This window comes from Mesorhizobium sp. M0136, assembly GCF_040322515.1.
Classification (GTDB): domain Bacteria; phylum Pseudomonadota; class Alphaproteobacteria; order Rhizobiales; family Rhizobiaceae; genus Mesorhizobium.
Genome location: NZ_JAMYTP010000005.1, coordinates 112,606 through 225,911 on the forward strand (window position 1 = coordinate 112,606; position 113,306 = coordinate 225,911).

Below are 113,306 nucleotides of genomic sequence, written 5' to 3' on the forward strand. Positions count from 1 at the left end.
GCCGATGTGTTGGAAAGTCCCGGCTGCTTGATCCTCGACGTGCGCATGCCAGGGACGAGCGGTCTCGATCTGCAGCACCATCTCGCGAAAAACGGCAACCCCAAACCCATCATCTTCCTGACCGGGCATGGCGACATCCCGATGACTGTCCAAGCGATGAAGGCCGGTGCCGTGGACTTTCTCACCAAGCCGGTGCGGGATCAGACGCTGCTTGACGCGGTGATCACGGGCATTGCGGTGGACGCCAAGCGGCGGGCGGATGCGGTGATCGTCAAGCGCAATGTAGAGCGGGTCGAGACGCTGACGCCGCGCGAGCGCGAGGTTCTGCGAGAAGTGGCGCGCGGACGCCTCAACAAGCAGATCGCCTTCGACCTCGGCATCAGCGAAGTGACGGTCAAGCTGCATCGCGGCAATGTCATGCGCAAGATGGAAGCCGCTTCCATCGGTGAGCTGATCAGGACATGGGAAACGCTGCCCGCGCCGATGCGCCAGGCCTAGGAATTTGGCACAAGCCGATCCATGCCCCATCCAATAGGATCGCCCGGCGCGCCCGGCTGCTTCAGGCTGCGGGAAATTGCTTCCTCTGCGCGCCCAGGCCTTCCTGCTGTCGGTACGCTCATGCTGATGCGGGTGATCCTGATGTATATCGGTGTCCTGTTGGGTGTTTCGCGGCAAGGCCCGCGCCAACATCGGTTACCATTGAGCGGCGCTCCTTGGCGGCCCCAGCCTGACCCACAAACTCGCAACATTCCATGCAACAACAACTGACGCCGGCCATGCCGCGTCGGTCCCCGCGCCGCTACCCAAGCCTAAATTGACGTGTGTCTATAAGAGCTTGCCTTGGCCCGCCCCTATCCTCGGCGTGCCTGCCCTGCACCTTGGCATCGTATGACAGATGCTTCGGTAGAATAGGTTCGCGGCCCGGATCGGTGCATCCTGTTCCTCGCAAGCCATCACGACCGTCGCGTTTCTACCGCTCCTCGCTCGCTCCTCCCCGAACGCGACCGCACAGGCCGACTCGACGGTCGTGATGGTGAGCAGGATTTCAAAGCACATGGATGGACATGATGAACAAAGACGGACTTTTCTCCGTCGGCGGATCTCGCCGCGATGTCTTGTTGGCAGGCCTGATCTCTACGGTAGCCGCCGGACTGCCCCGCGCTGCTTCGGCCGCGAGCCGAAAACAAAAGCTTTCCTCTTCCCCCTCCATCAAAGGAACCAAGACGATGAGCACCATCACGACCAAGGACGGCACCGAAATCTACTACAAGGATTGGGGCAAGGGTCCTGTCGTCACATTTTCGCACGGCTGGCCGCTGAATTCCGACGCCTGGGACGGCCAGATGCTCTTTCTTGCCCATAACGGCTTTCGCGTCGTTGCGCATGACCGGCGCGGCCACGGCCGATCGAGCCAGGCGACGTCCGGCAACGACATGAACGGCTATGCGGACGATCTTGCAGCCGTGATCGAGGCGCTGGATCTCCGGGACGCCACGCTGGTCGGCCATTCCACCGGAGGAGGCGAGGTTGCTCGCTATATCGGACGGCACGGGACGAAGCGGGTGGCCAAGGCTGTTCTTATCGCCGCTGTTCCGCCGATCATGGTGAAGACGCCGGCCAATCCGGAAGGCCTGCCGATCGAGGTATTCGACGGCATAAGGGCTGGCCTCGTCAAGGATCGTTCGCAGTACTACCGGGACCTCGCACCGTTGTTTTATGGCGCGAACAGGCCGGGCGCTAAGGTTTCCCAGGGGACTCTGGATCAGTTCTGGCTCTGGAGCATGCAGGCGGGTCTCGTCAACGCCTACGAAAGCGTCAAGGCGTTCTCCGAGACCGATTTTACCGAGGACCTCAAAAAGTTCGACGTACCAACCCTGGTCCTGCATGGCGAGGACGACCAGATCGTCCCCGTCAAGGACTCGGCAGTCAAGTCGGCCCGACTGATCAAAGGCGCAAAGGATATCTACTACCCCGGCGCGCCCCACGGGATCACGGCCACGCACCAGGATCAGGTCAATGCTGACCTGCTCGCCTTCATCAAAGGATAGTACGCCCTCAGACACGACCGCATGTTGTCCGCACTTCCTTGGAGCCGCCGATGACCACCTTTGGCAATATTTCGCGCGCCCTGAACAGCATTTCAGGTGGCGCGCCAGGTCAAACCTTGTGCGCTCGCATAGCCGAGCGGTGGCCTGAATGCCGGTTCTGTCGGCTCATGTCCCGGATTGTGGAACCGAACCACTGCGCCATCGAGTTAGAGCGCTGGCAAAGGCGGCAAACATATGCTGCGACAGGGCTGCCATTCGGGCAACTGCGCCTGTGCAGCGCGGAGGCGATCGCTGGCGTTCGACACTACGTCGCGCTGTCGGGGGTCGCCGCCGCGCCTTGAAGGCCAAAGCGCTCTCGAGGACGTCAAACTGGCTAATCGCCGGGAGTTTATCAATCGGTAGCCGTTTGCGATTGCCGCTCATTTTGGCGGTCTCAATTCGGCGTGAAATTTTCTTGGCCAGCAGTTGCGACCATCGCAGCAGCACCGGCACAATTTTTCGAAGGCAGGAACGACATGGGCGCACTCTCAGGCAAGATCGCGGTGGTCACCGGCGGAAACAGCGGAATCGGACTATCGGCTGCAAAAATCTTTGCCGCCGAGGGCGCGCAAGTCGTCATTACCGGCCGCCGGCGGCAGGCGGTCGAGGAAGCGGTCGCACAGATCGGGCCAGGCGCGCTGGGCATTCAGGGAAATGTGGCCGACGTGTCGCACCATGACGAGGTAGTGCAGCAGATCCGCCAGAGGTTCGGGGCGCTCGACATCTATATGGCGAACGCCGGCATAAACACCATCACGCACTCGGCCGACGTCTCCGAGGCAGAATATGATGCGCAATTTGCCGTTAACACGCGAGGCGTCTTCTTCGGCGTCCAGAAGCTGATTCCGATCATGCGGAACGGCGGCGCAATCATCCTCACAGGCTCGCTCGCCAGCGAGAAGGTTCTGGACGGTCATGCTGTATACGCGGGCTCGAAGGCGGCCATAAATGCCTTTGCGCGCGCTTGGGCGATCGAACTGAAGTCTCGCGGCATCCGGGTCAACGTGCTCAGCCCAGGTCCGGTGGATACGGCTATTCTCGATAAGCTAGGCATACCGTTTGAGCAGCGCGGGCTGTTTGAAAAGGCGATGGCGGAGGCAATACCCCTGGGCCGGATGGGGCAGCCGGACGAGCTGGCAAAAGCCGCCCTGTTCCTTGCCTCGGACGCGAGCAGTTTCGTCACGGGCATCAATCTGCGGGTGGATGGCGGGATGGCAGTGCTCTGAGCCATAACTGCGAGATCGCGCCAATAGACCGCCGGTTATCGGCTGAGCAATCGGTCTTCCTCACGAAAATTTTTTGGAAGCTGCCGCACGAGTCGCGCCAAATAGGTCGGAGGCGACACGTTTGTCGACGTGGCGCAAATTGAGCCACGTAAATAGCAAGTCACATTGCAGGGATCGACGCGCAAGAGAAGTCGGCTCGCCAGGTCTCGCCACGGCGGCAGCGGCGTCTTGCAAACACAGCGCTCCGGCCGCGCGCCCTCAGTGTCTGTTCCGGCGTCTGCCGACAAGCACACCCGGCATAGATACCTCAATTATGCTGCAGGGCACCTGATCTCCCCGGTGACCTACCCTGCACCTTGGCATTGTATGACAGACCCTTCCGCACAATAGGTTGGCGGGCTGCGTCGGCGCATTCTCCTGAGCATTGGTCACCACAGGCCACACGGGAGAAAGCAAATGCGAAACATAACTCGAGCCCTGGCGCTTACCGCAGCGCTGGCCGCGTCGAGCGGCGGGATGGCTCAGGCCGCCAATTCTCAGCCCAAGCCGACGATCGTACTGGTGCACGGCGCCTTCGCGGAATCGTCGAGCTGGGACGCAGTCATCACCAAGCTCAGCAAAGACGGTTATGTAGCGATAGCCGCAGCTAATCCGCTCCGCGGCGTTGCCAGCGATGCGAAAGCAGTCTCAGCCATCGTCCGGTCGGTTTCCGGGCCGGTCGTGCTGGTGGGGCATTCCTACGGCGGGCCTGTCATCACCGAGGCCGCCAATGGCAATCCCAATGTAAAGGCGTTGGTCTACGTGGCGGGTTTCGCGCCGGATACCGGCGAATCGAGCCTTACGTTGTCCAGCATGTTTCCCGGCAGCACCTTGGGGAGCGCGCTTGCTCCGGTAGCGTTGCCGGACGGCGGGCAAGACCTCTTCATCGAGCCGGCCAAGTTCCGCGCCCAGTTCGCCGCCGACGTTCCGCAAGAGCAGACTTTGCTGATGGCTGCCACTCAACGTCCCGTTGCTCAGGCGGCTCTGGCTGAAACCTCGGGCGTCGCCTCATGGAAGACGCTGCCGTCCTACATGATCTACGGCTCGGATGACCGCAACATCCCGGCAGCCGTCATGAGCTTCATGGCCAAGCGTGCGCACGCGGTAAAGACCGTCGTCATCGAGGGTGCGTCCCATGCGCTCATGGTTTCGCATCCCGACGAGGTCACGTCACTCATCGAGCATGCTGCTGCATCGGTCAGGCAGTAGCAGGCTGGAAGCGCCTGCATCCGATCGAGCAACGAAAACAAACACGCAACACCAGGAGACTAGACATGAAGATCGTCGTCATCGGCGGAACAGGGCTGATCGGTTCAAAGACCGTGGAGAGGCTGCGAAATAAAGGACACGACGTGCTTGCGGCGTCGCCGAATTCGGGCGTCAACACCGTTACGGGAGAGGGTCTGGCGGCCGCGCTTGCCGGTGCGCAGGTCGTCGTCGACCTGGCGAACTCGCCGTCGTTCGAGGAAAAGGCTGCCCTGCAGTTCTTCGGGGCATCCGGGCGTAATCTTTTTGCCGCCGAAACGGCCGCCGGCGTCCGTCATCACGTGGCGCTGTCGGTCGTCGGTACCGACCGGCTGCAGGGCATGGGCTATTTCCGCGGCAAGTTGCTTCAGGAAAAGCTGATCAGGGAGTCCGGAATTCCCTACACCATCGTTCACGCCACTCAGTTCTTCGAATTCACCGCCGCCATCGCAAACACGGGCGCCGTCGGAGATACCATTCATATGTCGCCGGCCTACTTCCAACCCATGGCGGCTGATAATGTTGCCGATGCGATGGCGGACGTCGCGCTTGCCGCGCCGTTGAACGGCATGATCGAAATTGCCGGCCCGGAGCGTGTTCGCATGAGCGAACTTGTCGAGCGCTTCCTGAAGGCCACCAACGACCCGCGCAAAGTCGTCCCGGATCCCGGTGCGCTCTACTACGGCCAAGTGGCAATCGACGATCGAACGCTGGTGCCCGGCGAGAATGCGCGCATCGGCGCCGTGCGTTTCGATGATTGGCTCAGCCGATACACGCCACCGAAATAAGCAATCATCGGATAGGCCATTCTCACAACAAGGAGACCAGATATGATCAGAACACTTCTCTGCGCCGCGCTCACCGCCGCTTCCGTCACCGCAGCAATGGCCAATGACGCCGCCAGCGTGAAGCTTGTCTACGACCAGGCCCTTCCAAACGTGCCCGGCAAGAGCATGAAGGCCGTGCTCGTCGAGTACGCGCCGGGGGGTACGTCGCCGGCCCATACCCATCCCAAATCTGCGTTCATCTATGCCACGGTTCTGGAGGGGGCGATCCGAAGCCAGGTCAACGATGGGCCGGTGAAGACTTATCGCGCCGGCGAGAGTTTCTCGGAATTCCCGGGCGACCGTCATGCCGTCAGCGAAAACGCCAGCAAGACGGAAGGCGCTCGCCTGCTTGCTATTTTCGTCGTCGACACCAGCGAGACGGAACTGACGACGAACGCGAAATGAAATCGTAGCCCCTGGGACCATCGGGGCGTATGCGAAAGGACGGTCAGTGACATGAATTCGATCGCCAGCCGCACACTTGCGGGGATTTTGGTCCCCGATACACCGCTTGTTGGCCGAGCGATCGAACATGCCCGCCAGCGATGTGAACCCTACCTGTTCAACCACGTGGTCCGATCCTGGCTTTTCGCGGCCCGGATCGGACAGATGCAGAATATCCAGCACGACGCGGAGGTTGTTGCCGTTGCAACCCTGTTGCATGACATCACGCTCAATGAGGACTTCGCCGGGCCGCGCCGTTTCGAAGTGGAAGGCGCCGATCTTGCCCGCACCTTCGTTCGGGAAGGTGGCTTCGACGAGCGGCGCGCCCAATTGATCTGGGACAGCGTCGCCCTCAATTCGACGCCGTCGATCGGCCTCTACAAGGAGGCTGAGGTGGCGCTTTGCACAGCCGGCATCTGTCTCGATGTCGTCGGCTTGCAATACAGCCTCATTTCGTCAGCCGAGATTGCAAACATCATCGGTGAGTTTCCGCGCCTCGGGATGAAGCGGCGGATGACGCGATGCTTTTGCCATATCGCCGAGATCAGGCCCGAAACCACCTACGACAACTTTGCCCGGGACTTCGGCGAGCGCTTTGTTTCAGGCTACAAGGCGACTTCAGCAGTTGATCTTGTGATGAACGCTCCCTTCGAAGAGTGAACGCAGTTTCGATCCAGGTCTCCCGATCGACGCCGGCCAGCTCAGCCGACCCCTTCATATGACCCAAAACGCTGTGCGCCTGTCGCATGCCTGCGGCAAAGCGAATTGCCGAGGGCAGCGTTCCACCGCTTCCTATACTTCGGTTTAGGCGCGCCGACCTATTGAATGGCAATACATATCATCGGGCACGATAGCAACAATTTGGCTCGCCGGTCATCCTTACGCTGCAATGGATTGCAAACACCTCAAGGAGATAAAGTAATGAATATTGCAGCGTCACCGGTCGCTCCGAAAGGAAAAGCCGCCGCCCAACGCGCGAGTTATGCTGAGCAGTCGCCCGAACTTCTGAAGAAATTTATTGAATTTCTTGGTGCGACGCGAGAGGGGTCGATCGAAGAGCCAATCCGGGATCTTGTTGCCGTCCGAGCCGCGCAGCTGAACGGGTGCACCTTCTGCCTCGATATGCACGTCAAACAGGCAAAGATTCATGGCGAGCGCGAACTGCGCCTTTACCACCTGGCAGCCTGGCGGGATTCGACCTTGTTCGTTCCTCGCGAGCGTGCAGCCTTGGCATGGACGGAAGTCTTGACGAAGTTGCCCGAGCAGGGTGTCCCGGACGAGATCTACGATCGGGTCAGGTCGCAGCTTTCCGAGAAGGAAATCTCCGATCTGACCTTCGTTGTCATGGCGGTCAACTCTTGGAACCGTCTGAACATCGGCTTCAAACCCGTCCCGGGCTCAGGCGATGCGAAGTTTGGCCTGAGCAAAGCAGCACTGAGCTAATCTTTGGAATGGGTCAGAATGGCGCTTGTTTGTGAGCCATTCTGAGCGGCCGGGCAAAGTCGCCGAGCTCGGCGACCAACACTGGAACCGATCTCAGCCTCCCGGCCGCGGCCGCGAGGCGCTCTCAGGAGGGCGTCATGCGCATTGACAGTCTGCATCCAGTAATATCGGCCCGTCTTATGGTGGTCGATGTCGACGCTCCACTCCGCAGTGCGGCACTCTCACTTTCCAGGCCCGCAATAGGCCTGGTCGTGGTGTGCCACGGCAGTGGGGAGGCGGCAGGCGTGCTGAGCAAGTCCGACCTTGTCCGCCATCTGGCCAATTCAGGGCCAACAGAAGCGCCGATTGCGGCATTGATGAGCCGGTCCATCGTGTCCTGTGGTCCCGATGATGATCTTCATTCAGTCTGGCAGACCATGGCCGCGCAAGGCCTGCAGAATGTGCCGGTGCTCGGGGCTGACTCGAAACCGCTAGGCGTCCTAGATATCCGTGATGCGATGAAGGCGCTCTTTAAACAAGAGGAACTGCAGGAACGGCTGCTTGCCAACTACATCAGCGGGATCGGCTACCAATAGAGCATGGTCTCGCGATTGAATATACGGAAGTATGCATCGGCGTCTTCTTAGATATAGTAGAAAATAAAGGTCGCAAATTATAGCGTATTGAAGCAAATAGGTGACGACTTGGCCAGCGGGGAATGAAATGTTTCGTCCGGACATAAAAGAAGATGTCTTCGACGGCCCGCCGGATGGCCCTGGAAGTGGTATGTCCGTGCAAATGTCGACGACCGGCATCGTCCATGACCTGGGCAATCTCATTCAGGTCGCCTCGTCGGCGTTGAACCACCTGGCCCGCGATCCGAACATCCAAGCGGCTCCGGCGCTCGGGCCTATAATAGCCGGCGCCAAAACGGCTTTGGAACGGGCCGGGGGCCTTGTCCGGCGAACCATCAGCCTGGCCCGAGAGAGCCACGCTGAAATCGCATACACAAACGTAGGTGCTTGCCTGACTGAGATCGAAACCCTCGTACGGAGCGCCTTGGATGCCAATTTCGGTCTTGAGCTTCGGGTCGGGTCCGACCTGCCTTTGGTGCGATGCGATCGCTTTGGGTTGCAAAATGCCGTTCTGAATCTTCTGTTCAACGCACGCGATGCAATGCCTGACGGCGGTTTCATCTCGATCGATGCCGCCTTAGCCTCTGAAACCTCCGCCGCCAGTCAGGTAGATATCCGTGTCGCGGACAACGGTATCGGGATGACCAGCGAGACGATGGTCTGCGCCTTCGATCCGTTCTTCACCACCAAAAGCGAAGGCCTCGGCGGCGTCGGTTTGCCGATGGTGAAGCACTTTGCCGAGCAATCAGGCGGAAGCATCGATATTCAGAGCACACTTGGAGCAGGCACGACCGTCACTCTGCGGTTGCCTGCGATGCGATAGCGGCCCGCCAATCTGCCTCCGGTGACAAACGTGACATACAATCGAGAGATAAAGATGGATGCAGAAGTCGTCGAAAACGTCCAACAGCACCGTTTCGAGCTGCCGATCGCCGGCGATATGTTTGCGGCGGCCTATTATCGGTTCGAGGGCGGGAAGGTTGCGCTGATACACACCGAAGTCCCGTCGGAATTTTCCGGACAAGGGATCGCGTCGCAATTGGCCCAAGGGACCTTCGAACTGCTCCGCAAAACCGGCCGTAAAGCGATCTTGAAATGTCCCTTCATGAGCCGCTTTTTCGCCAAGCACCCGGACTATGCAGATGTCGTCGGCGGCTAGTCATGGGCACGAGTGTTGAGGGTTCCCCAAGGATCTATCCAAATGCCTGACGAGTATGATCTGCAGAGGTTCGTCAGCGCACAGGATCCGGTCTACGACGACGCGCTGGCCATTCTACGTCGAGGGATGATGTGCACTCCCTACATGGAGTTCATTTTCCCAAGGTTGGCCACAAGGCGAAGTGGTGCAGCGCCTGAGCCATATGCAATAACATCGCTCGACGAAGCCAGCGCCTATCTCTCATTTCCGATCCTCGGAGGCCGTTATCGGGAATGCGTTGGCACCCTGCAACGGCTCTCCGGCCTGAGCGCTCGCGCTGTCTTCGGTGAGGTTGATGCGAAGAAGTTGCACGCGTCCCTCACGCTGTTTTCCGAAGCAAGCAACGAGGAGTTCCTGCTCGAGACAATCTTCGACGTCTGGTTCGACGGTTTGCTCGACGAGGAAACGATGAACGATCTCTACTTGATGTCGTAGTGGTCTGCTCGTGCCAGCGGCGTAAAGCCGTCGCGGCGCAGAGGTCACCATCCGCTGCCTTCTCATGCGGTGCCATTTCGAAACCGTGACCTGTGTCGAATATAGCGGTGCCGAAATGGTCGAACAGGACGAAGGGCCCGATCATGAGGCGATTCGAGGAGGGCAATACGCGCCCTACCTTCAGTCCGTCCGCAAAATCAAGGATAGCCGGCTGGATCGATGCCTGTGATATCGCTTTGGCGGATGGTCATGGATCTCTGTCCTTCTGCATGCCTTGTCAGCCAGGTGCTCGAACGCGCTTGAACGGAGCGGCGCGAAAGACCGTCTGAATGGCTTTGAGGAGCGCGAATTTGGAGCTCGCGTGGTGCTGTCCGGCGATGCCGCTTTCATTAAAAGCCGACACCCTCATCGACAGGATCGCGGCAAGATCTTCGGCCATGTCGGGCCTGTCGTGCAGCAGCGGCGCAAAGCTTTCCTGGTCTATCTCGTAAACCGTGACGGGGGTCATTGCCCGCAAACTCGACATCTCGCCAATGCCGGCGAGCAATCCGGTCTCGCCGAAGAAATCGCCAGGTGCAAGCCGGCCGATCTCCTGCAGTTGATCTTCGTCCTCGCCAATTTGCCGCACGATGACTCCCGTCCGTACGATCATGAGCGACGGCAGCATCTCTCCCTGTTGTGCGATGATCTCGCCCTTATGGTAGGTGCGAACCGAGGCCGCTTTGGCGAGCGACTCCTGCTCGGTACCCGTCAGTGCCGAGAATACCGGTATGGAATTGATGAGTTCGATCGGGGTGAAGCCTTGCGAGGCTGCCGTCTCGTCGCTCGGCCGGTTGGTCATGGCAATCGAGCCCGAAAGTGGCTGCGCCAGCAGCATGCCGGTCGACTTTGAATGACGATAAATGAGATCAAAGATGTCGTTCCGAGCGGCACTTCGCTGGTCAATACTTGCGACGCGAAACGACAACTCGATCTCGATAGCTGCGGCATCCAGGCTTCTGATGGTAACCGAAGGCGAAGGGTCCTGGAGGATTGAATTGCAGCTCAGCAAGACAGTGCGCATGAGATCTACGATGATCGCCGGCGTCTTCGTTGGCGCCACCTTGACGGTGACGGCAAGTCCATGGCTCTCGTCCGGACCGCTTAAATTTGTTACCCCGATCTTGGTGAGAAGGCTGTTTGGCAGCGCGACGACATTGTGGGTCGGGGTAAGGAGTTGAGTCGACCGCCAGTTGGTCTCGACAACGCGGCCTTCGGTTCCGTCGCCCAGAATGATCCAGTTTCCAAGCACGTAAGGGCGGCCGAGGTTAAGCGCGATCCCCGAAAATACGTCACCAAGCGTATTCTGGAGCGCCAGTCCCAGGATGACGGCAAACACGCCCGACGTGGCAATGAGCGTTCCGACCGGCACTGCAAAGACGAACGCCAGGATCGACAGGAACATTCCAGCATAGACGATGCCGACCACGACGTCCTGCAGGAGACGTGCCTCGCGCGGCTTTCGCTCAAAGACGAGATAGATACGGACAAATCCGATCAGCGCCCAGGCAAGGTGAACCCACCAGAGCAGCTTGACCGAGCCGATGAGGATCGCTCCTTCGGTTGTCTCGGCGTCCCCTGGGGCCTCGTATGGCACGACGCGCAGGTGGAGAACCATGGCCGACATCGCGAGGAAAAAGCCAAGTTGGACGACCAGCTTCGCATTGGCGAAGCGTCTGGGGATGAGAGACCAAACGACGATCCCGGCGAGGCCGAGCAACACGATGTAGACCAGAGGAGAGTTCCACCAGTTCATGAACGATCACCGCGATGCCCAGTTCAATGTTTGGTCTCCGGCCCGGCGATCGGGCCTCTGCCGCTGGCCTTGTCTTTCTCGAGAACTGCTTCGGTGATCGAATTCGGCAGCCGTCGCGGCTTTTCGATCAGCCCGAGCACCGGCATGGCGATGATGAAGAACGCGAAATAGTAAAGCGTCGCCAGTTGGGACATGACGACGTATGCGCCTTCCGCCGGCCGGGAGCCGAGCCAGCCGAGAAAGAGGGCATTGGCAACGAACAGCCAGAAGAGCACCCTGTACCAGGGGCGATAGACCGCCGAGCGCACTTTCGAGGTGTCGAGCCACGGCACAAGGAACAGCACCGCGATCGAGCCGAACATCGCGAGCACGCCGCCGAGCTTGGAATCGATCGGCCCGATATTGAACGTGATGGCCCGCAGGATCGCGTAAAACGGCAGGAAGTACCATTCCGGCACGATGTGGGCCGGCGTCTTCAGCGGATTGGCGATGCTGTTGTTGTCGGGATGGCCGAGATAGTTCGGCAAGTAGAAGACGAAGTAGGCGAAGAAGAACAGGAACACGAGGATGCCGAAGGCATCTTTGACGGTGGCATAGGGCGTGAAGTCCACGACATCGGTTTTCGATTTGACCTCGATGCCGGTCGGATTGTTCTGGCCGACGACGTGAAGCGCCCAGATATGCAAGGTCACCACGCCCGCAAGCACAAATGGCAGCAGGTAATGCAGCGCAAAGAAGCGGTTCAGCGTCGGATTATCGACCGCGAAGCCGCCGAGCAAAAGCTGCTGGAGCCAGTCGCCGATCAGTGGGACGGCCGTGAAGAAGTTGGTGATGACAGTAGCGCCCCAGAACGACATCTGTCCCCAAGGCAGCACGTAGCCCATGAAGGCCGTCGCCATCATCAGCAGGAGGTTGGTGCAACCGAGCACCCACAGCAGCTCACGCGGCGCCTTGTAGGAGCCGTAGTAGAGCCCGCGGCAGATATGGATGTAGACGGCAATGAAGAAGAACGACGCGCCGTTGGAATGGAGATAGCGCAGCAGCCAGCCCGAATTCACGTCGCGCATGATCTTCTCGACCGAATTGAAGGCCAGCCCCGTATCAGGAGCGTAATGCATCGCCAGCACGATGCCGGTCAGGATCTGTGAAACCAGCATGATGGTGAGAATGCCGCCGAACGTATAGGCGTAGTTCAGGTTGCGCGGGACGGGATAGACGATGAAGCTGTCATAGACCAGCCGCGGCAACGGCAGGCGGGCGTCGAGCCAACGTTCGATTCTGGTTTTGGGCGTATAGGTCGAGTATTTGTCGCCGCTCATCGAAATGCCCCTGCCTCAGCCGATACGGATCGTGGTGTCGGAAACGAATTGAAACACCGGTACCGCCATGTTCTCGGGTGCCGGCCCCTTCCGGATGCGGCCGGCGGTGTCGTATTGCGAACCATGGCAGGAGCAGAACCAGCCGCCGAAATCGCCTTCCTGACCACGCGGGATGCAGCCGAGATGGGTGCAGACCTGGATCATCACTACCCAGGCTTCCTTGCCCGGCGTGGTTCGATTGGCATCGGTCGCCGGCGCATCGGCCGGCAGGTTGGCATTGCGGGCGATTGGATCCTTGAGCTCGGCGAGACTGACCGCCTCGGCGTCCTTCCTCTCTTTTTCGGAGCGGTTGCGTACGACCACCGGCTTGCCATGCCAGTCGACGATCAGCGACGTTCCCGGCGTCAGCGATGAGACGTCGACCTCGATCGCGGCGGGCGCTTCGACGCGCAATGTGTGCTCGGCTGTGGAGGTTTCGGAAAGGTCGGCCATGGTGGCGACTCCTGTTGCTGGAAGCTGCGTCATCGAGTTGGTGGCAATCGAGCAAAAGCAGGCCACGGCTTTCGCCTTTCCAGTCTGCTCATATCGCCCGAAATATGCCGGCCGTGGCCGGGTGTGAGCCATCGTGCCAACGGCGCGCGCGTCCAATACTTTCGTTTAGGATTTCCTGAGCGAAGGACTGGCCGGGCTGGCGATGATGCCATCATGGAAGGTTCTGGATTCCTCCCAATAACCGTTGGCCACTGAGCTGGGATTTGCCCCGGCATTGCGCACGGCGATCCCAAACTTCAGCCCGACCATACCTCGGCATAGGCACGTCTAGCTGTCGGTGTCGTAGTCGTCGTCCCCGCCAGGTGCGAGTTCTTGGAGCGGTTGTCTCGCGTGGCAGGTTTTCCGCCCGGCGACGACCAGCGCGATTCAATCGGGTTCAGAAAAGGGAAAAGCGGTGAAACTCTACTACAGCCCTCTCGCGTGCAGCCTGGCCGACCACATCGCGCTGGAGGAGGCTGGTGCATCCTTCGAGCGCGAAACCGTCAATCTCAAAACCAAGCGGACGGCGTCCGGGGATGATTTCACCACCGTGACGCGCAAGGGCTATGTTCCAGCCCTCGTGCTGGATAGCGGCGAGACGCTGACGGAAAACATCGCCGTCCTCGATTGGCTCGCGTCGCGGTACCCGGCACTGGGAGTGGAAGGGCCTTTGGGCCGTACGCGCGTTCTCGAAGCGCTGACCTATGTCTCGACTGAAATACATCGAAGCTTCAAGCCGATGTGGCACCAAAGCAGCGATGCTGAAAAGGCCAAGGCGAGCGCGACGATTACGAGCCAACTCGAGTTCCTCGCAGACGGGCTCAAGACCGACTATCTGTTCGGCGACAAACCCAGCGTCGCGGATTTTTATCTTTTCGTAATGCTGCTTTGGGCGGCGCGCTTCCACGTCCCTGTTCCCGCGCCTTTGCAAGCCCTTCGCGCCCGAATGGCTGCCCGACCGGCTGTGCGCATCGCAATGGATCGTGAGGGCCTCGTCTGAAGCCGGGGTGGCCCGAGCATAAGATCAGACGCAACATTTCCCTCTCTCCCCACAGAAGATCAGGAGTCATTCTCATGCTGCCGTTTCTGCGGATGCTACATCCAGCCGCTTCCAAGCGCGGGGACGGCCTACATCTCGAATTTCTCCGAAGGGAAATCGAGGAAACGCTGGACCTTACTGACATTCCCTCAGAGCTCGCCGCACGGCCCCCTGGCCGAGTGGTTGCGATACTGGATTCGCCGCAGTCACCGTCGAAACAAGCGCAATATTTCCTGTCGGCCAATGGGGGCGGTTTAGTCGTTCCCGCTTGTTGGTCATCATAGAGCTTCATCATGAATGCGAGTAAGGCTCCCGACACGGTCGATCATCGCCGCCGGCGCATTGTCGGTGCGACAGCAATGACGTTCGCCGCCACGATCAGGCAAGCTGAGTGAGCTGCCGATACCTGCGCTGGATGGGCGGCGAGGACATGACGTTTGCGAGCTGAACATCGAGGTGCGGCCCTGGTCCCACATCGACGTTGCGCTTGACTCGTCCATATTATTGGTAATAAATCATACATATTGCCCTCAAAAAGACGGCAGGTCTGGGAGGACCGATGAAAATCACGGCCATCAAGGCGCGCGTCTGCAATGCGGAAATGCGCAACTGGGTCTTTGTTCGCGTCGAAACCGACGAGCCCGGGCTGTTTGGCTGGGGTGAGGCAACACTGGAATGGAAGACCAGAGCCGTCGTTGGGGCGCTTCAGGATCTTGAGGCCCTGCTCGTCGGGCAAGATCCGCGCAATGTGGAGCAGTGCTACCAGATACTTACGCGCCACGGATTTTGGCGTCTTGGCGTCGAGGGAATGTCTGCCGTCAGCGGCATCGAGATCGCGCTCTGGGACATCCTGGGCAAGTCATTGGGCGTCCCCGTTTGGCGCCTTCTGGGCGGCCAGGTCCGCGACTATCTGCGCACCTACACGCATCTCGGCCTCGGGGACATGAAGGCGGTCTATGAGACCGGATCCGCGGATGCCATCGTGGAACGCGGACGCATCGTGACGCAAGCAGGCTACGATGCGGTCAAGGTCGTCTGCGTTCCCTACACCCACTACGTATCGCCCGCCAAGGCAGTCGACTCCGTTGCCAATATGGTTGGTTCGCTTCGCGAGGCGGTGGGCCCGGATATCGACATCATGGTCGATTTCCACGGACGCCCTGCATCGGTTAACGCGGCGATGGATTATCTCAAGGCAATCGAGCCGGCCCGCATCATGTTCGCGGAAGAGCCCGTTCCACCCGAAGATGTTGCCGGACTGGCGCATATCACCGCGCGATCAGCCGTGCCGATCGCCTCCGGCGAGCGGCTGATCGGACGTCGCGAATTTACGCACTCGATCGCAGTCCGCGCCTTCAACATTGCCCAGCCTGATATTTGCCACACTGGCGGTCTGCTCGAGACGAAGAAGATCGCGGCCATGGCGGAAACCGCAGGCATCGGCCTTGCGCCGCACAACCCGCTTGGTCCGATCGCCGGTGTGGCTGCTCTTCATTTCGGCATATCGACGCCGAACGTTGTCATTCAGGAGGAGATGTCCGGTGCCGTCGCCTGGTATGACGACGTCGTCACCTGGCCAATTCAGCGTAAACCAGGCCGCTGGGATCTGCCCGAACTGCCGGGCCTTGGCGTCACCGTCAATGAGGACGTGATCGCGCGCCACCCCTTCAAGCAGGAAGTGCTGCATGCCCGTAATGCCGTCATGCCGGACGGCACCGTGGTCGACTGGTGAATGCGATGGCAGGCCGGCTGCAAGGAAAGATCGCAATCGTCACGGGAGCGGGCCAGGGCATTGGTGCCGCCACCGCCCGCGCCTTTGCGATGCATGGGGCAAAGACCGTTATTGCCGAACTGAATGCGGCAAGCGGGAAAGCGATCGCCGACGAACTGCTGGCACAAGGCGCGGACGCTCTGTTCGTCGAGACTGACGTCACCGACGCATCCGCGGTCGCGAACATGGTCGCGCGGACGATCACGGTCTATGGCGGCGTCGACATTCTGGTCAACAATGCCGGTGCCAACGTCTTCTACGAACCATTGATGATGCCGGATGAGGAATGGGAGCGCTGCCTTAAGCTCGACCTCCAGGCCGCGTGGTTCTGCGCCAAGGCGGTTTTGCCGACGATGTTGGCGAAGGGCTCGGGGTCCATCGTCAACATAGCGAGCTGTCACGCCTTCCAGATCATTCCCCATACGTTCCCGTACCCGGTCGCCAAGCATGCACTTTTGGGCCTGACCCGCTCGCTGGCCATCGAATACGCCGCACGCGGTATCCGGGTGAACGCGATCGCGCCCGGCTATATCGAGACGCCGATCGCGGAGGCCTACTGGAACACGTTCCCGAACCCCGCCGAGGAGAAGCGGCGAGCCTACGACCTCCATCCGCCCAAGCGCATCGGTCGGCCGGACGAGGTTGCAATGACGGCGGTTTTCCTCGCTTCGGACGAAGCGCCGTTCATAAATGCCGAGACGATCACCATCGATGGTGGGCGCTCGGTTCTCTACCACGACTAGCAACCACCAAAGAGCTCTCAGGGAGGATCTTCATGAAAACCACAACAAAGGCTTTGGCGACATTTGCGGTACTGGCTGCCGGACTGATGGGTGGCACAGCAAGCGCAGACGAAATCAAGATCGGCTACATCAACAAGATGGGTGACCATCCATGGTTTGTCGCCGAGGTTGGCGGCGCCAGGAAAGCGGCTGAGGCGGCAGGGGCCGCATTCGTGTCGCAGGACGTTCAGTTCGACGCCAATTTGACGATCACGACCTTCGATACGATGGTCGGCGATGGTGTGAAAGGCATCGCCATCGTCGTCCCCGACAAGGCGCTGGGACCAGTCATCGCGGAGAAAGCAAAGGCCGCAAAAATTCCCTTGGTGGCGGTCGACGACGATATCTACTACCAGGATGGCACCCAGGTCCCCTATGTCGGCATGAATGCCTACAACATCGGTGCGCGGGTGGGCGAAGAGCTCGCCAAGCTCTACAAGGCCGACGGCTGGGCGGGCAAAGAGGTGCGCATCGCCTCGATCGAGGATCGCAAGGCGGATACCTGCATGCAGCGCAACAAGGGCGCGGAAGAAGCGTTCTTGAAGGCGGTGCCCGATTTCAAGCCTGGGAATATCGTGCGCGTCCCTTACGACAACACGATGGTCAACGCCATCGACGTGATGACCACCACATTGACGGCCAATCCCAGCGTCACGAACTGGATATTCTACTCATGCAACGATGATGGCGTGCTGGGTGGTGCGCGAGCACTGGAGAATGCCGGCTACACCGCAGACCAGGGCATGGGGATAGGCATCGACGGGAGCCGCGCCTGCGACGCCTTCGGATCAGGAAAGCCCTCGGCATTCCGTGGCACGATGTGGCTCAATTCGGAAAATCACGGCGCGCTTGCGGTGAAGATTCTGCTGGCCTCGATCAAGGAGGGAACGAAGCTGCCGGTTCAATCCTTCACCGACCCGGAATACATCACCGCCGACAATTTTGCGTCGGACTACAAAGCCAAGCTCTGCCACTGAACCGGCTATGCGTCATGCGCCCTAGGGCGCATGACGCTTTTTGGGCCGGCAGGTTGTCAGCGCACACACGCCACCGACACGGGATCGATCCTCGGGAGTGAGCTTTGATGCAATCGGATTTCTTCTCGCTCGATAGGATATCGAAACGCTTCGGCGTCGTGCAGGCGCTTGACAACGTCTCGATTGCCTTTCGGCCGGGAGAGGTGCTCGCCCTGGTTGGCGAGAATGGGGCCGGCAAATCGACGATGATGCGAATTCTCGAGGGCGTGTTCGGGCCTGACAGCGGCACTGTGCGGCACGGTTCCACGCCGATCGTTTTCGGCGAACCGCGCGACAGCCATAGAGCGGGAATACGCGTCATCCATCAGGAGCCGGAGATCGTTCCGAACCTGACCGTGGCCGAGAACATTTTCGTTGGGGAACTGCCGCGGCTGGCAGGCGTCCTGCTCGACTGGCACAGGCTGGAGGAGCAGACCGACCGGGTGCTTGCGACCTTCGGCATGCAACAGGATATGCGGCCGCGGCAACTCTGCAGCACGCTCGGTCCGGCGCAGCGTCAGATGATCGAAATCATGCGCGCAATACGTGCCGGCGGCCAGTTGATCGCGTTCGACGAGCCGACCTCGTCACTGACCGACGACGAAGCGCGCCGTCTGTTTTCAGTAATCCGCCGGCTGCGCGAAGAGGGCACTTCGATCGTCTACATCTCTCACCGGCTGAACGAGATCATCGACCTAGCAGACCGCATTGTCGTTTTGCGGGATGGCCGGCTGGTCGATGATTCCCCCGCTGCCGGTGCCAGCGAGCAGACCATAGCCAAGCTCATGGTGGGCCGCGACATCGCCGATCTGTTTACGCGCGAGACGTGGCAATCGGGAAAACCGTTGCTGGACGTGGCGGGCCTGACCACCGACCGCGTCACCGATGTGAGCCTCAAGGTCCGCCGCGGTGAGGTGCTCGGCATCGCCGGCCTTATGGGGGCGGGCAGATCCGAACTGGCGAAGGCGATCGTCGGCTATGATCGGCGCCTCGGCGGAACCATAGCGATGAATGGCGTGCCCGTTGACTCTAACAGCCCACATGCAGCGATCGTGGCGGGCATCGGCTTCGCCCCGGAAGACCGCAAGCACGAAGCCCTGCTGCTGTTCCGCAGCATTCTTGACAACGCTTCGCTTTGCGTGCCCGACAGGACGTCGACCTTCGGCTTCTTCAACCGGCGCAAGGCACTGGAGATTGTCTCACCGCTCGCAGCAAAGATGTCGATCAAGGCGCCTAACCTCGACGAACAGGTTTCGAAACTGTCGGGCGGCAATCAACAGAAGGTCGTTCTCGCGCGCTGGCTTGCGCGGCAGCCGATGCTTCTCATCCTCGACGAACCGACCCGCGGCATCGACATCGGCGCCAAGGCGGAAATCTATCGCCTGATCGATGAACTCGCCGCCAGCGGCATCGGCATAATCCTGATTTCCTCGGAAATGCCGGAACTGATCGGGCTCGCCGACAGGGTGCTCGTCATGGCTGGAGGCCGGATCACCGCCGAACTTTCCCGCCCCGACATCGACGAGGCCACGATCCTGAAACACGCAATGCCGCAATCTGTACCATCGCTCGGAGGACAAATTCAGTGAACAGCCTTGGGCTCAGGACAGCAACAGCACAAACCGACAAAAGGCGCGCGTCCTTGCGCATCGCGGAGCGCATCGGCATTCACAATATAAGCCTTCTGGTTGCTCTCGCCATCCTCGTGCTCATCTTCGGCACGATCAGAGGCGATGTGTTCTTCTCCAGCCGAAACCTGCTGAACATCGGCCTCGGCATCACCATCCTGGGCGTTCTGGCGATGAGCCAGACGGTGGTCATTGTCGCGGGCGGACTTGATATCGCCGTTGGCGCAATTGTCGGTCTGACCACTGTATCGACGGCAATGGCCATCCAGTCGACGGGCTCGCCTGCGGTGGGCATTGTTGCCGGCCTGGTCCTGGGCGGTCTTGCCGGTCTTGTGAACGGCATCATCATCACCTATGGGCGGGTCAACGCAGTCATCGCGACTCTCGGTACGATGGCGATCTTCCGCGGCATCGCATTCATCATGTCCGATGGGCAATCGATCGCGATCTTCAGCGACACGTTCCGCTTCATCGGGATCGGGCGAATCTTCGGCCTGCCTCTGCTGATCTGGATTCTTTTGCTGACCGCGATCGTGTTCCATCTCTTCCTTGCCCGCTCGATCGTTGGCCGCAACATCTATGCCTTGGGCGGCAATCCCGTCGTAGCGCGCTTCTCCGGCATCAACATCAACCGCTACCGCGTCGGCATCTACATCATGAGTGGAGTGACGGCCGGATTGGCCGGGATTCTGTTGGCTGCCCGTACCGGCTCGGGGCAGCCCGTATCCGGATCCCAAGGTCTGGAACTCGAGGCCATCACAGCGGCCGTGCTGGGTGGCTGCGCCTTGCAGGGCGGCAAGGGTACGATCATCGGCGCGCTGCTGGGCGTCGCCATCATTGGCGTCCTCAACAACGGGATGATACTGACGTCCGTGCCAACCTTCTATCAGTTGCTTGCCAAGGGCTCGCTGCTGATACTTGCTGTGGTAATTGCCGAGTACCACTTGAACAGGACATGACGATGGACGCGGCGATCGCTTCGACTGGCCAGGGCAAGCAGGACATTCCTGCCGCAGATGGCACCACGTCATCGCTCAAGGATCGCATCGCACGCGATCTAGGACAGCGCATCCTCGCCGGTTCCTACGCGCAGCATTCCGTGCTGCCAACGGAAGCCGAACTTTGCGTCATCTACGGGGCGAGCCGCACTGCACTTCGCGATGCTCTTCTGACGCTTTCGGCGAAAGGATTGATCGAGGCACGCAAGCGGGCCGGGACGCGTGTGCGCGCGTCGAGCGAATGGAACAGGCTGGATGCACAGGTTCTGGAATGGATGCGCGATATCGAGCCCGATCTCGATTTCGTCCGCGGATTGATCGAGGCGCGACTGGTCATTGAACCCGCTGCCGCCCAACTTGCGGCCAAGATGGCGACGTCAGGCGATCTCGCAGTCATCGAAGCGGCCTATGAAGCCATGCGCATTGCTCCGCAGGACGATCTCGCTGCGTGTCTCGATGCCGACGTCAGGTTTCATACCGCCATTCTTCGTGCCAGCCGCAACCCGGTGTTCGCCAATCTCGGCAATATGCTTGCGGCCGCTCTCAGCTTCTCCTTCCGCTTGACCACATCGGCCACCGCCAATTACCAGCAGACGCTCAGCGCGCATGGCGACGTGCTGGAGGCAATTAGGATGCGCAGGGCCGACGACGCTCACGATCAGATGAAGGCGCTCATCGGGATCGCGTCGAACGACCTTCTTGCAGTGGCTCGCAAAGGCCGCCGTCAACAGCCGATCGCCGCTGCCAAGGCCGATACCGTCTGAAGCGGATGGTCGGGACGATCAAGATCAGAAGCGGAGACCTGTCCGCTGAAATCGTCCCATCGCTTGGGGCAGGTCTTGCGAGACTGGACTATGGGTGCGTGCCGCTCTTCAGGCCTTGTCCAAACGGCGGGAGCAGCAAACCGTTCGACCTTGCCTGCAACCTGCTTTTGCCATGGTCGAATCGCATCTCAGGCGGCGGGTTCACATTCGACTCCAAATTCCACGAACTGCCTACCAATGTTGCAGGCGAGCCATTTCCCATCCACGGCAATGGATTTTCCAGCGAGTGGGACGTCGACAGCGTAGCGCAAGACAACGCGAAGCTGTCCCTCATCAGCAACGGGCCCGGCCCATACCGATATCGCGCCGAGGTGAGCTACGCGCTGTTCGGACAGGGGCTCGAGTTGAAGCTTCGCATCGTCAATCAGGCATCGATCAGATTGCCGTTCGGGCTTGGCATCCATCCATGGTTCCCGAGAACGGCACGAACCGCGCTTCATGCGCCGGCCTCGCAGGTTTGTCTCGAACTGCCCAGCCATCTCCCCGAACGGTTTGTGGATGTCAAAACCCATCCCGATTGGGATTTCGGCGCCCCAGTCATATTACCGAGTGGATGGATAAACAATCTGTTTGCCGGTTGGAGCGGCGTCGCCACCATATCGTGGCCGGAGCACAGTTGCAGCCTGCGGATTAAAGCTTCATCTCCCTTGAATTTCTACCTGGTCTATTCGCCATCGGACGAGAGCGACTTCTTCTGTTTTGAACCGGTCAGTCATGCTGTCGATGCTCACAATCGTGGTTCGATCGACAAATGGAATGGACTGTCGGTGCTTGGGCCCGGCGAGGGTCTGGCAGCCCGTTGCAGCTTTGCCGTCAGTTAGGCGGACCTCAACTGCGCCCTCGAATTGGCGGATCTCGGCAGCACGTCTGGGGAGAACGAAGCCGGCCTTTCATTCAAACGGAGCCTGGGAAGAGGAACTCCGGCGACCGGAACCCGTGAGCCCGTTCGACGTTTGCCGGTTGTCGCCGCGCAGCTCGTCTGCTTGACGGCCTTCCAAATATGGGCTGGTAGGGTGGATCAATGACGGATGTTGACCCAAAGGAATTCGTGCTCGCAGGCACCGTCATGAAGCGACTTGTCTCCGGTGAACAGACGGGAGGCTTGTTGAGTCTGTTCGAAAACAGAAGCGACGGGCAGACGAAAATGCCAGTCCATGTTCATGCGAATGGCTACGAGACTGTCTACGTCATCGAAGGGCAGTTGACCGCAATTGTGGACGGTGTGGTCCGAACGCTCTCGCCCGGCGAGAGCATGTTTTTGAAGCGCGGCATCCCGCAGCAGCTTAAGAATCCCGGCCGTCGGCGATCCAATCCGAGAGGCTGCGGGCAAAACTTCGCGGCACGATAAGTTCGCACGCGGTCTCGCCGGTGCGCAGGAAGAGCACGGACACGTGATGGAAGGATGTCAGCACGGCGCGGCCCGGAGCGGCGGCCGGCGCGTGCCAGTCGACGGCAATGCAGCCGGACAGAAGCCTTGCGATACCAGGGCCGGCCATTTTCAAACGAACACGACCTTCCGCGAGGGGAACGGAACAGCCGAGATCGGGGTCGACGGCAAGCGCAGGCGCTTGCGTGCCTTCGTCGAGAGCCAGCCAGAGGCGGCGAGGTGCAACGCGGATAATTAGAAGCCCCTTGTGGCGAACCGTCTCTCCGACCGAAGCGGGAAGTTTCTTGCCCAGCGGCGCCGAGACGCTCTTTTCGAATTGCGTCAATGTCGCGTCCCAGCCCTCGATCTGGATGAGCGGACAATCTGCCACGGACAGGCTGAAATCCCGAGAAGAGGTCAAGCTAGCCATGCAGCCGTTCTCCCTGTGGATCGACGAATACCGGCGAGACAACGCGGGCGCGAACCGTTTCGGCCTTCATCGGATAAACTGCTACGACCTCGCTTCCTTCTGCCGCGACATCACCGGCAAGCAGGGCCAGCCCGACATAATGGCCGCGTTCGGGGCTGAAAGTGACAGAGGTGACGCGACCGCGCCCATGGCCATGGAGTTTCTCATCCGGCAGGAACAGGATGGCGCCGCCGCGCAGGCGTTTTCCGTCCTCAATGCATTCCAGTCCGACCAGGCGCTGTCGGTTGGGGGCCTGGAGGGCAGGGCGCCGTCGCAGGACGTCGCCTACGAAGCCGCTGCGCTTGCCGGCCATGCGGCCGAGGCCGAGATCGTCGAGCGTCGTGCGCCCGTCGATCTCAGGTCCGGCGACATGGCCCTTTTCGACCCGCAGCGCGCCAAGCGCCTCGACGCCGTACGGCTTCAGCTCGAGCAGTCTGCCGGCTTCGAGCAGACAGCTCCAGAGCTGTTCACCGGCAGTGGCGCCGACATAGATTTCGTAAGCGCGCTCGCCGGAATAACTGAGACGCAAGATGCGGAGCCCACGGCCCTCCCACTCGCTTTCGAGTAGTCCCATGTGCGGAAGTGCCTCATCGGAAACGTCAAGGGCAGGAAAAGCAGCACCGAGGATTGCGCGGCTGTTAGGCCCGGCAACCGACATTGCCGCCCATTCATCGCTGACCGAGGTGACGGCCACACGCAAATCCGGCCAGGCCGTGTCGAGCAGGAATTCGAGACGCGACAGCACATCGGCGGCCTTGGCGGTCGAGGTCGTCATGAAGAACCGGTTTTCCGCCAGCCGCGTCGTGGTGCCGTCGTCGAAGACGATACCGTCGTCGCGCAGCATGATGCCGTAGCGGGCGCGGCCTACCGCCAGTTTGGCAAAGCCGTTGGCGTAGACGCGATCGAGGAAGATTGCCGCATCCGGGCCCTGGACATCGATCTTGCCGAGCGTGGAGATGTCCATCAGCCCCCCGGCCTGGCGCACATTCCGCATTTCGGCGACATAGGCGTCGTTCACGTCACGTCCCGACTGCCGGTAGAAATAGGGCCGCATCCAGAGCCCGACCTCGAGCATCTCGGCGCCGTTCGCCACGTGCCAGTCATGCATCGGCGTGCGGCGAATCGGCTTGAAATGATGGCCGATGGCGCGCCCGGCAAGCGCGCCGATGGCAACCGGCGTATAGGGCGGGCGGAAGGTCGTGGTGCCGGTCTCACGGATCGTTGCGTTGCGCAGCGCTGCCATGGCGGCAAGTGCAGGAAAATTGCTGGTCTTGCCCTGGTCGGTGCCCATGCCGAGCGTAGTGTAGCGCTTCAGGTGCTCGACCGATTCATAACCCTCGCGATGGGCGATCTCGATATCCCCGGTCGTCACGTCCATCTGGAAATCGACGAAGGCTTTTCCACGTCCGACCGAAGGGGCTTCGCGAAGTAGCGTCGTGGCGGTTTCGCCGAGATCGAGTCTGGACGGAGCGGACACCGGCGCCGACTTGCCGCAGTAGGCTGCCGCTTCGATGCCAGCGCGATGGCCGTCCTCGACGGCAGCGGCGGTCGCATAGGCTCCTATCATTGCGCCGGCGCCGAACTGGCTGGCTGCAAAGACGCCCGGCACGAAGCCGTCAATGTCGTCGTGATACACAGGTTTGACACCGAGGTGTGAGGTGAGATGCACGGTTGGCGACCAGCCGCCGGAGATGCAGACCAGGTCGCAGGCGGCCGAAGATTGTCCCTCCGGACCATTGAGCGTTACGCGCCTGATCGCATGGCCGCCATGCAGGTCGACAATGCGCGTTGCGGCCCGCACCACCACGCCGAGCCGTGCGGCTTCTGCGGCAAGTGCTGCGGGCGGGACGGGGCGCAGATCGGCAACCGTCACCTCCGCGCCGGCTGCGGCATAGTCGAAGGCGGTGGGCCAGGCACCGTCATTGGTGGTGGCGACGACGATTTTCTTGCCCGGCAGGACGGCGAAACGGTTGAGATAGGTCCGGGCGGCCGAGGCAAGCATGACGCCGGGCCGGTCGTTGTTCGAGAACACCATCGGCCGCTCGATGGCGCCGGTGGCGAAAACGATCGAGCGGGCGCGCAGCATGGTGACCGTTTGCCGTGTCTCGCCATTCGGCTGCGGATTGGTTGGATCGCGCTGTTCGACCAGTCCCAGGACATTGCCATCATAGCTGCCGAAAGCGGTCGTCCGCTTCATCACCCTGATGGTTTCGAAGCCCTCCAACTCGGCCTCGGCCTGCCGCAGCCATGCGGCCGCTGCGCTGTCGGACGGTTCCGCCAGAAGCTGGCCGCCAAGCAGGAAATCCTGCTCGATCAGCGCGACCCGCGCGCCGGCCGCGGCGGCCGCCCGCGCCGCTGACAATCCCGCCGGGCCGCCGCCGACGATGGCGACATCGGCGAAGGCATGACGAACCTCGTAGTGGTCGGGATCCGCGCCGGTGCCGGCTCTGCCCAGACCGGCAGCCTTGCGGATAAAGTGCTCGTAGAACATCCAGGCGCGGCGCGTCGGGCCCATGAAGGTCTTGTAGTAGAAGCCGGCGGACAGAAACGGTGCCAACAGTCCGTTGACGCTTTGCATGTCGAAGGCAAGCGATGGCCAGCGGTTCTGACTCTCCACGACCATACCGTCGGCGAGTTCCAGTGTGGTCGCCGGCAGGTTCTGCTCGCGCCTCCCGGCGGTCCCGAGCGTAACCAGCGCATTCGGCTCTTCGGGGCCGGCGGAAAAAATGCCGCGCGGGCGATGATATTTGAAGCTGCGCCCGACCAGCGTGACGCCATTGGCGAGCAGGGCGGAGGCAAGCGTGTCGCCGCGATATCCAGCCAGCTTGCGGCCGTCGAAGGTAAACTCGACCGGCTGCTCGCGAATGATGCGGGCACCCACCGACAGCCGTTTGCGGTTTGAACTCATTCCGGTGACTTCCTGAGAGTTGATTTCCTGGCCCACAATTTTCTGGCGAAGTCGACGGCTGCGATGGCATGGTTGCGGGTGTCGCGTTCGACCACCAGCCATTGCCGGCAACCGGTCACGTGCTGCCAGAATTCACGGTGCGGGCCGGCCGGGTTTGTCCTGACATAGACATAACGGTACCAGGCCTCCGGATCGGGATCGTCATGGGCCGGACGCTTGACCGAGGCATCGCCGCCATAGCGGAACTCGTCATGGTCACGCGGGCCGCAGCAGGGGCATTCGATGCGCAGCATTTTGTCCCGCCTCCTATTGCAGCCAGGCGGAAGGGCCGGCGCCGGCCTCATCGAGCGTGTGGCCGGTGCGGAAACGATCGAGCCCGTAGGCCGCGATCAAGGGATGCGGTTTGCCGGTGGCGATCGTGTGGGCGAAGCACCAGCCGGAAGCCGGCGTCGCCTTGAAGCCGCCATAGCACCAGCCGCCGTTGAGATAGAGACCCTCGATCGGCGTCGGGCAGATGATCGGGCTGGCATCGGGGGTCATGTCCATGACGCCGCCCCAATGGCGAAGCAGACGGACGCGCGAAATGCATGGCATCAGCGCAATCGCTGCCTCCGCCACTTCGCGCACGACGCCGAGATTGCCGCGCTGGGCGTATGAATTGTAGCCGTCGAGATTGCCGCCGAAGACCAATCCGCCCTTGTCGGACTGGCTGACGTAGAAATGGTCGGCGCCATAGGCCACGACGTGATCTACCAGCGGCTTCAGCGGCTCGGTGACGAAAGCTTGCAGCACATGGCTTTCGATCGGCAGTTCAAGCCCAGCCTTGGCGCCGAGCACGGACGTGTGGCCAGCGACCGCGAGGCCGACCTTGCCGGCGCCAATCCGGCCTTTCGTCGTTTCGACGCCGACGATGCTGTCGCCGTCACGGACAAAGCCTGTCACCTCGCAGTTCTGGATGATGTCGACGCCATGGCTGTCGGCGGCACGCGCATAGCCCCAGGCGACGGCGTCGTGGCGTGCCGTGCCCGCGCGGCCCTGAAAGATGGCGCCATGGATCGGGAAGCGGGCGGTGTCGGAAAAATCGAGATAGGGCACCAGCCGGCGCACGTCTTCGCGATCGAGGATGTCGGCGTCGATGCCGTTCAGCCGCATGACGTTGGCGCGGTGGCTGAAACCGTCGAGCTGATCGGCCGAATGCGCGGTGACGAGTTGACCGCGCTGGGAGAACATTACGTTGAAATTCAGCGCCTGAGACATGTCCTCCCAAAGCTTCATCGAGAATTCGTAGAACTGGGTGTTGCCGTCGAGCAGGTAGTTGGAGCGGATGACGGTGGTGTTGCGGCCGACATTGCCGCCGCCGACATAACCCTTTTCGAGCACCGCGACGTCACGGATGCCGTGGTTCTCGGCGAGGTAGAAGGCAGTGGCGAGGCCGTGTCCGCCGCCGCCAATAACGATCACGTCATAGGACGATTTTGGCTCCGCGGCCCGCCAGGCTCGCTGCCAGTTCTTCTGGCCTGACAGCGCGTTGCGGAAAACCGAAAATGCCGAGTAGCGCGCCATGTGTGCAGGCCTATCGAATGATCGGGCCGGCCGGCGTGCGGGTAAGCACTTCGGCGCCCGCATCGGTCAACAGCACCGTGTTGGAGACGAAGTCATTGCCGCGACCCGTTCCCATCAGCCACGACAGGATGTGGAAGCTCATCCCGGTCTCGATCTCGAGGTCGGAATCGTGCCTCAAGCCGGTCACCGAATTGCCGCCGGTCCATGACGGCGGCTGGCCGGCGCCGACAAGGTAACCGCAGTGATGGCGGCGATAGTGGGAAAGACCGGCCTCGTCGGCGACGGCCTGCCAGGCGGCGTAGACATCGCGCGCCTTGGCGCCCGGCCGCAACGCCTCGACGACCGCGTTGAACGCCTTGGCGGTCACCTCCGCCATTGTGGCGTCTTCATCGCTGATGTGGCCGATGCGAACGAGCCGGCCGAGCGGGGCGTGGTAGCGCGAGATGCACCCGGACAGTTCGACAAAGACGGGCTCGCCGTTGCGGTAGATCCCGTCGCCCCAGGTCGTGTGCTCTTCACCCAGGCGCGCGGCCGGGCGGATGAACGGTCCGAAGCCCGGCGCATGACCGCCGGCGCGGATCATTGCCGCAACACATTGGGCGGCGACCTCCTGTTCGGAAGCGCCATCGGAGATCGCCGCGATCGCGGCACCGGCGGCGGCGTCCGTCACTTGTGCGGCCCGCCGCATCAGCGCCTGTTCTTCGGCGCTTTTCACCCGCCGCATTTTGTCGATCAGACCGGAGACATCGCTCCACTTTGCATCGGCTTTCATCTGGAGTGCCACGGCAAGTCCATGGCTAAGGCCGGCTGTCCAGTATTCGAGGCCGATCCGCTTGCCGGATAGGCCGAGCTCTGCCAGCACCCGCGCGGCAAGGTCGGCCGCTGTTTCGCTGTCGGAATGGCCACGGAATTCCGCTGCCTTCACCTGCTTCTCGATCGTCACCTTCTCCATCGAGCGGGTGACCAGGACAGGTTTTCCCCGGAGCGGGACAATCAGCAGGTGAGGGGCAAAATACCCCCAGTGATCAAGCCCGGTGAAATAGAAGACGTTCTCCGGCGAGGCAAACACTGCCGCGTCGAGCTCACGCTCAATCAGTGCAGTGCGGACCTTTGCCAGCCGGCCTGCGATTTCGGCTTCGGAAAAAGGATTGCGATCCATCGGGCGTCCTCGTGCTTGTTGCCGGCTTGCTGGCGGGCATGGTCTTTTCGGCAGCCGGTTTCCCGACCCCCATGTCAGTCGATGACGATGAGTTCGCGCGCCACATCGCAGAGGCGTTCGCCGCCGCGTTCCGTGACGACGAACGATTCCGAGATGGCGATGCCGAAATCGTCGAGCCAGACGCCGGCCATGAAATGGAAGCACATCCCAGACTGCATCTCGGTAGTATCCCCGGGACGAAGGCTTGCGGTGCGTTCACCCCAATCGGGCGGGTATGCGAGCCCGACCGGATAGCCGACGCGGCTGTCTTTCTTCAGCCCGTTCCGTCGCAGGACTGCCTGCCAGGCGGCTTCCACCTGTTCGGCGGTGTTGCCGGGGCGCGCCTTCTCGAGGCCAGCGTCGACGCCCTCGACGATCGCCTTGGCCATGTCGAGCATGGCTTGCGGCGGCTCGCCGAAATGTACCGTCCGAGTCAGCGCCGCATGGTAGCGGCGGCGCACGCCGGCGATCTCCAGAATGGCGAGGCCGCTGTCCGGCAGCGGCGCGTCGGACCACGTCAGGTGCGGCGTGCTAGTGCCCTCGCCAACGGGCATCAGCGGACAGATCGCGGCATAGTCGCCGCCTGATCCGGGCACGCCCATGATCTGCGCGTGATAGATTTCCGCAATGACGTGGTTCTGAGGCACACCGGGCCGCATTTTCTCGATGGCGCGGTTCATGGCATGCGTGCAGATCGCACCCGCCTCGCGGATCAGCACCAGCTCGGCTTCGGATTTGACCAGCCGCGCCCAGTTGACGAGATCGTGGTTGTTGGCGAAGTGCGCGTCGGGCAGTCCCTCGACAAGGTGGGCGTGGCAGCGCGCAGTGTAATAATGCGCGTCCATCTCGACGCCGATACGGGCCTTTTCCCAGCCGCGCGACCGGATCAGTCGGGCGAGTTCGTCATAGGGGTGTTCGACGGGCTGCTGCACCAGCCGCTCCGAGAACGGCACGATGTTTGTCTCCGGCAGGCCGGTTGTCAGGCGCGCGCTCTTGGCATCCTGCGCCCTGCCGAACCAGATCGGCCGATCCTCCTCCAGATGGACGAGGACGCACTGCGGAACATAGAACGACCATCCGTCATAGCCGGTCAGCCAGCACATGTTGGCTGGATCCTGACAGACGATGAGATCGAAGCCGGCTTTTTGCATGCGTGTTTTCACGCCGGCGAGGCGCTGCCCATACTCCGCTTGCGTGAATGTCCCGAACCCGTTCGCAGTCGCCACCGAAATCCTGCCTTCCAGGTACGCCGCTTGCCCTTTGATCAACATGGGCAAACAGGCCAAATTGTGCACAACTCGACGTCAATTTGTTGGCTAACTACGAATTATCGCCGAATTGTCATGGTTTCTATATCTCTGCTTGCGAAATGTCTAGGGCAGTTGTATACGTCTTATCAAGCAGGCGTCGAGCTCGAAGAAGGCCGCGCCCTGGGAACCATCCACAGTTGTCCAATGGGAGAAAAGCATGCTCAAATCATCGATATCGCGCCGCATGGTCGTGAAAGCGGCTGCCTGCATCGCGCTCGCCGCGACGTCATTGACGTCGCTATCCGCTAACGCGGAAACCACCCTCGAACGGGCCAAGAAGGACGGCTACATCCGCGTCGGTTTCGCCAATGAGGCGCCGTTCGGTTACGCCACGCCAGACGGCAAGCTGACCGGCGAGGCGCCGGAAGTCGCCAAGGCGGTGCTCGCCAAGATGGGCATACCGCAGGTCGACGGTGTTTTGACCGAATTCGGCTCGCTCATTCCAGGTCTCAAGGCCGGCCGCTTCGACATCATCGCCGCCGGCATGTTCATCACTCCGAAGCGCTGCGCCGAGATCAACTACTCCGAGCCGTCCTACGGCATCGGCGAGGCTATGCTGGTGGCAAAAGGCAATCCGAAAGGCATCAAGGATTTTTCCAGCATCAAGGACAATCCGGATCTCAAGCTTGCCGTGATGGCCGGCGCCGTCGAAGGCGGCTTCGCCAAGGAAGCGGGCGTCGCCAGTGGGCAGATTGTCTCCTTGCCCGACCAGTCCAGCCTGGTCGCGGCCGTCCAGTCGGGCCGCGCCGACGCTGCTGCGCTGACCGCTCTTTCGATCGCCGATATGGCCAAGAAAGCCGACGGCGTCGAATCGACCAAGCCCTTCGGCGAGGTTGCCGGCAAATCGGTGAAAGGTCATGGCGGCTTCGGCTTCCGCAAGGAGGACACCGACCTGCAGCAGGCGTTCAACGCCGAGCTGAAGAAGTTCATCGGTTCGCCGGAGCATATTGCGCTGGTCGAGCCGCTCGGCTTCGGCAAGGACTACCTCCCCAACAAGACCACCGCGGAGCTTTGCGCGGGCAAGTAGGTTCCCAACTGCTGGCGGCGCGAAAGCGCCGCCCTTTTTTCTCCGGGGGAATCGCATGGGTATCCGTACGCTCGTTGCCATGCTGGTCATCGCGCTCGTCGTGATCGGCGCCTTGGCAACACAGGAAAGCTATCGAGTGTTCATGCCGGGGCTGCTGCAAGGCGCGGTCCTGACAATCGAGATCGCCGTCCTCGGCAGCCTGCTCGCAATCGTCATGGGCGTGCTTGCAGCACTTGCACGGATGTATGGCCCGACGCCGCTCAGATGGCTGGCCACGGTCTATGTCGAGATCTTCCGCGGAACGTCGGCATTGGTACAATTGTTCTGGCTGTTTTTCGTGCTGCCGCAATTCGGCGTCACGATCAACGCTTTCGTGGTGGCAGTCCTGGCACTCGGCCTGAACGTCGGTGCCTACGGGTCGGAGGTCGTGCGTGGTGCGATCCTTTCGGTCGCTCGCGGCCAGTGGGAGGCATGCACGGCATTGAACATGAGCCGGCCACAGATGTTGCGCCGGATCATCCTGCCGCAGGCCTTTGTGGCGATGATCCCGCCCTGGGGCAACCTGTTCATCGAGCTTCTGAAATCGACAGCGCTTGTGTCGCTGATCACGCTTTCCGACCTCGCCTTCAAGGCGCAGCAAATGAACCAGAATACGTTCAAGACCATTCCGATCTTCACACTTGTCCTTTTGATGTACCTGGCAATGTCGCTGGTTCTCACCATCGGCATGCGGCTTCTCGAAAGGCGGGCATCGATCGGACTGGCGCGAGGCAAGGCAGCATGATCTGGGACTGGGCATTTGCTTTTGAAATCCTGCCGGTGCTCGCCCGCGCGGCCATCGTCTCCATCGAGGCGACGCTGATCGGCTTTGCACTTGCCGCCTCGCTTGGCCTGGTGCTGGCCGTCGTCCGTATCGCCGTGCCGTGGACCGGCTGGACAATTTCGGTGCTGGTCGAACTGATCCGTTCGACCCCGCTGCTTATCCAGATATTCTTTCTCTATTTCGTCTTTCCGAAATTCGGTGTCGTGCTCGACGCCTTCACCGCCGGGGTGCTGGCCATCGGCATCCACTATGCCGCCTATTGCTCCGAGGTCTATCGCGCCGGTTTCGACAACATCCCTCGCGGCCAGTGGGAAGCCTCGATCGCACTTAATCTTTCGGCCTGGACAACGTTCCGCGACATCATCATTCCGCAGGCGATTCCGCCGATCGTTCCGGCGCTCGGCAACTATCTGGTTGCCTTGTTCAAGGAGACGCCATTGCTGTCCGCAATCGCCGTGCTGGAGCTGATGCAGACGGCCAAGATCATTGGCTCCGAAACCTTCCGCTACACCGAGCCGATGACGCTGGTCGGTCTGTTCTTCCTTGCCATGAGCCTGGTTTCTGCTGCGCTCATTCGCTCCCTCGAAGGCCTGCTCAACCGGAGGACCATGCGATGACGGAACAGCCGATGGTTCGCTTCGACAATGTATCGAAACGCTACGGCACGTTAACCGTTCTCGACGGGCTTAATCTGGAAATAGCACGCGGCGAAAAGGTCTCCATCATCGGCCCGTCCGGCTCCGGCAAAACGACGGTGCTGCGCATGTTGATGACGCTGGAGACGATCAATGACGGTGTCATCTGGGTTGAAGGCGAGCCGCTGACCCATATGGAGAGGAACGGCAAACTTGTTCCCGCCGATCTCGCCCACATTCGCAAGATCCGCGCCAAGATCGGCATGGTGTTCCAGTCGTTCAACCTGTTCCCGCACATGACGGCGATGCAAAACTGCATCGAGGCACCGATAACCGTGCTCGGCATGAAGCGGGCCGATGCCGAGGCGCGTGCCGCCGAACTGCTCGACATGGTCGGCTTATCGGATAAGAAGGACCACTATCCCTCGCAGCTCTCCGGTGGTCAGCAGCAGCGTGTCGCCATCGCACGCGCTTGCGCCATGCGGCCCAAGATCATGCTGTTCGACGAGGTGACCTCGGCGCTCGACCCCGAACTCGTCGGCGAAGTGCTTGAAGTCATCCGAAAACTTGGTAGGGAGCATGACCTCACCATGCTGATGGTCACCCACCAGATGGGATTTGCCAAGGAATTCTCCGATCGCGTCTGCTTTTTCCACGCGGGCAAGATCTGCGAGCAGGGGCCGCCAGGCGAGTTGTTCGGCACCCCCAAGAACGAGCGGACACGGCAGTTCCTGCACGCTGTCCTGGAGGCTGGATGACGCTTGAGACAGATGCCACGCCCACAGCCGTGACCGCCGCGCCGCCACGTCCGCTCTCGGCCCGGGAGCGATTTGAACGCATTTACCGGATACTGCGCGACCGCATCTGCCTGCTCGACTATGCGCCGGGAAGCCATCTGTCCGAGGAAGAACTTGCCCAGGAATTCGAGATCAGCCGCACGCCGGTCCGGCGTGTCCTGGCGCGTCTCGAATCCGAGGGTCTGGTTCAATCCGTCCACGGCGTCGGCACGATCGTCACCGACGTCGATATCGAGGAATTGCAGCAGGTCTATCATTTGCGCCTGGAGCTGGCGCTCCTCGTCGGCAAGCTTTCGCCGATCCCGCGCACGGCGGACGATCTCGACCGGATACGGGCGCTCATCGCGCGCTGTGATGCCGATATACTCAATCCCGACCAGCGCGCTTTCCTGCGCCTCAACATGGATTTTTTCTACGAGCTCACGGCGATGACCGGCAACCAGCCGCTGCGCGAGATCAGCGAGCGTCTGTATTTTCAGGTCGCGCGCGTCGTCCTGAAGATGATGCCGCAGTTGGGCCTTGTCGAGGAGTTCACCGCGTTCCGCCGCGAAATGGAAGAGGTCCTTGCCGCCGCCGAGATCGGTGACTGGGAGTCCATAGGGCACATAAGGCGGGCGCATATCTCAATGAGCTTTCGCCGCATGATGCGTCATGCAGGCGAGGCCAACCTGGATAGAGCAACATAGTCAGCGCTCAAGATTGTGCTGGTGGCCTGCCGTCGAACTGGCTTCGTTGCCGGGGAAAGCACGGCCGCCAGTCCGATTCCGACAGAATTTGCCGGCACCGGCGATGACTGACGTGGTTCGAGACTCCAGGCCCGCGCCGCCCTTAAAAAGGATCCTTACTCGGTATGTTGGCGGGGTTCCAGACGACCTCCCACAGATGTCCGTTCGGGTCGCGGAAGTACCCCGCATATCCGCCAAAGAACGTGTCCCGGGCAGGCTTGATGATCTCGGCGCCGGCGCGGGCGGCCTCATCCATCACTTGATCGACTTCTTCGCGGCGCACAACGTTGTGGCCGACCGTAAACGAGGTCGAGGTAATCGGCGCCTTGGGCAGGCCGGTGTCGTAGGCGAGGTCGTCCTGAGCCCAGATCGCGAGCTTCAACCCGCCGGACAGCGTGAAGAACGCGACGGCGCCATGCTCGAACTCGCGGCCGATGATCCCTTCCGTCGGCAAGCCGAGACCGTCGCGGTAGAACGCGAGAGAACTCTCGAGGTCGGCGACAGCGATAGTCAAAACCGAAATGCGCGGTTTCATGGCAGTCTCCACTGGTTGCCCGAGACATCAGGATAAAGTCGAGCGACAGTGAAGACTTGAACAAAACGGCCAAGGGGGTGCCGCCAAGTCGAAGAACGCGCCGAGAATTCACTGGCAGTGCAGCAGATGATGAATCTGTCGCGGGGTGCTTCCCGTCAGGCGGCGGCTCTCGCGGACAAGATGCGCCTGGTCGGAATAGCCCGCTTCGGCCGCCAGCATGGCGGTGGAGCTGCTGGAGCGGCTCGAAAGCCGCAGAAAGCGCTGGTAGCGGAGGATACGGTCAAGCGTCTTGGGGCCGTAGCCGAAGCTCGTGTCGAAGCGCCGGCGCAACGTCCTTTCGCTCATCTCGAGCGCGCGCATCAACCAAGGGACGAGCGGCGCGTCGGGTGGCGGCCCGCGCTCGATCAAACGATATGCCGCCTGCATGGGAACGTCGGTCGCGGGCGCGTGCACCTCCTCGGCGACGACCTGTTGGAGCGAGCAGGCCAGATCCTCGAGACTGTCGCTGGCGCGCACGCGGCTGGCGAGGCGGCGAGCTCGCGCCCCCCACAGATCGTCGAGCGACAGCCTCTTGCCGACCAGCTCGATTTGCGGCACGCCGAGCCATGCCGCCGCCGCGGCAGGATGGAAGCGCAAGCCGATCACGACCTCGTCCGCCGCTAGAACCTCGGTCTGCGGTTCCTTGTCAGGGCCGGCAATTCGGAAGCTGCCCCCGATCCATTGCAAATCGATCGTTGTGTCGGGCATGATGACGATTGGCGGTGAGCCCGACGGGTCCATTCGATGCACCCACACCGAAGCAAAGCTCCCGCGAAGCCGCGCCGACGCTGGACGTTGCTGAAATGAACCCGTTGCCTGCGCTGGGACGGGATCGCTCATCTCGCTCCCCTTCGGATTAGCGGCGGTGAACCTACGGCGCAGCGGCTGCGCCCGGCCGTCGCTCGAGACAACGTCTTCCAATCGAGAACGGTTGCAAGAATCGGTTGTTTTTTCCGGCCGGAACGAAGAGGGCAGGTGGGGGGCGATGCGACGTGCATCGCCAGTGTGCGGCTCATACGTCAATGGCCGTTCTGTTCAATAAGGCAAGCGAGATGCTTGCTTATCTTTCGGCGTCGTACATCACATGAGAGGTATGCGTCATGAGCAACAAAAACGACCAACGGATCGACTACGTCGAATTCAACGTGAAAGACATTCAGCGGTCACGCGACTTCTACGGAAAGGCGTTCGGCTGGACCTTCACCGACTACGGCCCGCAATATTGCGAGTTCAACGACGGGCGCTTGTCAGGTGGCTTTGCTGCTGGCCCAGCGAGGTCCGGAGGAGGCCCGCTCGTCATTCTCTATGCCGATGATCTGCCGGGAACGGTCAAGCGTGTCGAGGAAGCGGGGGGCAAGATCGTCAGGCCGATTTATGGCTTCCCCGGCGGCCGGCGCTTTCATTTCGCGGACCCGGACGGTTACGAGCTAGCGGTTTATACCGAAGACGGCAGCAATGAATGATCGCGTTCCTCCCACCTCGGGTTGGTTTTGCTCGGCGGCGTCTTGATCTGGGCGGGCGCCGAGCATGTCCTCAGATTCCGGGCGATTGCAGCGTCCCTGGCCGGGCGGGGCTTCCTGCTCCCAAGCCTCTTCCCGCGGCCGGACCGGTGCTGGAGATCGCAGGCGGCTTTTGCCTCGCAACGGGCCTTGGTGGACCCTTTCCCGCCGCGGCCCTGGCCGTATTCACCATTACGGCGTCGTTCATGGCGCTCAACTTCTGGCCTACAGCGGCGATGAACGCGAAGCGCTTCGTACCGGCTTCACCAATGTTGCCGTCTTGGGCGGGTTGATTGTCGCCGCGACCACTAGCCTGTGATCATCATTTCGGGGCGGCGGCTTCGTCTTCATCTGCAATCAGCCGCTGGTCGTTGGTGATCCGGTGTTGTTGCAGCATCCGCCTATCGCTGCCAGAAGGGCAGCTTGGCGATCTCTTCCTCGGCCTGTCGCCTCGTCAGACCGATATCGTCGATCAGATGGGGATTGGTCTGCGCCAATCGCTTGAGATCCCAGCGAAAGCGTGTCGGCTCGCGCCAGGCCGCGATAATGCTTCGCAGCGTCGCCAGGCTGTAGCGCCGAGGCGATGCTTCCGCCGGCCGCGTTGCCTCAAGCGGGGCCGAGGCAAAGGTGGGAATATCGTTCATGGCAACCTCCATGTGGTTTGAGGGGCCCATACGATTTTGGGGTGTGGGGCCCTCGACCGGAAAGAGGCTGAATTCTGCAGGATACGACCGGCGTCGTAATTAAGCTCTCCCAAATAGTTCTCAAAACTTCCAAACGGGCTATAGATGCGCCGTATGCAGGGACCGCGCTTTGCCTTTGGTCCGTTCGTGCTTGATCCGGGTGCGGGAACGCTCCTTCGGAACGATGTCCCCGTTGCCGTTAGCTACCGCGGGCTAAAGCTGCTTGCGGCGCTCGTCGGACGGCCCGGCGAAATCCTTGAAAAGGCTGAGTTGATGGACGCGGCGTGGCCGGGTACAGCCGTCGAGGAAGGCAACCTCACCGTCCAGATCGCAGTGCTGCGGAAGCTGCTTGGCCCGGCCGCCGACGGCGGTGAATGGATCGCCACGGTTCCGCGCGTCGGCTACCGCTTCACGGGCGCCGTCGAACAGCTCGGCGTCGCGAAGCGAAAACCTTTGCCGCTGCCCGACAAACCATCGATAGCCGTGCTGCCCTTCGTCAATGTCAGCAACGATCCCGAGCAGGAATCCTTCGCGGACGGGTTGACCGAAGACCTGATCACCGACTTGTCGAGGGTCTCCGGCCTGTTCGTCATCGCACGCAACTCGGCCTTTGCCTACAAAGGAAAGGCGATGGACGTGCGCGGGATCGCTGAGGACCTTGGCGTGCGCTACCTGCTGGAGGGTAGCGCAAGGCGCGCCGCAGGGCACGTGCGCATCAACGTACAACTGGTCGACGCGGTGAGTGGCGATCATCTATGGGCGGAACGCTTCGATCGCAGCCTGGAAGATATTTTTGCCGTTCAGGACGAGGTCACCGGCAAGATCGTCGAGGCGTTACTCGGCCGGCTGCGCGCACCGCCGCGGCGCAATCGGCCCCAAAATCTCGAGGCCTACGATCTCTGCGTGCGGGCGCGCAAGCTGATGGATGATTCGCCGCAGACGGCGCAGGAAGCGCATCTGATGCTGACCCGCGCGGTTTCGCTCGATCCGGAATATGCCGAGGCCTATCGCTGGCTTGCCATGAACCACTGGATGGGATGGGTGCATTCCGGCGGACCAACCGAAACATCCCGTAGCGCTGCTTTGGAACTGGCGCGCAAAGCCGTGGCGATCGACCCCAATGATGCCGGCTGCCGCTGGGTTTTGGCTTACCTGCTTGCCTACGAGCGCAGCTTCGCCGAGGCGGATGCGGAATTCGCCAAGGCGATCGAGCTCGACCCGAACGAGGCCGATGCCTGGGCGGCATTGTCCGACATCGTGGTCCTGGCCGGACGGGTCGAGGAGGGTCTTGAGCACATTCGCAAGGCGTTCCGGCTGAATCCGTTCCCGGCAAGTTGGTATTATCTCGCGCTCGGCCAGGCGCAATATGCAGCCGGCGAATACGAAGCCGCTGTCGAGACACTGCGCAGGGACGAGACCTATCGTACAAGCTCACGCCGTTTCCTGGCGGCAAGCCTTGCCCAACTCGGCCGGCTCGACGAGGCGCGCGCAGAGGTCGAACTGTTTCTCGTCGGCAACCCGCATTTCACAACCCGCCACTGGGCGGCGACGGAGCCATTCCGCGACGCTGCGACGCTTGAGCATTTCGTTGACGGCTTCCGTAAGGCCGGCCTTCCGGAGTGACGCGCCGGCGCCGTCGCACGGTTCGTGCGACCTATTCCTCAAAGCGACCCGTGGCGTCACGATCGCGCTCGTATCGTCTCGTGAGCGGAAACAGCGGCAACCAAGACTCGCGACGGATGATCCAGCTTTCGTAGGTTGGCATCAGTTGGTCAGGCGCATCCAGGGATCCCAGGTTCACTTCGATTTCGTCGCCGGTGCGTCCGAAAATGGACGATCCGCAGCGGGGACAGAAAAACCGCCCGGCGTAGTCGCGTGTTTCGCCGTCGATCGTCACCGCATCCTGAGGAAATATCGCGGAAGCGTGAAAAAGGGCTCCATGATGCTTGCGGCAGTCGAGACAGTGACAAAGGCCGACCCGGTATGGGCGTCCCGAAGCGACAATTCGGACGTTGCCGCATAGGCACCCGCCGGTGAATCGGTCCATGCTGCGTCTCCTCCAAATCAAGCGGCCGGAATGGTTACAACGACCGGCACTGTTGTTGCAATCGCCGCGCCGCGGGCGGGGACACGTTGTTCTTCCGTCGCGATGACATTGCAGCCGCCTCTCTATGCCTTATGCGAGCTTGCCGCGGAAAATAGGCTTTGGTTTGTCATATGGAACGAAACGGCGCGTTCCATTGAGCCGCCAACTCGGCGGCCGAGGCGAGCTTGACTCCGCAGTCGGCGAGTATGCGTGCGACCGTCCCTATCGCCTCGGCGTTGGAGGAGGCTATGCTGCCGTTCGGAAGGAAAAGATTGTTTTCGAAGCCGACCCGGACATGGCCCCCAAGCAATGCGGCGGCGGTCACGCACGCCGCTTCGTTGCGGCCGAAGGCGCAGACGCTCCAATGGTCGAAGCGCGGCATGTTCGCCGCGAGGAATGGCAAGAGATCGGCAGGAACGGACGTCTGTCCCGGCGTGTAGCGGCCCAGCACGTAGAGAACCGGTATGCTTGCCCAAGGGATCAGTCCGCGCCGCTGCATGTCCGAAAGCCTGACGGCCTCCTCGGGCGAATAGAGGATGATCTGTGGCGCAACCCCCTCGGTGTGCAGCCAGGCCATGAAGCGCACGAAGGCGAGTTCCGATCCGGCATCAGGAACGATTTCGCGAAGCGCCAGGGAGACAGCTTGCGGCTTCACATCTTGTACGACGGCCATCTGTTGGGCCGGCGAATAGATACCGAGTGCTTCGGAGGTGATCTGGATTACCAAGCGGTGGCCGGCAGCACCGCGGATGGCGGCGATCGCCTGATGGTAGGCGTCGGCGTCGAGCAGATGATTGCCGCTTCGGTCGCGGACATGAACGTGGATCATGGCCGCACCGGCATCGGCGCATTCCGCGGCCGTCCTCGCAAGTTCGGCTGGTGTCAGCGGAATCGCCGGATGGTCGGCCTTGCTGCGACGTCCCCCGTTCGGGGCGACGGCTATGGCGATGCGGTCGAGACCATGGCCCGGCTTCATGGGAACGTTCTGCGAGCGACAAGATTCATATGAATCAATCTTTGATCACACTGAAACAGACGTTGCAATCGCTGGTCTGGCGAGCTAGCAATATCCATGGACCAGGAAGAGCTTGCTGGACAGATCGTCACTGCCTTCGACGGCATGTCGGCGCAGCTTCGGTCCGCTGCGCGCTATGTCCTTGATAAGCCGTATGATGTCGCGCTGTTGTCCATGCGCGAGCAGGCCCGGCACGCAGGAGTGCAGCCGGCGACGATGACGCGGCTGGCCCAGCATCTCGGCCTTGATGGTTACGAGGCGGTACGCGATATCTACGCCGCCGCGATCCGGGACGGCGAAATCGGTTTCGCCGGCAAGGCGGGCCTTCAGGTCGCCAGCCAAAAGCTCAAGGGCGACCACGCGCTGGCGGCCGATATTCTGGATTCGATTTCCAGCCAGCTTGCCCATCTCGCCGAACGCAGGTCGATCGACCGTCTGGTCGAGACGGCCAGGGCGCTGAGTGCGGCAAGGCGCGTCTATTGCCTCGGCCTGCGCTCGAGCCACGCAGTGGCCTGGCATCTGCATTACATCCTGTCGCTGATCGGCGAGAAATCGGTGCTGCTGCACGGCATCGGCGGAACCGATGGCGACGCTCTGGCCCATGCGACCAGGGACGACGTGCTGATCGCCGCCAGCGTCCTGCCCTACACGCGCTTCACCATCGAGCTTGTCGAGTACGCTGCCGGCCGCGGCGTACCGGTCATTGCGATCACCGACAGCGGGGTAGCGCCCTTGGCGCTGCTTGCCGATCACCTGGTTGTCGTGCCGACCGGCAGCCCGTCCTTTTTCCACACCATGACGCCAGCTTTCATCGTTGCTGAGGTCCTCGGTGCTCTTGTCGCAGGGCAGGCAGGCGAGGGTGCTGTTGAGTCGCTGCGACGTTTCGATGAGCAGGGCGCCGCCCTCAAGACCCATCTGAACCAGCGTCCGCCGAAGAAAATGCCCATGAGGGACCGTCGATGACACACATTCTTCATCGAACCATCCACTCGACGCTGCCGGTCGCCGCTCGCGGCCAAGGCATCGAACTGTTCGATGCCGAGGGCAAGTCCTATATCGACGCGTCGGGCGGCGCCGCCGTGTCCTGTCTCGGCCACGGCCATCCCGACGTGATCGCCGCGCTGCACGCCCAGCTTGACCGCATCGCCTACGCACACACCAGCTTCTTCACCACCGAGGTGGCGGAGCGCTTGGCGGATCGGCTGGTCGAGGACGCGCCGAAAGGGTTGGACCACGTCTATCTGGTCAGCGGCGGCTCGGAGGCGGTCGAGGCCGCGCTCAAGATGGCCAGGCAGTATTTCGTCGAGAAAGGGGAGCCGCAACGGCGCCATCTCATCGCACGCCGGCAGAGCTATCACGGCAATACGCTCGGCGCTCTCGCCACCGGCGGCAACGAATGGCGGCGCGCCCAGTTCAGGCCGTTGCTGATCGAGACCCACCATATCGACCCCTGTTACGCCTATCGCTATCAAAAGCATGGCGAAAGCGACGAAGCCTATGCGGCGCGCGCCGCTCAGCAGCTCGAAGACAAGATCCTTGAACTCGGCCCGGACGAGGTCATCGCCTTTGTCGCCGAGCCGGTGGTGGGTGCGACACTCGGCGCCGTGCCGTCGGTCGCCGATTATTTCAAGCACATTCGCGCGATCTGCGACCGCTACGGCGTGCTGCTCATTCTCGACGAAGTGATGTGCGGCATGGGCCGTACCGGCACGCTGCATGCGTGCGAGCAGGACGGCATCGCTCCCGACCTGCTGACCATCGCCAAGGGGCTCGGCGGAGGCTACCAGCCGATCGGCGCGGTGCTGCTTGGCCGGCATATCTTCGAAGCCTTTGCCCAGGGCTCGGGCTTTTTCCAGCATGGACATACCTATATGGGGCATCCAATGGCGGCGGCGGCCGGCCTCGCCGTGCAGGAGGTCATCCGGCGCGACCGCCTGCTCGACAAAGTCAGCGCAATGGGCGCGCAGCTCGACGAGCGCCTGCACCAGCGCTTTGATAATCACCATCACGTCGGCGACATTCGCGGACGAGGTCTGTTCAGGGGAATCGAGCTGGTGGTCGATCGCGCCAGCAAGGAACCTTTCGACCAGAGATTTGAACTCAACGCTCGGATCAAGCGCGAAGCAATGGCCCGCGGCCTCATGATTTATCCGATGGCCGGGACGATTGACGGTGTGCGGGGCGTTCATGTGCTTGTGGCGCCGCCTTTCATCATTTCCAGACAGGATATCGATCGGATCGTCGAACGGCTCGGTGAGGCGATCGACGCTGCGATCGCTTCAGCGGCCTGACCCGCACGACGCGGACCGCCTCAAACCAGTTCCAACGCGTCATCGGCGATGGGCCGGGACACCCACCAGAGAGGTAGCAACCATGTACAGTTCGATGAAAACCCTGATCGGCGCGGCGGCTTGCATGCTGCTGGCGCTGCCGTCCGTCGGAGCCGAGCAGCGCTTCGTCACGGTCGGCACCGGCGGGGTCACCGGCGTCTACTATGCCGTCGGCGGCGCCATTTGCCGGCTGATGAACAAGGACCGGCAGAAAACCGGCATCCGATGCTCGACCGAGTCGACCGGCGGTTCGGTCTTCAACGTCAACTCCATCCAGACCGGCGACCTCGATTTCGGCTTGACCCAATCGGACGTCCAGTACCAGGCCTATGAGGGGACCGGAAATTTCGACGGCAAGCCGTTCAAGGATCTGCGGGCCGTCTTCTCCGTCCATCCCGAGCCGTTTACCGTGCTGGCGCGGCCGGACGCCGGCGTCACCAACTTCGAGGACTTCAAAGGCAAACGCTTCAACGTCGGCAACCCCGGGTCAGGCACCCGCTCGTCGATGGAGGAGTTGCTGAAGCAGATGGGCTGGACGCTCGGCGATTTCTCGCTTGCCGCTGAGCTGAAGGCTGACGAGCAGGGCAGCGCGCTGTGCGACAACAAGATCGACGGTTTCTTCTACGGCGTTGGTCATCCTTCCGCCGCGATCCAGGATCCGACCACGGCCTGCGGCGCCAAGCTCATCCCGCTGACCGGTCCGGCAGTGGACGCGCTGTTGGCAGCTCATCCGTACTATTCAGTCGCCACCATCAAGGGCGGCATGTACGCCAACAATCCGGACGACGTGAAGACATTCGGCGTCCGCGCCACCGTGGTGACGAATGCCAGCACGCCCGATGAGGTGGTCTACGAGCTGGTGAAGTCGGTCTTCGAAAATTTCGACGACTTCAAGAAACTGCATCCGGCTTTCGCCAATCTCGATCCCAAGGAGATGATCAAGACCGGTCTGTCGGCGCCACTGCATCCGGGCGCTGAGCGCTACTACAAGGAAAAGGGCTGGCTCTGAGGCCTTCAATGCGAGGCGCCCACGGGCGCCTCGCATCGCAAATAATTGTGGGGAACGATGACAGATCAAAGCCAGCGGGCGGCAGCGCCTGACCAACCCGTTATCGACATCGACAAGCTCAGCGAGATCGTCGCGGAAGCCGACACCGGTGGGCGCAAGCCGACCGGCCGCACCGCGAAGCTGATCCTCGGCGTATCGCTTGCATGGTCGCTGTTCCAGCTCTGGTATGCCTCGCCCCTTCCGTTCATGCTCAATTTCGGCGTTGTCAGCGACGGCATCGCCCGCTCCATCCATCTGGCCTTCGCCCTGTTTCTGGCGATGCTGACGTTTCCGGCCTTCAAGACCTCATCGCGCAGCCGGGTGCCGCTACCCGACTGGGTGCTAGGCATCGCCGGGGCGGCGTCCGCCCTCTATCTGCTGGTCTTTTATAGCGATATCGCCCACCGGCCGGGTCTTCCCACTACAGCTGACCTGGTCGTATCGATCGCCGGCGTCCTCATCCTGCTCGAGGCCGCCCGTCGCGCCGTCGGGCCTGCCATCACTGTCATCGCGGCGATCATGCTGATCTATATTTTCGCCGGGCCTCACCTTCCTGGCCTGCTCGGCCACAAGGGCGCGACGTTATCGCGCGCAGCCTCGCAGATGTGGCTGACGTCCGAGGGGGTGTTCGGTGTCGCCCTCGGTGTGTCCACCAATGTCGTCTTCATGTTCGTCTTGTTCGGAACATTGCTGGAGCGCGCCGGCGCCGGCGGCTTTTTCATCCAGCTTGCCTTCTCGCTGCTCGGCAAATACCGCGGCGGTCCGGCCAAGGCCGGTGTCGTGGCTTCCGGCCTGACCGGCATGATTTCCGGCTCTTCGATCGCCAATGTCGTGACCACCGGAACCTTCACCATCCCGCTGATGCGGCGGGTCGGATATTCTGCGGTGAAGGCGGGTGCCATCGAATGCGCGGCCGGCGTCAATGGTCAGCTGATGCCTCCGGTGATGGGCGCCGCCGCGTTCCTGATCGCGGAATATGTCGGCATCTCCTATGCCGAGGTGGTCAAGCACGCCTTCTATCCGGCGCTGCTGACCTACGGCTCGTTGTTCTACATCGTCGATATCGAGGCGATGAAGACAGGGATGAAGGGCCTGCCGTCACGCCGCACGCACTCCGCATTTCAGGGTGCGCTGCGCGGGCTGATGGGCATATGCGGCTTCATCGTCCTCGCAGGGCTTGTCTATTACGGCATTGGCTGGACGAAGATCGTTTTCGGCGCGGCCGCGACCTGGATGATCACTGCCGCACTGATCGCCGTTTACATCGGCCTTGTCGCCTACCGGGCGCGCTATCCCGACCTGCCGCTCGAGGATCTGGAGGGCGAGATCGTCAGGATTCCGCACTTCGGCGAGACGGCGCGCACCGGATTGCATTTTCTGCTGCCAGTGATCCTGCTGATCTGGTGCCTGATGGTGGAGGAGCTCTCGCCGGGCCTCTCGGCATTCTGGGGCGTTGTCGCCCTGATGGCGCTGATCGTCACGCAACGGCCGCTCACCGCCTTTTTCCGCAAGGACCGAGCGCTGGCACGGCATTGGCTTCACGGTTTCGACGATCTGGTCGGTGGCCTGTCCGCCGCTGCGCGCAACATGACGACGGTCGGCATTGCCACTGCGACGGCCGGCATCATCGTCGGCACGGTCCTGCTCACCGGCATCGGGCTGGTGATGACCGAGCTCGTCGAATTCATCTCGGGCGGCAGCTTCATCGTCATGCTTTTATTCACCGCGGTGATCTGCATCATTCTCGGCATGGGCATGCCGACCACTGCGAGCTATGTCGTCGTCGCCACCTTGATGGCGCCGGTCATCGTCGATTTGGCGGCGCAGAACGATCTTGCCGTGCCGCTGGTCGCCGTCCACATGTTCGTTTTCTATTTCGGGCTGATGGCGGACGTGACGCCGCCCGTGGGGCTGGCGGCTTATGCTGCTGCCGCAATTTCAGGCGCCGATCCGGTGAAGACCGGGATTCAGGGCTTCAAGTACGAGATCCGTACCGGCCTCTTGCCATTCATCTTCATCTTCAACACCGGACTGCTGATGATCGATCTCGAAGGGCCGTTCGACTTCGTTGCGATGGTCGTGACATCGACGCTGGCCATGGTCTCGTTTGTAGCAGCGACGCAGAATTGGCTGCTCGTCCGCAACCGCTGGTACGAGACGATTGCGTTGCTTCTGGCCTGTTTCATCTTGTTCAGACCGGGATTGTTGCTCGATCAGGTGAGCGAACCTTATCGGGCAGTGCCTGCCTCCGAACTCGGCCGTATCGTCGACGAGACAGCCGAAGGCGGAGCGGTTCGCCTGCGCCTGACGACGCTGAACCTCAACGGCGATGAGATATCGAAGCTGGTCCGGCTACAACTCGGGCCCGCAAATTCATCGGCCGAACGCCTGAAGGCTGTGGGGCTGGACGTCAGCGCGCTCGGCGACAGCGTGACGGTCGGCGTGGTGCGACTGGGCAGCCAGGCGGCCAAATTCGGCCTGCAGCCCGGCGACGAAATAAACCAGGTGCTAGTGCCCGCGGAGCGGCCGTCGCGCTATTGGTTCGCGGTTCCAGCCCTGCTGTTGCTCGGTCTCGTCTTCTGGGTTCAGAAGCGGCGAAGGTGGACAGTCGGCCCGTAAGCGTCTTGTGAGCGGAAGAGGCTCGCCAGCATGTCAGTAACAGGAGAACCAAACGGCGCCGCGGAACCGGCTAATGCGGAAATGCGCATGACGACGCGCGACCGCCCCTTCGAACCCGTCGACTACGGGCTTTACGCACTAACGGTCATTGCCTGGAGCGCATCGTGGTTCGCGATCGAACTTCAGGTCGGCAGTGGCGTTTCGAACGAGGTCAATCTGGTCTGGCGCTTCGCCATCGCCACGCTGCTGATGTTTGCCTGGGCGGGTTTGTCCGGTCGGCGGCTCCGCTTCCCGATCACCGATCATCTGCGCTTTGCTGTGCTTGGCATCTTCATCTTCTCGTCAAACTTCCTGTTTTTCTATTATGGCGCCGGCTATCTCGTCAGCGGCTTGCTCTCGGTCGTCTTCTCGCTCGCCTCGGTCATCAACATGCTGCTCAGTGCCTTGGTCATCGGCGAGCGCCCGGCGCCGCGCATTCTCGCCGGCGGCGTCATCGGCTTCGCCGGCATAGCGCTGATGTTCTTCCCCGAAATCGCTGCCAACGGGCTTTCCGGCGGCACGTTGGTGGGCCTTCTTCTGTGCCTCTGCGGCACGCTGAGCTTCTGCGCCGGCAATCTCGTCTCCGTCGCAAACCAGCGCCGCGGACTGCCGCTCGTTTCAACGAGCGCCTGGGGCATGCTTTATGGCACTTGCTGGTCGGCGTTCCTGGCCTTCCTGCTCGGTGAGCCGTTCGTGTTCGCGACGACCGCCTCTTATATCGGCTCGCTGGTCTTCCTCGCCGTCATATCGACGGTCGTGGCTTTCGCCGCCTACCTGACGCTGCTCGGACGCATTGGCGGCGCCCGCGCCGGCTATGCGACCGTCATATTTCCCGTCTTTGCGCTTTTGATCTCCACGGCGCTGGAAGGCTATGCCTGGACTGCGTATGCGATCATCGGGCTCGTCCTCGTCGCCGCCGGAAACGTCCTGGTCATTCGAGGAGGACGACGCTGACGCATGCGATGCCGCTGCGCGGCCCCCGCCACATAGGTGCACCGGATAGATCGGGCGGGGCGCCTTCTTCTTCTGTCTGTTTATCCAGCTTGACTCTCTGGGTCGTCAGTTTAGGCTGTGGTCAATGGGTCAGACCAATGTACCAGGGCGACCGGGGAGGGGAATTAGACGCGCATGCCGATCCAGGCTGTTGAACCTCGCCGGCTATACCGACAGGTCGCCGATCAGCTCAGGCAGCTGATCGATGCCGGCGAGTTTTCCGTCGGCGACCGTCTGCCGACCGAGCGGGATCTGGCCGACCAGCTCGGAATTTCCCGCCCGACGGTCCGTGAAGCGCTAATAGCGTTGGAGGTCGAAGGCCGCATACGCATCCGCGTCGGCTCGGGTATCTACGTCACCGATCCGCCGAGCGCCGCCGCCTCCGAACCCGAAGTCGAGGAAGGCCCGTTCGAGCTGTTGCGTGCGCGCGAATTCGTCGAAGGCGCGATCGCCGCCGAAGCGGCCCTCCATGTCCGGCCTGCAGATATCGAACGACTCGACGACGTGCTGCGCCGGATGGAGGCCATGCGTCACCCCAACAAGATGACCATTGCGCTCGACCGGGAATTCCATACCGCGGTCGCCGGCATTCTCGAGAACGCGGTGCTGGTGCGCTTCATCGGCGAGCTTTTCGACCAGCGCATGAACCCGTACTTCGAACGCCTGTCGATCTATTTCGAGACCAGCGATTCCTGGCAGGTCGCGGCAAGGGAACATCGTGCCGTGCGCGATGCAATTGCCGCGCGCGACCCCGAGCGGGCCAAGGCCGCCATGCAGCAGCATCTGCGCCAGTCGCAAATCAGATTCTCACGCAATTTCGATGAGAGAGCCGCAGCCAAGGAGGTTGCGGAATAGCAGTTGGCCTGGGGGAGATCCGGCCGTCAAGTTCAACCAGGGAGGAATGAGATGCTGAGAAAATACGCAGTTCTGCTCGGTGCGATCGCCGCAATTGCCATACCCATGGCGTCGGCCTCGGCGGAAACGGTCCTGAAATGGGCACATGTCTACGAGACGACGGAGCCCTTCCACACCGAATCCGTGTGGGCTGCCGACGAAATCAAGAAGCGCACCCAGGGCCGCTACGCCATCGACGTCTATCCGGCCTCGCAGCTTGGCAAGGAAGCCGACATCAACCAGGGCCTGATGCTCGGCACCGTCGATATCATCATTTCCGGATCGAGCTTCGCGGCGCGCGAATATCCACCGATCGGCGTCACCTATTTCCCGTACACTTTCCGCGATGCCGACCATCTGCTGAAATACACCAAGAGCGACGTCTACAAGGCCCTGACCAAGGGCTATGAGGACAAGACCGGCAATCACATCGTCGCCACCACCTATTACGGGACGCGGCAGACCACCTCGAACCGGCCGATCGCCAAGTGCTCCGACATGCAGGGCTTGAAGATGCGCGTTCCCGACGTGCCGGCCTATCTGGCCATGCCGCGTGCCTGCGGGGCCAACACGGCGCCGATTGCCTTCGCCGAGGTCTATCTGGCTCTGCAGAACGGCACGGTCGAGGCCCAGGAGAACCCGCTGACCACCATCGAGGCGAAGAAATTCTACGAGGTGCAGAAGAATATCGTGCTAACTGGCCACATCGTCGATCATCTCAACACCATCATATCGGCGTCGCGCTGGGCCTCGCTGTCCGACGAGGACAAGAAGATCTTTACCGAGGTGATGCAGGAGGCTGCCGCCCGCGCCACTGCGAAGATCGTCGCCCGCGAAAAGGAACTGGTGCAGGTATTCAAGGACCGGGGCATCACCGTAACGGATGTCGACCGTGCCGACTTCGAGAAGAATGTGTTGGAGAAGGTCACCTTCGAGGAGTTCGGGTACAACAAGGCCGATTGGGAAGCGATCCGCGCTATCAAGTAGAGCATCGGAAACTGGATGCTCAATCAAGAGGATAGAGCGGCAATCGGATTCTCCGCTTTAACCTGCCCATCCGTCCGGCTTCAAATTGCGCCGGACGGCCTTCCAATCCTTGACGATCCACCAGCTTCGGGAGTGCGCGCCAATGGCCGAGGAACACCACACCGAGATCACCGTCGAAGAGATTGCGCAGGCCTTCGAGGAGGTGCCGATACGCGTCGACCTGTCGGACCACGGTATCGAGGACTGGGTCACGCTTGCCGTGTTCTGGGGCATGGTCGTCTGTGTCTTCCTGCAGTTCTTCACCCGTTATGCGCTGAACAACAGCTTTGCGTGGACCGAGGAGATCGCCATCAACGCGCTCGTCGTCGTTGTCTTTCTCGGCGCCGCCATGTGCGTGCGCCTTTCGCGCCATATCCACGTCGACGTGCTTTACCACTATCTGCCGGAGCGTGTCGGCCGCTGGCTGGCGCTCGCCGTCGATATCATCCGCATCGCATTCTTCGCCTACGGATCCTGGCTGATGTGGCGCTACGTCACGATCGTGGCGCATGAGCGCATGGTCACCGTCAACCTGCCGCGGCGCTGGTTCTTCTACGCCGTACTGGCCGGCTTCGTGCTGATGCTTCTGCGCTCGATCCAGGTCTTTATCGGCAATTACCGGCGCGGCTATTCGGTGCTCGAGCGTCCTGGTGCGTTCGAGACGGCGGGGGTCTGAGCGATGCTGCTTCTGGTCGGGGGCTTTCTTGTCCTGATGCTCATCGGCGTGCCGGTCGCTGTTTCGATGGCGGCCGCCTCGATTCTTTACCTCGTCATCTACGGCGTGGCGCCCGATATCATCGCAGCCCAGCGCATGATCGCCGGGGTGGAGAGCTTCCCGCTGCTCGCCGTGCCCTTCTTCATCCTGGCCGGCAACCTCATGAACATCGCCGGCGTCACCGGGCGCATCTATTCCTTCGCCCTTGCCCTGGTCGGCTGGATGAAAGGCGGCCTGGCGCAGGTCAACATCATCGGATCGGTGATCTTTTCCGGCATGTCGGGTACCGCGCTCGCCGACGCCGCCGGTATCGGCACCATCGAGATCAAGGCGATGAAGGACCACGGCTATCCGATCGACGCCGCGGTTGGCGTCACCGCCGCTTCCGCCACGCTCGGGCCGATCTTTCCGCCCTCGCTGCCCTTCGTCATCTACGGCATGATGGCCAATGTCTCGATCGGTGCGCTGTTCATGGCCGGCATCCTGCCCGGCGTGGTCATGACCATGCTGATGATGATTACGGTTGCCATCTTTGCCTACAATCGCGGCTGGGGCTCCGACACGCCTTTCGAGCTTCGGCGGCTCGCCGAAGCGGCGGGCGAGGTGCTGGTGGTGGCTGCCTTTCCGATTGGCTGTTACGTGCTTGTGCAGCTTGGCCTGTCGATCAACGTCGCGGTCGGCATCGCGCTGCTGCTGCTGATCGCCGCAGACTGGTATTTCGATTTCTCCGCGGTCATGGCGCTGATGACGCCGGTCATCCTGATCGGCGGCATGACGATGGGCTGGTTCACGCCGACCGAGGCGGCAATGGCGGCTGTGATCTGGTCGCTTTTCCTCGGGCTGGTGCGCTACCGCACGATGACGCTGCGTTTGCTTGCCAAGGCCAGCTTTGACACGATCGAGACGACCGCCTCCGTACTGTTCATCGTTACCGCCGCATCGATCTTCGCCTGGCTGCTTACCGTCAGCCAGGCGGCACAGCTGTTTTCGAACTTCATTTTCGCCCTCACCGAAAACAAGTGGGTCTTCCTGATCCTGGTCAACATCCTGATGCTGGTGGTCGGCTGCTTCCTCGATACGATCGCCGCGATCACGATTCTGGTGCCGATCCTGCTGCCGGTCGCCGCCGTCTACGGCATCAACCCGGTGCATTTCGGGCTGATCATGACGCTCAATCTGATGATCGGGCTTTTGCACCCGCCGCTCGGCATGGTGCTGTTCGTGCTGTCACGCGTCGCCAAGCTCTCGGTCGAGCGCACCACCATGGCGATCCTGCCGTGGCTGGTGCCGCTTATCGTGGCGCTGCTTCTGATCACCTTCATACCCGCCATCACGCTTTGGCTGCCGACCGAGATGGGCTTGATCCGGTGAGTGGCCAGGTGATCGCCGCAACGCTGTTCGGCCCGCAGGACCTGCGCGTCGTTGAGCATCCGCTCGAACCGCTGGCACCAGGCATGGTGCGTGTGCGCTTCGGGGCCGGGGGCATCTGCGGCTCCGACCTGCATTATTTCCGCCATGCCCGCACCGGCGACTTCGTTGTGACCTCGCCGCTTGTCCTCGGCCATGAAATCTCCGGCGAAATCGTCGAGATCAACGGCGCGGCACCCGGCCTGGGCGTCGGCGACCACGTCGCGGTCAATCCGTCACGCTGGTGCGGGCATTGTGCGCGATGCCTGGAAGGCCGCGCCAATCTCTGCGAAAACATCTACTTCATGGGCTCGGCATCGAAGACGCCGCATATGCAGGGCGGCTTCGCCAGTCTGTTCGACGTCACGCCCGCGCAATGTTTCAAGGTTCCATCTGATGTGGCCTACCAGGCGGCCGCACTTGCCGAACCGCTGGCGGTCAGCCTGCACGCCGTTGCGCGGGCCGGCGACATCAGGGGCCGCAACGTCGTCCTGTTCGGTGCCGGTCCCATTGGCCTCTTGACCATGCTCGCGGCCAGGCTTGCCGGCTGCGCTGAACTGACCGTCGTCGATATCGCCGCCGCGCCGCTCGCCTTCGCCCGCAGGTTGGGCGCCGACAGGACGATCGACCCTGCCAGCGGGGACGCCGAGATCCAGTCGCTCGCGGCCGGCGGTTCGCTTGATGTGGCGTTCGAGATTTCAGGCACTGCCGCAGGCCTTGCCGCGGCAATCGCCAGCGTCCGGCGCGGCGGCACGGTGGTCCAGGTCGGCAATCTTCCCGGTGGCCAGATCCCGCTGCCCGCCAATGCGGTGATGGCCAAAGAGATCGACCTCAAAGGCACCTTCCGCTTCGGCAGCGAGTTCGGTCGCGCTGTCGACCTCATTGTGTCGCGGGAGGTGGACGTCCTGAAGCTGGTGACGGCGGAGCGCACGCTTTCCTCCGCCCCCGATGCCTTCCGACTTGGCGCCGACCGCGCTCAAAGTGTCAAGGTCGTGCTGACCGCGGACTGATTGAGGATTCGCAACGTCCCTGTTTTTTACGAGCCCATTGGCGCTTCACGGTGCAGGTACAAACAGAGGATGTGCGACGGAGCGGCCTCGCGCCTTCCAAACGTGGCGTGTGGGCCATGCCGGCGCGCGCGAAGATGCTGGACAGGTTCGAACGACCAGGAGCGATTCGTACCTGATTCTATGTTCCTTTCACGACTCTCGGCTTAATCGGCCGGCGGGATTGGGCCGCGCTCTCGAGTGTCAAGGCCAACCGCTTCTCGTCTTCGATGGCGCGATCGACTGCCTCGATTTCCTCTTGGAGGACCTTCAGCTCGACTCCGTAGCTGGAGCCGTCGCTGTCGCCAATTTGAAAGCCACTTGCCCGCATTGCGTCGCGAGTATGGTGCACGTTACGGACTCCTTCGCGTCGAGTCGCGACCAGAATTTCCCTGAATTCTCTAAGACGTTCAACGTGATTGCGAGCCATTTGCGTTCTCCTATTTCGTCGTCATCGTCGCTGACGGCGATTCAGCCCGATAAAAACCTACGGCGCAGAAGGTTTAAGCGCCTCTAAGAGACACGCTCGACAGAGCATGAATGCGGAAGGTCAAATTTGAACGTCTTGCAATAATTTGAAGCACGGCAGCTGGCGAGACGCTTCGGCCGAGCGCCTCTGCTGCTCGACGCTCTTGCTGGTCCTCCGGCTTCAGGATTGCGAGGGTCCATCTGTGAGCGTGCAGCGCGGCATGGTCTCATGTCTGGTAAGCGGCGCAGTCCCGACTACAGTTGGCAGATCGCCGGATTGGCCCATCACTCCCAACGGCGCGCCTGAGATCGCCCGCGCTCGGTCTTATTGGTCCGAAAACCTCACGCTCACGCCGCGCTGCCGAAAATAAGCCTGCATCAACTTGCGGCCCGAGCGATTGTTCTGCGCCAACTTGGTCGGATCGAACACCGCCTGTTTTATCCCCTCTCGTGTGAGCGCTGCCTTGAGCGTCGCGATACCTGCGTCGATGTCGGCATTGCCCGCCCGGAGCGAGGCATAGATACTTTCGGTCGCCTCGGCCACGGTCAGTTCGCTCACAGATGTCGTCCTTTCGTACAGGGCGGCGGCTTAGCATGGATTCGCGGCTCGCCGATACCGATGAGACCGTCATTGGAATCCTGTCGGCGGCGCTGAAGTAGCGGTATTACTCGACCGGCAACGAGGGCGTGCTGCGGCTCGGCGTGATGACATACCTTTATGGGGACCTAGTCTAACTGCGTGAGAGATCGAAAAGACCTTCCACGCCAGCAATTTACCCCGAACCAACAAATCACTGAGGAGACAATTCCCATGAAAGCGATCGTAGTGACGGACCAGGCTGCAGGAACGGCCGGAATGAAGCTGGGCCAGCGGCCCGAACCGCAGGCGGCAATAAACGATATCGTCGTACAAGTTCATGCGGCGGGATTCGTCAACACCGAACTGGAGTGGCCTTCAACCTGGGCCGATCGAGCCTTCCGTGACCGGACGCCGTCGATCCTCGGCCATGAGCTGGCCGGTGTGGTCACGGCCCTCGGCTACGGCACCACGGGGCTTTCAATCGGTCAGCGGGTGTTCGGCCTCGCCGACTGGCATCGCGACGGCACGCTCGCCGAGTATGTCGCCATGGAGGCACGCAATCTCGCGCCACTCCCCGGCGACGTCGACTTCACGGTGGGCGCGAGCCTGCCGATCTCCGGCCTGACCGCGTGGCAGGGACTGTTCCAGCATGGCCGCATTCGGGCGGGGCAGAGCGTTCTGGTGCATGGCGCGGCCGGTGCCGTCGGTTCGATGGTGGCGCAGCTTGCAAGGGAGGCCGGAGCTTATGTCATTGGCACCGGACGCGCCGCCGACCGCCAGAAGGCGCTCGACTTCGGTGCAAATGAATTCATCGATCTCGGGAATGACACCTTGGAAGAGGTCGGCGGTGTCGATCTGGTGTTCGATGTCATCGGCGGCGATATTCAGAAACGGTCCGCAACGCTGGTCCGGGCCGGAGGAACGCTTGTGACAGTCGTCGGACCAACGGATATTCGACCTGCAGATGGCCTGACGGTTGACTTCGTCGTCGAGGCTGATCGAGCCCAGCTTTCGGAGATAGTTCAGCGGATCCGGGATGGACGACTGCGGACGAACATCGGCAAGGTCTCGAGCATGGATGATGCCGTCGCCACCTTCAACTCAACCGAGCGACGCACGGGAAAGACAGTCATCAGCGTTCGTCCGTAAGAACTCGGGGAGAGAGGGCGGTTCCTCTCTCCTCGTCTACTCCCATCAGCAAGATACCATCAGCAAGATAATTGCCTCGGCCATGCCAGTCTTCGCCGCTTAGATTCTCCGTGTCGCGATCGGTGTATTGGCGCTGTTCCCGTTCATCGCGGACGATTGGCGCGACATCGGCAACCTCTCCCTGCACGATTGGTTCCTGGTGATGGTGGCTGTTCGGCATGTTCGGATTCTCGGCGCTAATGCTGTACGGCATGGCGATGGTGCCCGGCGCCGTTGGCGCGACGGTCATGAGCACCACATCCAGGCACGACCGCTTCGGGACCAACCAGACGGTGCTGCTCTTGTGCCCGCCGGGCGAGCCGGGCTACCGTCGGCTCGCCCTGTCCGTCCTGCGCCTCGAGGACGGACGGGTGGCGGAGGCCGTCGAGGTGCCGATGAGGTTTCTGCTCCCGCACGGTTTCAACAAGGACGGGGTCGAATATAGGGAAGGTCGGATGAAGGTCGCGACTGAGCAGGAGTGGCAGGCCGCCCGTAAGGAACTATTGGCGGCCGAGCAGGAGCTGGCGGCGCACGAACAGCGTGTCACCAAGCAGCGGCGGGAGTTGCCCTGGGTCCCGGTCGAAAAGCACTACACCTTCGCCACCGTCGACGGGCCCAAGTCCTTGCCGGAGCTGTTCGATGGCCGCTCGCAGCTCCTCATCTACCACCTGATGTACGGGGAGGACTGGAAGGTGGCGTGCCCGGGCTGCACCTCGGTTGGCGATGGGCTGGGCTGCATGGTCACGCACGTGAACAACCGCGGCGTGACGCTCATCGCGATGTCGCGGGCGCCGCTGGAGAAGCTGGTGGCGACTAAGGCACAGCGCGGGTGGACGATGCCCTACGTGTCGGGTTATGGCGACGACTTCCTGTTCGACTACGGCTTCGCGTTCCGCCGGGAGGAGATGTTCGGAATCGTCCGCGATGAGTTCGACATGGGGCAGCTGCTCCGCGAGGCCCCGCAATGGCTGCAGGACTACCGCGACGACGTCGGTGCGCCGGACCTCCAGTCGGCCGTGTCGGTGAGCGCAGGGTGGAGCGTCTTCGCGATGGAGGACGGAGCGGTCTACAACACCTACCGCCGCTATCCACCACTTGTGGGGCCGCCCTACGCGCCGTTGCTCGAGTTCGTGCCAAAGCCGTGACATCCGCAACTTGCGCGCCTGCCTTGGCGAAGCGGGCATTCGCCAATAGAGAGCGTGTCATGCAAGCACGTGAGCGCTTCTTATCGCGGGGATGTGCCTAAGGCGGACGCCCTAAATCAGCCGCGAGCGAAGAAGACGCAGATGCGGAATTAGCGCGCCGTCCTCGCCGCTTCCGCCTCGGCAGCGCGAGCAAGGTCTTCGACCCACTGCTGATGATAGCGGTAGAGCCCACCGGGGTGCTTGTGTCCGAGCACGTCGAGGAACCACGGGCCCTGCTGCGTCTCTTCCGTCAGCACATGGCAACCCGTGTCCGTGGGAGTGATGACCCAACCGTGATAGGCGGTCGAGCCGGTCTCGTCGCCGTCGACCACCGTTTTCCACGCGAGCCTGTGGCCGGGCTCGCACTCCGTCACGACAAGGCTCATCGGAAATCCAACCGTCACCCGACTGAATCTGGCTCCGAGCGCCAGTTTAGGCTCACCGGTCAGGATCTTGACCTGATCCTCAGGAGGAAAGTAGCTCGACCAGTTCTCGGCGTCGACCAGCAGCTCCCACACCACTTCAGGCGGGGCTTTCACGTCAATGTCATTGAGTGCGTAGATCGACGAAATCTTCGGGTCGAAATGGTCAGGCCATATTACACGATCATACATGGCTCAGGCCTGCTTCTTGAAGAGATCTTTGAAGATTAAAGGCGCCCAGGTGTTTCCTCGCGCCTGAATGAGCAGCCCACCCTCTGCGAGCCTTCCAAGGTTGACCGGTGCATAGCCGAGTTGCTCGACCAGCGTGGACACCACCGGAAGGGCGCTGTCATTGTCGCTGGAGAGAAAAACCACTCGCCGCCAGCCGTCGATGGAGGGCTCCTGAACAAGGACGCCTGCAGGCAGGTGGTTGAACGCCTTGACAAGCGCGGCAGCGCCAAACGCCTTGGCGACCACGGCCGAAGACGGGAGGCTGCCCAAATCGCTTGGTGAGACGCCGTAGGCGTTCGTCACATCGATAATGATCTTGCCCCGCCAGTCCTTGGCAGTGTTCGCAACCTCCCCGTGCGCCCAGAACGGAACAGCCAGCAGGATAATGTCGGCCTTGATCGCTTCGTTCAGGGAGCTGGGGATGACCGTGGTTCCGATGGCCGTTGCGAGCGGCGCGAGCGCCTTGGGCGCACGTGTGCTTGCTATGGCCACTTCGATACCCTTGCGGGCGAACATTTTCGCGAGCGCCTGACCGACGGCCCCGGCGCCTATGATTGCGTAAGTCATTTCATATCTCCAGATCGGCGAATTGCCGGTACATTCTGGAGCTTAGCTAAGGTCGTGGAGCCTCAACCGGGATTGGCGATTTCTCGACAGCGGCTGTGCATCGGCGCACCATTCACGGATTGGTCGCGTCTCGGCGTCCCAATGGAGGTCGACATCCGTGGCCAGGGACAGCGAACTCGAGGACTCCCTCACCCGCATCCGTGAGACGATAGCCTGAGGGTAGCTTCTCGAACAGGTACGCGCCGAGGCGCTGTTCCAGTTGGGCAATGCGTCGCAGCACAGTCGAGTGGTTTACCTTGAGGCGCTCGGCGGCGGCCCGAACCGAGCCTTCCCGCGAGATGGCAAGAAAGTAGCGAACGTCGCCCCAGTCAATCATGTGGTGCAACCTTGCACCGCAAGGTGCGGTGTTGAAACACGTATTAAATAGCAGGAATGGTGCGAATCTCTTCGTCGACTCCACAATTCTAGTTTCGCTGCAGCTCCCATACCTCGGTAATCGGCTATTCTGCGGCATTCGCAGCCAGTGCGAACACCATCCCCTGGGAACAGGCGGTGCGCCAACGCACAGGCGCTGTCGAGAAATCGTCAATCCCGCCTGAGCGCGTTCGATCCCATTTGCTTGCGAGGGGGCGAGATGATCGTCGGTCCTGGACGAACGAAAAGGAGAAGCCGACATGGGAAGACTTGATGGTCGGATAGCCGTTGTCACCGGTGCGGCAAGCGGCATCGGCCTTGCCACCGCGAAGCGGTTTGCGGCCGAGGGCGCAGTAGTCGTGATGGTGGACCAGCACGGCGAGAAGGTTCGACGTGCCGCGCAGGCGTTGGGGCGGGGCCTGGATCCGGTCCTCGCCAACATCACAAAGATGGCGGATCTCGCTGCTCTTCGCGACCACGTCGCCAAGACCTACGGCTTCGCCGACGTCCTGTTTGCCAACGCCGGCGTCGCTACGTTCGCGCCGGTCGGCGAAGTGAGCGAAGAAGCGTTCGATCGAACCGTCACGACCAATTTGAAGGGCACATTCTTCACCGTGCAAACGCTGTTGCCGGTGCTCCGAGACGGCGCCTCGATCATTCTCACGTCGTCCGTGTCGGGCTCGAAGGGCGCTCCGGCTTTCAGCGTCTACTCGGCCACCAAAGCTGCGGTCCGCTCCCTCGCGCGAACCCTCACCTTGGATCTGAAGGCCCGCCATATCCGCGTAAACGCGCTCGCCCCCGGGAACACCGAAACGCCCATCGGCATAAATGCCGGGCTGTCCCAGGAGCAGAGCGATGCCTTTTTCGCGCACACTGCCCTCGACACGCCGCTGGGCAGGAACGGTCAAGCCAACGATATCGCTGCGGCCGCGCTCTACCTCGCGTCCAACGACAGTTCGTTCGTGACCGGCATCGAGCTGACCGTCGACGGGGGCTTTGCGCAGGTGTGAGCCCGGGCCGCTGGCGCTGAGGGGCCGCCGCTAATTTCGGCATCGGCCGACCACTTCGCGCAGGCAGGTAGGGCACTTTTCTCGTTTTTTGTCCCAACACGGAGAACAACATGTTCGAGGCAATCAAATGGCCGGCAGACCTGACGCCCAGCCGATCTCCGATCCATTTCACCAACGAACTTGAGGTCGCGGCCTCTGCTGAAACGATCTGGTCGTTGCTCGTAGATCCCGCCGCTTGGCCTGGTTTCTACCCGGGCGTCGAACACGTGCAGTTGCTTGATGGGCACGAATCGCTTCGCCTTGGCACGCGGTTCGAAACCAACCTGGCCGGCCAGGACGTCTTCGCGTCAGTGCAGGAGTTCGAGCCCATGACGCGCATCGCGTGGGGCGGCTACCCGAAGGCCGCGGTGACTTCGAAGGCCTATCACGCATGGATTATCACACCCACGGCGAATGGATGCCACCTCTGGACCGAGGAGACGATGCAGGGCCCGTTCTGGATCGAATTGGGCAAGAAAGCCCCCGATGTTTTTTGGCGCACGCACGAAAAGCTCCTTGAGGATCTCGCCAAGGTCGCAACCGAACGCACTGCCTCACACATCAAGTAAAACAGCCGTCGCTGTCGCAGTCCGAAATTGAAGGAATAGACTCATGAATATCGATCTTAAGGGCCGCAAGGCCGTTGTAACGGGTTCCACGGCGGGCATCGGTCGCGCCATCGCCGAAGGACTGGCGCGCGCGGGCGCTTCGGTTGTGATCAACGGCCGCGGCGAGGAACGCGTCGCCACAGCGCTTCGCGAGATTCGCGAGCTTTTCCCACAGGCTGATCTGACGGGCGTTGCGGCTGATCTGGAGACAGCCGAGGGGGCCGGAGCTCTGTTCGCACAGGCGCCCGATGTGGATATCCTCGTCAACAATGTGGGCACAGCGCGCCCGAAGACTTTCTTCGATCTCGCCGATGACGACTGGCTGAGCCTCTTCCAGCTCAACGTCATGAGTGGCGTTCGCGCCGCACGCCACTATGTGCCGAAGATGACAGCGCGGGGTTGGGGACGGGTCGTATTCATCAGCAGCGAATCCGCCCTCAACGTCCCGAAAGAGATGATCGACTATGGCATGACCAAGACGGCGCAACTCGCTATTTCGAGGGGGCTTGCCGAAGCGGTCGCCGGAACGGGTGTGACAGTTAACGCGGTCCTCCCCGGCCCAACGAGGTCCGAAATCCTGTCGAATATGATGAGTGAGCTGGCGCACTCGCAAGGCATCAGCCAAGAGGAAGCGGAGCAAGTGTTCTTGACGACGATGCGCCCGACAACACTGATCAATCGATTTGCGACGACCGAAGAAGTTGCCAACATGGTTGTTTACGTTTGTTCGGAGCAAGCGTCAGCGACGAGTGGCGCCGGTCTGCGCGTCGACGGCGGTGTACTTCGGTCAATCGTCTAAAAGTGTACGGATTATAAACCAGCTTCCCTAGCGCGAGTCGACGTCGCCAGTGAGTTCCGTCGCGGCCGAGATCACTTTCACCATCTCGCGCATCCGACCCTGCAGGCGCTCGATGACGGGTTACGGAGCGTGTTGCGGTGGACACCGGTCAACTGGGCCAGGTTGGCCACCTTCACACCCAGGGCCTGCGACAGCTGCTTCGGCGAGATATAAGGCGTGCGCGGCTCGTCAAGGCTATCGACAAAGCCTGAAACCACCGTGGAATGTGCGAGCTGTGCTTGGCAGGTGAACAGAGGCCTGACGCCTTCCAGCACACTGCTTGTCCGTCCTCATCCGTAGCAGTTGTTAGCGCACCACTACCACACTGCGGAACCCGACCAATGCGCCATCGCCTGTGCGCTTGATCACGCGTCCGTTGTGGACAGCGATGGTCGGGTCGATCAGGTCGCTGCGCAGTGCCCGCAACCTGGCCAAAGTACGGTCTTCATCCGCGCTCGCCACCCGGCTGTACCCGACCACGTCGGCGGCCAGGATCGCGGCTAACTTGCGGTTCTCGCTCACTGGGGGGCATCTCCTCGTGTCCATAATAACGGGAAGACACGTGATTACTGAAGGCCCGCTTCTGATAATCCGAGCCTCGAAGCTGCCAATCCGCCTCCAGCTCCAAATCGAGACCCCTCCTTGCTCGTCGCAAAGTATCGTCAATGCGCCATGCGACCTTCCAACTTGAGACTGAAACACATCGTGGCCCTCTCTTTTCCGTTAACGGTGAGCGAGGCGTTTGATCGGGTGGAATCTAGCGCCGTAGATAGGACAAAACATCGAAAAACATTGGAATTCATGTGAATGCCGCGAAGCCAAAGCGTCCTCCGGGCCCACCGCTATCATTATTTCAATGCTTTATAAGATAGTTCGCCACGAGGTTCGCCGATTCGTTCAGGCCTCTACTACTATTGTCGGCGCGCCGGGCCTGGCATGGCCGATGATGCGAGCCGAAGGATAACCGTCCGCCACGATCCTCTCGACGAGCGCCGCTGCGCAGTTGGTCTCGCAAGCAACCAGCAATCCGCCCGAAGTCTGTGGGTCCGTGAGAAGATGGCGTCGCCACTCGGGCATGCCCGGAGGCAAGCTTACCGCGTCGCCATAACTCGCCCAGTTGCGCCACGATGCGCCGGTAACGTGGCCGTCGACCGCGAGCGAGGCAGCTTCGGAAAACAGCGGCACGTCGCGGCTGCAAATTATCAGCGTGCACCCGGAACCGCGTGCCATCTCGAGAGCATGTCCGAGCAAGCCAAACCCGGTCACGTCGGTGACCGCGTGGACGCTCGCGTCCTGCGCCAGCTCCGATCCGATCCGGTTGAGAAGGGTGGTGGAAGCGATCATTTCGCGATAGCCGCTCTCGGAAAGCGCCTGCATCTTGATGGCGGCGGAATAGATGCCGACACCGAGGCTTTTCGTCAGGATCAAGGTGTCACCCGGCCTGGTATCAGAATTGCGTCGGATATCCTCGGGTCGGCACGTGCCGATGACTGCAAGGCCGTAAATCGGCTCCGGCGAGTCGATTGAATGGCCGCCGGCAACCGGGATTCCGGCGTTGGCGCAGACAGCTTCGCCACCTTTCAGGATTTCGCGGGCCGTGAGCGTCGGGATCTTGTCGAGAGGCATGCCGAGTATAGCCAACGCCATGATCGGCCGGCCACCCATCGCATAGATATCAGACAGGGCGTTGGTTGCGGCAATCCGGCCGAAATCGTAGGGGTTATCTACCATCGGCATGAAGAAGTCGGTGGTCGCTATGACGCAAGTCGCGCCGTCGAGCTGCCAGACTGCCGCATCGTCGCCGGTCTCCGTGCCGACGAGAAGCTGATGATAGGGACTGGCAGCCGCCGGATCGGCGAGAAGCTGCTGCAGCACTGACGGCGCCAGCTTGCAGCCGCAACCGCCGCCATGGGCGAGGCTGGTCAGGCGCACAACGGGCGCTTCCGTGACTTCAGGCGAGAGGGCGATTGCCATGGTCGTCGAGCCTCCTCTGCTGCCACGCTTTAGTAGGGATCAAAGTCAACCGGAATGGAAAATACGATCGCCCGACGCACGGCACGTTTGGAGCACGCTTACTCTCAGCGGATTTTGTTGAGTTAGGAAAGGCAAGGACCGTATCCAGCGTGCGAGGCACCGCCGTCATTGGGTATAGATCGAAAGGCGCCCCGACCCGCGGGAGCTGTTTCATCGCCACGCTTTACTTTATTATAATACGTTCGTTTTCGTCAATCGCAGTCGCGGTCACGAAAACAAGACAAGAAATTCGACAATAATACACAGTGCCGATTTGCGGGCACGAACCTGCTGCGGGAAGGCCGTTCGGAGGGCACTTTTGCTGCACCGTACGCACCTCGTTCTTTGGCATTGATTTTATCTGGTCCGAGACTAGTTACCCGGATTGAACCGTTGGTTCGAGTTGCCTTGTGGGGCATCGGCTTCGGGAGGAAACCATGAACATCGATCTTTCTCGACGCGCGTTCCTGCAAACAGCAGGCGCGGGTCTCGCCGGTACTACGCTGGGAGCCCTCGGCTTCGGCGATAGCGAGGCCGCACACGCGGCGGCCATACGGTCCTTCAAGCTCGCGAACACCATCGAAACACGCAATACCTGTCCATACTGCTCGGTGGCTTGCGGCATAATCTTGTATTCGAAGGGTGATCTCAGAAAGGGCGAGCCAGCCGAGATCACCCATATCGAGGGTGACACTGATCATCCGACCAATCGCGGCACCTTGTGCCCCAAAGGGTCGGCCCTGCTCGGATTTGTCAAGTCGCCGACCCGTCTGCAACATCCGATGATCCGCAAACCGGGCTCGGACAAGTTCGAGCCGATAAGCTGGGAAGACGCACTCGGCCGCATCGCCCGCCTGATGAAGGACGATCGCGACAAGAACTTCGTCGCCACGAACAATGACGGCGTGACGGTCAACCGGTGGATCACCACCGGCTTCCTCGCCGCCTCGGCTTCGACCAATGAAACCGCGTTCGCGACCTACAAGGTGGTCCGCAGCGCGGGCATGCTGGTGTTCGACAACCAGGCACGTGTCTGACACGGCCCGACGGTGGCGAGTCTCGCCCCAACATTCGGCCGCGGCGCAATGACGAATTCCTGGACCGACATCAGGAACACGGATCTCGTCGTCATCATGGGCGGCAATGCCGCCGAAGCGCATCCTTGCGGCTTCAAATGGGTCACGGAGGCGAAGGCCAACCGCGGCGCCAAGCTCATCGTCATCGACCCGCGCTTCACGCGCTCGGCTTCGGTATCGGATCTCTACGCGCCGATCCGCCAGGGAACGGACATCGCCTTCCTGCTCGGGCTGATCAACTACTGCATCCAGAACGACAAGGTGCAATGGGACTATCTGAAGGCCTTCACCAACGCGACATATGTTGTCAAGGAGGGCTTCACCTATCAGGACGGCCTCTTCTCCGGCTATAACGAGGCGAAGCGAGACTATGACAAGTCCAGTTGGGACTATGACATAGGCTCGGACGGCTTTGCCGTTGTCGACGCGACATTGGCCAATCCCCGCTGCGTCTGGAATCTGCTCAAGAAGCATGTCGCGGTCTACACGCCGGAGATGGTCGAGCGCATCTGCGGGACACCGAAGGACCGGTTCCTGAAGGTGGCCGCGATGGTCGCCGAGACGTCGTCTCCGACCAAGGCGATGACCTCGATGTACGCGCTCGGCTGGACGCAACACTCGAAGGGCTCGCAGAACATCCGCGCCATGGCGATGCTGCAGCTTGTTCTCGGCAACATCGGTATACGCGGCGGCGGCATGAACGCGCTTCGCGGTCACTCCAACATCCAGGGGCTGACCGACCTCGGGCTGATGTCGAACCTGCTGCCCGGCTATCTGACGCTGCCGACTGAGAAGGAGGTCGATCTGGCAGCCTACATGTCGACCCGGGGCTTCAAGCCGCTCCGGCCGAACCAGATGAGCTACTGGCAGAACTACAGGAAGTTCTTCGTAAGCTTCCAAAAGTCGATGTGGGGCAACGCGGCAACACCGGAGAACGATTTCGCCTATGACTTCCTGCCGAAGCTCGACCTGCCGGGCTACGATCTGCTGCGGGCTTTCGAGCTTATGCACCAGGGCAAGATGAACGGCTATTTCTGCCAGGGCTTCAACCCACTACAGGCAGCTCCGAACAAGAAGAAGGTGATCGAGTCCCTGTCGAAGCTCAAATACCTCGTCATCATGGATCCGTTGGACACCGAGACGGGCCGGTTCTGGGAGAACCACGGGCCCTACAACGATGTCGATCCGTCGCAGATTCAGACGGAAGTCTACCAGCTTCCCTCCACCTGCTTCGCCGAGGATGACGGCTCGCTGGTCAATTCGGGGCGCTGGCTGCAGTGGCATTGGGCCGGCGGCACGCCCCCCGGCGAGGCCAAACGCGATACCTGGATCATGGCGCAGCTCTATTTGCGCCTGAAGGAACTCTACACCAAGGAAGGTGGTGCCTTCGCCGATCCGATCGTCAAGCTCAACTGGCCTTATGCCGATCCCGGCGATCCAAAGGCCGAGGAGCTTGCCCAGGAGATCAATGGCAGGGCGCTCGCCAGGGTAACCGACACGGCCGACCCGACAAAGGTGCTGGCCGAGGCCGGAAAGCTCTTGCCGGGCTTCGCCGCGCTGCGCGATGACGGCTCCACCTCCTGCGGCTGCTGGATCTATTCCGGCTGCTTCAACGAAAACGGCAACAACATGGCCAGGCGGGACACCACCGATCCTGACGAAACCGGCGCCTATTCCAAATGGGCGTTCTCATGGCCCGCCAACCGCCGCATTCTCTACAACAGGGCGTCGGCTGACCTCGCCGGAAAGGCTTGGGATCCAAGCCGCAAGGTGATTGAATGGGACGGCACGAAATGGTCGGGCTACGATGTCCCCGACATCTTGCCAACGGCAAAGCCCGATCAGGTAGGCCCGTTCATCATGAATCCGGAAGGCGTCTCGCGCCTCTTTACCCGGGGCATGATGCGCGACGGACCATTCCCGGCGCATTACGAGCCATTCGAGTCGCCCATCGCGAACCCGATAGCTCCCAAAGTCCGCGGCAACCCCGCAGCGCGGGTGTTCGAAGGCGATATGGCCCAGTTCGCCGAATCGGCTTCGCAGGAGTTCCCCTACGCGGCGACCTCTTACCGACTGACCGAGCATTTCCACTTCTGGACCAAGCACGTCATCACCAATGCGGTGATGCAGCCGGAGTTTTTCGTGGAAATTTCGGAACAGCTTGCGGCCGAGAAGGGCATCACCAACGGCGGCTGGGTGCGCGTCTGGTCGAAACGCGGTTCCGTTGTGGCGAAGGCCATGGTGACCAAGCGGATCAGGCCGCTCACCTGCGATGGCAAGACCGTCCACATCGTCGGGATACCGCTGCACTGGGGCTTCACGGGAGCGGCGAAGAAAGGCTTCGGCCCGAACATGCTCACCCCCTTTGTCGGCGACGCCAACATCGAGACGCCGGAATACAAGGCGTTCCTTGTCAACATCGAGCCCATCGCCGGGCCGGTAGCGCAGGAGGCGTAAGCGATGTTTCCTCCACTTCCAAATCCTTCGACGACGAATACCGCACCGCGTTTTTCCGACAAGGACCTCATCCGCCGCTCTGCCTCGAGGGTTCCTGCGCCCGAGCAGCACTTGACGGAGGTCGCCAAGCTCATCGATGTTTCGAAATGCATCGGCTGCAAGGCGTGTCAGACGGCCTGCATCGAGTGGAACGACACGCATCCGGAGATCGGCTTCAATGCCGGCGTCTATGAGAATCCTGCCGATCTCACGCCGGACATGTTCACGCTGATGCGCTACAGCGAATGGGACAATCCCGAGACGAACGAACTCGAATGGCTGATCCGCAAGGATGGCTGTATGCACTGCGCTGACCCGGGCTGCCTCAAGGCTTGTCCGGCGCCGGGCGCCATAGTGCAGTATTCGAACGGTATCGTCGATTTCGTCCATGAGAACTGCATCGGCTGCGGCTATTGCATCAAGGGTTGCCCGTTCAACATTCCGCGCATCTCCAAAGTCGATCACACGGCCTACAAATGCACGCTCTGCTCCGACCGCGTGGCTGTCGGCCAGGGACCAGCCTGCGCCAAGGCCTGCCCGACCCAGGCGATCGTGTTCGGCACGAAGGACGAGATGAAACAGCACGCCGACGGCCGCATCAAGGACCTGAAATCGCGCGGCTACTCGAATGCCGGCCTCTACGATCCGCCCGGCGTCGGAGGGACGCATGTGATGTATGTGCTGCACCATGCCGACCAGCCGGAACTCTATTCTGGTCTGCCGAAGGAGCCGAAGATCAGCCCGCTCGTGGAGGCGTGGAAGGGCGTGACCAAATATGCCGGCCTCACCATTCTCGGCGTGGCGGCCGGCGTCGGCCTGCTTCACCATCTGGTCATGGGACCGAACAGGGTTGCCGAGACGGATGAGGAGCATGCCGAAGAGCTGACGGAAGGCGACTACGATGGCCGCGTATGACGTGAAGCCGAACGAGCAGGTACATCCCGGCAAGCCAGTGATCGTGGACCGCTACACGGTTGGCGCGCGGATCAACCATTGGATCACGGCGGCCAGCCTGATCCTGCTCGCCTTGTCCGGCCTTGCCATGTTTCACCCGAGCCTGTTCTTCCTGTCGGGGCTGTTTGGCGGCGGCCAGTTCACGCGCTTCATTCACCCGTGGATCGGCGTCTTGCTCTTCTTCAGCTTCCTTGGGCTTTTCCTTAGGTTCTGGAAGGCCAATTTGTGGAGGCCCGAGGACGGAACGTGGCTCGCACGTTTCCGTGACGTATTATCCAATCACGAGGACAACGTCCCCGAAGTCGGCAAGTACAATGCCGGCCAGAAGCTCGTCTTCTGGTCAATGTCGATCCTCATCATCATCCTGATTTCGAGCGGCATTGTCATCTGGCAACAATATTTCGCCGCTTACACCACGATCGGTCAGCAGCGGGTGGCGCTGCTTGTCCATTCGATCGCTGCCGTGGCGATCATCGGCGTGTGGATTATCCATTTCTATTCGGCCATCTGGGTACGCGGCACCATTCCCGCCATGACGCGCGGACGGGTGACCGGCGGCTGGGCTTGGCGGCATCATCGCAAATGGCTGCGTGAACTGATCGCACGCAAACCGGACGGACGTTCGGGATCGAATCCCGCCGAATGAGCGGGCATTTATTTTTGCGCAATTCCGGACGGAAAGCCGTTATACTTTTCGTAGAATTGCGCTGGAGCAGTATCAAGCCGACCACGTGGCCCGTGAGGTTCGTGAGGTTGAAATGCCAAGGCAACAAGATCCGTCACGCCCTGACCCGACTGTAATCGGCGAGGTCTCGGCCCCACCCTTTGCGCGCCTGCCTGATCCGCGGACCTTGTTCATTCGCCGCTCCGAACGATTGAATGTGTTGGCGGATGACCACCAGCTCGGCCCCTATCTCCGCTTCCTCGCTGCACTGACGGATGCGCAGCACCGCATCCAGGACGGCTTGCCAGATGTCGAATTGCCGACCGCGGAGGCGCGCGAGCGTGCACGAACCTTCAGTATGCCGCCGCTCGATCGCAACCAATTCACTTCGGATGCCGCCCTTGGAATGACGCTCGGCCGCCTGTTCGAAGTGGTAGCCACGATCGAAAAACCCGAGGCGGCCGCAGCCGCCTTGGACAGGCTCGCGAATATCGATGCGTTCGGGGTCGAATCCATGGTGCGCAATGTGCTCACCGATGCGATCCCAATGAACGCGCTTGCCGAGCATGTCTATGTCGCGGCCGCGCTGCAGGTTCACTTCGCCCGCCTCGCGGCATATCTCGACAGCTCGAAGCTGGTTCCGGTTGCCGACGGCGCCTGTCCGGCCTGCGGTGGGCCGCCCGTATCCTCGATCATCGTCGGTTGGCACGGCGCACACGGGGCGCGGTTCTGCGTCTGCGCGCTGTGTGGAACATTGTGGAACCACGTCCGTATCAAATGTACGCTGTGCGGCTCGACCAAGGGGATAGGCTATCAGGAAATCGAGGGAGGCTCTGGCACGGTCAAAGCCGAGACCTGCGATGCATGCGGCTGCTATGTAAAGATCCTATCCCAGCACAAGGAACCGGCTCTCGATCCGGTCGCCGACGACGTGGCGACGCTCGGCCTCGACCTGCTCATCCGCGAGGGTGGCCATCGCCGCGGATCGTTCAATCCGTTCCTGGTTGGCTACTGACGATACGATGACCACTTCATCCGCAAACCCTTTACGCAATCTTCCGTCGGTCGACCAAGTGCTGAGGACCCCGCTGGCGGTGGCCGCAATCGAGCGCTTCGGACGGCAGGCCGCGACGGAGGCCATTCGCCGAGCCGTCGCCGATGCGCGAATGGCCTCCCGCAATACCGGAGCGATCGTGCCGGAGGCAAATGATCTTGCCGGCGACGCACTCTTGCAGCTCAAGGATGGCGAACGACCTTCCCTGCGGCCCGTTTTCAACCTGACCGGAACGGTGCTGCATACCAATCTCGGACGTGCCCTCCTTGCGAAGGAGGCGGTCGATGCTGTTCGGCTGGCAATGAGCGAAGCGGTGGCTCTCGAATTCGATGTCGAGAACGGCGGGCGCGGCGAACGGGACGATCATCTTCGATCGCTCGTTTGCGAGCTGACCGGAGCCGAGGATGCAACCGTCGTCAACAACAACGCGGCCGCCGTCCTTCTCGTCCTCAACACGCTGGCGCTCGGTCGCGAAGCGATCGTTTCGCGGGGCGAGTTGATCGAGATCGGCGGCTCTTTCCGGATGCCCGAGATCATGACGCGCGCCGGCGCCAGGCTTGTCGAGGTCGGCACCACCAACCGCACGCATCGCAAAGACTATGTCGCGGCGATCGGCCCGCAGACCGGGCTCATCCTCAAGGTGCACACATCGAACTACCGGGTCGAAGGATTCACGGCCGAGATCCGGGCACCCGAGCTCGCTTCAATCGCCAAGGTGCATGGGATACCGCTGGTCCATGATCTCGGTTCGGGCACGCTGGTAGATCTAGCCCGCTACGGCCTTCGGCGCGAGCCGACCGTGCGCGAGGCGGTCGCCGACGGCGCCGATCTCGTCACATTCTCCGGCGACAAGCTGCTCGGCGGTCCGCAGGCGGGTTTCATCGTCGGCTGCAGGGACCTGCTCGCAGCGATCCGCCGCAACCCGATGAAGCGGGCGCTCAGGGTCGACAAGCTTCGTTTGGCCGCGCTCGAAGCGACGTTGAAGCTCTACCGCGACCCAGACCGCCTGGCCGAGCGCCTGCCGACGCTAAGGCTGCTCTCGCGCTCGGTGAGGGAGATTGCAGCGCAGGCAAAGCGCCTTGCTCCCCTGGTTGCTGACGCCGTGGGCGAAGCCTTTGCGGTCGACACGGTGGAGTGCCGGAGCCAAGTCGGATCCGGCGCGCTGCCGCTCGAAACTGTGCCAAGCGCCGGGCTTGCACTCAAGCCGCGCTCAGGGAGCGGCCGGGCGCTCGAAGCGCTTGCGGCTGCGCTGCGTGGGCTGGGCGTCCCCGTGATCGGGCGCATCGAAAACCAGGCGCTCGTGCTCGATTTGCGCTGTCTGGAAGACGAGGCGAACTTCATCGCCAATCTTGCCGGCTTAAATCCGGGAGGAACCGATGCGCTGGCTTGATCGCCTTGCGCGCCGCCCAGCCGAGACGCCTGTGGCCGCACGCATGACCGAGGCCCTCGAAGCCGCGCGGCGAGGCGACCATGCCGTGGCTCTCTCCATATGGGAGCCGCTCGCTCGCCGGGGCGTTGCCCGCGCTCAGAACAATATCGGCGCCTGCTTCGCCGAAGGGCTCGGCGTCAAGCGTGATGCGGAAATGGCCTTTCGCTGGCTGGCGCTCGCCGCCGAGGCAGGGGATCCTGTCGGGCAAAGAAATTTGGCGTCGCTTTATTTCCGCGGCGAAGGCGTCGAGCAGAACTTTCGCCGGGCGGCCGAGCTCTATCGGGCCGCAGCGGAAACTGGCGACGGACCGGCGCAGGATATGCTGAGCTGGATGCTGCTGGAGGGCGAAGTGATGCTTCCCGATGTCGGCGAGGCGCGACGCTGGGCGCTTGCCGCGGCCGACCAAGGCATCGCATCCGCGATGACCCGGATCGGCATGCTTTATCACAATGCGCTCGGCGTGCCGCGCGATCCCCACGAGGCTGTCCGCTGGTGGCGCCGTGCTGCCATGCGAGGAGACGCGGAAGGGCAGGCAATGCTCGGTGCCGCCTGCCATCTTGGCACGGGCGTGCCGGCTGACGCGGTCGAGGCGCTGGTTTGGCTCCTGCGTGCCCAGGCAGGCGGCAGCGCCCTTGCCGGCCGCTATCTGGCTGCGGTGCGGGCCGAATTGAGCGCGGGCGATGCCGCCGAGGCCGAGCGTCGCGCCGCCGCGCCGTGGCCGGAGGCCGCATCATCATGATCGTTGGCACGGCGGGACATGTCGACCATGGCAAAACTGCGCTGGTGTATGCGCTGACCGGTATAGACACCGATCGTTTGCAGGAGGAAAAGACACGCGGCATGACGATCGATCTCGGCTTCGCCTATTTGCCGGTGCCGGGGGGGGATAGCATTGGTTTCGTCGATGTTCCCGGGCACGAGCGTTTCGTACACACGATGCTGGCCGGCGCCAGCGGCATCGACTTCGTGTTGCTCGTGGTGGCCTCCGACGACGGCGTCATGCCGCAAACCCGGGAGCATCTCGCCATCGTCGATCTGCTCGGTGTCAAGCGCGGCGCCGTCCTGCTCACGAAATGCGATCTGGCCGGTCCCGAGCGCCGCACTGCGGTGGCGAACGATATCCGCTCGGTGCTTGCCGGGACGATGCTTGCCGAGGCCCACCTGATTCCCGTCTCGGTCGTTACAGGCGAAGGCATCGATGAACTCAGGTATCTCTTGTTCGAGGAGGCGTCGCATCTTGTCCGGCGTGCAGTTTCGGGCCGTTTTCGATTAGCGGTGGACCGCTCGTTCACGCTGCGCGGCGTGGGCACCGTCGTGACGGGCACCGTGCTTTCGGGTTCTCTCGGTGTTGGGGACAACGTGGTCGTAAGCCCGTCAGGATTGCTTGCGCGGGTTCGATCGATCCACGCCCAGAACCGGCCGGCCGAACGCGGTCGGGTAGGAGACCGCTGCGCGCTCAATCTGACCGGCGAAAGGGTTTTCAAGGAGGCGATCCGGCGCGGCGACGTTATTGTCGATCCGGAGCTTCACGCGCCGTCGGACCGGATCGATGCAAGCCTTCGCGTTCTGCCGGGTGAACGCAAGCCGATCGGCCAATGGTTTCCGGTGCGGCTCCACCATGCCGCGACGGAGGTCGGGGCACGCATCGTACTCCTCGGAGACGAACCGATCGGGCCTGGCGGCACGGCCAATGTTCAATTGGTGCTGGACAGTCCGATCGCGGCCGCTGCCGGCGACGTTTACGTGGTGCGCGACACCTCCGCGCAGCGAACCATCGGCGGCGGACATTTTCTCGATCTGCGGGCGCCCAGCCGCAAACGCCGCGCGCCGGAACGGCTGATCCAACTCGATGCCCATGCGCTATTGGCGCCCGAACTGGCCGCCGCCGCACTCCTTGATGCGCCGCCCCACTATTTCGACCTGAAGGCTTTTGCGCGCGACAGGGCGCTTAGTGACTGCGAGATGGAAGGCCTGATCGATCAACTCGGGCTTGTCCGTTTTACCGTCGGAGAAATGCTTCTCGTGCTGTCGCCGGAGCGCTGGTTGCGATTTAAGCGCGACTTGGCCGCGACCCTGGTGACCTTCCATGCCGACAATCCGGATTTGCCCGGCGTAGGAATGGAAAGACTGCGTATTGGGCTTGATCCACGTCTGCCGGCCTCCTCTTTCATAGCAGTTCTGCGGAGCCTTTCGCACGCTGGAGAAGTTGCCTTGGACGGCGCCTGGGTGCGACTACCCGGTCATGAGGCGCATCTGACGGCAAAGGATGAAACTCTCTGGCTGCAGATCCAGCCTCTCATTGGCGGACCCGAACGATTCCATCCGCCGAGGGTGTGGGATATTGCCGAGGTGCTGGGCTCGCCGGACACCGAAATCCGGCGGCTTCTGAAGCTTGCCGGCCGCATGGGGAAGGTCCACGAGGTCGCTCATGACCATTTCTTCCAGCGCGAGGCATTGGCGCAGATCGTCGAGATCGCGCGCGACCTCGCTGCGTCGATGCCTACAGGGCAGTTCACCGCTGCTCAATTTCGCGATCGCGTGGGCAGCGGACGCAAGGTCGCCATCCATATCCTCGAATTTCTCGATCGGCACGGCGTGACGCTGCGGCGGGGAGACTTGCGCCGTCTAAACAGGCGCAGGCTGGACCTGTTCCGCCTGACAGGCGAGGGTGAGCCGCCGATGGCGCAAATTTCTGGAGGAGCATCGTCCCCGGTGGGGCGTCCGGACTTCAAATCCGGGAGGGGCCGCGAGTCGGTCTCTGGTGGGTTCGACTCCCACTCTCTTCCGCCATCCTGGTGAGCCAAGATGAACCCGACGGCTTCCTTTCTGAATGACCTGAGAACGACGGCTGAGACCGCCAGAACAACCGAGGCAAGCTTCAGGCGACAAGCGGCCAATCAGATCGCGGTTCTGGAACAGGAGCGCGCTTTCGCCTTCAGGCGGCTCAACCTCATGCAGGATATCTCCGACGCCGTGGCCTCGGCAGAAAGTGAGGAGATCGCCGTGGCCAGCGCTTTGGCCGTCCTGCGCTTGCGGCTCGGCTGGAATGCGGACAGCGAGGCGCGCACGGAAGCGATCACGCATTTTGGCCCGGTTGCGCTTGCCTTGTTCCAGGCCGCGAAGTTGCCCGACGACGAACCCGCCACCAATATCGGCGAGGCCCTTGCGATTTTTGAGCACTGGTACTCCGAATCCCTGGGATCGCCGTTCTGGCTGCTATTCGAGCACCAGATCGTTGACACGCCGCTGGTCGACTTTTGACCGACGGACTTTTCGGCATACCCGGACGTGTGCGCAGAGAGCGCAATGTCGTTTTTACCGACAAGATGCGGTAACCGGCGCCTCGGCCACCGCCGTAAGCAGCTGCTTTGGGCGCGGATGCCGGAAGGCGTTCACTCCCATGACAGGGGCGGCGTAGTGCGGTCGTGTGGCCAAACGGCCATGCCGGTGGCGAAGGACATCGGCCGCTTCCAGTTAATCAGCATGAGAGCGGCGTACTGCATGGTCAGATCGAAGCCTCTACCCGAAGCCAGGGCGAGCGATACCGCCGCCGCCGAACCGCCCAGCGGCAAGCGCGTCTATGATACGGCCCCAGACACCAGCCCGACGCCACCTAACGAAGTGGTTGTAACAAGTGGCGATATCCCGCTCCTTGGGTGATGAGCACAGTTACATATATAGCAGCATAACCAATATCATCTGGACCCCTTGAGGGGGCTGCGCTGGATGCACGTTGGCAGCGGGGCATTCGCGTCGGATTCGCCGATGAATAGATAGCTTCAGAACGCGGCTATCTGCGTAGCTCCGACACCAGCGCGTCCCAATGACAGCCGGGCGGATGCCGAGAGTGCCGCCGACGCTATCCCTTGATCGCCGAGCCGACGATTGAATCCACGAAGAAGCGCTGCAGAACGACGAAGAGCACCAACGGCGGCAGCACAGCAAGTGTGGCGCCAGCCATCACCAGTCCCGTATTGAGGGCGCCTCTGTTGTAGCTGAGCAGGCGGCTCAGGCTGATGACGATCGGATAGTCGTGTGCATTGCCCTGTAGAACCGTCAGCGGCCAGAGATAGCTGTTCCAATGATAGACGAAGGCAAACAGCGCCAATGCCGCGATTGCCGGCGCCACGCTCGGCGCGACGATCTTGAACAGGATCAGGAGTTCCGACGCCCCGTCCATCCGCGCGGCGTCGATCAGATCGTCCGGCACGCCGGCTATGAACTGGCGCATCAGGAAAATGCCGAACGCATTGGCGAGGTTGGGTACGATTATGCCGGCAAGGCTGGCGTTCAGGCCGATTGATCCGACGAGACGGTACAGCGGGATCAGGGTGACGATCGGCGGCAGGAACATGGTGGCGATCAGCACCGAAAACAGCAGCGAGCGACCGGGAAAGTGGTGCTTGGCGAAGGCGTAGCCAGCCATCATGCTGGTGACCAGAATGCCTGCGGTGGTGATCGAGGCGATCACCAGCGAATTCCACATCGAGCGGCCGACATTGATGACGCCGGACACTTTCTCATACGCTTCAATGCTCGGCGTGCGCGGTATCCAGACCGGCGGCACCTGCATGGTTTCGGCCGTCGTCTTCAGACTGGAGAGCACCATCCACAACAGCGGGAAGGCGGAGACGACGGCAACAAGCAGCATCAGCGTGGCGAGCAGCGCTCTGCGGCCCGCCAGGCGTTTGCGCGCCAACCGGCTCGACCCTGAGCGGCCCGGCGCGCTCATTCGTCATTCTTCCGGTTGGCAAATGCAAACAGCGCGCACACAACAACGATCAGCGCCAGCATCAGCATCACTGCCATGGCCGAGCCCAGCCCGCCTTGTGCGCGCTCGATGCCGACCCGGCGGATATGATAGGTCAGCACATTGGTCGAGCCGACCGGCCCGCCTTGGGTGATCAGCGCCACTGGCTCGAATACCTGCACGGCGTTGATGATGGCGATAACGGCGCTGAACAGGAGCGTGCGGCGTAGCAGCGGCAAGGTGATGAAACGGAACTGTTCGCGTCGGTTGGCGCCGTCCAGAGTCGCCGCCTCATAGAGACTGCCCGGGATCTGGGTCAGCCCGGCAACGGCCAGCACCGTAAAATAGCCGATCTGCTGCCAGACATTGAGCACGACGATCGAGATCAACGCCGATCTTGGCGAGGACAGCCAGGGTTGCGGGCCGATGCCGGCGAGGCCGAGCATCTGGTTGAGCGGCCCTTCACTCGGCGAATAGAGCTTCGACCAGACCAGCGTCACGGCGATCATCGGCACCATGTAGCTGGAAAACAACACGGTCCGCAGCGCCGTGCCGCCTGCGACATCGCGCTGGTAGACCATCAAGCCGAACACTACCGAAAGGGGCAGGATGAGCATCACCGACAACGCCGTGTAGATCGCGGTGTTGAGCAGTGCTCGCTTGAAATCCCGTCCGACCGAGGTCGGTCCGAATATTTCGCGAAAATTGTCGAAGCCGATGAAGCTCGCACTGGAAAAAGGTGTTTGCGTCGACCAGTCCTGGAATGACAGCCAGATGGTGAGCAGCATCGGCAGCAGGATGAAAACGCCGATCAATGTCACGGCGGGCGCCAGCATGATGCCCGCCGAGGCACGATAGGTCTTGATCATCGCTCTGCTTCCAAAGCGTCGGGCTCACGAAACGGCGCCTTCGCTATTTGGCGGCACGCTCCAGGATCGAGACGGCATCGGCCTGCGCGTTCGCCTGCGCATCCTTGGCCGAGAGCTGCCCATACTGCAACGCCTCGAGCGTCTGCTGGAGCGATTCGCTGAACTCCTGCCCTCCCGGGACGACAGGGAAGGGCTTGGCGTCGGCAAGCACGCTGACATAGCCGGACAGGAACTCGGAACTGAGCTTGTCCTTGTGGGCTTCGATGTCGGAGGTCCGCGTCGGCAGGATGCCCATCGACATCAGAATATCCGACATTGCCGAGGCGCCGTTCTTGCCGGACTTCGGACTGTTCAGCCATGCCAGGAAATCCCATGCCGCTTTTTGCTCGGCCTGACCGGCATTGGCGTTGACGACGGTCATCCACGAATAAGAGATCGAGTGCGGCTTGTCGCCGCTCGGACCGACCGGGATAGGTGCGGTGGCGATATTGGAGAACTTGTCGCCCATGCCGCTCTTCAATGCGCTTTCCCACCAGTTGGCCATGATGATCATGCCGGTCTTGCCGGAGACGAAATTGTCTAGGAAGGGGCCGGTGGTGTTGGCGTCGGCGGTGGCCATCGCCGGATCGCTGGCGCCGGACTTGATCAGATCCTCGTAGAGCTGGAAAGTCTCACCGGACTGAGGACTGTCGAGCATCGGTTTGCCGTCCTTGACCAGCTCGCCGCCATTGGAGACCAGCAGCGAGGCGAAGGGATGGACGACGCCCGCGGCCCAGGAATTGATCATGCCGAAACCTTGCTGGCCGGCATCTTTCCTAGTCAGCTTCTGGGCCGCATCCTTCAATTCGGACCAGGTCTTCGGCGCGGCTGTGATGCCTGCCTGTTTGAATAGCTCCTTGTTGTAGTTCAGCGCATAGACGTCGATCTCGTTTGGAATGCCGTAAAGCGTGGCGCCAACAGAGGCCGCACTGACGACACCGGCCGGCCACGCACTCTTGACCTCGCCGGCAACCGTATCGGGGGCCGGCGCGACCAGCTTGTCTCGCGCCAGTTCGGGCAGCCACAAATCGTAGATGCCGCCGATCGTCGGCCCATCGGAACTGCCGCCCTGGGAACGCAGTGTCGTCAGGAGGTCGCCGAAGGGGACGGCGCGGATGGTGACAGTCACATCCGGATTGCTCTTGGCGTAGCCTTTGGCCGCGGCGTCCAGCAAAGCGACCGTTTCGGGCGACCAGTGGGTCAGATAGGAGATGTTGACCGATTGGGCCCAACCAAGGGTGGGCGAGGCCAACAACCCTGCAGCCAGTGCCAGTTTCGAAATCCAAGCCAAAGACATCCGACCCTCCGCATAGCCACACAGCGATGTCCATGACGTTATGACAACCTGAAGCAACGATGCAAGCGCTATCTTCGTGGAGAGCTCCTGCCGGTGTTGCGACGTTTTCTTACTGCGGTCCGCAAAGTGTGCGAGATTACATGGTGAAAACAAAGAATTAGGTGATACAGTTTGAGCTGATTCTTTCCTGCCGGCCATGCCCGAACATACTGCAAGGCACTTGCGGTCGAAGTCATGTCGTTATAATGAGATGAGAAAAGCTTATGACCGCCTCTCGGCTTTTGAACCGCTGTGGGAATGACAATCGACAAGAATGGGAGACTGAGTATGTTTTCAATTCATCGACGCGCCGCACTCGGCCTGATCGGCGGCTTTGCCGCAGTCTGCACCGGGGTCCTCACCGCACTGCCGGCAAAGGCTGACGACACCGTGACCTTATGGAGCTGGCGCACCGAGGACCAGGCTGCGATGCGCCGCATCTTCGACGCCTTCGAGGCCAAGACCCCAGGCATCAAGGTCAATATCCAGTTCACCCCCGATGCCGACTACCAGAACCGGCTGAGCACGGCGCTGCGTGGCGGCCGCGGGCCTGATATCGCCCAGCTCAAGGCATACGGGGAACTGCAACCTTTCATCGAGGGTGGTTATCTCGACGCGCTCGACGACAGCGTGCCGGAGCTGAAGAACATCGCTGATGCCGCCCTCGGCGGCGCTCGTGGCCGCGCCGACGGCAAGATCTATGGCGTGCCCTATTCGGTGCCGATGATGGGTGTCTTCTACAATCAAGACATCTTCGCCGCCCAAGGCATCGAAATCCCCAAGACCTACAAAGATTTTGTCGCCGCCTGCGAGAAGCTGAAAGGGGCGGGGATAACACCGATTGCCGCCGGCGGTGCCAACGGCTCCGCCTGGGCGCTGGAGATCGGCGTCGGCGTGGTCGGCCCGACCATCTATGGCCCGGGCTTCTACGACGAAATGATGAGCGGCAAGGCAACCTTCGAGGATCCGCGCTACGTGGCTGCCCTGAAACGCTATGCCGAGTTGAAACCGTATTTCTCCGACGGCTTTGCCGGGGTCGATTACACCACATCGACACAGCAATTCATCGGCGGCAAGGCGGCCATGTTCTTCGGCGGCTCGTTCGAGAACGGCAGCTTCAAGGCGCAGAACCCCAAGCTGAAATTCTCGATCTTCCCGTTCCCCGCCGATGACCCGGCAACCAAGCTCTACACCTCGGCCTTTTCAGACGGCTCCTATGGCCTGGTCTCTGAAAGTACCAACAAGGAGGCGGCGACCAAGGTGCTCAACTTCATGGCCTCGGCCGAGTTCGCGCAGCTCTTCGCCGACGAGTTGGGCTGGCCGCCGGCCCGCACCGACGTCACCGTCAAAGATCCGGTGCTCGCCAAGATGATGGAAATGTCGAAGAATTCCACACCCTATCTGACGCTTGTCGGCTTCCGCTGGCAGACGCCGACGGCCTCCTCGATCCTTCAGTCCGAGATCATCGACATGGTCGAAGGCAACATCACGCCGCAGAAGCTGGCGGCCGACATGCAGGCCGCCGTCAGCAGCTGGTTCAAGCCGAAGCAGTAGGCCGTCACACCCTGCGCGAAACAGCACATGATCGCCCGTCGCCGCAAAAGCAGCCTTCAGCGCACCCAGCAGCGCATGGCCGTGCTGTTCATCCTGCCGGCATTGGCCGTCTATTCGCTGTTTGTCCTTTATCCGCTGCTGATGTCGCTGTGGGGCAGCTTCTTCGTCTGGAGGGGCCTGCGCATGCTGGAGTACGCCGGCATGTCGAATTTTACCCGCCTGTTCGTTTTCCCGAGCGGCGGACGGCTCTACGGGGCGCTCTGGCACAATGTCGCCTGGTTCTTCGGCATCATGCTGTTTCAGAACGGGCTTGGCCTGCTGTTCGCTTGGCTGCTGTTCCTGCGCGAGAAGGGTGCGGCCTTCTTCCAGTCGGTGTTCTTCTTCCCGGCGGTACTGAGCCCAGTTATCGTTGGCGCCCTGTGGCGCCTGCTGCTGGCGCCCGGCGGCGCCATCGAATGGATGCTCAACGGCCTCGGCCTGCATCAAGGCAGCCTGACGGTGCTCGGCAACAGTCACACCGCGTTAGCGATGCTCATTGCCGTCGACGCCTGGAACTGGATGGGCCTGCCGGTGCTGATCTACACGGCCGGCCTCAGGCAGATTTCCGGCCAGATATTCGAGGCTGCCAGGCTGGACGGCGCCGGCAGCGGCCGCATGCTGGTCTCGGTTGCCCTGCCTTTGCTGATGCCGGCCATCGGCACGCTGACGACGCTGTCGTTCATCAACACCTTCAACCAGTTCGACATCGTCTATGTCATGCAAGGCGTGCAGGGCAATCCAAGCTATTCGACCGACACGCTGGTCACCTATTTCTACCGGCTCGCCTTCGGCGCCGAAGGCGCGGTCGGCATCACGGATATAGGCCTGGCGCTTGCGCTGGGAACGCTGCTGTTTCTCATCCTCAGCATCGGCACGCTTCTAATGCTGCGCTTCTTCGACCGTCGCACGGTGCAATTGTGAACGCCCTCGCCATCCCTCAACAGCTCGCCCGGCTGCCGGGCTGGACGGCGCTGGTCCTGTGGACCGCAGCGGTGCTGTTGCCGCTCTATATTCTCGTCGTCTCCTGTTTCAAGACCACGGCGGAGATCTACGACAACAGGCTCGGCCTGCCGCAAAGCTTTGCCTTCGACAATTTCGTTGCGGCCTGGACGCGTGCCGATCTCGGCCAGAATTTCATCAACAGCCTGATCGTCACCGGCGGTGCGGTGATCCTGACCATCTTCGTGTCGGCAATGGCCGCCTTTCCGCTGAGCCGCTATCGGCTGGGCTGGAACGGCATCATGCTCGGCCTGTTCCTGTCCGGCATCATGCTGCCGATCCGGCTTGCCTCGGTGGAGCTGTTCACGCTGATGCGCAACCTTGGCCTGCTCGATTCGCTGACCGGCCTGATCCTCGTCTATTCGGCTATCCGCATTCCCTTCGCCGTCTTCATCTTCGCAAATTTCATGCGGGTGCTGCCGTCCGAACTCGACGAGGCGGCGCGCATGGACGGGGCCGGCGAGGCGCGCATCCTGTTCCAGATCGTGCTGCCGATGGTGAAGCCCGCAATATCGATCGTCGCCATCTTCACAGCTATCGCCGTCTGGAACGACTTCTTCTTCCCACTGATCTTCATCTTCGATGATCGCTACAAGACCGTGCCGCTGGCGATCAGCGTCTTTGTCGGACAGTTCCGCACGGATTGGGGCCTGGTGTTCGCCTCGCTTGCGATCTCCATGGCGCCCATCCTGATCATGTACTGTCTGCTCGCCCGCCAGATTCGCGAAGGCGTCGGCACCGGGGGAGGCGTGAAATGATCGAGGACAAGGTCTATGCCGCACGCTCGATCCTGGTCGTCGGGGCGCACGCCTTCGATGCCGAGGTGATTGCCGGTCCACTGGCGGCGGCGGCAGTGCAAGGTGGCGCTGAAGTCACCTTCCTGCATCTCAGCATGGGCGAGCAGGGCCATCCAAGCCTCGCCCCCGAGCACTATTGCGTCCAGAAGGAGGAGGAGGCCGCAAAGGCCGCAGCCAGGCTAGGCGTTGCCATACGCAGTCTCGGGCTGCACGACGCCTTCTTGCCTTGCGACGACGAGACGGCGCTCAAGGTGTGCGACGTTGTGCGCGAGTTGAAGCCGCAAATCGTTATCACCCACTGGCATGGCAGCTGGCACAAGGACCATCGCGCCGCGGCCCGGCTGACGCAGACCGGCATCTTCTTTGCGGCATTGCCGACGCTGAAGCGCGACCATGGCGCATACACGCCGCAACTGCTGCTGTTCGGCGAGAACTGGGAGGACGACGAGGGCTTTCGCGCCGAGCATCTCGTCGATGTCAGTGACGGCTTCGACGCCTGGAGCGAGGCGGTGCAGGAATACGAACTTGCAGGTGGCCTGAGCAGTTTCCCGTATGTCGATTATTACAGCGCACTTTATCGGCTGCGCGGCTGTCTGCGCGGCACGCGCTACGCGCAGGGTTTTGCCGCGGCCTCGCAATCCTGGCATGCCGGCAGCGGGCTGTTCGCGCCGGCTGCCAATCGGAGCCGCTCTCGATGACACGCATTCTGGCCATCGATCTTGGCGGCACCAATTTGCGCGCCGCAATCCATACCGGCGATGTTCGCTGGCTGGAGATGCTGAGCCGCGAGCCTGCGCCGGCAAGCCTTGATGCCTTTGTCGCCCGTATCGGTGCGTTGCTCGCCGAGGCCGGTCCGGTCGAGGTACTTGGCCTGGCGGTGCCGGGGCTTGTCGAAGGCTCGGTCTGTCGTTGGGTTCCGAACCTGTCCTATCTCGACGGTGTCGACATCGCGGCGTTGTTTCCTCGTCTGCGCTTGTCCGTTGGCAATGACGCGCAGATCGCCATGCTGGCCGAGGCGGTCGAAGGTGCTGCAAAGGGCCTGTCCGATGCCATCCTGCTGGCGATCGGCACCGGCATCGGCTCCGCCGTTCTGGCCAATAATCGCATCGTCGCCGGCGCACGTGGCGGCGCCTGCTCATTCGGCTGGGCCTGCGCCGACATCGAGGATGAAGGCGAGGACCGCAGCGGCTGGCTGGAGCGCTTCGCTTCCGGGCGGGCGTTCGACGCCGCGGCGCGCCAGATCGGGCTGGCCAATGGCGGCAGGCTGGTCGAGGCGGCCCGGGGTGGCAAGACGGCCGCCCTTGACGCATTGGAGCTGCCGGCGCGCCGGCTGGGCACTGCCTTGGCGGGTGCGGTCGCGCTGCTCGATCCCCAGGCGGTCCTGATTTCCGGCGGCCTTGCCGATGCGCTGGACGTGGTAGGGCCGCCACTACTTGCGGCATTGCGGCGTCAGCTACCGCCGCATCTGGGCGATGTCGTGCTGCGGTCCGGCGAATTCGGCTCCCGCGCCGGTCTCGTCGGCGCCTCGCTGGCCGGTCTCGCCGGAGCACAGTGGAGGCAGATAAGATGAGCGAGCCGAGCTTTCAGCAACCGGACCGCAAAAGGCCCGAGCCGCTCTGGTATCAGGTGGAAGAGGCCATCCGCGCCATCGTCAAGAGCGGCGAATGGGCAACCGGCGACCAGATTCCGGCCGAAGACAGACTGTGCGCCCTGTTCGGGGTGAGCCGCATCACGCTGCGCCACGCGCTGCGCAATCTGGAGGAGCACGGGCTGCTCAGGCGCGAACATGGCCGTGGCACCTTCGTGCGCTCCACCACGCTGGTCGCTGGCACCCGCGAACTCACCAGCTTCACACAGGAAATGGGCAATATGGGCGTGGTCGCGGGCTCGCGCTTGCTCGACTGCAGCCTGACCACCGCCAATGCCGCCGCGGCCGGAGCGCTCGAGATCGAGGAAGGCGACCCGGTGGTGCGCGTCCGCCGGCTCAGGCTCGGCAACAACGAGCCGATCGGTATCCAGACGGCGCAGCTCTCGGCCGCGCGCGTGCCCGGCTTTCTCGATGCCGGCCTGCTGCAGGGCTCGCTCTACGAAGCGCTGGAGCGCCATTACGGCATCGTGCCGGTCGCGGCGCGCGAAAACTACCGTGTCGGTGCGGTCGGGGCGGCGGATGCCGACTTGCTCGATCTGCCCGCGGGGAGTCCCGCTTTCGTGGTCGAGCGCATCACCACCGACGAGCGTGGCCCGTTCGAATTCACCGTCTCGGTCATGCGGGGCGACCGCTACGAGATCCGCTCGACGCTGCGTGCCGGTCGCGCCGCGCCAACCGCAAGAAGCTGAGCCGTTACCGAAGCCGACACATAACAGCCGACACATAACAGGAGTACCGACGTGTCCGACCTTTACATACCCCGCCTTGCCGCCCTCATCGAACAGGCCTCGAAAGCCAATGCCGAAGCTTTTGGCGAGGCGGCCAGCCGCTTTGCCGACACGCTCGAGAGCGGTGGTCTGGTTCATCTCTACGGGTCGGGCCATTCGGTGTTGCCAGTTCAGGAAGTGTTTCCGCGCTACGGCAGCTATGTCGGCTTCAATCCGCTGACCGACCCGCGTGTCATGTGGCATAACGTGCTCGGCGCCGGCGGCGTGCGCGAACTTCTGTGGCTGGAGCGGACCGAGAAATACGCCGAGAAATTCCTAGATCATCAGCCGCTCAACAAAGGCGATTCGATCATCATCTTCGGCCACAGCGGCCGCAATTCGTCGGGCATTGATACGGCACTTTATGCGAAAAAACGCGGCATCTTCGTCGTTGCGGTGACCAGCAAGAACAATCTCGACAAGCCGGCGACGCACTCTTCCGGCAAGCGGCTTGCCGATGCCGCCGACCTTGTCATCGACACCTGCTCGCCGATCGAGGATGCCATCGTGCCGGTCGAGGGCTGGAGCCGGCCGGTCTCCGGTTCGTCGACCGTGCTTGCCATGATCCTGGCGCATGAGCTGATCGCCCGCACCGCGGAGGCGCTTTCGAAACGCGGCATCGAGCTGCCGGTCTTCGCCTCGCCGACAATTGCCGGCGTCACACTGCACGACACCGACGTCATTTATGGTGTCTATCGCGAGAGAATGCTCGAGGCGCAGAAGAAGCACCTGCCGGCGTTCCAGGCGGCCATGCGCGGCGAATGACGAACCGCGGAGGGCACGCAAATTAGCGGGCCTTTCCGAAGCGGGTAGTCAGGTCACGATGCAGGCGCCCCGCGCACCGCTGGAGCCGATCAGTTTCGGAGTGCAGGATCAGGAGGAGCTGTTTTTGGGGACAGCGGTGAACCGTCGACCAGGTCTGGGCCGCCAGATTGCTCGCCATTCTGAATCGCTTGTTCGCGGCTCGTATCATGGTGCAGCTCCGGAACGGTGAAAACCGGCACCTCACCCTTGAAACCCTGGAGCTCAAAGGCGCCCGCCTGGACGACTGGCATCGATGCTCCCTTCGCAAAGCCGGGACCAAGCACCAGGGGGATGCGCAGCTTCTTGGTCGTCGATTCGAGCCGTGCCGTGCGGTTCACCGGCGAGCCGATCGCGGTGTAGTCGAAGCGCCGCTCGGAGCCGAAATTGCCTACCGAGCAGATGCCGGTCTCGATGGCGACGCCGATTGCGATAGAGGGGTGGCCGTCGGCGGTGAAAGCAGCGTCTTCGCGCTTTACCCGTTCTATCAGGGCGAGCCCCGCGTCGAGCGCGCGCTCGCGATGGTCCGGCTGATCAAGCGGCGCGTTCCAGAAGGCGAGCACCGCATCGCCCATGAATTTGTCGATGGTGCCGTCGCGCTTGAGGATCTCATCGGTCGCAATGCCGAGGAAGTGGTTGACCACCTTTGCAATTTCCTGGGTATCGAGCTGTTCGCTCATCGTCGTGAAGCCGCGTATGTCGCTGAGCAGGATTGTGATCTCGCGCTTCTCGCCGGACAGGATGGCTTCGGTGTCCGAGCTTGCGAGGCGCTGCACCACGGAAGGCGACAGATACTGGGAGAACTGCCGTGCCAGGGTGGACCGGCGCTGCTCGCTGCGCCTGTAGAGGACATAGCCTTCGAAGCCGGCTACCAGGATCGTCGCAAGCGCCGGCTGCAGCGGGTCATAGAGTGTACCCTGCATGCTGTATTCGAGAGCGCCGAACACGAAGGGCGTGACGGCCAGCAGCGCGAGAGCCAGGGCACCAAGCACGACACGCTCGGCGAGCACTCCGGAAATCCCGATGAACATGAGGGCAGTGAGGACAAACCAGAGCCGCTCCACCGTGCGCGCGTGCGTTGGCTCTGCCAGGTAGCGCCCGGCAAGCAACTGGCCGATTGCATCGGCGTGGATGTCCGCGCCTGGTCGCGCTGGACGTGTCGGGGTGGGCAGGTACTGCGTCAGTCCCACGGCCGACAGATCGACAATGACAATGGCATCCCGCAGCCGCTGATCACTGTCGCCCGAAAGGATAGTGCTGGCAGATATGCGTGGCGTATCGGTGCTGGTTTCCCAGAGGCGGATGCTCCCCTCCGGTTCGAGCGGCACGATGGCGCCGGCCATCCTGAGTGCATCGAACCCGGCGGCATTCAGGCGGGCTATGTAGCCGTCCTGCCCGGCATAAAGGCGCAGGAGCTCGAGTGCGAAGGACGGCCACAGCTGCACGCCTTGAGCGGTATTGCGAAGCCACAGCAGCGGCACATGGCGCAGTACGCCGTCGGGATCGGGCAAGGTGCGAATGACGCCGAGGCCCGCGGCGGCGTTCGAGAATTGGGCAAGCGAGCCGGTCAGGCCCGTGAAGCCGGGAAGTGTGTCGGGTACTTGCCCGACGATCGACCAGCCGGCCTTGGGCTCTGCTTCTGAAACTGTCGCCTCGTTGCCCAGGCTGACGGCAAGCGCCGTTCGGTTTTTGGCCAGCGCCGCTGCCAGGCGCTTGTCTCCGGCGATGCCCTCAGGCGAGGTGTCGGCCTCGGGCAGCACCAGCGCAAGCCCGATCACCGAGGCGCCGGATGCGGTGATGCCATCGACCAGATCGGCCAAGAGGCCACGGTTCCAGGGCCATCGCCCATGTGCCTTGAGGCTGGCGTCGTCTATCGAGACGATCACGACAGGATTGCTGGTCGCCTGGCGCGGGGCGAGAAACTGGTAGAAGTCGTACGTGCGCTCACGCAGGCGCGACAGCGGCCCGTCGAAAGCCAAATGGCAAGCGAGCAGCAGGAGCACGACCGCAAGACCGGATATTTTGCGCCTGCCAGCTTGCCGCCAATCAGCCCAGCGCCAACCGACCAAGAAGCTCATGTCGTGCGGCCACGCCTAATTGCAGTAGTAGCAGCATCCTTCACCCTCACACTCGCCATCATCCTCCACCCCGCCGCCCACAGGTGGCGTCAGGCTGTCGGGGAACTCCATGACCACTCCGGGCAATGCGCCGTCGGTGGAGTCGCAGACTTTGAGCGAGCCGCCGAGTGCCGATGCACAGATCGCGCTTACATCCAATCCAGGACCCGGTGCGCCTGGCAGGCCGGTGCCGGCTATCCGGTCGATGCTGTCCAATATCGGGAAGGTGTCGATGCCGCCGTAGCCGGTCAGCAGCTTGCCATCGTCCGATGTGCAGGCGTAGCCCGGGTTTGTGATGACCAGCCGTTTGCCATTGATCGTGCAGGTCATGCGGCCGGCGCGCAGTATGCCGACGGTCTGGCCGGCTGCCACCAGCACTTCGATGATGCCGCCTCTCGCCCCGAGCACCATATGCGGCGTCGCAACCTGCATGACGCCGCCTTTCGAAACCTGGCCGCCATAAAAACGGGCCAGGCCGCTGTTCATCCCGATGTCGATTTTTCCAGATCCGGAGCCCGGATTGTAGACGAATTCATCGATCGTCAGGCTGGTGTTCGGACCAATCTTGGCGCTCGATTCGTCCCGGAACACCAGCATTCCAAGACCAGTGGGATCGCTGCGCAACTGATCGCCGAGTTCGACACCGGCACCGACGTTCATTGTCCCGCCGTTGTTGCGGACGATGTTGGTCTGGTAGGCCGTCATCGACCCGATCGTTTCAGCGGCGGATGGTGCCGCGAAGGCAAGGCAGGCGACAAAAATGGCGATCTGACGGTACGGGGTCCTCATCGCGGCCTCTTTCAATTGAGCGTCAACGTGTAGCTCATGAGCATTTCGAACGATTTCCGGTCGCGGTTGGCGATGTCGAAGTTGGTTTCGCGATAGGCGAGATCGACGCTGATCTTTTGCGCCTCCGTCAGCTGAAAATCGCTTTCCGAGGCAATGCGCCAGAAGTCGCTCTTGATATTTGTGCCGATGCCAACGGACAGATCGGGAGTGTTGCTGTGGCCGGCCGAGAACGCGACCTGGTGCGACCATGCGAAAAGATCCGGTACGGTCATCAACAGGCCGCCATAGCGGATCTCGCCCGTGTAGCTGTGGCCGATTTCGCCAGATCCGGAGGCGAAGTCATTCGACCCGACAAAGCGCAGTCCGAGTGCCTGGCCATTGCGGAAGCGGTAGCTGCCGCCTGCCTCATAGAAAACCCTGCTATCGGCGAAAATGCCTTGCGAGGCGCCTAGATCGATGTAGCCGCCGCCTGCGAAAAGCGTCGTCTCGACAGTCGGGCGCACAAGAAAGCGTCCACTGAGGCCGATGCCGGTTTCTTGGATGTCGCTGTCGAAACGATCTGTAACGGTAAACGCCGAAAGTAACAGGCGCAGCGAATCGATCCCACTGTTGGGCAGCCCCTTGTCCCAGGTGATCGCGGCGTTGCCGTGGATGAAAGTCTCCTTGCTGCCGGGAACCGACAGGTCTTCCGTGAAAAAGCGCTGTGTCGCAGTCAACGACCCCGAAAGGACGAGGGCGTCGGCGCTTGGCGTGCCGAGGTCCCACCGGACAAAGCCTTCCGCCCGCCCATAGGGCGAGACGAAGCTGTCGTCGTCCTGCGCCCCGCCGGGCTCAAAATCGGTGAATGCGCTGAACACGCCGCCGGTCAGGGCGAGTTCCCAGGTGACGCCACGCAACGCGCGCTCGATGCGGGCGAGCAGGCGAACAGCTTCCTGCTGCTCGCTTGCCGACAGGCCGCCGACTTCGATGCCGTACTGCACCTGCCGCCGGGCCAATTCGTAGGAGCCGACATGATAGTACAACCGGCTGGCCGCCAGCCGGGCGCGCGCATCGCGGGGATATTTGATCAGATACTGCTCGATCGAGGAGATCGCCTGATCGTATTGTCCGGCGTTGACGGCAACCGTAACGAACTGGGCGAGCGTTCCGTTGTCCGACGGACTGGCGATGCGGGCTGAAAAAGCATCGTCGTAGGCCGAAAAAAGACCCTGCGCGCCGGCCGGCAATGCGCCGCTACAAAGCAGCGCCGCGGCGCAGCCGACGATTGTTCGAAACGAAGATTGCATGCCGAGAACCACCCCAAACCCGACCAGTGCGAAGGACTTAGCACGACCACGAGAAAAAAGGCGACTGAACTTTGGCGAAATCGTCCGAGTTTTCAACAGCTGTTGCAGCCGCGCAACAAACTATCGGTTTCATTCGTGCCCGGCTACGACGGTTGGCCAAATATATTCTCAGAGTTGCTGTACATAATTGCAGTATTCGGCACCAGTGGAAACTAACTCAAATTATCATCCATGGCGGATCGCGCAGCCGGCAAGATTAATATTGTTTGCACGATTCTGCGCGTATCTGGTCGCCGCCTGACACGTATAGCTCATCCAAAGGTCTTCCATGGCGTACGCAAGCGGTCGGAAAGCCGCAGGGCGATGCTTCTCGCAACGGCCTGAGCGATTACGCATGGCCTTCGCAGTTTCGTTGACCGCCGACGAGGTCAGCCTAGGAACCCCATCTCCCAGGGACACGTCACCGGACGCGCCCTTGCTACAGCACGAGCATAGTGGCCAGCCCCAGCATCAGGCCCATGCCTACGATATCGGTCACGGTGGTGAGAAAGATCGCCGAAGCGACCGCCGGATCGGCGCCGACCCGGCGCAGGCCCAGCGGGATCAGCACGCCGGAGATTCCGGACATGAGGCACGATCCGGACATGGCGAGCAGGATCACGAGTGCCAGCATGGGCGCCTGGGCCGCCGACTCCGGTTGCCGCGAGGCGTAGAACCACATCGCCGCAGCCGCCACAAGACCGACGAGCACACCGTTGGCGATCCCGAGCGCGCCCTCCCTCATCACCAGGTGCAGCTTCGATCGTTTGTCCACATCGCCAAGGGCAAGGCCACGCAGCGTCATAGCCAGTGCCTGGCAGCCGGTGTTTCCGCTCTGCCCGGCCAAGACCGGGAGGAATGCCGCCAGGGCGACGATCTTCTCGATCGTGCCTGTGAACGAGCTGACCACGAAAGCGGCCATGAAGGCCGTCAGCAGGTTCAGCTGCAGCCACGGATGCCGCTTCAAGAAGGCTGAAAACAGGGGCGTAAAAGAACGCTCCTCCTTCTGGACACCCACCATCTGGCCCGACTGGGCAGAAATCTCGATGATTTGCTGCTCGAACAGCCGCCAGCCGCGGACCTGCCCGAGCAGCCGGTTCTCCGCGTCCACCACCGGATAGACAGGGTAGTGACGGCGTACCGCCGCCTTGCATGCGTCGCTCAAAGAGAGATCGGCGGGGAGGGCGAACGGCTTCGGCAGCATGATCTGATCCACCGTGGCGTCCGCTTCGCTCAGCATCAGATCGCGCAGGACCACGAGGCCAACCAGTTTATCGCCCTGGTCGGTGATGTAGAGATAAGTGAGCTCGGTCGGCACCGGGGTGCGTCTGACGGCCTGCACTGCGGCGGCTACTGTCGTGCCGACGGGAACGCTGGCGGGAATCGGGTCCGTCAGTTCGATGAGCGACTCGGGGACCGCGACGTCCTTGCCATCGCCATGAGGCTTGACGGGCCGCATATGCGGCGGCAAATGCTCCGCCACCTTGCGGGCGTGCCGGTCTGGCAACAACTTTAGTGTGTCCCGGATGAACTCGGGAGACTCTCGGGCCAGCAATACCGCCGCGTCATCAGGTGCTCGAGCACGCAGCGTGCGTACCAGCTTCTCAACGTCGTTCTCTTCCTTCATCTGTTCCCCCAATTGCGAGTGTCTTGCCTCTGACGGTATGACACGGATCGGATCGCTCTGTCCTGGCGCAGTGGCCCATGCGCCTCGATCCGGAAATTTCGCCTCTTTGGGCACCGAGTGGACCGAACCGAGACAGATCTGAGCCATTGCGGGGTGCATACAGGCGGGCTGTAACGTCAGAGTGTCGCCGAGAATTTGACGTGTTGCGAACTTCACCGGTCTTCCGGGCTTTGCGATCACGCCGCAGCAATAAGACTTAAACCCGGAAATTCTGCAGAGGCAGGATCTCGGGCGTTCGAACCTGATTGCCTCATCCGGCGCATCTTGCCAGGTTCACCAGCTATTGACGCCACGGCCGGTTAAGATCTGCGACTGCTTGCACACAAGGATGTGGAGCACGAGCTCCTTCGAGGACGATTTCATGACGGTCTTGCACCAAACTTTTGCGTCTTCCTGCACTATGATCTCGGATACATCGACTTGGAACAGAGGACCTTGCAGACCATCGACAACCCATTCGGCACGAGGTTGTCACCCATGTCTTAGGTACAAACTGTTACCTATGTCTCCGGGCCGTACACAGCTGACGCTTGGCTGGGGCGCCAGGATTCGAACCTGGGAATGTCGGTACCAAAAACCGATGCCTTACCACTTGGCGACGCCCCAACAGCCGGAGCGTGCCCGCTGTGCGCGCGGCCTTATAGGACGAGCCGCGAGAAAGCTCAATGCCGACATATCGACTATGCGCGACCGACCCGCTAGTTTTGCAGTCGTCACTTTGAACGGACCTATTCACCCCACACCGCCATTTCATTGCCGGCCGGATCGACGAAATGGAACCGCCTGCCGCCGGGGAATGAAAAGATCGTCTTGACCACGGTGCCGCCGGCATTCTCGACGGCGCTTAGTGTTTCCTCCAGCCTTTCGGAATAGATCACGGGCAGCGGCTTGGCCGGCGCATCTTGGCCATCCGCCTGAAAACCGCCGTCCAGCCCTTCGGCAAAAGCTGAATAGGTCGGCCCGTAATCGGCGAACGACCATGAGAAGGCTGCGCTGTAGAAAGCCTTCACGCTGTCCAGCGTTCCGCCTGTCGCTGGCATTTCCAGATAATCGAGCTTTCCGGCCATTCTCATCGTTCTGCCCTTTTGTTCTCGTTATGTTCTACAACAAAGCTTTCCAAAAAGCAAAGTCTTTTCTGTGCCGCTTTTCCTTAATCGATTGTAGAGGCCCGGCCGGCTTGGCCGATGCCTTGCCTTTCGCACTGCAGCATCATATCGCTCGATTTGCCAAACCTTTCCAATCTCCTGCAACCGGGGAGCAAGCATGACCAAATGGGTATACACCTTTGGCGACGGCGCCGCGGAAGGCCGTGCCGGCGACCGCAATCTGCTCGGTGGCAAGGGCGCCAACCTTGCCGAAATGTGCAGCTTGGGCCTGCCGGTGCCGCCGGGCTTCACCATCACCACCGAGGTCTGCAACGCCTATTACGCCAGCGGCCACACGTACCCGGCTTCGCTGGAGGCGGACGTTGCGGTCGCGCTCGACCATATCGGTCGGCTGACCGGACGCCGTTTCGGCGATCCCTCGAAACTGCTTTTGGTGTCGGTTCGCTCAGGCGCGCGCGCCTCGATGCCCGGCATGATGGACACCGTGCTCAATCTTGGCCTCAATGACGAGACGGTTGAAGCACTGGCCGCCGATTCAGGCGATCCGCGTTTTGCTTACGACAGTTACCGCCGTTTCATCCAGATGTATTCCGATGTCGTCATGGGCCTCGACCATGAAGTGTTCGAGGAAATCCTCGAAGACCAGAAGGGTGGCCTCGGCCATGAACTCGACACCGAGCTGACAGCCATCGAATGGCAAGGCGTGATCGCGCTCTACAAGGCCAAGGTCGAGGAGGAACTCGGCAAGCCCTTTCCACAGGATCCGCACGAGCAGCTCTGGGGCGCCATCGGCGCGGTGTTTTCCAGCTGGATGAACAACCGCGCGATCACCTATCGGCGCCTGCACGATATCCCCGAAAGCTGGGGCACGGCAGTCAACGTCCAGGCCATGGTCTTCGGCAATATGGGCGACACCTCGGCCACCGGCGTTGCCTTCACCCGCAATCCGTCGACCGGCGAAAAGCAGCTTTATGGCGAGTTCCTGGTCAATGCCCAGGGCGAGGATGTCGTCGCCGGTATCCGGACGCCGCAGAACATCACCGAGGCGGCACGCATCGCCGCCGGCTCCGACAAGCCGTCGCTGCAGAAGCTGATGCCGGAAGCCTTCCAGGCTTTCGTCAGCATCTCCGACCGTCTGGAAAAACATTACCGCGACATGCAGGATCTCGAATTCACCATCGAGCGCGGCAAATTGTGGATGCTGCAGACCAGGTCCGGCAAGCGCACCGCCAAGGCTGCGCTGAAGATTGCCGTCGACATGGCCAGGGATGGACTGATTTCGAAAGAGGAGGCCGTCGCCCGCATCGATCCGGCCTCGCTCGACCAGTTGCTGCATCCGACAATCGATCCGAAGGCGGCGCGCGATATCATCGGCGTCGGCCTTCCGGCCTCCCCGGGCGCTGCGACCGGCGAGATCGTGTTTTCCTCGAACGACGCCGAGGAAGCCAAGACGCAAGGCCGCAAGGCGATCCTGGTCCGCATCGAGACCAGCCCCGAAGACATCCACGGCATGCATGCGGCCGAAGGCATCCTGACGACGCGCGGCGGCATGACCAGCCACGCCGCCGTGGTGGCGCGCGGCATGGGCAAGCCTTGCGTATCGGGAGCCGGCTCGCTGCGCGTCGACTACAAAGCCGGCACGCTGATGGCGATGGGCGCGACCTTCCGCAAGGGCGACATCATCACCATCGACGGCGGCAACGGCCAGGTGCTGAAGGGCGCCGTGCCGATGCTGCAGCCGGAACTCTCGGGCGATTTCGCCGCTATCATGGAATGGGCCGACGGTGCCCGCCGCATGAAGGTGCGCACCAATGCCGAGACGCCGCTCGATGCGCGCATGGCGCGCTCCTTCGGCGCCGAAGGCATCGGGCTTTGCCGCACCGAACACATGTTCTTCGACGGCGACCGCATCGTTGCCATGCGCGAGATGATCCTGGCCGATACGGAAAAGGAACGGCGGACGGCGCTGGCCAAGCTGTTGCCGATGCAGCGCTCGGATTTCCTTGAGCTGTTCGAGATCATGGCCGGCCTGCCGGTGACGATCCGCCTGCTCGATCCGCCGTTGCACGAATTCCTGCCGAAGACCGAGGAGGAGGTGGCCGAGGTCGCCGCTGCCATGAACGTATCGCCGGACAAGCTCAGGCGGCGCACCGAAGCGCTGCACGAGTTCAATCCGATGCTCGGCCACCGTGGCTGCCGGCTTGCGGTCTCCTATCCCGAAATCGCAGAGATGCAGGCGCGCGCCATTTTCGAGGCAGCCGTTGAGGCCGGCAGGAAGGCCGGCGCGCTGGTGGTCCCGGAGATCATGGTGCCGCTGGTCGGCCTGGCGAAGGAGCTCGAATTCGTCAAGGCGCGCATCGATGCCGTCGCCAAGAGCGTGATTGAGGAAACCGGCGTCAAGATCACCTATCTCACCGGCACGATGATCGAACTGCCGCGCGCCGCGATCCGCGCTCATGTCATTGCCGAGGCGGCCGAATTCTTCTCCTTCGGCACCAACGATCTGACCCAGACCACCTTCGGCATCTCGCGCGACGACGCGGCCTCGTTCCTCGAGACCTACCGGCAAAAAGGCATCATCGAGCAGGATCCATTCGTGTCGCTCGACATAGAGGGTGTCGGCGAGCTGGTGCGGATGGCGGCCGAGAAGGGCAGGGCGACGCGGCCCGACATCAAGCTCGGCATTTGCGGCGAACATGGCGGCGATCCAGCGTCGATCCATTTCTGCGAAGAGGTCGGCCTCGACTATGTCTCGTGCTCGCCCTATCGGGTCCCGATTGCCAGGCTGGCCGCCGCACAGGCGGCGGTGCAGGTTGCAAAGAACGGCCGCGGATAGGAGTTGGAGTCCACCGGCATCTGACCTTACCGATTTGTAACCAAATTCACGCGAACGTGCGCGTGACGGCTCCAAATCCCGACATCGTTTCTGCCCAGTTTCCGGCCCCCGAACCTGCCCCGGTGCCAGAAACAGATGTTGCAGAACCCGCCCGCGCACGTCCGCTCGATTCTCATCCTCCAGACGAAATTCATCGGCGATCTTGTCCTCGCCTCGGCGCTCGCCAGAAACCTGCGCCTCGAATATCCAAAGGCCAGGATCGTGTTCCTTTGCGAGGCGAGCTTTGCCAGTTTCCTGACGGCTCATGGCATCGCCTCGGACGTGGCGGCGTTCCAGCGCGCCCGGATGCGTGGCACCCCACTGGAGCGTGGTCGCGAACTTTACGCGATGGTGCGCGCTCTGCGCCGGTTCCGGTTTGACCTGACCATCGACCTGTCCGATTCCAAAACATCACGCATCATCGTGAGGCTCGTCAACGCCAAGACCCGCGTCGGATATGATCCTCCCGAAAAACCGTTGCGCTGGCTGGAACGCCAGCCCGCCAACGTCCTGGCCAAGCCGTTTGGCTTTGGTGGCCGGCATTATCTCTACCGCTATCTTTCGCCGCTTGAGGCACTCGGCGTGGAGTTGCGCGCGCCGGTCCCAAAGATTGAGCCGCTGCCGCTGGAGACCGCCAAGGCATTGGCGCTTCTCGACCGGCATCATCTGCGGCGTAACGCCTTCATAGCCGTTCATGCGGGAGCGAGCTTCCGGGGGCGGCAATGGCAACCGGAACGTTTTGCGCTGGCGATCGACGAGCTCTCGCGACAGACCGGGTTGGACTTCCTGCTTGTCGGCGGCCCCGGTGAACAGGCATCTGCCGAGCGCATCGTCGCCAAGGCCGTTTCGCCGGTCGTCAATTTGGTCGGGGCGCTGTCGCTGGCAACGCTGCTGGCGGTCCTCGGCCAGGCACGCCTGTTTCTGGGGAACGAGAGTGGCCCGATGCACATGGCGGCCGCCGCGGGAACGCCGGTTGTCGGCCTCTTCGGCCTGACCGACCCCGCCGTCTGGGGTCCTGTCGGCGTGGCCAGTGTTACGCCGCGGCCCTCCATGCCTTGCGAGTGCATAGCCAGGGACCTGTGCCGCCGTCCCGATCCGAGCAAGGCTTGCTGCGTCTGGCGACTAGAGGTTAAAGCGGTTGTCGACGCGGTGCGCGCGATCCTTTCACGTACGGTTAAGGACGTCGAGCACGCATTGTGACCTCGTGCTTGCCAAAGGTCAGGCCGGTGGTCAAATTGCCGCTGCCGACGCTTTTGCAGGGGCATCGTCCCGATTTCCGCCTTGATGCCGGTCTTGGGGTCGCCGCTTCAACTTTGATCCGGCGACCTGGAAATAGTCAATGCGCCTGTTCCAAAAGCATTTTTGCGCCATTGCGATATCGCTGTGGGCTGCTTCTCCCAGCAACGCCCAGTTGCTCGTCGAACCGACGCTGCACATCAAGGCCGAGGCGGGCGGCGGCCGCGTCGCGCTGACGCTTGATGCCTGCGGCGGGCGGACCGATACAAGGATTCTCTCGGCGCTGGTGGAAAACAAGATTCCCGCTACCATTTTCGTCACCGGCATCTGGCTGAAACACAACGCCGCCGCCGTCGAGATCATGCGGGCGCATCCCGAACTGTTTGAATTGGAAAACCATGGCGGCCGCCACGTCCCGGCCGTCGACACGCCGCAAAAGATCTACGGCATTCGCAGTGCCGGCAGCCCGCAGGCCGTGCTGGCCGAAGTCGAATCAGGTGCTGCCGCTCTTGCCGCGACCGGCGAACCCGCGCCGAAATGGTTTCGCGGCGCAACCGCCGAATACAGCCCATCGGCAATCGCGATGATACGCAAGCTTGGCTTCAAGATCGCCGGATTCTCGATCAACGGCGATGGCGGCTCATTGCTCGGCGCAAAAGAGACCGCCCGGCGCATCGCGGCGGCAAAGGACGGCGACGTCATCATCGCTCATATCAACCAGCCGACCCATGCGGCCGGCAAAGGCGTGGTGCAGGGACTTCTGGCGCTTAAGGCGAAGGGTCTCACCTTCGTGCGGCTCGACGATGCCGACGGCATCGGCGATGAAGGCACCACCGACTGATCAGCCGGGCGTGGCCTCGATCGTCACCTTGTTTGGATAGAACGCGCCGTGATCGCGAATGTCTGACATCTCGTCGAAGGGCCGTTCATAGGCCCACATCGCATCCTTGCCGGCATCGCCGGCGGGCAGCACGCTCCAATAGCTGGCATCGCCCTTGTAGGGGCAATGGGTCGAGTGTTCGGTCTTGCCAAGCTGGTTGAAGTCGATGTCGTCGAACGGAATGTAGAAAACCGGAGGGTAGGGCGATTCGGTCAGCACTTTGACCTTGCTGGACGAGGCGATGACGGTATCGCCGGCGCGCACCGTCACGGTGCCCTTATAAGGCTTGACGGTAATGACCTTGTCCGGATTGCGTTGAAAGCCGGGTGCCGGGTTTGCGATCTGGTCCATGTCGGATCTCCTTGCCTCAACCCAAGATGTGTCTGGCAAGAGCCTCGCGCAAGAGCTGCCTGCCACCAGGCGGGTGTCGCCCGCAGGCGGCAAGTCTTGCGCTCGCCTCCGGTATCCCGCCTGGAAATCAGGCCGCGGCCTGGAATGCGTCCATCAGCCCGGCATAGGCGGCGGCAATGCCGGCCACCGGATTGGTGCTTTTCGCGGTGGTCTCGACCTTCAGCGCACCCCCGCTGGCCGGCAAGGTGAGCAGCAGGAACTGACGATTGCCGCCGTCGCCGACGCAGGCGGCAGCGACATGCTGGCTTTCGCCCTCGTTCTCGACGCACATCTTGAACAAGAGCGTGCCGCCGACCGCTTCGAGGGCGCCACCGACGACCTCGACGAATTCATCTTCGGAAACGGTTTTGGCGTCGGGCACCAGATCGGCCTGCGCGACGTCGGCCGCCACCAGATCGGCCAGACTTTCAGCAAGCGTATTTTCGAGGGCTTCGTCGTCGAGCTGCGCGTCCATGCGACACCTCTTTCATTAGCCAATCGCGCCCCGCCCGTTAATCAACGTTAACGCCGAGCATGGCCGGATTGTGGCGAATTCGGCCTCATTTCGCCCTATGCACCGCTCCAGCCCGGTCACCGCTGGACAATCCGCCGGTTCGTCCCACAATGGCGCAAAAAATAACGGGAGGAACAAGATGCTCGGGTTGATGCAGGAATGGCCGCTGCTTTGCCATAAGCTGATTGACAACGCCGAGAGGCAGCACGGCAGACGCGAGATCGTGTCGCGCTCGATCGAGGGGCCGATCGTGCGCAGCACATACGCCGAAATCCATCATCGCGCCCTGAAGGTCGCCGAGCGGCTCGATCGTGACGGCTTCGGGCTTGGCGACCGCATCGCCACCCTGGCCTGGAACACCGCGCGCCACATCGAGGCCTGGTACGGCATCATGGGTGTCGGCGCGATCTATCACACGCTCAACCCGCGGCTCTTTCCCGAGCAGATCACCTGGATCATGAACAATGCGGAGGACAAGGCGATCTTCGTCGACCTGACCTTCCTGCCGCTGCTCGAAAAGATCGCCGGCGCGGTCAAGTCGCTGAAGCAGGTTATTGTGCTGACCGACACGGCGCATCTGCCGGAGACTGCGCTGCCCAATGTGGTTGCCTATGAAAAATGGCTTGCTGAAGCCGACGGCAACTTCGCCTGGAAGACATTCGATGAAAGCACGGCCGCCGGCATGTGCTACACCTCGGGTACGACGGGCGACCCGAAAGGCGTCCTCTACAGCCATCGTTCGAACGTGCTGCACGCCATGATCGAGGCGATGCCCGACGCCATGGGCCTGTCGTCGCGCGATACCATACTGCCGGTCGTGCCGATGTTTCACGCCAATGCCTGGGGCCTTGCCCAGAGCGCGCCGATGATTGGCGCCAAGCTGGTCATGCCCGGCTGCAAGATGGATGGCGCCTCGCTCTACGAACTGCTCGACACCGAGAAGGTGACCTTCAGCGCCGCTGTGCCGACGGTGTGGATGATGCTCCTCCAGCATCTGGAAGAGACCGGCAAGAAACTGCCCTATCTGCAGAAAGTCGTCATCGGCGGCGCGTCCTGTCCACGCGCGCTCACGACGAAGTTCCAGGACAATTACGATGTCCAGGTCGTCCACGCCTGGGGCATGACCGAGATGTCGCCCCTCGGCACGCTGTGCACCCTGAAGCCGGACTACGCCGGGCTGAAGGGCGAGGCCCGCCTCGGCGTCCAGCAGAAGCAGGGTTTTACCCCGTTCGGTATCGAAATGAAGGTGACGGACGATGCCGGCAACGAACTGCCATGGGACGGCAAGACCTTCGGCCGGCTCAAGGTCCGCGGGCCGGCCGTCGCGCGCGCCTACTATGGCGGCATCGGATCCGAACAGTTCGATCAAGACGGCTGGTTCGATACCGGTGACGTCGCGCACATCGATCCCTGCGGCTATATGCAGATCACCGACCGCGCCAAGGACGTGATCAAGTCGGGCGGCGAATGGATCTCGACCATCGAGCTCGAGAACGTCGCGGTCGGCCATCCCGATGTGGCAGAGGCCGCCGCTATCGGCATTCCGCATTCGAAATGGGGCGAGCGGCCTTTGCTCGTGGTGGTCCGCAAGCCGGGTAGGGAGCCGACCAAGACGGACATCCTCGCATTCATGGACGGCAAGGTGGCGAAGTGGTGGATGCCGGACGACGTCGCCTTTGTCGGCGAAATCCCGCATACCGCTGCCGGCAAGATCCAGAAGATTACCTTGCGCCAGCAGTTCCGGGATTATCGCCTGCCGACGGATTGACCGGAGATGCGGCGTCTTTGCGCCTTCAAGCCGCCGCTGAAAGGCACTATGCCTTTGTTCGGGTTGGGGCAGCGCGGAACACAATGACGGGAATTCCCGAGCGACAAACGTCGAGGGCTGCCGGTTGGTCGCGGCGCGCCGGCGCGTTTTCGGCAGTGCTGCTGCTGACCGCTCTCATCGGCCATCGCTATGACCTCGTCGAGACCCCGGCTTTCCTGTGGGTGCTTGGCATCGTCGCCCTGCTGGCAGCATTTGCGCTTCTGTTTGCCGGATTTGCCTTCGCGCGATTGTGGAATTTCGGCGATCGCGGCGGCCAGGACCTGACCGCCGGCGCCTTGCTGGCGCTTCTGGTGCTCGTCCCATACGCTGTCGCGGCCTATTGGGCGGCGACCTATCCGCCGCTGCGCGACATCTCGACGGATCTGGACGACCCGCCGGCGCTCGATATTTCTACCCGGTCAAAGGACATGAACGAGCTTTTGCCGCCGACGCCCGGCGAGCAGCGCCTGCAAATCGAAGCTTATCCGCTCGTTACCGGACGCAGCTACACCTTGCCTTTCGATCGCGTTCTTGAGGCGGTCAAAACCGTGCTCGATCAGCGCGGCTGGCAGCTCACGGCGCCATTTCCCGACGCATCAGGGCAAAGCGACGTGACGGTCGATGCGCTGGCCAAGAGCTTGCTGCTTGGCCTTCCAGCCGATGTCGCCATCCGCGTGACCGACGACGGCGACGTGGTCATCGTCGATATGCGCTCGGCCTCGCGTTACGGCCGCCACGATCTTGGCGACAATGCAGTGCGCATAACCGATTTTCTTGCCGAACTCGACCAGGAAGTCGCTGGCCAGGTGGGCGTGGCGCCGGCGGAATAATATCGGAGGGTACTACTTTACCGGCGAATAGATGCCGTCGATAGCCGGCGCGCTGTCGGTTTGGACCAGGCCGCGCGCCACCAGGTCTTCCAGATGGGCAAGTACCGACAGGGCGGCCGCGCCATGCAGGCGCGGGTCGGTGTCTCGATAGATCACCTCCACCATGTCCTTGATTGCCCGGTCGCCGCTGTTGATCCGCTCCAGAATTGCCCGTTCGCGCATTTTGCGATGCGTTTTCAATCCGCGCATGAAGTTGCGCGGCTCGATCACCGGACCGCCATGGCCGGGCAGCAGCAGCCGGTCGTCGCGTTCGATCAGCCGATCGAGCGATGTCATGTAGTCCGCCATCGCGCCGTCCGGCGGCGCGACGATCGTGGTTGCCCACGCCATGACGTGGTCGGCCGAGAAAAGGATGCCGGTTCCCTCCAGCGCGAAGGCTGCATGATTGGCGGTATGGCCGGGCGTCAGCACCGTCCGGATCGCCCAGCCGTCGCCGTCGATCACCATATCGTCCGGCAGCGCGATATCAGGAACAAAGCCGGTGTCGGCGCTGGCATCGAGCGGACTGGCCTCGCCGGTACGCAACGGCCGCGCCGGACGATGTCGGCCTTCCGCCAGAACCGCCGCACCCGTATGCTGCTTTAACCGAGCCGCCAGCGGCGAATGGTCGCGATGCGTGTGGCTGACGAAGATATGGCTGACCGGCCTGGTCCCGATCACTTCGAGCAGTGTTCTAAGATGTGCCTCGTCATCCGGCCCGGGATCGATTACCGCCAGCGTCTCGCGTCCGACGATATAGCTGTTGGTTCCGTGAAAGGTGAACGGGCTTGGGTTCCTGGCGGTGATCCGAAGTACGTTGGGCGCAACGGCTACGCCTTGGCCGTAGGCAGGGTCGAAGCGTGTGTCGAATTTCAGCGCCATGCGAACGTCGCGACCTTTTTTGGGGCGAGGGCAAAACCGATTGCCGCATAGCACGGAAGCCAATATAGGAAAACGCAAGGCCGCGTTCGGCGGCAATCCGGAACGGGGAAGACCATGGCAATTGCAACGACGATGCGTCCGCTCATTTCTCTCGCTTTGCCCGAAAAGGGCGCGGCCCGCCTGGCGGGACAGCTTCTGCTGGCGTTCGCCGGAACGCTGCTGCTGGTCTTGTCGGCCAAGACCAAGGTCATGCTCGGTCCGGTCGATATCTCGATGCAGACGCTCGCTGTCTTCCTGATCGCTGCCTCCTTCGGCATGCGCCTCGGCGTCGCAACGCTGCTTCTCTACATGGCTGAGGGCGCGATGGGCTTTCCGGTCTTCCAGAGCACGCCGGAAAAAGGCATCGGCATCGCATACATGCTCGGTTCGACCGGCGGTTATCTAGCCGGCTTCGTCGTCATGGCGGCGATCGTCGGCTGGGCTGCCGACCGTGGCTGGGATCGCCATCCTATCAAGCTCTTCAATGCCATGCTGGTGGCCGAGATCGTCATGATGGCAATGGGCTTTGCCTGGCTGGCGCTGTTGATCGGCCCGGAAAAATCCTGGCAGTTCGGGGTGGTGCCCTTTATCGTCGGTGATCTGATCAAGGTTGCGCTGGCCGCGAGCCTGGTGCCGGCTGTCTGGTCGCTGCTGAAGCGTTCGTGAAGCCGGTCGAGCGGAACTTAAGTCAAAAACGGACCTGCATGTTGTATCGCTGTCGCCATGTTATTGCCTGAACCCCCATGACTCGATGGTGACCCGTTCTGCGAGAAAACCTGCCGAATGGTTTTCGCCGTACTTGGTGTGGCCGTGCAGGATCTTTGTCGCCGGCGGCAGGCTTGTGCGCGACGCCTTCCGTCACATTAGCTTCAAGTCGACAGACTAAGTACCAGAACCAACGGGCGATTCGTCACGACTAGCGTAACCACGCACTTACGTATGGAAATAAATTGCTCGACATAACATCTCAGCCAGCTGAAAAAGAAAGCGGCTCGATGATTATTTAGGCAGAGCTAAATTTCTGGACAATGTGTAGGAAATTCTTAACCCAACCGCCTTGACTCTAGTGGCTTGGTTGCTTGCTGGTATCCACACACTGTCGTAACCGTTGACCTGAGATCATGCCGCCGACCGCCGAAGGGAGACACGTGAATAGCGCGGAAAAAACAACGAGCAAGGCAACAATCCCGTCGCCTGAGCCGACCGCCGCGCCGGCAACCCGCTGGTATGCGGCCAGCGTCTTTCCCGGAAAGGAGCACGTTGCCGAGCGGCATCTCCGGATCCAGGGGTTCCAGCCCTTTGTGCCTCGCTGCGAGAAAACCGTGCGTCATGCCAGGCGGCTCGAAACACGAGTTGCGGCTTATTTCCCCGGTTACATGTTCATCGCCCTGGACGTCGCGTTGCAACGTTGGCGCTCGATTAATGGAACATTCGGTGTGCGCTCCCTCGTCATGCAGGGGGACCGGCCTTTGCCTGTCCCCTCCGGTCTGGTAGAGCGCTTCATTGCATTGACCGGCAGGCATGGCTTGCTCGATTTCAGCGGCGGCCTCGCAGCCGGCGCTTCGGTTCGGATCCTTTCCGGCCCTTTCGCCGAAATGATCGGTCGCCTTGACCGGCTCGATCCAGCCGGAAGAGCTCGGGTTCTGGTTGCCATCATGAATGGCGAGATACCTGTCGATCTGGATACCAGGGATCTCGTCGCCATCGCATAGCCGTAAGCATCAAGGTGCGGCGAGGCGATGCAAATTGTTGTAGGATCGGCTCTCGGGTTTTCACCCGGGAGTGCGGTAGCCGTTCTTCGGTGGGACTAGGCGCTGTGTGGCGAGATCGTCTCGTCGGCGCTGATTGAGGGTACGCTGTATGCGAATAACAATGATTGGTGCCGGCTATGTAGGGCTCGTCTCGGGCGCCTGCTTCGCCGACTTTGGCCATCAGGTCTGCTGCGTCGACCGGGATGCGGAAAAGCTTGCCATGCTCAAACTTGGCAAGATACCGATCTACGAGCCAGGGCTTGACGACCTCGTCACCACCAACGCTGCGCAAGGCCGCTTGCGTTTCGACGACAATCTGGCCGATGCCGTTTCTCAATCGGATGTCGTCTTCATTGCCGTGGGCACGCCATCACGGCGTGGCGATGGCCATGCCGACCTGTCCTTCGTCTATGACGCGGCCGCCGAAGTTGGTCGCGCGCTCAAGGGGTTTACGGTCGTGGTGACGAAATCGACCGTTCCCGTCGGTACCGGCGATGAGGTGGAACGGATCATCCGCGAGCAAAATCCCACAGCCGATTTTGCGGTGGTCTCCAACCCGGAATTTCTTCGCGAAGGATCGGCGATCGAGGACTTCAAGCGGCCCGACCGCATCATTGTCGGCACCGATGCCGAACGGGCCAAAGCCGTCATGGGCGAGATCTACCGCCCGCTCTCGTTGAACGTCGCGCCGATATTCTACACGAGCCGGCGTACGGCAGAGCTTACCAAATATGCCGGTAACGCGTTTCTGGCCATGAAGATCACTTTCATCAACGAAATTGCCGATCTTTGCGAGCGGTTGGGAGCCGATGTGCAGGACGTCGCGCGCGGCATCGGCATGGACAACCGCATCGGCGCAAAGTTTCTTCATGCCGGGCCGGGCTATGGCGGTTCCTGTTTCCCGAAAGATACGCTGGCGCTGGTCAAGACCGCGCAGGACGCGGCAAGCCCCGTGCGGCTGATTGAAACGACGGTCTCGATAAACGACCAGCGCAAACGGGCCATGGCGCGCAAGGTGGTCGAGGCCTGCGGCGGCTCGGTTCGCGGCAAGACCATCGGTATCCTGGGCCTTACGTTCAAGCCGAACACCGACGATATGCGCGATGCGCCCTCATTGGCCATCATCCAGGCCCTCAAGGATGCCGGCGCTGCAATCAAGGCCTATGATCCGGTCGGCATGGAGCAGGCGCGCAAAATGATCGAGGGCATTGAATTCGGGGAAAGCGCCTACGCGGTGGCCGACGGCGCGCACGCAATCGTCATCGTCACCGAGTGGAATGCGTTTCGGTCATTGGATCTGAAGCGGCTTCGTGCAGTCATGGCGACGCCGGTGATGGTCGACCTGCGAAACGTCTATCGCGGCGAGGACGTTGTGAAGGAAGGCATAGCCTATTCGAGCGTCGGCCGGGAGCGGCATGTTGTCAGGTGAACGTCCGGGTTGATTCGCGGGATTCAAATTGATCGCCACCACCATCCATTTACCCAACAAACGGCATCTGCTGCTCCGGATGCGCTTTCAGCTGCTTGGCGGATTGACATTCGCGATTTTGCTGCCGGCGCTGATCCGCCTGTCAGTCGATCAGGAGGTGATCCGGTCACCGAACCTGCAGGTCACGATCTTTGCGGCATTTATTGCTCACACGACCGGTTATTTCTTTTACAAGCGCATCGGCAATTTTCCGGGCGTTGCAGCGGCTGGCTACATCCTGCCAACCTTCGCCCTGACCTACGGCCTGGTGTTCGCGACGATCTTCTTCTTCAGGTTCGATTACAGCCGGTTCCAGGCGGCGGCGAGCTTCATTCAATCGACATTGTGGTATTTTGGTTTGAGCTTGGCCACCCGGCGGCTCGACGCACACCGACTGGCGATAATTCCCGGCGGAGACGTCAACAGGCTGGAGAGCATACCAGGCGTTAGCTGGCACAAAATTCATTCACCTGACACGGTCGTCGAGTACGCAAGCGGCGTGGTGGCCGATCTTCGAGCCGACCTTTCAGATGAATGGGAGCGGTATATTGCCGATAGCGCGCTCTCGGGAACGCCGGTCTATCATGTCAAGCAAATAAGCGAGTCGCTCACAGGCAGGGTGGAGATCGAGCATCTTTCTGAAAATACTCTAGGCTCCTTGAATCCAAACCAGGCTTACCTGAAAATAAAGCAGGCGATAGACTGGGCCTCTGCATTGTTGGTACTTGTTGTTTTCTCGCCATTGCTGTTGTTCGTGGCGATCGCTGTAAAGATCGATTCGCCTGGACCGGCGCTATTTAGACAGAAGCGAATGGGCTATAGAGGCCATCCCTATGAGGTCTACAAGTTTCGAACGATGAAGCTCGGCGACATAGCTGTCGACGAGAAGGAAGCGGCCATTACGAAGGCCGGCGACGCACGCATCACCCGTTTGGGGCAGTTCTTGAGAAAATCCAGGATCGACGAGTTGCCGCAGGCCTTCAACATCTTGCGCGGCGAGATGAGCTGGATCGGTCCGCGGCCGGAAGCGCTCGTGCTCTCGAAGTGGTACGAGGCGGAGCTGCCATTCTATCGATACCGGCACATCGTGCGGCCTGGCATTACCGGATGGGCGCAAGTCAACCAAGGCCACGTCGCGGCTGTTGACGACGTCTTGGAAAAGCTTCACTACGACTTCTACTATATCAAGAATTTCTCCCCTTGGCTCGACGTGCTGATCGTGTTTCGTACCATCCGAACCATGCTGACGGGCTTTGGCGCACGTTGACAAGGTGACAAAGATCAGTAGTCGACGTAACCAAGCCGCCGCTCGCAAGCCTCACATCTTCAGTTTTTGAAGTGGGTATTTTGTAATGTCCAAAGCTACGCTGATCAGCCTTGAGAATATCGTCTTACCGACCCCGGAGAAGCACAATGACTAGGAAAACCGCACTCATTACCGGCATCACCGGCCAGGATGGCGCCTATCTGGCGGAACTTCTTTTGGCAAAGGGCTACAATGTCCATGGTATCAAGCGGCGGTCGTCGTCGTTCAACACCGGTCGCATCGACAATCTATACCAGGATCCCCACGAAAAGGACGTAAGGCTGTCGCTGCACTACGGCGATATGACCGACGCCACCAACCTCATCCGCATCGTCCAGGAAGTGCAGCCAGACGAGATTTATAATCTCGCAGCACAATCGCATGTCCAGGTGAGCTTCGAGACCGCGGAATACACGGCGAATGCCGACGCGATCGGCACGTTGCGCCTGCTCGAGGCGATCCGGCTGCTTGGCCTGACAAAAAAGACGCGTTTCTATCAAGCATCGACGTCCGAGCTCTACGGCAAGGTGCAGGAGATCCCGCAACGGGAGACGACGCCCTTTTATCCCCGCTCGCCCTATGCGGCTGCCAAGATCTATGCCTACTGGATCACAGTGAATTACCGCGAAGCCTACGACATCCATGCTTCCAACGGCATCCTTTTCAACCACGAGAGCCCGATGCGCGGCGAGACCTTCGTCACCCGCAAGATCACGCGCGCGGCTGCCGCGATCAGCCTCGGCCTTCAGGACAAACTCTACCTCGGCAATCTGTCAGCCGAGCGGGATTGGGGGCATGCCCGCGACTATGTCGAGGGCATGTGGAGAATTCTTCAGAACGACGTACCCGACGACTATGTCCTTGCAACCGGCGTGAAGAACTCGGTCCGTCGCTTCGTCGAGCTTGCATTCAATGAGGTTGGGACCGAGATCCAATGGGTTGGTTCCGGCATAGATGAAAAAGGCATCGATGCGAAATCCGGCGCCGTTCTGGTCGAGGTGGACCCGCGCTATTTCAGACCCACCGAAGTAGAACTTCTGATCGGCGACGCCTCGAAAGCGGAGCGCGTTCTCGGGTGGAAGGCAACAACGTCGCTGGCGACAATGGTCCAGGAAATGGTCCAGTCCGACCTCGAAACGGTAAGACGGGAATCCGAACATCGGCGCCTCGATGAGGATCGCATTCGCGTTGCGGCACAGTAAGTGGCGTCGGACCGGGTTGATATGAAAATCTCGGTCTTGACCGTCTGTTGGAACTCCGCGGCGACGATCAGGCATACGATTGACAGCTTCCTAGTCCAGAATCATTACGACAAAGAACTGGTGATCATCGACGGCCATTCATCGGACGATACGCTGCGGATAGTCCAATCGTACCCACAGGACCAGATCCGCCTGGTCAGCGAGCCCGACAGCGGGATGTATGATGCGCTCAACAAGGGGCTGCGCCTCTATACCGGAGATGCGGTTGGAGTGCTGAATTCAGACGATTGCTTCCACGATCGTACCGCGCTGGGACGGATCTCGGCAGGGCTCGAACAGGCTGACATCGTGCATGGCGACCTGGATTTTGTCGAAGACCATCTGACCAAGCGCGTGGTACGCCGTTGGCGTGCCGCGGCCCGACCCAGCAAGGGTTTTCGAACCGGATGGATGCCGGCCCATCCAACGTTCTACGTCAAGCGACGGGTTGCGGACGCGGTAGGTGCATTCGACCTCAGCCTCAAAGTGGCATCGGATTATGATTGGATGTTGAGAGCCGTTGAACTCCACGGTTTCCGAATCGCGGCGACTAGCCACGTGCTTGTGGATATGATGGTAGGCGGGGCCAGCACGCGAAGCCTTGCCTCGCATATCGGGCACAATCTGGAAGCGCTGCGGGCACGCCGCCGCTGGCTCGGATCGGGTCCTCTTGACTACGCGCTTGTTGCCAAGCCAATGCGCAAACTCGGACAATTTTTCTCGAAGCCGCACTCTGGCAACGATAGTCTCGCTTAGATGGCTGCAATCTCGGTGGCGAGTCGTCGAGGCGTTGTAGCTCATTGAACACCATGGGCGCGGGTGCCTAGCGGGTGCGTCCCGAGATGTATATGCATCGAGACTTGCGATCACCGAGTTTCGCGATACACCGTGGCCGTGCGCGAATCAACCAACGACATCCACAAGGCGCAGAACCCCACCGATGGATAATCGCAAGAATAAGCCGATCGGAGTTTATGTCCTGAACCTCGTTGCGGAACGGCCTGGCCTAGGAAATTTGCTCTCCGCGACCGTTCGGCCGTTTGCCGGCCATGTTTTGCGTCAGGAGAAAACTGTCTCGATTTTTACAATTGGCGATTTGGCATGTTTCGAAGCATCCTGACCGTGCTGTCGGGGTCAGTGATTGCGCAGGCCATTGCCGTTGCTGCTCTTCCTGCCCTGACGCGGCTCTATGATGCTGAAGCGTTCGGCCGATATCAGATCTATATTTCGATACTGAATGTGGCGGTTATGTTTGTCGCATTTCGCTATGAGGTTGCAATTTTGAGCGCGCGACCGGGAAGGGTTTTTGAAAATCTGTTAAAATTGACGTTTCGGCTCTGCATCTTGACCAGCATGACGACCCTTCTTCTTGCCGGCGCTGCCAATTTGTTGATCCCGGGTGCCCTGCCATCTCTGCAAGGCATTATCTTTTTCTTACCCGTCGCAATGGCCGTAGCGGGGATCTACCAAATGCTCACCTTCTTGCCAATCCGCGAGCGTAACTATGGTCTAAGCGCACGGTCTAAGATCTTGCAATCGGTGGGGTTCTCATTTGGCGCGCTTGGATTTGCCTTTCTTCCTTTCATTGGAGTTGGTCTCGTTCTTGCCGATGTGTTCGGTAGAGCCTTCGGGGCAATCACCGTCCTCTTTGGGAGCGGCAAACTCTGGCGAACTCTGATTTCTCGAATCTCTTTTTCCGAGATGAGGCTTACGGCCATTCGTTTCCAGAAATTTGGCCTCCTCACTTTTCCGGGAACGCTTTTGTCATCTCTTAGCGCTGCGGTCGCGCCATTCGCCTTTGTTGCGCTGTTCGACCTGAAAGTCGCGGGGCAGTACGCCCTCCTGGAGCGATTTATCTTGATGCCGGTTGGCGTCATCGCGGTGGCCGTTTCGCAGGTCTTCACTGGCGAGTTGTCAACACTCTATCGTACCGACAAGCAGGGCTTGAACAGGGCGTTTCGACGTTCGCTCTTTCAGCTTCTTGCCATCGGTCTGTTGCCGACAGTGCTCGGGATGATACTTTCGCCAAGCCTCGTTCCGCTAGTCTTCGGGGCGGATTGGACCATGGCCGGCAAACTCTGCGTGATTGGATTTCCAATCGCGTATGTGCGCTTCGTCGCCACGGCGTTGACCATGACGCTTGTCGTTATTGACCGCCAGTCGCTTCAATTCACTTGGGAAATATGCCGGTTTCTTTTCACCTTGTGTGTCTTCGGCGGACTCGGCTGGGTAGGGGTCGACAATCCAACCACTGTCATGGTCTGGTACGCGCTTGCCACCGCTGTGACCTATGCCATTCACCTTGTGTTGGCTGATCGTGCGACGAGAATGGTCAGCTTGCAGGCAACAGAGAACGGAAAAACGACACAATGAGGGTGAGCCCCGTCTTCGCTGAGCAATTCAACCATCGGTTCGGCGCCGTCTGCCGGACATCGACTGAGTTTTGGCGCTGAGAAGGCAGACGCTCATGGCACATCTCTATGGCTATCCAGATATCGGCCGTTTCGGTCTTGGTCACAGCATGCTCGCCTGGGCGCGTTGTGAGATATGGTGTCGAAACAACGATGCACAGATGCTCGGACCGCGCTGGTTCCGCCCGCGCATAGGTCCCTATTTGCGCCGTGAGCGGGACCGGCGCGAATATTTCAAGCTTTTCACCAATCACGGCTATGTGGGCGAGCCGTGGCGCACCGTGCTTCTCGCAGCGGCACGCAAGATTCCCTCGGATACAGCTGCGTCAATGGCATTTGACGGCAGAAACACAGTCGTTGTCTTCAAGAACACCGTGGCGTCAAACTTCGAAAAACATTTCCATGAAGTCCGCGGCCATGGGCGCGTGCTCTACGACGCCTTTCGCAGGATTACCCGCAAAAAGTACCTGCCGGAAGCGTCGGCCGCGCCCTTCGTGGCTGTCCATGTCCGCCTTGGCGACTTCTCCCGTTTCGACGTGAATCGAGTGGAGGCCAAGACCCATAATCAACGGCTTCCGATCGACTGGTACTGCGACAGCCTTGTTGCTCTTCGTGAGGCCTTGGGCACGAGCATGCCAGCCCGTGTCTTTTCCGATGGGGACGATACCGAGCTTGTGCCACTCCTTCGTCTCCCGGACGTGCTCCGGGCGAATGACGCGGAGTCGGTAACGCACATGCTGGAAATGGCTCAGGCAAGTGCGATCATCGGAGCCGGCTCGAACTTCAACCTGTGGGCTGCTTTTTTTGGGCAGGTTCCGCGGATCACCTACCCAAACCAAGCGATTGTCGTGGTAAATGACGATCCAACCCGCGAAACGAGTTTCCGCGATAATGCGTCCCTTCCTGACGCCTTCGTGAATCACGTGAAGGACCAGTTCATGCGACAGAAAAGCAAGGCGAACTAACGTAGCCATTGCAAGCCGTAACAGCACTATGATTTTCGATGTCCGGTCTTTACCGGTTTGCAGACAAGGGGTGCGGTGATTCTCAGGTCGTTTATTGGTTGGAACAGGGACGCCGCAGCATGGCTCGAACGCCGCTTTCCCAGAGTTTTCGGTGCGCCGTCTTACAAGGCGGAGCTTGAGCGGCGCATTGCCGAGGATGTTGCGCGCCTAAAGCCGTCGGCCATCCTCGAGGTCGGCGGTATCGACAGGCCGCTTCTGGAGCGAAGTACCAGTTTCACCTATATCGGTCTCGACATCGAGGAAAAACCGGACTGCTATCGCATCTACGACCAATTTGTCGTCCAGTCGATCGAGCAGCCCGTTGATGTCGAAGCGGACATGCTCATTTCGATCACCTTGATGGAGCACGTACCCGACAACAGGGCGGCGGCGCGCTCGATGTTTTTGGCGCTCCGGCCGGGCGGCGTAATGCACCACTATGTCCCGTCGAAGTGGCATCCCTATTCGGTGGCATTGCGGATCGTCGGACCCGTTATGCAGAGATGGCTGATCCCATACCTCAGGCCAGCGGCAGTCGGCGTTACGGGCTATCCGGCGTTTTTCGACCATTGCTCCCCTTCGGACATGACAAAACTGTTTCGCAGTCAGGGATTCGAGCAGGTGGACGCCAAGTCGTTCTACCGTGCCAGCGACTATTTTGCCTTCTTCTTGCCCGCGTACCTTTCCGTCGCTCTGTTCGAGAATCTCTGCGCATTGCTGAACTGGCGCATTTTCTGTTCCGGCTTCGTCATCAGCGCTACAAAACCCACGCAATAGCAAGAACGGAATCATGCGACTTTTTCAGAATTCTGGGATTGCCCCAAGCTATAGGCCCCGCCTTACTGGCCTCGTGGCGGGGATCAGCAGCTTCGAGCAGCAGAGGGGCGTGTTTCTGAACGATCGCTACGGCGCGGCACATATTCTGTTGCCGATTCTTGAGCACAGTCCGGAGGCGTTCTTTACCAATGGCGACGACGAATCGCTGCAGCGGGCGTGGGCACGCGAAAACGGCCTGGGCAACGATACGCCGCTGGCCGACATCCTTCTTGCCCAGATCGAGCATCACAAGACGGATGTCTTCTACAATCTCGATCCATTCCGCTACGATGCCGCTTTTGTGAGCCGCTTGCCTGGGCACGTGAAACGCAAGATTGCCTGGCGCGCCGCGCCAGGCAAGATTGACTTTTCCGGCTATGATCTCGTGCTTTGCAATTTTCCATCGATGCGGCAGCTCTGGGAAGAGCAGGGCGCCACGACGGCTCACTTTATTCCAGCTCACGATCCGGAACTCGACAGTGTGGCCGAGAATCGGAACAGGGACATCGATGTTCTTTTCTTCGGCGGCTACAGCCGCCATCACCAACGCAGAAGGCAGATACTGGAAGCGGTTGCACGTCTTGCCGGCCGCCGCCGCGTTGTTTTCCATTTGGATCTGTCACGGTATACGCCGCTTGCGGAGACGCCGCTTGGCTGGTTCGGTCCTCTGAAAGCGGTGCGCCGCCCGCCCGCGATCCGCAACGTCAGTGCGCCTCCCGTGTTCGGGCGCGCAATGTACGAACAGCTTGGACGAGCCAAGGTCGTGGTCAATGCCTCGATCGACATGGCAGGCCCAGACCGTGGCAATATGCGTTGTTTCGAAACCATGGGGGCCGGAGCTCTATTGGTTTCCGACTCCGGCAGTTATCCAGCACCCATGCGCGACGGAGAAACTATGGCCGTCTACGAGCAGCCGCAGGACGCATCGGAAAGAATCGAACGGCAGTTGAACGATGGAAGCTGGGACGCGATCGGCTGGGCCGGGCATCGCGCAATTCGTGAAGAGTACAGCAAGAAACGCCAATTTGAGCGGTTTCTCGAGCTGGTATAGCGATGGTTCGATCGCCGAACCGTCTGTAGGCCTGTAGCAGCGCGCCCCACACATATCCATTGCGATCTTGGCCGTCGGCGGAGTGGGCGGCAATGGTGCGAAATCTGTTTCTCTCGGGCGTCGACAAGCTCCGATACAGGCTTTGACGCTAGGCCGAAACCGTTCCGTTGATCCGGTTGCGGAAAGCGACCGTCCTTCGCTCGAAGAGCAGATAGAAAACCAAACACACTGCGAAGCAGACGGCACCCTTGACGACCAGTGATGTGATGGCTCCATCACCCAACCCTGGTGCCGCGGGCATGTAGTTGGCGGTCAGGTAGACGAGCACCGGATAGTGAAAGATGTAGAGCGAGTAGGACATCGCGCTCAAGCTTCGGATCGGCCACGCCGCGGGCTCGAGGATGCGATTCGCCCGCTCGTGACAGAGGGCCGGAAGGAGTGCGGCGAGCCCGGCGCACATGATCGCATCGGCCGGGCCTGTTGCGTATCCGGCCCAAGGCCCGCCATCCGACATCATTTGCGAAACAAAAATCCCGCCTATGAAGGCTACTACCCCGGTATATGCGACCCACAATGATCGCGGCGGGTAGGCGGCCACGAGCGCTCCAAGCAGCCAAAACAGCAAGTATTGAGCTTCGAGGACGCTGAAGACCAAGGCGGCGGCGCCCAGCCCGAAGAACGACCAGGCGGGCAGAGAGCGTCGCGAAAACGCGTATCCGGCACAGCCCATCAGCACATAGAACCAGATCTCGTAGGCAAGGCTCCACAGCGGTGCGTTAGCCCGTACGGTGGGGACGACGATGCCGTTGAGGCCGGCGATATGCGCGACAACGTCCTGGATCGGAAAGGCGGAGCCAACGCTGATTGCGACAAGGGCCGTCAGCAACAGGGCTGGTATTAGCGGAAGGAATATCCGGGTCGCCCGATCGACGGCATAGCGCTGGAGATCGAAGCGTCCGTCCCGCACATGGCGGATGACTTGCCCGCCGACGAGAAATCCGCTCAGCACGAAAAACACCATCACCGCCGGATGTCCCGGACGAGTGACGGCGTAAAACAAAGCAGTGATCAGACCCTGGTCGGAGGCCGGCAGCGCGCCGTAGGCGGGCAGCGAATAGCCCCGCAGATGTGCCATCATGACGACCAGCGCCGATGCCCCGCGCAGCAGGTCGAGCGCCAGGAAGGAGGGGCGGGAGGGCGAATTAGCTATGGACGCACCTTTTTGGCGGCGGTAAGGCTTGGACGATACGGGACCTACGCCGCATATCAGCTCGATAAGGACGGGGCAATTGGAATACCTGAGATCGGAGAATATTAGCTACGCGCGGATGTTCGTCCCGCTCTGGGTGGCTGTCTACGTCATCATGTTTGTGGATGTCTATATCGATTGGGCATCTGTCAGTTTCTTTTATCTCGGATTTAGCTATGTCTACAGCGCAAATGATGCCGTTCTTGCTTATTGCATAATAGCTGCATTTTCCTTCATTCTTCCGATTTCAATTAAGAGATATTCTGATTTTTTTTGCTGGATGCTGTATCTGACGATTTTTATCCCATCGATTCTCGTAGTTGCAAGGCAAGGATATACGTCATTTGACGCCTCATGGTTGATTGTTTCAGTGGCTGCGTCATTTTTCCTGGTGCTCTATATCCCGAAAGTACTCCACTTCAAGTCGTATTCTCTCATTCGTCAGGTTTCGGTAACCACTTTTTTCTTTTTCTTCCTCGCGTTCTATCTGGCTGCCATAGCTTTCTATATCGCGACTTACAGGGGAATGATGTCATTCTCCGGCATGGACGAAATCTACGACCAGCGCGCCAAGTTTGGCTCCGCGCAGGCTAGTACACTAGCACTCTATCTGACGGGGTGGTTGTCGAATGCGATGAACCCCTATCTGCTGGCGATCGGGCTGTTCGACCGAACGCGGCGATGGGCGATAGCGATCGGGCTTGCAGGACAGATCGTAGTCTTCATGGCCTTCGCCGGAAAGATGATGCTGGTGATCCTGCTCGTGACGTTCGGCTTTTACTTTTTCGTGCTCAGAAAAGGTGAGATTTCAACATCTCGTCTTGCATTCGGCTTTGCCGCGCTGACGTCGTCCGCATTTGCGATTCTTGTCGCTACAGATTACAAGCCCGTGGGGGCGGCCTTGGATGCCGTCGCCTTGATCTATATGCGGACTCTCGGCATTCAAGGTGCGATGACGGGCGTGTATGCGGATGTGTTTTCCCGCAGTCCGCTGACGTACTGGTCGCATGTCAACATCATCAACATGATCGTTGACTATCCCTACAAGGCGCCGCTCGGATATGTCGTTGGCTCCAGTCTTGTTGGAGGAACTGGATTCAATGCCAACGCCAATTTCTGGGCCACGGACGGAGTAGCAGCTTATGGTATGGCGGGTGTGGTCATGATGGGCGCCGTCCTGGGCGTCCTTCTCAGCTTTGCGAACAAGGTCGTGACGCCAGACCGCCTGCCGTTTGCGGCGACCGTCTCCATCCCGTTTATTATGTCCTTGGGGAACTCGTCCCTTTTCACCAGTCTCATTACCGGCGGCGGTCTGATTATGGTTATGATGATAGCCTATGGCGTGCCGCAGCCTCACGCGTCACGCAAGCAGGGGGTGGCCTATCGGGATCACGCCATGCCGTCCCGACTTTCCTGATGAAGGCCAGGCTCTTATCCCCTTGGCGAGGATTGTTTTTCTGGTGACCTGGCTGGCGTTCCCTGGTCGGCTGGCCGGCGCACGAGCAACCCCATCGTTCTACTCGTACGGCCTCACATGGCAGAAGGACAAGGAGGCTTGCTGACGGATTGCTATAGGTCGTAGGGGAACCTGTTCGCTCACCCC

General features: G+C 61.4%; 107 protein-coding genes, 2 tRNA genes and 4 pseudogenes (2 of these 113 only partly in view). 76 read left to right on the plus strand and 37 right to left on the minus strand.

Annotated features, from left to right (window positions below):
* The 12 genes from NKJ35_RS07665 to NKJ35_RS07720 form a co-directional block, all read left to right on the plus strand.
* Window positions 1-498, plus strand: the 3' portion of a protein-coding gene (locus NKJ35_RS07665; protein ID WP_352476713.1) for a response regulator transcription factor. 186 nt of this gene lie to the left of the window's left edge; only the last 498 of its 684 coding nucleotides appear in the window; its start codon lies off the left edge, out of view; the stop codon is at window positions 496-498.
* 566 nt (window positions 499-1,064) lie between these two features.
* The gene (locus NKJ35_RS07670) at window positions 1,065-2,048 is read left to right on the plus strand and encodes an alpha/beta fold hydrolase (RefSeq protein WP_502894240.1); all 984 of its coding nucleotides are present in this window, start codon (window positions 1,065-1,067) and stop codon (window positions 2,046-2,048) included.
* Between the two features lie 515 nt (window positions 2,049-2,563).
* On the plus strand, window positions 2,564-3,313 hold the full coding sequence (locus tag NKJ35_RS07675) for an SDR family NAD(P)-dependent oxidoreductase (protein WP_352646001.1): 750 nt from the start codon (window positions 2,564-2,566) through the stop codon (window positions 3,311-3,313).
* 456 nt (window positions 3,314-3,769) lie between these two features.
* Window positions 3,770-4,561 carry an alpha/beta fold hydrolase gene (locus NKJ35_RS07680; protein ID WP_352646003.1) on the plus strand — a complete coding sequence of 264 codons (792 nt, stop codon included), beginning with the start codon at window positions 3,770-3,772 and terminating at the stop codon, window positions 4,559-4,561.
* A gap of 65 nt (window positions 4,562-4,626) precedes the next feature.
* A complete protein-coding gene (locus tag NKJ35_RS07685) occupies window positions 4,627-5,385 on the plus strand; it encodes an SDR family oxidoreductase (RefSeq protein WP_352646005.1) in 759 nt (252 codons plus the stop codon).
* A 42-nt stretch (window positions 5,386-5,427) separates the two neighbouring features.
* Window positions 5,428-5,829: a cupin domain-containing protein gene (locus tag NKJ35_RS07690; RefSeq protein WP_352646006.1), complete on the plus strand. Its 402-nt coding sequence runs from the start codon at window positions 5,428-5,430 to the stop codon at window positions 5,827-5,829.
* 51 nt (window positions 5,830-5,880) lie between these two features.
* Window positions 5,881-6,528 carry an HD domain-containing protein gene (locus NKJ35_RS07695; protein WP_352646007.1) on the plus strand — a complete coding sequence of 216 codons (648 nt, stop codon included), beginning with the start codon at window positions 5,881-5,883 and terminating at the stop codon, window positions 6,526-6,528.
* Between the two features lie 261 nt (window positions 6,529-6,789).
* The gene (locus NKJ35_RS07700; RefSeq protein WP_254818507.1) at window positions 6,790-7,311 is read left to right on the plus strand and encodes a carboxymuconolactone decarboxylase family protein; all 522 of its coding nucleotides are present in this window, start codon (window positions 6,790-6,792) and stop codon (window positions 7,309-7,311) included.
* Between the two features lie 137 nt (window positions 7,312-7,448).
* Window positions 7,449-7,886 (plus strand): CBS domain-containing protein, encoded by a 438-nt coding sequence (locus NKJ35_RS07705; RefSeq protein ID WP_352455793.1) that lies wholly within the window; start codon window positions 7,449-7,451, stop codon window positions 7,884-7,886.
* Between the two features lie 127 nt (window positions 7,887-8,013).
* Complete coding sequence (locus tag NKJ35_RS07710) at window positions 8,014-8,748, plus strand: sensor histidine kinase (RefSeq protein ID WP_352646009.1); 735 nt, start codon at window positions 8,014-8,016, stop codon at window positions 8,746-8,748.
* A 54-nt stretch (window positions 8,749-8,802) separates the two neighbouring features.
* Window positions 8,803-9,084 (plus strand): GNAT family N-acetyltransferase, encoded by a 282-nt coding sequence (locus NKJ35_RS07715; RefSeq protein WP_352646011.1) that lies wholly within the window; start codon window positions 8,803-8,805, stop codon window positions 9,082-9,084.
* A 42-nt stretch (window positions 9,085-9,126) separates the two neighbouring features.
* Entirely contained in the window at window positions 9,127-9,558 is a 432-nt protein-coding gene (locus NKJ35_RS07720) for a DUF1810 domain-containing protein (protein WP_352646012.1), read from the plus strand.
* Between the two features lie 277 nt (window positions 9,559-9,835).
* On the opposite strand, the gene NKJ35_RS07725 is transcribed toward NKJ35_RS07720, so the two are convergent.
* Genes NKJ35_RS07725 through petA form a run of 3 tightly spaced genes read right to left on the minus strand, consistent with a single transcriptional unit; the run spans window position 9,836 to window position 13,164 of the window.
* Window positions 9,836-11,353: a mechanosensitive ion channel family protein gene (locus NKJ35_RS07725; RefSeq protein WP_352646014.1), complete on the minus strand. Its 1,518-nt coding sequence runs from the start codon at window positions 11,351-11,353 to the stop codon at window positions 9,836-9,838.
* Between the two features lie 23 nt (window positions 11,354-11,376).
* Window positions 11,377-12,672 carry a cytochrome b gene (locus NKJ35_RS07730; protein ID WP_254818513.1) on the minus strand — a complete coding sequence of 432 codons (1,296 nt, stop codon included), beginning with the start codon at window positions 12,670-12,672 and terminating at the stop codon, window positions 11,377-11,379.
* Window positions 12,673-12,687: 15 nt separating this feature from the next.
* Window positions 12,688-13,164: a ubiquinol-cytochrome c reductase iron-sulfur subunit gene (gene petA, locus NKJ35_RS07735; protein ID WP_352646016.1), complete on the minus strand. Its 477-nt coding sequence runs from the start codon at window positions 13,162-13,164 to the stop codon at window positions 12,688-12,690.
* Between the two features lie 454 nt (window positions 13,165-13,618).
* Between petA and NKJ35_RS07740 the strand changes: the two genes are divergently transcribed.
* The 9 genes from NKJ35_RS07740 to NKJ35_RS07780 all read left to right on the plus strand — a co-directional run bounded on the left by NKJ35_RS07740 (window position 13,619) and on the right by NKJ35_RS07780 (window position 22,609).
* The gene (locus NKJ35_RS07740) at window positions 13,619-14,203 is read left to right on the plus strand and encodes a glutathione binding-like protein (protein ID WP_352646018.1); all 585 of its coding nucleotides are present in this window, start codon (window positions 13,619-13,621) and stop codon (window positions 14,201-14,203) included.
* 598 nt (window positions 14,204-14,801) lie between these two features.
* Window positions 14,802-15,974 (plus strand): galactonate dehydratase, encoded by a 1,173-nt coding sequence (gene dgoD, locus NKJ35_RS07745; protein ID WP_352646020.1) that lies wholly within the window; start codon window positions 14,802-14,804, stop codon window positions 15,972-15,974.
* A 5-nt stretch (window positions 15,975-15,979) separates the two neighbouring features.
* A complete protein-coding gene (locus NKJ35_RS07750) occupies window positions 15,980-16,756 on the plus strand; it encodes an SDR family oxidoreductase (RefSeq protein ID WP_352646022.1) in 777 nt (258 codons plus the stop codon).
* Window positions 16,757-16,788: 32 nt separating this feature from the next.
* Complete coding sequence (locus NKJ35_RS07755; RefSeq protein WP_352646024.1) at window positions 16,789-17,772, plus strand: substrate-binding domain-containing protein; 984 nt, start codon at window positions 16,789-16,791, stop codon at window positions 17,770-17,772.
* 107 nt (window positions 17,773-17,879) lie between these two features.
* Window positions 17,880-19,400, plus strand: coding sequence for a sugar ABC transporter ATP-binding protein (locus NKJ35_RS07760; protein ID WP_352646026.1), 1,521 nt, complete (start codon window positions 17,880-17,882; stop codon window positions 19,398-19,400).
* A gap of 53 nt (window positions 19,401-19,453) precedes the next feature.
* Window positions 19,454-20,398: an ABC transporter permease gene (locus tag NKJ35_RS07765; RefSeq protein WP_352646028.1), complete on the plus strand. Its 945-nt coding sequence runs from the start codon at window positions 19,454-19,456 to the stop codon at window positions 20,396-20,398.
* A 2-nt stretch (window positions 20,399-20,400) separates the two neighbouring features.
* On the plus strand, window positions 20,401-21,201 hold the full coding sequence (locus NKJ35_RS07770; protein ID WP_352476733.1) for a FadR/GntR family transcriptional regulator: 801 nt from the start codon (window positions 20,401-20,403) through the stop codon (window positions 21,199-21,201).
* Window positions 21,202-21,206: 5 nt separating this feature from the next.
* Window positions 21,207-22,082 (plus strand): aldose 1-epimerase, encoded by an 876-nt coding sequence (locus NKJ35_RS07775; RefSeq protein ID WP_352646030.1) that lies wholly within the window; start codon window positions 21,207-21,209, stop codon window positions 22,080-22,082.
* Window positions 22,083-22,405: 323 nt separating this feature from the next.
* On the plus strand, window positions 22,406-22,609 hold the full coding sequence (locus tag NKJ35_RS07780; protein WP_352646303.1) for a cupin domain-containing protein: 204 nt from the start codon (window positions 22,406-22,408) through the stop codon (window positions 22,607-22,609).
* Here NKJ35_RS07780 and NKJ35_RS07785 read toward each other — a convergent pair.
* From NKJ35_RS07785 to NKJ35_RS07810, 6 genes are all read right to left on the minus strand, one after another.
* Window positions 22,545-23,057, minus strand: a complete 513-nt coding sequence (locus tag NKJ35_RS07785) for a sarcosine oxidase subunit gamma family protein (RefSeq protein WP_352646032.1) — start codon at window positions 23,055-23,057, stop codon at window positions 22,545-22,547. The two genes, NKJ35_RS07780 and NKJ35_RS07785, sit on opposite strands and share 65 nt — an antisense overlap.
* Window positions 23,050-26,004, minus strand: a complete 2,955-nt coding sequence (locus NKJ35_RS07790; RefSeq protein WP_352646034.1) for a sarcosine oxidase subunit alpha family protein — start codon at window positions 26,002-26,004, stop codon at window positions 23,050-23,052. The genes NKJ35_RS07785 and NKJ35_RS07790 overlap by 8 nt, the downstream gene beginning before the upstream one ends.
* Window positions 26,001-26,297, minus strand: a complete 297-nt coding sequence (locus NKJ35_RS07795) for a sarcosine oxidase subunit delta (protein WP_352646036.1) — start codon at window positions 26,295-26,297, stop codon at window positions 26,001-26,003. Before NKJ35_RS07795 ends, NKJ35_RS07790 begins: the two co-directional genes overlap by 4 nt.
* A 13-nt stretch (window positions 26,298-26,310) precedes the next feature.
* Window positions 26,311-27,567, minus strand: a complete 1,257-nt coding sequence (locus NKJ35_RS07800) for a sarcosine oxidase subunit beta family protein (RefSeq protein ID WP_352646038.1) — start codon at window positions 27,565-27,567, stop codon at window positions 26,311-26,313.
* A gap of 10 nt (window positions 27,568-27,577) precedes the next feature.
* The gene (locus NKJ35_RS07805; RefSeq protein ID WP_352646040.1) at window positions 27,578-28,726 is read right to left on the minus strand and encodes a M24 family metallopeptidase; all 1,149 of its coding nucleotides are present in this window, start codon (window positions 28,724-28,726) and stop codon (window positions 27,578-27,580) included.
* A 74-nt stretch (window positions 28,727-28,800) separates the two neighbouring features.
* The gene (locus NKJ35_RS07810) at window positions 28,801-30,036 is read right to left on the minus strand and encodes a M24 family metallopeptidase (RefSeq protein WP_352646042.1); all 1,236 of its coding nucleotides are present in this window, start codon (window positions 30,034-30,036) and stop codon (window positions 28,801-28,803) included.
* Between the two features lie 196 nt (window positions 30,037-30,232).
* On the opposite strand from NKJ35_RS07810, the gene ehuB reads away from it, so the two are divergent.
* The 5 genes from ehuB to NKJ35_RS07835 are packed head-to-tail and all read left to right on the plus strand — an operon-like array spanning window position 30,233 to window position 34,043.
* Window positions 30,233-31,102 (plus strand): ectoine/hydroxyectoine ABC transporter substrate-binding protein EhuB, encoded by an 870-nt coding sequence (ehuB, locus tag NKJ35_RS07815; RefSeq protein WP_352646044.1) that lies wholly within the window; start codon window positions 30,233-30,235, stop codon window positions 31,100-31,102.
* 55 nt (window positions 31,103-31,157) lie between these two features.
* Window positions 31,158-31,886 (plus strand): ectoine/hydroxyectoine ABC transporter permease subunit EhuC, encoded by a 729-nt coding sequence (gene ehuC / locus NKJ35_RS07820; RefSeq protein ID WP_352476742.1) that lies wholly within the window; start codon window positions 31,158-31,160, stop codon window positions 31,884-31,886.
* On the plus strand, window positions 31,883-32,542 hold the full coding sequence (gene ehuD, locus NKJ35_RS07825) for an ectoine/hydroxyectoine ABC transporter permease subunit EhuD (RefSeq protein WP_254818530.1): 660 nt from the start codon (window positions 31,883-31,885) through the stop codon (window positions 32,540-32,542). Before ehuC ends, ehuD begins: the two co-directional genes overlap by 4 nt.
* Entirely contained in the window at window positions 32,539-33,318 is a 780-nt protein-coding gene (ehuA, locus tag NKJ35_RS07830) for an ectoine/hydroxyectoine ABC transporter ATP-binding protein EhuA (RefSeq protein WP_302895675.1), read from the plus strand. The genes ehuD and ehuA overlap by 4 nt, the downstream gene beginning before the upstream one ends.
* Window positions 33,315-34,043, plus strand: a complete 729-nt coding sequence (locus NKJ35_RS07835; protein WP_352646047.1) for a GntR family transcriptional regulator — start codon at window positions 33,315-33,317, stop codon at window positions 34,041-34,043. The genes ehuA and NKJ35_RS07835 overlap by 4 nt, the downstream gene beginning before the upstream one ends.
* Window positions 34,044-34,185: 142 nt before the next feature.
* On the opposite strand, the gene NKJ35_RS07840 is transcribed toward NKJ35_RS07835, so the two are convergent.
* Window positions 34,186-34,617 (minus strand): VOC family protein, encoded by a 432-nt coding sequence (locus NKJ35_RS07840; RefSeq protein ID WP_352646049.1) that lies wholly within the window; start codon window positions 34,615-34,617, stop codon window positions 34,186-34,188.
* A gap of 108 nt (window positions 34,618-34,725) precedes the next feature.
* Window positions 34,726-35,496 (minus strand): helix-turn-helix domain-containing protein, encoded by a 771-nt coding sequence (locus tag NKJ35_RS07845; protein WP_352646050.1) that lies wholly within the window; start codon window positions 35,494-35,496, stop codon window positions 34,726-34,728.
* A gap of 260 nt (window positions 35,497-35,756) precedes the next feature.
* Between NKJ35_RS07845 and NKJ35_RS07850 the strand changes: the two genes are divergently transcribed.
* Window positions 35,757-36,119, plus strand: a complete 363-nt coding sequence (locus tag NKJ35_RS07850; protein ID WP_352476746.1) for a VOC family protein — start codon at window positions 35,757-35,759, stop codon at window positions 36,117-36,119.
* On the plus strand, window positions 36,116-36,448 hold the full coding sequence (locus NKJ35_RS07855) for a DoxX family membrane protein (protein ID WP_352646052.1): 333 nt from the start codon (window positions 36,116-36,118) through the stop codon (window positions 36,446-36,448). The genes NKJ35_RS07850 and NKJ35_RS07855 overlap by 4 nt, the downstream gene beginning before the upstream one ends.
* Before the next feature lie 108 nt (window positions 36,449-36,556).
* Here NKJ35_RS07855 and NKJ35_RS07860 read toward each other — a convergent pair whose 3' ends face one another.
* Window positions 36,557-36,799 carry a DUF1127 domain-containing protein gene (locus NKJ35_RS07860; protein ID WP_352476747.1) on the minus strand — a complete coding sequence of 81 codons (243 nt, stop codon included), beginning with the start codon at window positions 36,797-36,799 and terminating at the stop codon, window positions 36,557-36,559.
* 153 nt (window positions 36,800-36,952) lie between these two features.
* On the opposite strand from NKJ35_RS07860, the gene NKJ35_RS07865 reads away from it, so the two are divergent.
* Window positions 36,953-38,461 (plus strand): winged helix-turn-helix domain-containing tetratricopeptide repeat protein, encoded by a 1,509-nt coding sequence (locus NKJ35_RS07865; protein WP_352646305.1) that lies wholly within the window; start codon window positions 36,953-36,955, stop codon window positions 38,459-38,461.
* Between the two features lie 31 nt (window positions 38,462-38,492).
* Here the strand turns inward: NKJ35_RS07865 and NKJ35_RS07870 are convergent, their stop codons facing one another.
* Both NKJ35_RS07870 and NKJ35_RS07875 read right to left on the minus strand, forming a co-directional pair.
* Complete coding sequence (locus NKJ35_RS07870; RefSeq protein WP_352646055.1) at window positions 38,493-38,885, minus strand: GFA family protein; 393 nt, start codon at window positions 38,883-38,885, stop codon at window positions 38,493-38,495.
* A gap of 166 nt (window positions 38,886-39,051) precedes the next feature.
* The gene (locus NKJ35_RS07875; protein WP_352646056.1) at window positions 39,052-39,900 is read right to left on the minus strand and encodes a beta-keto acid cleavage family enzyme; all 849 of its coding nucleotides are present in this window, start codon (window positions 39,898-39,900) and stop codon (window positions 39,052-39,054) included.
* A gap of 96 nt (window positions 39,901-39,996) precedes the next feature.
* On the opposite strand from NKJ35_RS07875, the gene NKJ35_RS07880 reads away from it, so the two are divergent.
* From NKJ35_RS07880 to NKJ35_RS07925, 10 genes are all read left to right on the plus strand, one after another.
* On the plus strand, window positions 39,997-40,902 hold the full coding sequence (locus tag NKJ35_RS07880) for a MurR/RpiR family transcriptional regulator (RefSeq protein ID WP_352508688.1): 906 nt from the start codon (window positions 39,997-39,999) through the stop codon (window positions 40,900-40,902).
* Entirely contained in the window at window positions 40,899-42,230 is a 1,332-nt protein-coding gene (locus NKJ35_RS07885) for an aspartate aminotransferase family protein (RefSeq protein ID WP_352646058.1), read from the plus strand. Before NKJ35_RS07880 ends, NKJ35_RS07885 begins: the two co-directional genes overlap by 4 nt.
* 94 nt (window positions 42,231-42,324) lie before the next feature.
* Window positions 42,325-43,278 (plus strand): TAXI family TRAP transporter solute-binding subunit, encoded by a 954-nt coding sequence (locus tag NKJ35_RS07890; RefSeq protein ID WP_352646307.1) that lies wholly within the window; start codon window positions 42,325-42,327, stop codon window positions 43,276-43,278.
* A gap of 57 nt (window positions 43,279-43,335) precedes the next feature.
* On the plus strand, window positions 43,336-45,936 hold the full coding sequence (locus NKJ35_RS07895) for a TRAP transporter permease (RefSeq protein WP_352646060.1): 2,601 nt from the start codon (window positions 43,336-43,338) through the stop codon (window positions 45,934-45,936).
* An 87-nt stretch (window positions 45,937-46,023) separates the two neighbouring features.
* Complete coding sequence (locus tag NKJ35_RS07900; protein WP_352646062.1) at window positions 46,024-46,929, plus strand: DMT family transporter; 906 nt, start codon at window positions 46,024-46,026, stop codon at window positions 46,927-46,929.
* Window positions 46,930-47,103: 174 nt separating this feature from the next.
* Window positions 47,104-47,823, plus strand: a complete 720-nt coding sequence (locus NKJ35_RS07905; protein ID WP_254818542.1) for a FadR/GntR family transcriptional regulator — start codon at window positions 47,104-47,106, stop codon at window positions 47,821-47,823.
* Window positions 47,824-47,874: 51 nt separating this feature from the next.
* Complete coding sequence (locus NKJ35_RS07910; protein WP_502894239.1) at window positions 47,875-48,849, plus strand: sialic acid TRAP transporter substrate-binding protein SiaP; 975 nt, start codon at window positions 47,875-47,877, stop codon at window positions 48,847-48,849.
* Between the two features lie 142 nt (window positions 48,850-48,991).
* Window positions 48,992-49,564 carry a TRAP transporter small permease gene (locus NKJ35_RS07915; RefSeq protein WP_352646065.1) on the plus strand — a complete coding sequence of 191 codons (573 nt, stop codon included), beginning with the start codon at window positions 48,992-48,994 and terminating at the stop codon, window positions 49,562-49,564.
* 3 nt (window positions 49,565-49,567) lie between these two features.
* On the plus strand, window positions 49,568-50,974 hold the full coding sequence (locus NKJ35_RS07920) for a TRAP transporter large permease (protein WP_254818544.1): 1,407 nt from the start codon (window positions 49,568-49,570) through the stop codon (window positions 50,972-50,974).
* Window positions 50,971-52,020 (plus strand): L-idonate 5-dehydrogenase, encoded by a 1,050-nt coding sequence (locus tag NKJ35_RS07925; protein ID WP_352646067.1) that lies wholly within the window; start codon window positions 50,971-50,973, stop codon window positions 52,018-52,020. The genes NKJ35_RS07920 and NKJ35_RS07925 overlap by 4 nt, the downstream gene beginning before the upstream one ends.
* Before the next feature lie 178 nt (window positions 52,021-52,198).
* Here NKJ35_RS07925 and NKJ35_RS07930 read toward each other — a convergent pair whose 3' ends face one another.
* The gene (locus NKJ35_RS07930) at window positions 52,199-52,486 is read right to left on the minus strand and encodes a hypothetical protein (RefSeq protein WP_254818635.1); all 288 of its coding nucleotides are present in this window, start codon (window positions 52,484-52,486) and stop codon (window positions 52,199-52,201) included.
* Between the two features lie 363 nt (window positions 52,487-52,849).
* Entirely contained in the window at window positions 52,850-53,083 is a 234-nt protein-coding gene (locus NKJ35_RS07935) for a hypothetical protein (RefSeq protein WP_352507602.1), read from the minus strand.
* A gap of 252 nt (window positions 53,084-53,335) precedes the next feature.
* Between NKJ35_RS07935 and NKJ35_RS07940 the strand changes: the two genes are divergently transcribed.
* Window positions 53,336-54,253 (plus strand): NADP-dependent oxidoreductase, encoded by a 918-nt coding sequence (locus NKJ35_RS07940; protein ID WP_352646069.1) that lies wholly within the window; start codon window positions 53,336-53,338, stop codon window positions 54,251-54,253.
* Here NKJ35_RS07940 and NKJ35_RS07945 read toward each other — a convergent pair.
* Window positions 54,237-54,542: a hypothetical protein gene (locus NKJ35_RS07945; protein ID WP_352646071.1), complete on the minus strand. Its 306-nt coding sequence runs from the start codon at window positions 54,540-54,542 to the stop codon at window positions 54,237-54,239. The genes NKJ35_RS07940 and NKJ35_RS07945 overlap by 17 nt on opposite strands.
* Between NKJ35_RS07945 and NKJ35_RS07950 the strand changes: the two genes are divergently transcribed.
* Complete coding sequence (locus NKJ35_RS07950; RefSeq protein ID WP_352646073.1) at window positions 54,541-55,437, plus strand: DUF899 family protein; 897 nt, start codon at window positions 54,541-54,543, stop codon at window positions 55,435-55,437. The genes NKJ35_RS07945 and NKJ35_RS07950 overlap by 2 nt on opposite strands.
* 149 nt (window positions 55,438-55,586) lie before the next feature.
* Here NKJ35_RS07950 and NKJ35_RS07955 read toward each other — a convergent pair whose 3' ends face one another.
* The 3 genes and pseudogenes from NKJ35_RS07955 to NKJ35_RS07965 form a co-directional block, all read right to left on the minus strand.
* Entirely contained in the window at window positions 55,587-56,090 is a 504-nt protein-coding gene (locus NKJ35_RS07955) for an SRPBCC domain-containing protein (protein ID WP_352646075.1), read from the minus strand.
* A gap of 3 nt (window positions 56,091-56,093) precedes the next feature.
* The gene (locus NKJ35_RS07960; protein ID WP_502904622.1) at window positions 56,094-56,711 is read right to left on the minus strand and encodes an NADPH-dependent F420 reductase; all 618 of its coding nucleotides are present in this window, start codon (window positions 56,709-56,711) and stop codon (window positions 56,094-56,096) included.
* Between the two features lie 154 nt (window positions 56,712-56,865).
* Window positions 56,866-57,072 (minus strand): annotated as a pseudogene (locus NKJ35_RS07965) (helix-turn-helix domain-containing protein); the annotation flags it as partial.
* 298 nt (window positions 57,073-57,370) lie between these two features.
* Between NKJ35_RS07965 and NKJ35_RS07970 the strand changes: the two are divergent.
* The 3 genes from NKJ35_RS07970 (at window position 57,371) to NKJ35_RS07980 (ending at window position 59,566) form a co-directional block, all read left to right on the plus strand.
* A complete protein-coding gene (locus NKJ35_RS07970) occupies window positions 57,371-58,120 on the plus strand; it encodes an SDR family NAD(P)-dependent oxidoreductase (RefSeq protein ID WP_352646079.1) in 750 nt (249 codons plus the stop codon).
* 110 nt (window positions 58,121-58,230) lie between these two features.
* A complete protein-coding gene (locus tag NKJ35_RS07975; RefSeq protein ID WP_352646080.1) occupies window positions 58,231-58,728 on the plus strand; it encodes an SRPBCC domain-containing protein in 498 nt (165 codons plus the stop codon).
* A 43-nt stretch (window positions 58,729-58,771) separates the two neighbouring features.
* Entirely contained in the window at window positions 58,772-59,566 is a 795-nt protein-coding gene (locus tag NKJ35_RS07980; RefSeq protein ID WP_352646082.1) for an SDR family NAD(P)-dependent oxidoreductase, read from the plus strand.
* A 39-nt stretch (window positions 59,567-59,605) separates the two neighbouring features.
* Here NKJ35_RS07980 and NKJ35_RS07985 read toward each other — a convergent pair.
* From NKJ35_RS07985 to selD, 3 genes and pseudogenes are all read right to left on the minus strand, one after another.
* Window positions 59,606-59,877: pseudogene (locus NKJ35_RS07985) on the minus strand (hypothetical protein); the annotation flags it as partial.
* Between the two features lie 46 nt (window positions 59,878-59,923).
* A pseudogene (locus NKJ35_RS07990) lies at window positions 59,924-60,127 on the minus strand (adenylate/guanylate cyclase domain-containing protein); the annotation flags it as partial.
* Window positions 60,128-60,502: 375 nt separating this feature from the next.
* Complete coding sequence (gene selD, locus NKJ35_RS07995) at window positions 60,503-61,579, minus strand: selenide, water dikinase SelD (protein ID WP_352646084.1); 1,077 nt, start codon at window positions 61,577-61,579, stop codon at window positions 60,503-60,505.
* Window positions 61,580-62,055: 476 nt separating this feature from the next.
* On the opposite strand from selD, the gene fdnG reads away from it, so the two are divergent.
* The 9 genes and pseudogenes from fdnG to NKJ35_RS08040 all read left to right on the plus strand — a co-directional run bounded on the left by fdnG (window position 62,056) and on the right by NKJ35_RS08040 (window position 72,552).
* Entirely contained in the window at window positions 62,056-65,151 is a 3,096-nt protein-coding gene (gene fdnG, locus NKJ35_RS08000) for a formate dehydrogenase-N subunit alpha (RefSeq protein WP_352646086.1), read from the plus strand.
* 3 nt (window positions 65,152-65,154) lie between these two features.
* A complete protein-coding gene (fdxH, locus tag NKJ35_RS08005; protein ID WP_352646088.1) occupies window positions 65,155-66,105 on the plus strand; it encodes a formate dehydrogenase subunit beta in 951 nt (316 codons plus the stop codon).
* Window positions 66,092-66,790, plus strand: a complete 699-nt coding sequence (locus NKJ35_RS08010; protein ID WP_352646090.1) for a formate dehydrogenase subunit gamma — start codon at window positions 66,092-66,094, stop codon at window positions 66,788-66,790. The genes fdxH and NKJ35_RS08010 overlap by 14 nt, the downstream gene beginning before the upstream one ends.
* Before the next feature lie 112 nt (window positions 66,791-66,902).
* Window positions 66,903-67,823, plus strand: a complete 921-nt coding sequence (gene fdhE / locus NKJ35_RS08015) for a formate dehydrogenase accessory protein FdhE (protein ID WP_352646092.1) — start codon at window positions 66,903-66,905, stop codon at window positions 67,821-67,823.
* Window positions 67,824-67,830: 7 nt separating this feature from the next.
* Entirely contained in the window at window positions 67,831-69,252 is a 1,422-nt protein-coding gene (gene selA, locus NKJ35_RS08020; RefSeq protein WP_352646094.1) for an L-seryl-tRNA(Sec) selenium transferase, read from the plus strand.
* Window positions 69,239-70,030 carry a tetratricopeptide repeat protein gene (locus NKJ35_RS08025; protein WP_352646096.1) on the plus strand — a complete coding sequence of 264 codons (792 nt, stop codon included), beginning with the start codon at window positions 69,239-69,241 and terminating at the stop codon, window positions 70,028-70,030. The genes selA and NKJ35_RS08025 overlap by 14 nt, the downstream gene beginning before the upstream one ends.
* Window positions 70,027-71,862 (plus strand): annotated as a pseudogene (gene selB / locus NKJ35_RS08030) (selenocysteine-specific translation elongation factor); the annotation flags it as partial. The gene NKJ35_RS08025 and the pseudogene selB, both read left to right, overlap by 4 nt.
* Before the next feature lie 123 nt (window positions 71,863-71,985).
* A tRNA-Sec gene (locus NKJ35_RS08035) sits at window positions 71,986-72,081 on the plus strand.
* 15 nt (window positions 72,082-72,096) lie between these two features.
* Complete coding sequence (locus NKJ35_RS08040) at window positions 72,097-72,552, plus strand: hypothetical protein (RefSeq protein WP_352646098.1); 456 nt, start codon at window positions 72,097-72,099, stop codon at window positions 72,550-72,552.
* A gap of 598 nt (window positions 72,553-73,150) precedes the next feature.
* Here the strand turns inward: NKJ35_RS08040 and NKJ35_RS08045 are convergent.
* The 3 genes from NKJ35_RS08045 to NKJ35_RS08055 are packed head-to-tail and all read right to left on the minus strand — an operon-like array spanning window position 73,151 to window position 76,246.
* Window positions 73,151-74,023 carry a carbohydrate ABC transporter permease gene (locus tag NKJ35_RS08045; protein ID WP_352646099.1) on the minus strand — a complete coding sequence of 291 codons (873 nt, stop codon included), beginning with the start codon at window positions 74,021-74,023 and terminating at the stop codon, window positions 73,151-73,153.
* On the minus strand, window positions 74,020-74,910 hold the full coding sequence (locus tag NKJ35_RS08050) for a carbohydrate ABC transporter permease (RefSeq protein WP_352646101.1): 891 nt from the start codon (window positions 74,908-74,910) through the stop codon (window positions 74,020-74,022). Before NKJ35_RS08050 ends, NKJ35_RS08045 begins: the two co-directional genes overlap by 4 nt.
* Before the next feature lie 43 nt (window positions 74,911-74,953).
* A complete protein-coding gene (locus NKJ35_RS08055; RefSeq protein WP_352646103.1) occupies window positions 74,954-76,246 on the minus strand; it encodes an ABC transporter substrate-binding protein in 1,293 nt (430 codons plus the stop codon).
* Between the two features lie 327 nt (window positions 76,247-76,573).
* Here NKJ35_RS08055 and NKJ35_RS08060 point away from each other — a divergent pair, with 327 nt between their 5' ends.
* Genes NKJ35_RS08060 through NKJ35_RS08090 form a run of 7 tightly spaced genes read left to right on the plus strand, consistent with a single transcriptional unit; the run spans window position 76,574 to window position 82,854 of the window.
* Window positions 76,574-77,839 (plus strand): extracellular solute-binding protein, encoded by a 1,266-nt coding sequence (locus NKJ35_RS08060; RefSeq protein ID WP_352646105.1) that lies wholly within the window; start codon window positions 76,574-76,576, stop codon window positions 77,837-77,839.
* 27 nt (window positions 77,840-77,866) lie between these two features.
* The gene (locus tag NKJ35_RS08065) at window positions 77,867-78,799 is read left to right on the plus strand and encodes a carbohydrate ABC transporter permease (RefSeq protein ID WP_352646107.1); all 933 of its coding nucleotides are present in this window, start codon (window positions 77,867-77,869) and stop codon (window positions 78,797-78,799) included.
* On the plus strand, window positions 78,796-79,635 hold the full coding sequence (locus tag NKJ35_RS08070; protein WP_352646109.1) for a carbohydrate ABC transporter permease: 840 nt from the start codon (window positions 78,796-78,798) through the stop codon (window positions 79,633-79,635). The genes NKJ35_RS08065 and NKJ35_RS08070 overlap by 4 nt, the downstream gene beginning before the upstream one ends.
* Window positions 79,632-80,372: a PIG-L deacetylase family protein gene (locus NKJ35_RS08075; RefSeq protein ID WP_352646110.1), complete on the plus strand. Its 741-nt coding sequence runs from the start codon at window positions 79,632-79,634 to the stop codon at window positions 80,370-80,372. Before NKJ35_RS08070 ends, NKJ35_RS08075 begins: the two co-directional genes overlap by 4 nt.
* Complete coding sequence (locus tag NKJ35_RS08080; protein WP_352646112.1) at window positions 80,369-81,244, plus strand: ROK family protein; 876 nt, start codon at window positions 80,369-80,371, stop codon at window positions 81,242-81,244. The genes NKJ35_RS08075 and NKJ35_RS08080 overlap by 4 nt, the downstream gene beginning before the upstream one ends.
* Window positions 81,241-82,011, plus strand: coding sequence for a GntR family transcriptional regulator (locus NKJ35_RS08085; protein WP_352646113.1), 771 nt, complete (start codon window positions 81,241-81,243; stop codon window positions 82,009-82,011). Before NKJ35_RS08080 ends, NKJ35_RS08085 begins: the two co-directional genes overlap by 4 nt.
* 51 nt (window positions 82,012-82,062) lie before the next feature.
* The gene (locus NKJ35_RS08090) at window positions 82,063-82,854 is read left to right on the plus strand and encodes a sugar isomerase domain-containing protein (protein ID WP_352646115.1); all 792 of its coding nucleotides are present in this window, start codon (window positions 82,063-82,065) and stop codon (window positions 82,852-82,854) included.
* 89 nt (window positions 82,855-82,943) lie between these two features.
* Here NKJ35_RS08090 and NKJ35_RS08095 read toward each other — a convergent pair whose 3' ends face one another.
* The 6 genes from NKJ35_RS08095 to NKJ35_RS08120 all read right to left on the minus strand — a co-directional run bounded on the left by NKJ35_RS08095 (window position 82,944) and on the right by NKJ35_RS08120 (window position 89,881).
* On the minus strand, window positions 82,944-84,968 hold the full coding sequence (locus NKJ35_RS08095) for a CHASE2 domain-containing protein (RefSeq protein WP_352646117.1): 2,025 nt from the start codon (window positions 84,966-84,968) through the stop codon (window positions 82,944-82,946).
* Window positions 84,969-84,983: 15 nt separating this feature from the next.
* Window positions 84,984-85,796, minus strand: coding sequence for a FecR family protein (locus NKJ35_RS08100; RefSeq protein WP_352480116.1), 813 nt, complete (start codon window positions 85,794-85,796; stop codon window positions 84,984-84,986).
* An 11-nt stretch (window positions 85,797-85,807) separates the two neighbouring features.
* Window positions 85,808-87,082, minus strand: coding sequence for a tetratricopeptide repeat protein (locus tag NKJ35_RS08105; protein ID WP_352646120.1), 1,275 nt, complete (start codon window positions 87,080-87,082; stop codon window positions 85,808-85,810).
* 478 nt (window positions 87,083-87,560) lie between these two features.
* Complete coding sequence (locus tag NKJ35_RS08110) at window positions 87,561-88,748, minus strand: magnesium transporter (RefSeq protein ID WP_352646122.1); 1,188 nt, start codon at window positions 88,746-88,748, stop codon at window positions 87,561-87,563.
* A gap of 591 nt (window positions 88,749-89,339) precedes the next feature.
* A tRNA-Gln gene (locus NKJ35_RS08115) sits at window positions 89,340-89,414 on the minus strand.
* Between the two features lie 122 nt (window positions 89,415-89,536).
* On the minus strand, window positions 89,537-89,881 hold the full coding sequence (locus NKJ35_RS08120) for a VOC family protein (protein ID WP_352646124.1): 345 nt from the start codon (window positions 89,879-89,881) through the stop codon (window positions 89,537-89,539).
* A gap of 190 nt (window positions 89,882-90,071) precedes the next feature.
* Between NKJ35_RS08120 and ppdK the strand changes: the two genes are divergently transcribed.
* The 3 genes from ppdK (at window position 90,072) to NKJ35_RS08135 (ending at window position 94,866) form a co-directional block, all read left to right on the plus strand.
* The gene (ppdK, locus tag NKJ35_RS08125; RefSeq protein ID WP_352646126.1) at window positions 90,072-92,750 is read left to right on the plus strand and encodes a pyruvate, phosphate dikinase; all 2,679 of its coding nucleotides are present in this window, start codon (window positions 90,072-90,074) and stop codon (window positions 92,748-92,750) included.
* 135 nt (window positions 92,751-92,885) lie between these two features.
* Entirely contained in the window at window positions 92,886-93,989 is a 1,104-nt protein-coding gene (locus NKJ35_RS08130) for a glycosyltransferase family 9 protein (protein ID WP_352646128.1), read from the plus strand.
* 139 nt (window positions 93,990-94,128) lie between these two features.
* On the plus strand, window positions 94,129-94,866 hold the full coding sequence (locus NKJ35_RS08135) for a polysaccharide deacetylase family protein (RefSeq protein WP_352646130.1): 738 nt from the start codon (window positions 94,129-94,131) through the stop codon (window positions 94,864-94,866).
* Here NKJ35_RS08135 and NKJ35_RS08140 read toward each other — a convergent pair whose 3' ends face one another.
* A complete protein-coding gene (locus NKJ35_RS08140) occupies window positions 94,867-95,256 on the minus strand; it encodes a DUF427 domain-containing protein (protein ID WP_352646133.1) in 390 nt (129 codons plus the stop codon).
* 127 nt (window positions 95,257-95,383) lie between these two features.
* Window positions 95,384-95,770: a hypothetical protein gene (locus NKJ35_RS08145; RefSeq protein WP_352646135.1), complete on the minus strand. Its 387-nt coding sequence runs from the start codon at window positions 95,768-95,770 to the stop codon at window positions 95,384-95,386.
* Between the two features lie 178 nt (window positions 95,771-95,948).
* Between NKJ35_RS08145 and NKJ35_RS08150 the strand changes: the two genes are divergently transcribed.
* Both NKJ35_RS08150 and NKJ35_RS08155 read left to right on the plus strand, forming a co-directional pair.
* The gene (locus tag NKJ35_RS08150) at window positions 95,949-97,577 is read left to right on the plus strand and encodes a fatty-acid--CoA ligase (protein ID WP_352646137.1); all 1,629 of its coding nucleotides are present in this window, start codon (window positions 95,949-95,951) and stop codon (window positions 97,575-97,577) included.
* Between the two features lie 83 nt (window positions 97,578-97,660).
* Window positions 97,661-98,446: a DUF1499 domain-containing protein gene (locus tag NKJ35_RS08155; protein WP_352646138.1), complete on the plus strand. Its 786-nt coding sequence runs from the start codon at window positions 97,661-97,663 to the stop codon at window positions 98,444-98,446.
* 12 nt (window positions 98,447-98,458) lie between these two features.
* Here the strand turns inward: NKJ35_RS08155 and NKJ35_RS08160 are convergent, their stop codons facing one another.
* Window positions 98,459-99,367, minus strand: coding sequence for an MBL fold metallo-hydrolase (locus tag NKJ35_RS08160; protein ID WP_352646140.1), 909 nt, complete (start codon window positions 99,365-99,367; stop codon window positions 98,459-98,461).
* A gap of 114 nt (window positions 99,368-99,481) precedes the next feature.
* Between NKJ35_RS08160 and NKJ35_RS08165 the strand changes: the two genes are divergently transcribed.
* From NKJ35_RS08165 to NKJ35_RS08210, 10 genes are all read left to right on the plus strand, one after another.
* The gene (locus tag NKJ35_RS08165) at window positions 99,482-100,072 is read left to right on the plus strand and encodes a biotin transporter BioY (protein ID WP_352478465.1); all 591 of its coding nucleotides are present in this window, start codon (window positions 99,482-99,484) and stop codon (window positions 100,070-100,072) included.
* 455 nt (window positions 100,073-100,527) lie between these two features.
* Window positions 100,528-101,118, plus strand: coding sequence for a transcription termination/antitermination protein NusG (gene nusG / locus NKJ35_RS08170; RefSeq protein WP_352646142.1), 591 nt, complete (start codon window positions 100,528-100,530; stop codon window positions 101,116-101,118).
* A 148-nt stretch (window positions 101,119-101,266) separates the two neighbouring features.
* Window positions 101,267-102,586: a UDP-glucose dehydrogenase family protein gene (locus tag NKJ35_RS08175; protein ID WP_352646144.1), complete on the plus strand. Its 1,320-nt coding sequence runs from the start codon at window positions 101,267-101,269 to the stop codon at window positions 102,584-102,586.
* Between the two features lie 28 nt (window positions 102,587-102,614).
* Window positions 102,615-103,892: a sugar transferase gene (locus NKJ35_RS08180; RefSeq protein ID WP_352646145.1), complete on the plus strand. Its 1,278-nt coding sequence runs from the start codon at window positions 102,615-102,617 to the stop codon at window positions 103,890-103,892.
* Between the two features lie 146 nt (window positions 103,893-104,038).
* A complete protein-coding gene (gene gmd, locus NKJ35_RS08185) occupies window positions 104,039-105,133 on the plus strand; it encodes a GDP-mannose 4,6-dehydratase (RefSeq protein ID WP_352646147.1) in 1,095 nt (364 codons plus the stop codon).
* 21 nt (window positions 105,134-105,154) lie between these two features.
* Window positions 105,155-105,928 (plus strand): glycosyltransferase family 2 protein, encoded by a 774-nt coding sequence (locus NKJ35_RS08190; RefSeq protein ID WP_352646148.1) that lies wholly within the window; start codon window positions 105,155-105,157, stop codon window positions 105,926-105,928.
* A 345-nt stretch (window positions 105,929-106,273) separates the two neighbouring features.
* A complete protein-coding gene (locus tag NKJ35_RS08195; RefSeq protein ID WP_352646150.1) occupies window positions 106,274-107,545 on the plus strand; it encodes a lipopolysaccharide biosynthesis protein in 1,272 nt (423 codons plus the stop codon).
* Window positions 107,546-107,639: 94 nt separating this feature from the next.
* The gene (locus NKJ35_RS08200; protein ID WP_352646153.1) at window positions 107,640-108,548 is read left to right on the plus strand and encodes a hypothetical protein; all 909 of its coding nucleotides are present in this window, start codon (window positions 107,640-107,642) and stop codon (window positions 108,546-108,548) included.
* 75 nt (window positions 108,549-108,623) lie between these two features.
* Window positions 108,624-109,364: a methyltransferase domain-containing protein gene (locus NKJ35_RS08205; protein ID WP_352646154.1), complete on the plus strand. Its 741-nt coding sequence runs from the start codon at window positions 108,624-108,626 to the stop codon at window positions 109,362-109,364.
* A gap of 109 nt (window positions 109,365-109,473) precedes the next feature.
* On the plus strand, window positions 109,474-110,454 hold the full coding sequence (locus tag NKJ35_RS08210; protein ID WP_352646156.1) for a glycosyltransferase family protein: 981 nt from the start codon (window positions 109,474-109,476) through the stop codon (window positions 110,452-110,454).
* A gap of 148 nt (window positions 110,455-110,602) precedes the next feature.
* On the opposite strand, the gene NKJ35_RS08215 is transcribed toward NKJ35_RS08210, so the two are convergent.
* Window positions 110,603-111,769 (minus strand): acyltransferase family protein, encoded by a 1,167-nt coding sequence (locus NKJ35_RS08215; protein ID WP_352646310.1) that lies wholly within the window; start codon window positions 111,767-111,769, stop codon window positions 110,603-110,605.
* On the opposite strand from NKJ35_RS08215, the gene NKJ35_RS08220 reads away from it, so the two are divergent.
* Window positions 111,744-113,120: a hypothetical protein gene (locus NKJ35_RS08220; protein ID WP_352646157.1), complete on the plus strand. Its 1,377-nt coding sequence runs from the start codon at window positions 111,744-111,746 to the stop codon at window positions 113,118-113,120. The two genes, NKJ35_RS08215 and NKJ35_RS08220, sit on opposite strands and share 26 nt — an antisense overlap.
* Window positions 113,121-113,299: 179 nt before the next feature.
* On the opposite strand, the gene NKJ35_RS08225 is transcribed toward NKJ35_RS08220, so the two are convergent.
* Window positions 113,300-113,306, minus strand: partial view of a right-handed parallel beta-helix repeat-containing protein gene (locus tag NKJ35_RS08225; protein WP_352646159.1) — the final stretch only. The gene runs 1,856 nt beyond the window's last position; only the last 7 of its 1,863 coding nucleotides appear in the window; its start codon lies off the right edge, out of view — the gene reads right to left on this strand; the stop codon is at window positions 113,300-113,302.

Excerpts from the sequence above, each read along its gene's own strand:
- NKJ35_RS08160 (WP_352646140.1), bottom strand. The coding sequence starts at position 99,367 with ATGGCGCTGAAATTCGACACACGCTTCGACCCTGCCTACGGCCAAGGC.
- NKJ35_RS07720 (WP_352646012.1), top strand. The coding sequence starts at position 9,127 with ATGCCTGACGAGTATGATCTGCAGAGGTTCGTCAGCGCACAGGATCCG.
- NKJ35_RS07930 (WP_254818635.1), bottom strand. The coding sequence starts at position 52,486 with ATGGCTCGCAATCACGTTGAACGTCTTAGAGAATTCAGGGAAATTCTG.
- NKJ35_RS08190 (WP_352646148.1), top strand. The coding sequence starts at position 105,155 with ATGAAAATCTCGGTCTTGACCGTCTGTTGGAACTCCGCGGCGACGATC.
- NKJ35_RS07870 (WP_352646055.1), bottom strand. The coding sequence starts at position 38,885 with ATGGACCGATTCACCGGCGGGTGCCTATGCGGCAACGTCCGAATTGTC.
- NKJ35_RS08155 (WP_352646138.1), top strand. The coding sequence starts at position 97,661 with ATGACGGGAATTCCCGAGCGACAAACGTCGAGGGCTGCCGGTTGGTCG.
- NKJ35_RS07760 (WP_352646026.1), top strand. The coding sequence starts at position 17,880 with ATGCAATCGGATTTCTTCTCGCTCGATAGGATATCGAAACGCTTCGGC.
- dgoD (WP_352646020.1), top strand. The coding sequence starts at position 14,802 with ATGAAAATCACGGCCATCAAGGCGCGCGTCTGCAATGCGGAAATGCGC.
- gmd (WP_352646147.1), top strand. The coding sequence starts at position 104,039 with ATGACTAGGAAAACCGCACTCATTACCGGCATCACCGGCCAGGATGGC.
- NKJ35_RS08100 (WP_352480116.1), bottom strand. The coding sequence starts at position 85,796 with ATGAGGACCCCGTACCGTCAGATCGCCATTTTTGTCGCCTGCCTTGCC.
- NKJ35_RS07945 (WP_352646071.1), bottom strand. The coding sequence starts at position 54,542 with ATGACCGTCGCGCCAACGGCGCCGGGCACCATCGCCATGCCGTACAGC.
- NKJ35_RS08150 (WP_352646137.1), top strand. The coding sequence starts at position 95,949 with ATGCTCGGGTTGATGCAGGAATGGCCGCTGCTTTGCCATAAGCTGATT.
- NKJ35_RS08165 (WP_352478465.1), top strand. The coding sequence starts at position 99,482 with ATGGCAATTGCAACGACGATGCGTCCGCTCATTTCTCTCGCTTTGCCC.
- NKJ35_RS07920 (WP_254818544.1), top strand. The coding sequence starts at position 49,568 with ATGCTGCTTCTGGTCGGGGGCTTTCTTGTCCTGATGCTCATCGGCGTG.
- NKJ35_RS08095 (WP_352646117.1), bottom strand. The coding sequence starts at position 84,968 with ATGAGCTTCTTGGTCGGTTGGCGCTGGGCTGATTGGCGGCAAGCTGGC.
- NKJ35_RS08055 (WP_352646103.1), bottom strand. The coding sequence starts at position 76,246 with ATGTCTTTGGCTTGGATTTCGAAACTGGCACTGGCTGCAGGGTTGTTG.
- NKJ35_RS07675 (WP_352646001.1), top strand. The coding sequence starts at position 2,564 with ATGGGCGCACTCTCAGGCAAGATCGCGGTGGTCACCGGCGGAAACAGC.
- NKJ35_RS08120 (WP_352646124.1), bottom strand. The coding sequence starts at position 89,881 with ATGAGAATGGCCGGAAAGCTCGATTATCTGGAAATGCCAGCGACAGGC.
- NKJ35_RS07690 (WP_352646006.1), top strand. The coding sequence starts at position 5,428 with ATGATCAGAACACTTCTCTGCGCCGCGCTCACCGCCGCTTCCGTCACC.
- NKJ35_RS07855 (WP_352646052.1), top strand. The coding sequence starts at position 36,116 with ATGATCGCGTTCCTCCCACCTCGGGTTGGTTTTGCTCGGCGGCGTCTT.
- NKJ35_RS07785 (WP_352646032.1), bottom strand. The coding sequence starts at position 23,057 with ATGGCTAGCTTGACCTCTTCTCGGGATTTCAGCCTGTCCGTGGCAGAT.
- NKJ35_RS07975 (WP_352646080.1), top strand. The coding sequence starts at position 58,231 with ATGTTCGAGGCAATCAAATGGCCGGCAGACCTGACGCCCAGCCGATCT.
- selD (WP_352646084.1), bottom strand. The coding sequence starts at position 61,579 with ATGGCAATCGCCCTCTCGCCTGAAGTCACGGAAGCGCCCGTTGTGCGC.
- NKJ35_RS08105 (WP_352646120.1), bottom strand. The coding sequence starts at position 87,082 with ATGCAATCTTCGTTTCGAACAATCGTCGGCTGCGCCGCGGCGCTGCTT.
- NKJ35_RS07895 (WP_352646060.1), top strand. The coding sequence starts at position 43,336 with ATGACAGATCAAAGCCAGCGGGCGGCAGCGCCTGACCAACCCGTTATC.
- NKJ35_RS08080 (WP_352646112.1), top strand. The coding sequence starts at position 80,369 with ATGACACGCATTCTGGCCATCGATCTTGGCGGCACCAATTTGCGCGCC.
- NKJ35_RS08110 (WP_352646122.1), bottom strand. The coding sequence starts at position 88,748 with ATGAAGGAAGAGAACGACGTTGAGAAGCTGGTACGCACGCTGCGTGCT.
- NKJ35_RS07710 (WP_352646009.1), top strand. The coding sequence starts at position 8,014 with ATGTTTCGTCCGGACATAAAAGAAGATGTCTTCGACGGCCCGCCGGAT.
- NKJ35_RS07845 (WP_352646050.1), bottom strand. The coding sequence starts at position 35,496 with ATGAGCGATCCCGTCCCAGCGCAGGCAACGGGTTCATTTCAGCAACGT.
- NKJ35_RS08010 (WP_352646090.1), top strand. The coding sequence starts at position 66,092 with ATGGCCGCGTATGACGTGAAGCCGAACGAGCAGGTACATCCCGGCAAG.
- NKJ35_RS07770 (WP_352476733.1), top strand. The coding sequence starts at position 20,401 with ATGGACGCGGCGATCGCTTCGACTGGCCAGGGCAAGCAGGACATTCCT.
- NKJ35_RS07715 (WP_352646011.1), top strand. The coding sequence starts at position 8,803 with ATGGATGCAGAAGTCGTCGAAAACGTCCAACAGCACCGTTTCGAGCTG.
- NKJ35_RS07680 (WP_352646003.1), top strand. The coding sequence starts at position 3,770 with ATGCGAAACATAACTCGAGCCCTGGCGCTTACCGCAGCGCTGGCCGCG.
- ehuC (WP_352476742.1), top strand. The coding sequence starts at position 31,158 with ATGGGTATCCGTACGCTCGTTGCCATGCTGGTCATCGCGCTCGTCGTG.
- NKJ35_RS07840 (WP_352646049.1), bottom strand. The coding sequence starts at position 34,617 with ATGAAACCGCGCATTTCGGTTTTGACTATCGCTGTCGCCGACCTCGAG.
- ehuA (WP_302895675.1), top strand. The coding sequence starts at position 32,539 with ATGACGGAACAGCCGATGGTTCGCTTCGACAATGTATCGAAACGCTAC.
- NKJ35_RS07695 (WP_352646007.1), top strand. The coding sequence starts at position 5,881 with ATGAATTCGATCGCCAGCCGCACACTTGCGGGGATTTTGGTCCCCGAT.
- ehuB (WP_352646044.1), top strand. The coding sequence starts at position 30,233 with ATGCTCAAATCATCGATATCGCGCCGCATGGTCGTGAAAGCGGCTGCC.
- NKJ35_RS07905 (WP_254818542.1), top strand. The coding sequence starts at position 47,104 with ATGCCGATCCAGGCTGTTGAACCTCGCCGGCTATACCGACAGGTCGCC.
- NKJ35_RS08040 (WP_352646098.1), top strand. The coding sequence starts at position 72,097 with ATGAACCCGACGGCTTCCTTTCTGAATGACCTGAGAACGACGGCTGAG.
- NKJ35_RS07835 (WP_352646047.1), top strand. The coding sequence starts at position 33,315 with ATGACGCTTGAGACAGATGCCACGCCCACAGCCGTGACCGCCGCGCCG.
- fdxH (WP_352646088.1), top strand. The coding sequence starts at position 65,155 with ATGTTTCCTCCACTTCCAAATCCTTCGACGACGAATACCGCACCGCGT.
- NKJ35_RS07850 (WP_352476746.1), top strand. The coding sequence starts at position 35,757 with ATGAGCAACAAAAACGACCAACGGATCGACTACGTCGAATTCAACGTG.
- NKJ35_RS07980 (WP_352646082.1), top strand. The coding sequence starts at position 58,772 with ATGAATATCGATCTTAAGGGCCGCAAGGCCGTTGTAACGGGTTCCACG.
- NKJ35_RS08065 (WP_352646107.1), top strand. The coding sequence starts at position 77,867 with ATGATCGCCCGTCGCCGCAAAAGCAGCCTTCAGCGCACCCAGCAGCGC.
- NKJ35_RS08195 (WP_352646150.1), top strand. The coding sequence starts at position 106,274 with ATGTTTCGAAGCATCCTGACCGTGCTGTCGGGGTCAGTGATTGCGCAG.
- NKJ35_RS07750 (WP_352646022.1), top strand. The coding sequence starts at position 15,980 with ATGGCAGGCCGGCTGCAAGGAAAGATCGCAATCGTCACGGGAGCGGGC.
- NKJ35_RS08175 (WP_352646144.1), top strand. The coding sequence starts at position 101,267 with ATGCGAATAACAATGATTGGTGCCGGCTATGTAGGGCTCGTCTCGGGC.
- petA (WP_352646016.1), bottom strand. The coding sequence starts at position 13,164 with ATGGCCGACCTTTCCGAAACCTCCACAGCCGAGCACACATTGCGCGTC.
- NKJ35_RS07780 (WP_352646303.1), top strand. The coding sequence starts at position 22,406 with ATGCCAGTCCATGTTCATGCGAATGGCTACGAGACTGTCTACGTCATC.
- NKJ35_RS07730 (WP_254818513.1), bottom strand. The coding sequence starts at position 12,672 with ATGAGCGGCGACAAATACTCGACCTATACGCCCAAAACCAGAATCGAA.
- NKJ35_RS07725 (WP_352646014.1), bottom strand. The coding sequence starts at position 11,353 with ATGAACTGGTGGAACTCTCCTCTGGTCTACATCGTGTTGCTCGGCCTC.
- NKJ35_RS08045 (WP_352646099.1), bottom strand. The coding sequence starts at position 74,023 with ATGAGCGCGCCGGGCCGCTCAGGGTCGAGCCGGTTGGCGCGCAAACGC.
- NKJ35_RS07940 (WP_352646069.1), top strand. The coding sequence starts at position 53,336 with ATGAAAGCGATCGTAGTGACGGACCAGGCTGCAGGAACGGCCGGAATG.
- NKJ35_RS07685 (WP_352646005.1), top strand. The coding sequence starts at position 4,627 with ATGAAGATCGTCGTCATCGGCGGAACAGGGCTGATCGGTTCAAAGACC.
- NKJ35_RS07880 (WP_352508688.1), top strand. The coding sequence starts at position 39,997 with ATGGACCAGGAAGAGCTTGCTGGACAGATCGTCACTGCCTTCGACGGC.
- nusG (WP_352646142.1), top strand. The coding sequence starts at position 100,528 with ATGCCGCCGACCGCCGAAGGGAGACACGTGAATAGCGCGGAAAAAACA.
- NKJ35_RS07705 (WP_352455793.1), top strand. The coding sequence starts at position 7,449 with ATGCGCATTGACAGTCTGCATCCAGTAATATCGGCCCGTCTTATGGTG.
- NKJ35_RS08145 (WP_352646135.1), bottom strand. The coding sequence starts at position 95,770 with ATGGACGCGCAGCTCGACGACGAAGCCCTCGAAAATACGCTTGCTGAA.
- NKJ35_RS08060 (WP_352646105.1), top strand. The coding sequence starts at position 76,574 with ATGTTTTCAATTCATCGACGCGCCGCACTCGGCCTGATCGGCGGCTTT.
- NKJ35_RS08135 (WP_352646130.1), top strand. The coding sequence starts at position 94,129 with ATGCGCCTGTTCCAAAAGCATTTTTGCGCCATTGCGATATCGCTGTGG.
- NKJ35_RS07900 (WP_352646062.1), top strand. The coding sequence starts at position 46,024 with ATGACGACGCGCGACCGCCCCTTCGAACCCGTCGACTACGGGCTTTAC.
- NKJ35_RS07890 (WP_352646307.1), top strand. The coding sequence starts at position 42,325 with ATGAAAACCCTGATCGGCGCGGCGGCTTGCATGCTGCTGGCGCTGCCG.
- NKJ35_RS08200 (WP_352646153.1), top strand. The coding sequence starts at position 107,640 with ATGGCACATCTCTATGGCTATCCAGATATCGGCCGTTTCGGTCTTGGT.
- NKJ35_RS07910 (WP_502894239.1), top strand. The coding sequence starts at position 47,875 with ATGCTGAGAAAATACGCAGTTCTGCTCGGTGCGATCGCCGCAATTGCC.
- ppdK (WP_352646126.1), top strand. The coding sequence starts at position 90,072 with ATGACCAAATGGGTATACACCTTTGGCGACGGCGCCGCGGAAGGCCGT.
- NKJ35_RS07670 (WP_502894240.1), top strand. The coding sequence starts at position 1,065 with ATGATGAACAAAGACGGACTTTTCTCCGTCGGCGGATCTCGCCGCGAT.
- NKJ35_RS07700 (WP_254818507.1), top strand. The coding sequence starts at position 6,790 with ATGAATATTGCAGCGTCACCGGTCGCTCCGAAAGGAAAAGCCGCCGCC.
- NKJ35_RS07885 (WP_352646058.1), top strand. The coding sequence starts at position 40,899 with ATGACACACATTCTTCATCGAACCATCCACTCGACGCTGCCGGTCGCC.
- NKJ35_RS07810 (WP_352646042.1), bottom strand. The coding sequence starts at position 30,036 with ATGTTGATCAAAGGGCAAGCGGCGTACCTGGAAGGCAGGATTTCGGTG.
- NKJ35_RS07795 (WP_352646036.1), bottom strand. The coding sequence starts at position 26,297 with ATGCTGCGCATCGAATGCCCCTGCTGCGGCCCGCGTGACCATGACGAG.
- NKJ35_RS08140 (WP_352646133.1), bottom strand. The coding sequence starts at position 95,256 with ATGGACCAGATCGCAAACCCGGCACCCGGCTTTCAACGCAATCCGGAC.
- NKJ35_RS08085 (WP_352646113.1), top strand. The coding sequence starts at position 81,241 with ATGAGCGAGCCGAGCTTTCAGCAACCGGACCGCAAAAGGCCCGAGCCG.
- NKJ35_RS08130 (WP_352646128.1), top strand. The coding sequence starts at position 92,886 with ATGTTGCAGAACCCGCCCGCGCACGTCCGCTCGATTCTCATCCTCCAG.
- NKJ35_RS07970 (WP_352646079.1), top strand. The coding sequence starts at position 57,371 with ATGGGAAGACTTGATGGTCGGATAGCCGTTGTCACCGGTGCGGCAAGC.
- NKJ35_RS07775 (WP_352646030.1), top strand. The coding sequence starts at position 21,207 with ATGGTCGGGACGATCAAGATCAGAAGCGGAGACCTGTCCGCTGAAATC.
- NKJ35_RS07790 (WP_352646034.1), bottom strand. The coding sequence starts at position 26,004 with ATGAGTTCAAACCGCAAACGGCTGTCGGTGGGTGCCCGCATCATTCGC.
- NKJ35_RS08050 (WP_352646101.1), bottom strand. The coding sequence starts at position 74,910 with ATGATCAAGACCTATCGTGCCTCGGCGGGCATCATGCTGGCGCCCGCC.
- NKJ35_RS07805 (WP_352646040.1), bottom strand. The coding sequence starts at position 28,726 with ATGGATCGCAATCCTTTTTCCGAAGCCGAAATCGCAGGCCGGCTGGCA.
- ehuD (WP_254818530.1), top strand. The coding sequence starts at position 31,883 with ATGATCTGGGACTGGGCATTTGCTTTTGAAATCCTGCCGGTGCTCGCC.
- NKJ35_RS07755 (WP_352646024.1), top strand. The coding sequence starts at position 16,789 with ATGAAAACCACAACAAAGGCTTTGGCGACATTTGCGGTACTGGCTGCC.
- NKJ35_RS07950 (WP_352646073.1), top strand. The coding sequence starts at position 54,541 with ATGAGCACCACATCCAGGCACGACCGCTTCGGGACCAACCAGACGGTG.
- NKJ35_RS07915 (WP_352646065.1), top strand. The coding sequence starts at position 48,992 with ATGGCCGAGGAACACCACACCGAGATCACCGTCGAAGAGATTGCGCAG.
- selA (WP_352646094.1), top strand. The coding sequence starts at position 67,831 with ATGACCACTTCATCCGCAAACCCTTTACGCAATCTTCCGTCGGTCGAC.
- NKJ35_RS07800 (WP_352646038.1), bottom strand. The coding sequence starts at position 27,567 with ATGGCGCGCTACTCGGCATTTTCGGTTTTCCGCAACGCGCTGTCAGGC.
- NKJ35_RS07875 (WP_352646056.1), bottom strand. The coding sequence starts at position 39,900 with ATGAAGCCGGGCCATGGTCTCGACCGCATCGCCATAGCCGTCGCCCCG.
- NKJ35_RS07865 (WP_352646305.1), top strand. The coding sequence starts at position 36,953 with ATGCAGGGACCGCGCTTTGCCTTTGGTCCGTTCGTGCTTGATCCGGGT.
- NKJ35_RS07860 (WP_352476747.1), bottom strand. The coding sequence starts at position 36,799 with ATGAACGATATTCCCACCTTTGCCTCGGCCCCGCTTGAGGCAACGCGG.
- NKJ35_RS08025 (WP_352646096.1), top strand. The coding sequence starts at position 69,239 with ATGCGCTGGCTTGATCGCCTTGCGCGCCGCCCAGCCGAGACGCCTGTG.
- NKJ35_RS07955 (WP_352646075.1), bottom strand. The coding sequence starts at position 56,090 with ATGTATGATCGTGTAATATGGCCTGACCATTTCGACCCGAAGATTTCG.
- fdhE (WP_352646092.1), top strand. The coding sequence starts at position 66,903 with ATGCCAAGGCAACAAGATCCGTCACGCCCTGACCCGACTGTAATCGGC.
- NKJ35_RS08075 (WP_352646110.1), top strand. The coding sequence starts at position 79,632 with ATGATCGAGGACAAGGTCTATGCCGCACGCTCGATCCTGGTCGTCGGG.